A 113,161-nucleotide genomic window follows, 5' to 3' on the forward strand; every position below is an offset into this window, starting at 1 on the left:
CTACCTGGGGCAAGCGGGCGACGGGCGGCAGGTCGCGGTCAAGGTCGCCCGTGCCGAGCTGGCCGACGACCCGCGCTTCCGCGAGCGGTTCCGCCGCGAGGTCCAGATGGCCCGCGCGGTCGGCAGCGCCGGCACGGCGGCGGTCGTCGACGCGGACACGCGCGCGCCCCGCCCGTGGATGGCCACGGAGTACGTGCCCGGCCCGACGCTGCAGGAAGCCATCGAGCGGCACGGCCCGCTGCCGGAGCACCACCTGAGACGACTCGCCGAGGGGCTGGCCGAGGCGCTCACCGCCATCCACCGCGCCGGGCTCGTGCACCGCGACCTCAAGCCGTCCAACGTCCTGCTGGGCGCGGACGGCCCGCGCGTCATCGACTTCGGCATCTCCCGCGCGATGGAGCACACCGCGCTCACCGAGACCGGCATGGTCTTCGGCACGCCCGGCTTCCTCTCGCCGGAGCAGATCACCGGCCAGGAGGTCGCGGCGCCGTCCGACGTCTTCGCGCTCGGCGCCGTGCTCGTCTACGCGGCCACCGGCAAGGGGCCGTTCGGCGAGGGCCCGACCGCGACGCTGCTGTACAAGGCGGCTCACGGCGAGCCGGACATCGACGGCGTGCCCAAGTCGCTGCGCCCGCTCGTGCAGAAGTGCATGCAGCGCGACCCGGCCAAGCGCCCGGACCCGACCGAGGTGACGCGGCTGCTCTCGCAGGTCACCACGCAGAAGCCGCCGACCAGCAAGATCCCCGCGCCGATGACGCCCGCCGCCGCGACGTTCTCGACGTCGCGGTTCGTGCCGTTGTCGTGGGGCCTGGTGAACCTGGCCGCCGCGCTGCTCGCCGCCGCGATCGCCGACCCGGCCGCGCAGGCGAACGGCGCCACGCAGCTGCTGGCGCTGGCCGCGTTCTGCGTCCTGGTCGTGCGCGCCGTGCGGCTGTTCAGCGCCGCCGCCCGCCGCAAGATCGTCGTGGAGATCAGCCGCGAGGGCATCGCCACGACCCGCAACGGCAAGTTCCACCAGTACTGGTGGTACGAGCTGGCACGGGTGCGGGTCGTGCCGCACAAGAAGCGGCCGTGGGTCGTCGTCTGGCTGAAGGACCCGGCGCCGCGCCGGTTCTTCGGGGCGCACCACGGCGGTGTGCGGGTGTTCCCGGTCGCCCACGAGCGGACCAGGCGGCGGCGCGAGCGCGAGGTCGCCGAGCTGCGCGCCGCCCTGGCCTGGTACCTGCCGCGGTCCTACGACGGGCGCTGATCGGTCCACTCGTAGGTGATGGACGCCGAGAGGGTCACCGTGTCGGCGGGCACCCGCAGGTCGGTCGCGTGCCGCTGCTCGAAGCCGGTCACCTCGCCCGTCACCGGGTCGATCGTGTAGACGGTCCTGGCGCCCTCCGCGAACACCTGTCCGTCCCGCCAGGTGATCCCCGGCGTCTCGCCGAGCCCGCGGTACAGCGCCGCCTTCTCCTCGACGGTCGTGAACGGCGACAGCATCGCCGCGGCCACCTCGTCCAGCGCCCGCACCGGGTCGGCGCCGGGCGACTGCCCGATGCCGACCTCCCGGCACGGCGTGCGGGAGCAGAAGGACTGCCACAGCTGGGGGCCGCGTTCGAGCTCGCCGTAGAGCGGCCGGTCCGGCTGGACGGCGCCCGCGACGTGCCGCCGCGCGCCTGTCTGCTCGCGGAAGATCACCACCATCTCGTCGGCGGCGGTCGGCAGCCAGACGTCGATCTTCCACTCGAACGCGGACGACGTGAACGGGTCCGAGGCTCCCCTGACCTCCCAGGCGAGGTAGCTGACGTGCCGGTACTTGGCGGCCGGCCGTTCGGTGACCTCCAGCGCCGTGGCGGCCTCGTGCAGCGACGTGGCGGGCTTCGTCGGCAGCGTCGCGGGTGCCTCCCGGTCGAGCGGACGCAGCACCACCACCAGCCCGGCGAGCAGCACCACCGTCACGGCCGCCGCCGCGGCGCCCAGCCAGCGGGAGGGGCGGCGCGGCTTCTCCTCCTCGAACAGCCGCGCGCGCAGGCGGGCCAGCCGGACCTCGTCGTCGGGCGGCACCGGGTAGAGCTCGGCGAGGTCGTCGTCCAGCACGTCACGCATGTTCCACTTCCTTCAGCTTGGCGCGCAGGCGGTGCAGGCGGGACCTCGCGGTGCCGGGGTTGAGCCGCAGCGCCTCCGCCGCGTCCTGGACGCTCAGCCCCGCGAGCGAGACGAGCAGGACCAGGTCGCGGTCGGCCTCGGACATCTTCGCCAGCGCGCCGGCGATGCGCCGCAGGTGCGACCGGGCGTCGATGCGGGCGACGACGGAGTGCTCCAGCGACTCCGCGACACCGAGGTCCACGCCGTAGCGTTCGGCGGTGCGCAGCAGGCGGGCCTCGCGCTTCGCGTGACCGCGCAACAGGTTCGTGGCGATGCCGTAGAGCCAGCCGACGGCGCTGCCCTTCTCCCGGTCGTAGTTCTCCTCGGCGCGCATGGCGGCCAGGAACGTCTCGCTGACGAGGTCGTCGGCCACGTCGACGCCGACCCGTCGCGCCAGATATCGGTGCAAGGGGAGGGCGTGCTCGTCGAACAGCTCCGCGAACATCACGCCCCCTGTTGGCTCCCCGCGGCACCCGTGTTGCAGTGACCTGGATCACATCATGCCCGCGTTCGGCCGGACGGCTGAAGAGGCTAACGCCCGTTGGTCCGGTCGCGATGTGGTGGTGGGTCGGGGATGACTCGCGCCAGGAGGCACTGAACATGCGGTTACGCCCACTGGTGATGGCGGCTGCCATCACCACGGCACTGGTGGTGACCCCGGCCTCGGCGGCTCCCGCCGGCCGGGTGCTGGGGTACGTCGCCAACAACGGCGGCGGGGTGTCGGTGCTCGACATCGCCACCGGCGCGGTGTCGGAGACGATCGCCGACAGCGGCGGCAACTCGCCGTACATGGCGGCGGTCGCGTTCGACGGCACCCGCGGCTACGTGACGAACACCGTGCAGAACACCCTCACCGTCATCGACACGCCGACCAACACGGTCGACAGCTCCGTCCCCGTCGGGAACCACCCGGCGGGAGTCGCGGTCGCCCCCGGCGGCGGCTTCGTCTACGTCACCAACTACGGCGACGGCACGGTGTCCGTCGTCGACACCGCCACGCTGACGGTCACCGCGACCATCACCGTCGGCCAGAACCCGGACGGCGTCGTCGTCACGCGCGACGGCAAGGCCGTCTACGTCACGCACGACGTCCCCGGCGCCAGCGCGGTCTCGGTCATCGACACCACGACCAACGCCGTCGCCACCACGATCCCGGTGGGCAGGGCCTCCACCGCGATCGCCGCGTCCCCGGACGGCACGCGGATGTACGTGGTGAACAAGGGCTCCGACACCGTCTCCGCCATCGACGTCGCCACGCGCACCGTCCTCGGCACCGCGAGCGTCGGCTTCACGCCACACGGCATCGCGTTGGCGCCGAACGGAACCCGCGCGTACGTGACGAACAGCGAGTTCGACTCGGTGTCGGTCGTGGACCTGACCTCCATGACCGAGCTGCGGAAGGTCTTCGTCGGTGACCGGCCCATCAGCGTGGCGATCACGCCGGACGGCGCGGGCCTCTACGTCACGAACTACGGCAGCGGCACGGTTTCGGTCATCGACACGGCCACGGACACCGTCACCGGCACCATCGCCGTGGGCGAGCACCCGGTGGGCATCGCGGTGAGCTTCGTGCCGCCCGCCCCGTCGAAGCTCGCCGCCGGTCACGCCCAGTTGCAGCTGCGGTTGCTCGGGTTCACGCTGCGCGGGCTCGACGCCACGCTGACCGAGAAGCACACCGGTGCACCGGTCGCCGGGCGGAAGGTCGTGTTCCAGACGGTGAAGGGCACGCCGTTGTGCACCGCGACGACGAACACGTCCGGCAAGGCCGCGTGCGACGCGCAGGTGCCGTTGCTGGTCGGGCTGGCGACGTTGCTGCAGGGCTTCACGGCGTCCTTCGCGGGCGACGACGAGCACGGCGGCGCGGCCAAGCGCGGCTACATCACGCTGCTCTAGGAGGAATTCGACCGATCGACTGTGTCGAATGGCGGGTAAATTCGACGCAGTCGATCGACAATTCGAGTTGACTGCGTGTCGCGGCACTGTTACGACTGTTTCCGGGAGTTCTCCGGATACTTGCTGACCGGTCAGGCATTCCGAAGTGTTCCGAACCCTGCGCGATGTCGACTTCCTGGAGATGTCATGACCGAAAGCCGAGACAATTCGGAGACCGCGGGTGCGCAGCCTTTCCGGCGGCGGACCCTGCTGGCGGCGGGTGCCGCGCTGCCGGTGCTGGCGGTGGGGGCGACGCCCGCTTCCGCGGCCAGCTCGGTGCTCGTCGAGCCGTCGAACGTGCAGCAGACGATCCTGGGCTTCGGCGGGATGAACCACACCGTCTGGATCAACGATCTCACCGCCGCCCAACGGGAAACGGCGTTCGGCAACGGTGCGGGCCAGCTCGGGTTCACCGTGCTGCGCATCCCCGTCCACGAGGACCGCGCCAACTGGAGCCGCGAGGTCGCGACGGCCCGGCGCGCGGTCGAGCTCGGGGCCAAGGTGATCGCCTCGCCGTGGAACCCGCCCGCCTCGATGACCGAGAGCTTTTCAGGCGGAAAGCGGCTGCGTTACTCCTCTTACGGCGCTTATGCGCAGCACCTGAACGACTTCGTCGCGTTCATGGCGAACAATGGGGTGAACCTGTACGGGATCTCGGTGCAGAACGAACCGGACTACGCGCACGAATGGACGGCGTGGACCTCCGGTGAGATCGTCCGGTTCCTCCGCGAGAACGCGGGCTCCATCAACGCCAGGGTCATCGCCCCCGAGTCGTTCCAATACCGCAAGAACCTCTCCGACCCCATCCTCAACGACGCCGCCGCGCTGGCGAACGTGGACATCATCGGCGCGCACCTCTACGGCACCCAGAACGCGGACTTCCCGTACCCGCTGTTCCAGCAGAAGGGCGGCGGCAAGGAGCTGTGGATGACCGAGGTCTACCACCCGAACAGCTCCGACTCGGCCGACCTGTGGCCGCAGGCGCTCGACGTGGGCGAGCACATCCACCGCGCGCTCGTGTACGGCCGGTTCCAGACCTACGTGTGGTGGTACATCCGCCGCTCGTACGGCCCGATGCGCGAGGACGGGCAGATCAGCAAGCGCGGCGCCAACATGGCGCACTTCTCGAAGTGGGTGCGCCCCGGCTACCAGCGGATCACCGCGACCGCGAACCCGCAGTCGAACGTCTACATCACGGCGTTCAAGAGCGGGTCCAAGGTCGTGATCGTCGCCGTCAACAAGAACACCTCACCGGTGGACCACGTGTTCACCGTCCGCGACATCAGCTCCGCGCCGATCTCGACCTGGCTGACGAGCGCGAGTGCGACCCTCGCGCATTACAACGACTTCAGCATGTCCAACGGGACCTTCAACGCCCAGTTGCCCGCCCGCAGCATCAGGACGTTCGTCCTGAACTGAGGCAGGTCCTGTCAGGCAGCCGCCGGCAGGTCGTCGCGGAGCGAGCCGAGGTGGTCGAGACACGACTGCCGGCAGGCGACTCCGTGGACGACCTGCCAGCCTGCGGGCACCTGCAGCACCGCGGGCCAGATCGAGTACCGGCCCGTCGGGCTGACCAGCACCAGGAACATGGTGTGAGCCTGAGCGAACGGGGATGTCATGCTCCCAGGGTGACCCCCGCCACCTCGGGTCCCGCTGGTCGCGCGGTGGAGCGTCTCATTACCCGATCTTGGCCGGGGTGTGATTACGTGGGGACGTGACTGTGGAACAGGTGGTCCTCCTGGCCGAGGACGGTTCGGCCATCGGCGTCGAGGACAAGGCCGTCGTGCACCACGCGGACACCCCGCTGCACCTCGCGTTTTCCAGCTACGTCTTCGACTCGTCCGGCAACACCGTGCTCACCCGCCGCGCGTTGCACAAGAAGACGTTCCCCGGGCTGTGGACGAACACCTGCTGCGGGCATCCGGCGCCGGGCGAGGACATGGCGCAGGCCGTGCTGCGACGGCTGCGCGACGAGCTGGGCATGGCGGTCTCCGCACCCGAGCTGCTGCTGCCCGCCTTCCGCTACCGCGCCGAGATGGACGGCGTCGTCGAGAACGAGATGTGCCCGGTGTTCCGGGTCCTCACCGACGACGAGCCCACGCCGAACCCGGACGAGGTCGACTCCACCGAACGGGTGGCGTGGAGCAAGTTCGCCTCCGACGTCCTCGACGGCACGCGGGAGATCTCGCCGTGGTCCCGGCTTCAGGTCGCCGAGCTCGTGAAGCTCGGGCCCGACCCGCTGGAGTGGCCGGTCGCGGACCGGGCCGGGCTGCCGCAGGCCGTCAAGCTGGGCTGAGGCCCCTCACGACCCGGCGATCAGGCCGGCCCCGAGGACGATCATCACGGCGGCGATCACGCCGTCGAGCACCCGCCACGCGCGCGGCTTCGCGAACAGCGGGCTGAGCAGCCGCGCGCCGAACCCGAGCGCGACGAACCACGTGACGCTCGCCGTGACGGCACCGACGCCGAATAGCCACCTGCCCGCGGCGATCGAGCCGAGCAGCAGCAGCGTGTCGAGGTAGACGTGCGGGTTGAGCCACGTCAACGCCAGCGCCGTGAGCACGGGCCTGCCCGTCGCCGCGCCGGACAGGGTCATCGCCGAGGGCCGGAACGCCCGCCGCGCGGCCAGGAACCCGTACGCCAGCAGGAAGACCCCGCCCGCGACGGCGGCGACGGTGACCACCTGCGGCCACTGCCGCACGATCACCCCGAACCCCGCGACGCCCACCGCGACCAGGACGGCGTCCGAGACGGCGCACACGGCGACGACCCTGCCCACGGCCTGACGGCGAAGTCCTTGGCGCAGCACGAAGGCGTTCTGCGCCCCGATCGCGACGATCAAGGTCATCATGGTCCCGAAACCGAGGAGCAGGTCAGTCACGCCACGACGGTACGAACCCGTCGTACCTGAAACCAGCTAAAGATTCTTACGTAGCATTAGCAGTCGTGATGGACCTGGACCTGGTGCGCACGCTGCTCGCGGTCGTCGACGCGGGCACGTTCGACGCCGCGGCCTCCCTGCTGCACGTCACGCCTTCCGCCGTCTCGCAACGGGTCAAGGCGCTCGAACAGCGGACCGGCCGCGTGCTGCTGGTGCGGGCCCGTCCGGTGCGGCTGACGCCGTCGGGGGAGGTGCTGGTCCGGTACGGGCGGCAGCTGCTCGCGCTGGACCAGGACCTCGCGGTGGCGCTGGGTGACGACGCCGTGGTGCGGGTGCCGATCGCCGTGAACGCCGACTCGCTCGCCACCTGGTTCCTGCCCGCGCTGCAACGGGTGCCGTCGTCGCTGCGGATCTCGTTCGACCTGCACCGCGAGGACCAGGACCACACGACGACGTTGCTGCGCCAGGGCCTGGTGATGGCGGCGGTGACGTCCTCGCGCGAACCGGTCGCGGGGTGCTCGGTGCGCAAGCTCGGCGCCATCCGGTACGCCGCGATGGCTGCGCCGTCGTTCGTGGAGCGGCACGAGGACGGTCCGCTGAAGTCGTGGCTGCCGGACGCGCCGGTGGTCGTGTTCGACCGCAACGACGACCTCCAGGACCGGTTCGTGCGCACGCTGACCCGTGGCCGTGGCGCCGCAGAGCACCGCCACTACGTGCCGTCGTCCGAGGTGTACGTACGGGCGGTCGTCGCCGGACTGGGCTGGGGGATGGTGCCGCCGCAGCAGGTCGTGGACGGCCTCGCCGACCTCGCGCCGGGCCGGTCGATCTCCGTGCCGCTGTACTGGCAGCAGTGGAAGCTCGACTCACCGGCGCTGAACGCGGTCGCCGATGCCGTCGCGGCCGAGGCGGCGGAGGCGCTGGGGTAGCCCCTGAGCGTGGCCTGAGCGGCTGCTGTCGGGTTCCTGAAGCGCGGAACCCGGGAGCACGGGCCCCACGTTGACCGTTCTGTGCTGATTCCTCGTCTCGCCGCCACCGGCGGATCGCTCGCCGTCGTCGTCACGGTGGCCATGGTCGGGCTGCTCGACCTCACCGTCGGGTCGATGCGCCGCACCATCAGCGAGTACGCGCTGGGCGACTACCGGCCGGTCTTCGACGTCGCCGTGCTGCTGCTGGCGTTCGGGTCGCTCGCGATCCTGACCGCGCTGGTCCGCAAGGGCATCGCCCGGTGGCGGTCGCCGGGGGCCGTCGCGCTGGCGCTGTGGTCGGCCGGGCTGCTGATCGTGGTGGCGTTCCCGAAGACGAACTGGGCGATGGGCACCAACGAGGTCAGCGGCGGCATCCACCGCTTCGGCAGCATGCTCGCGTTCGTCAGCCTGCCCATCGCGATCATCCTGCTCGCCCGGCCGTGGCTGCGCGACCGCGTCTGGGGACGGCACGCCCGGTGGACGATGGCGTCCGGTCTGCTGAGCGTCGTCGCGTTCATGCCGCTGCTGTACGCCATCGTGCTGGCGGCGGTGTCCGACGTCCGGTGGTGGCGGGTGTTCCCGTTGGGCTACATCGAGAGGATCTTGGTCATCGCGGAGGTGGCCGCCGTGCTCGTCGCGGGTCTCTGGGCCATCTCGGCCAGTAGGGTTGCGTCATGGCAAGTTGGGGAGATCTCCGGGACTACGTCCGATCCGAGTACGAAGTCATCCACGACGAGGGCGATGAGCTGAGGATCCTCTTCACGTTCGGGGAGGACGAGGACGACGACGAGCGCACGCAGGTCGTGATCATCGTCAGGGAAGTGCTCGACAAGCAGCACGAGTGGGTGCAGATCGCCTCGCCGTGCGGGCTCGCCTCGCAGGTGGACCTCCGCCGCGTGCTGGAGGAGGTCGGGCGCTCCACCGTCGCGTGCGGTCTCGCGATCATGGGTGAGCACGTGATCGTGCGGCACTCGTTGCCGTTGAAGGACCTCGACATCCACGAGTTCACCGACCCGCTGCACCTGCTCGCGGGCACGGCCGACACGCTCGAAGAGACCTTCTGGGGAGGCGACGGGTACTGATGTTCGACCTGACACCCGCGACGGACCGCTTGGCGGAGGTCGTGCGGAACGTGACGGACGGCGACCTGAAGGCGCCGACGCCGTGCCCCGACTACACGGTGGGGGACCTGCTCGACCACGTGAACGGCCTCGCGCACGCGTTCACGATGGCGGCGCGCAAGACCCCGGTGGAGGGAGCCGCCTCCGGTGACGCGGCTCGGTTGCCGCTCGACTTCCGCGAGTCGGTGCCGCGGCGGCTGGACGAGCTGGCGCGGGCCTTCCGGGAGCCGTCGGCGTGGGAGGGCATGACCGCCGCGGGTGGCGTCGACCTGCCGGGTGAGGTCGCGGCGGCCGTGGCGCTGGACGAGGTCGTCCTGCACGGCTGGGACCTGGCCCGTGCGACGGGGCAGGACTTCGCGGTCGACGAGGACCTGCTCCAGGTCGTCCACGGCTTCGTGTCGTCGATCGGCCCCGACGACCGCGACGGCTCGCTCTTCGGAGCCGCGGTGGAGGTCGGCTCGGACGCGTCTCCGTTGGACCGTGTCCTGGGACTCAGTGGCCGCGACCCGAAGTGGAACCTAGGTTAGGCTCTCCTAATGTGAGAGCGATGACGGTGCAGGTTCGGGCGGGGCTGGGCGCGGGTCGCCTGGCCGCCGCCGTGGAGTCCCTGGTGGAGCTGCATCCCGAACTGTGCCGATCCGGCTTCGCGCACCGCGAGGTCGCGGACCCCGTCGCCGCCACCCCGGCCGCCCTCGCGGACGCGGAGGCGGCGCTCGACCCGCTCACCGGCGTGCTCGTGCAGGCGGTGTGGCTCGACGCGGGCCCCGGCCGCTCCGGGCGGATGGTCCTGGTGCTGCACGACGCCGTGGCGGACCGTCTGCCGTGGATCCTCCCGTGGCTCGCGCAGGCGTGGAAGCAGCCCGCCCTCGTCAGCTGACGGAAGGCGGGGCGGGAGCCGTGACCACGGCTCCCGCCCCGTCGTTCAGAGCGGTCTGCACCCTCCCAGTTCCCAGTCCCGCAACGTGTCGTCCGCCAGTGCGGACGTGATGACGGCGAGTGCCGTGCCCGCCCCCACCGGGACCGCCGACTCGATGACCAGGACCGTGCCCTCCACGCTGTCGCCGATCCGCCCGGTCCAGCCGGGAGGCAGCAGCGAGATGAGCCGCGCCGCCGCGATCGAGGCGTTGCGGGACACCGTCGGGGTCCGCGCCAGGAGCGTCACCTGGAAGGTTCGCGTATACACGGTCTTGTCACCCGGGTCTTCGCGTCACCGGCCTCCGTGCGGCAGCACGGTCGCCGACGTGGGCCGTCAGTCGCACTGCCAGCCGTTGCTGTCGGTGCACTCGGAGCTCACGGTGAAGGTCCCGACGGCCTGCCAGCCGTTGCTCTCCCCGACGACGAATGCGCTCAGCAACACTGCCACGCCCGAAGCGACACCTGCGACAGCGGTCACGATTTCGCGGCGCGGAGCGATGTGGAACGACATGTCTTCCCCCGGTGTGCGATGGCGGATTGTGTTGGACAGGAAGACATTCGCATTCGCCGGCTCGGAGCCGGTAGGTCCGCCGCCTTCAGCATGCTGCTCCGTGTCGGCAGCATGCTGCCGCATGAATTCACAAGGTCACAGCCAGCCGCGATCTTTGGCCAGAAGTGCGGCCTGGAAACGGTTCGATGCGCCTAACCGGGTCATCAGGTCGGCCACGTGTCTGCGGAACGTGCGCACGGACATGCCCATCTCGCGTGCCGCGATCTCGTCCTTGCTGGAGGTGCTGAGCACCGTGAGGATCTGTTTCTCCACCAGCCGCAGGTGCTCGTCCGCCCCCGGCGCCGCCTCCGCGGCCTCGACCGGCCGCGCGTCGCACCACACGCGGTCGAAGAGGGCGATCATGCTCGTCACCAGGCTGGGCTGGTGGATGATCAACGCGCCCCGCGCGCTGTTGCCGGGGTCGATCGGGACGACGGCGACCGAACGGTCGTAGATGATCATCCGTTCCATCGAGTGCGTGACCGAGCGGACGTGCGCGCCCAGCGCGACGAGCTCCTGCACGTACTTCTCCGTGCGGTCATCGGCGACGGCCTCGTCCAGCACGATCGTCCGCATCCGGACGCCGCGGCGCAGGCACCGCAGGTCGAGCGGCCGGGCGGCCTCGATGTACGCGGCGGACAGCGGGCCGTCCGGCTGCATCGCCATCACCTCGCGGTGCGCGAAGAAGGCGAGATCGTCGAGACGGGCGCGGATCTCGTCGAGCCCCTCGATGCGTTCGATGTCCGACGACACCGGGCTGCGGCGGCCTGCCTGCTGGTCCTCCAGCAGCAGCGGGATGGCCTTGCGCACGGCGGAGACCCTGCGCAGCTCCTCGTTCAGCGCCTGGAGGCGGCGCTCGATCAGCTTCTCGATTCCGACGACCGGTTCCATCGCGACGACGCCGCGATCGGGGTGCTGCCGGACCAGCCCGAGCTCCTTCAGTCTCTCGAAGGCTCTGTCCACTTCGTCGTGGTCGGTGTCGAATGTGATCCCGTCCGAATCGAGCCCGGAATTCGGATTTCTCAGGAAGAAACGGTAGAGCCTTTCCTCGACGGCCGTGATGCCCAGTTCGGACAGGACTTGCTCCACGGTCATCGGCATCCCCCGAATGCTATGTATCGGCTGCCCCCGAATCCTTTAGGTCCGTGGATACCACCAATGGCGCGAACTCAAACGCCCGATCATCGGCTGGGGTAGCCCGCCACGATCCTGACCAGGTCGGCGTTGCTCACCGCCGGGTCGCCGCCGGGCAGGACGAGGGTGTCCTCCAACCCGATCCGGGTGTCCAGGCCGCGCTCGACGGCCATCCGCGCCACGTCCCACGCGGCGGCCCCCTCACCGTGCAGCAGTACGGACCCGCCGAACCCTGCCAGCTCCTCCAGCAGCTCCCGCGCCGTCACGAGCGCCGTCGCCGGATCGGTGTCGGTGACCTCGGCCAGCACCCTCGTGACGCGGTGTGCCCCCGGCCAGGCCAGGAACCGCTTGGGGCCGGTGGTGCCGGAGAACAGGCCGGCCTCGACGCCCACGCCGACGTCCAGCAAGGTCTCCGCGATGAGCACGGCGCCGTCCTCGTGCCAGTTCACCGAGGCGTGGTCGGGCAGGACCGTCCACGACCGGATCAGCTCGGCGCGGCGGTGCGCGGACGGGTCGACCCAGTCGCCGGTCGTCACGCCGACCGGCACCCCGGGCACGGCGGCGCGCACGGCTCGCACCGCCGCGCCGACGTGCTCCGCCAGGAGCGTGTCCTCGCCTTGAGGGTCCTTGGGGTGGAGGTGGATGTCGTGGGCGCCCTCCGCCACCGCGGCCCGCGCGGCCTCAGCCAGTTCGCCGGGGGTGAAGGGCAGATGGTCGGACGCGGAGCGGGGCAACGCCCCGTTGAGGCACACCTGCAGCACCGCCCGATGCTTGCACAGCGCGCCGCGGTGCGCAGGTCTGGTCCGCGTCACCAGCCTGGTCACCGGTGAGGGCGGCGACGATCTCCCGCGCCCACCTGGCGATCGTGGCCGCGTCGAACAGGTCCGTCGAGTACTCGACGTGCACCGATGGCTCGGTTCCGCCGGGTTCGACGACGACGTGGAGATCGTTGCGCGCACATCCGCCGACGTGCAGCGGCGTCACCCGCGCGCCGGGAAGGCCCAGCTCCGGCGGCGGGCCGGTCACGACGGTGAAGAGGACGTTGGGCAGGGTCGCCGGCTCGTCGCCGGGCAGCGCCGACGCCAGCACGTCGGGCAGCGGCACGTCCTGGTGGTCGAGCGCGGCGAACAGGCTCCTGCCGACCTCCGTCGCCAGTGCGCCCGAACCGAGCCGGACGCGGACCGGCACCACGTCGCCGAGCAACCCGACCACCTCGCCGGTCGCCCCCGTGCGCCGGGCACAGGACAGCGGCAGCACCACGTCGTCGGTGCCCATCAGCTCACCCGCCCACCGCGCGAAGCCCGCCGCCAGCACGGCCACCGGCGTGGTCCCGGCCGCGCGGGCCCGCTCGGCGAGCGCCGCCCACGTCCCCGCCGGCAACGCCTCGCGGTGCAGAGCGCCCCTGCCGGACGCGCGCCCCCGCCGGTCGGCTGGCAGCGTCCAGCGCACCTCGGCCCCGGACAGCTCGCGCCGCCAGAACTCCAGGTCCCGCGCCGACGGGTCCTGCCGGTCGCGCACCAGGCCGAGGAAGCTCGGCGCCGCGGGCAGCTCCTCACCCCGGTAGAGCGCGGCGAGGTCCCGCCACAGCAGGGGCATCGACGCGCCGTCGGCCACCAGGTGGTGCACGACGAGCACGAACACCCAGCCCGAACCGGTGCGGGCGAGGCCGCACCGCAGCAACGGCGCCGTCCCGAGGTCGAACGGGCGCCCGGCCAGACCGGCGCACCAGCCGTCCACGTCATCCGGCCGCTCGACCGGCAGCGCGATCTCCTCCACCGGCCCGGCGGCCTGCCGCGGCGGCGTCCCGCACACCCGCACCCGCAGCGCGTCGTGCCGCTCGACCAGCCCGTTCACCGCGCGCCGCAACCGGTCCGGCTCGACGTCACCGGCGAGGTCCACCCGGTAGGCCATGTTGTAGACGGCCGTGCCGAACGCGGTGTGCTTGCGCCACAGGCGTTCCTGGGTGGCGGTCAGCGGCGCCTGGTGCAGCCGCCGGGCCATCGCGCGCACGGTCGGCTCGGCGAAGAAGTCCGCCATCGTGCAGCTGACGCCCAGCTGCGTCCCGGCGCGGTCCACCAGCCGGACCGCCGCGAGCGAGTGCCCGCCCAGCTCGAAGAACCCGGTCGTCACCGGCACCTCCGGCACGCCGAGCTCGGCGCACCACAGGTCGTGGACGGCTTGTTCCTCCGCGGTGGCGGGCCGTTCACCGGCGGGAGCCGCCTCCGGTTCCGGCAGCGCGGCCCGGTCGACCTTGCCGCTCGCGGTCAGCGGCAGCCGGTCCAGCGCCACCCAGCGGGTCGGGACCAGGTACGACGGCAGCACCTCGCCCAGCAGTGCCGCGAGACGTGCCCACAGGTCCGGCGTCTCGGCGGCAGGGACCACGTACGCGACGAGCTCCGCCTCACCGCGCCGGTCCGCACGGGCGACGACGGTGGCGTCCGCGACCTCCGCCAGCCCGCACAACGCGTGCAGCGTCTCGCCGGGCTCCACCCGGTTGCCGCGGATCTTGACCTGGTCGTCGGAACGCCCCAGGAAGACGAGCGAGCCGTCCGCCCGCCACCGCCCGAGGTCACCGGTGCGGTACCAGGTCTCGCCGGTCGCGGGGTCGCGGACGAACGCCGCCCCGGTCTCCTTCTCGCGGCCGTGGTAGCCCCGCGCCAGCCCTGGCCCGCCCAGCCAGATCTCGCCGACCGCCCCGACCGGCACGGGGACACCGTCGTCGGTCACGGCCACGCGCACCCCGTCGATCGGCCGTCCGATCGGGGGCGCGACCGGACCGTGCGCCGTGTCCACGGGGTGGTCGGTCACGATGATCGACGCCTCGGTGGGCCCGTACTGGTTGTGCAGCACGCACTCCGGGTGGCCGGCGAAGAACGACCGCAGCGCGGGCGTCAGCACCAGTGGCTCGCCGCAGCACAGCACGACCCGCAGCGACGGGGCGGACAGCCCGGACTCCAGCAGCGCGTTGAGCGGCGTGAACGGCATGAGCAGCCGTTCGACCCGGTGCCGCCTGATCACCCCGGCCAGCGCGGTGTGGTCGTGCCGCACGGAGTCGTCGACGAGGACCAGCGCGGCACCGGACGCGAGGGTGGAGAAGATCTCCTGCACGCTGATGTCGAACCCGGCGGACGTCCAGCCGAGAGTCCGGAGTGGACGGTGCTGGCGCAGCTGCCAGCGGACGACGTTGACAGGTCCGCGGTGCTCGACGAGCACGCCCTTCGGCCTGCCGGTCGAGCCGGAGGTGTAGAGGCAGTAGGCGAGGTCGTCCGGCTTGACCGCGGGCAGCGGGACTCGGTGCCTCGGTGCCTCGATCTCGGTCACCCGCAGGACTTCCCCGGCGTCCAGTGTGGACTCGCCGGCGGTGAGGAGCACCCGCGCTCCGCTGTCGGAGATGAGGTGGCGGCTTCGCGCGGCCGGCAGTCCGGGGTCGATCGGCAGATAGGCGCCGCCGCTGGTGAGCACGCCGAGCAGGGCCGCGATCAGCTCGGGTCCGCGCGGCAGCGACACCGCGACGATCTCACCGCGCCGCGGCCCCAGCGCCTGCGCGATCTCGTCCGCCCGCGCCCGCAGCTCGCGGTAGGTCCAGCTGCCCCAGTCGCCCGTGAGCGCGATGTCGTCGGAGTCGCCGACCAGCTCGTGCAGGCACACCTCCGGGTCGGGGACGCTCGCCCCCTGCCACGACTCGATCGCTGCCCTGTCCCGCGCGCCCGCCGCCGTCAGCTCGGCGACCGGGCTGTCCACATCGGACGCGACCGCGTCCAGCACGTCGCCGATGTCCGCCAGCAGGCCGCTGACCGTCGCCGCTTCGAACAGATCGGTGCGGTACTCGGCGACGCAGCGCAGCCCGTCGGCGCTCTCGGTGAAGTAGAGCGACAGGTCGTGGACGGACGTGCTGATCGGCGGGTCCAGCACGGTGGCCGTCAGCGGCCCGAAGTCCACCGGCTCCTCGGTCTCGTACTCGACGAGCACCCGGAACAACGGCACACCCTCGGCGTCACGGCCGGGGTTGACCGCCGCCACCAGCTCGTCGAACGGGACACCGCGGTGCTCGAACGCCGCCAGCGTGCCGGCGACGACCCTGCCGAGCAGCTCGCGGAACGTGCCGGAGACGTCGATCCGCAGCGGGACCAGGTCGAGGAACAGCCCGATCGCGTCCCGCGCGCCGTTCGGCCGCGAGCTGATCGCGGTGCCGACGACGACGTCCGGCTCACCCGCCCGGCGGCCGAGCACCGCGCTCACCGCCGCCAGCACGACCATGAACGGCGTGGCACCCAGCTCCGGGTTCCGCGGCACGGCACGGAACTCCCGCGTCACCGCCGCGCCTTCACCCGTGGGCTCGGCGGGTGCGGGGAAGTCGGCCGGCAGCCTCAGCGGACGCGAGCCCGCGAGCAGGTCGCGCCAGTAGCCGAGGTCACCGCCCGGTCCGCAGGCGGGCGGCGGTACCGGTGGTGGCAGCGTCACGCCCTGGTAGTGCGAGGCGATCTCGCGCAGCAGCACACCGGTCGACGCCGAGTCGAACACGATGTGGTGCGCCACCACGTGCACCAGATGCCGGTCCGGTGCGAGCCGCAGCACCACGAGCCGCAGCAACGGGCCGGTGGCGAGGTCGAACCGCACACGTGCCGCCTCGGCCGCCATGCTCGCGACCGCGCCGCGTTCGTCGAGCCCGGTGCCGTCCTCGAACGCCCACTGCACCTCCGCCTCCGGCCGTACCTCCTTGAACGGCACGCCGTCCTCGGCGCGGAAGACCGTCCGCAGGGCCGGATGCCGTCCGGCGGCCCGGAGCACGGCGTCGCGGAACCGTTCCACGTCGAGCGCGCCGTCGATCCTGACCAGCTTCGGCTCGTGGTAGACGCCCGTGCCGGGCCGCAGCCGGTCCATGAACCAGATCCGCTGCTCGGCCGGGGTCAGCGGCAGCCGGGGGAGCGGTCGCGCTCGCGACTCGCCGGGGTGGCGCAGTGCGTTCCGGTGCCGCAGTTCGTCCAGGTGCCGCAAACCTTCGAGCACCCGGTCCGGGGCCACGCCGAAGTCTACGAAGCACGCGATCTCGTCCACCCCGGCGGCGACCAGTGCGCGGGCCACCGACGCGGCCTCGTCGACGGACCCGATGAGCGCCCGCGACCCGGTGTAGCGCTCGAACGCCTGGCGCAGCACGAAGTCCTCGTCGGCCGACGGCATCTCGGCGAGCCCCAGGCTCTGCGCCTGCCCGGCGAGCGCGAGCGACGACCGCAGGTACCGCAGGAACGGCTCCCGTGCCTCCTCCCGCGCCACGGCACCGTCGGCACCGAGGTAGGTGTGCACCAGCACGACCACACGTCCGGCGGCGGGGTCGTGCCCGGCCTCTGCTCGTGCCGTCCGGTAGCGCACGATGTTCTCGGCGAGGTCGTCCACCGACTGCGTCATCAGGTTCGTCAGCACGCCGATCCCGGCTCTGCCCGCCTTGACGTAGCTGTCAGGGTTCCCCGCGATGGCGGTGAAGAACGGCGGCAGGTCCTGGAGCGGACGCGGCTGCAACCGCACGGACACCGGCTCACCGGTACCGGACGCCGCGGTGACGTCCTCGCCGGACCACAACGCGCGCACGGTCTCCATGTGCTCGTACATCAGCTCGCGGTTCCGTGCGTACGCGTCGGGGGCGAGCGCGAAGTCCTTGGCGTGCCAGCCACTCGCGAACCCGAGACCGACCCGTCCGCCGGACAGGTTGTCCACGACGGACCACTCCTCCGCCACCCGGATGGGGTTGTGCAGGGGCAGGACGACCGATCCGGCGTTCAGCCGGACGTGCTCGGTGCGGGCGGCGATGGCGGCGGCGAGCACCGACGGGTTCGGGAAGAGCGCGCCGAACGAGTTGAAGTGCCGCTCCGGCAACCACACGGCGTGGAAGCCGTGCCGGTCGGCGAACTCGGCGGCGGCCAGCACGAGCCCGTACTTGTCGCGGTGCGCCTCGTCGGGGTAGTCGCCGAAGAAGGACAGGCTGAAGTCGCACGGCCCGCAGGGGAGCGCGGGATCGGCGGCGACGGGTTCGGCCACGGCGAGCTCGGTCACGGGCTCGGCGAGTTCCGTCCGAGGCCGCGGCACCGCGCCCTCCCCGGCCGTCACCCCGCCACCTCGCGCGACCAGCCGCGCGGCGGCCCGTGGCGTGGGAGCAACGGTGAACAGGTCCTTCACCGTCACCCGGACGCCGAAGTCGCGTTCGATCTCCCCGGCCAGCCCCATCAACGCGAGCGAGTCGGCCCCCAGCGCCAGGAACGTCTCGTCCACCCGCGGCTCACCCGCGAGCCCGAGACGTGCCGCGACCAGCTCCCAGACCCGTCCGAGCACGTCCCGGCCCTGCCCGCGCGGTGCGGGCACGACCATCTCCGCCGGTCGCACCGCCGGCCGCTCCGGCTGGCGGCCGGTCTCCACCCGGTTCCGCTCGAACGGGTAGCCCGGCAGCCAGATCCGCCTGCCCGTCGCGAACGCGGACAGGTCGACGTCCAGCCCGGCCGTCACCGCGGCGGCCACGGCGTCCGGCAGCGGGCCGCCGATCCAGGCCGCCTCCTGGTGGCCGGCGCGGCCCAGCCGGCACAGCACCGAGTCCTGGCCGATCTCGACGCGCGGGCCCGCGTCCCCCAGCTCCGCGAGGCACAGGTCGAACCGCATCGGGCGGCGCAAATGCTCGGTCAGGTGCTCGGGGCGGACTACCGAGCCCGCCGCCAGCCGGGCGCCGTCGACGCCGCGCACCAGCGGGAGGCGCAACGGCGTGAGCCGCACGTCCCGTGCCGCGCGCAGCAACGGCTCCACCGCCGGGTCCATGAACCTGGAGTGGAACGCCCTGTCGACCCCCAGGCGCGTGCACGGCACACCGGCGCGGGCGGCGGCCTCCTCGATCGCGTCCACCGAACCGGCCAGCACGTGGCTGACCACGCCGTTGACCACCGCCAGGTCGGTACCGCTTGCCCGGGCCACGGCGCGCGCCTGCTCGCGGGTGGCGTGCAGCGCGACCATGCCCGCGGGTTCCGTGCACCCGGTCAGGCGGCCCCGTTCGACGGTCAGCCGCAGGCCGTCGTGCCGGGACAGGCCGCCCGCCACGACCAGTGCCGCGTACTCGCCGATGCTGTGGCCCACGACGAGGTCGGGCTCGACGCCCCACGAGCGCCACAGCTCCGCCAGCGCCACCTGGTAGGCGAACGTCGCCGGTTGCACGGGAAGTTCGGCGGCGGGGTCGAGCAGCGCGCCGAGGTCGGTGAGGCTGGACAGGTCGTCGATGACCGCGCGGAACACGGGGTGCTCCGCGTACAGTCCGGCCGCCATGCCCGCACGGGCCTGCCCCTGGCCGGGGAACGCGAAGACCACCGGACCGTCCGCGGGAGAACCGGGGGAGGCGTCCAGCGCGTCCACCAGTTCGGCGGTGGTCGAGGCGGCCACGGCCGCCCGGTGCGGGTGGACGGGACGGGCGGCGAGCGTGGCGGCGACGTCGGCGACCGCGAGGTCCGGGTGCTTCGCCAGGTGAGCCCTGAGCGCGGAGACGGACCGGGCGAGGGCGGCCGGGGTGCGGGCGGACAGCGACACCACCGACCGGCGTGCGGACCGCTTCGCGACGACCGGCGGCTGCTCCAGCACCACGTGCGCGTTCGTGCCGCCGACGCCGAGCGCCGTGACGCCCGCCCGGCGGACGCCGTCCCACGTCCCGGCCCGGGCTGTGATCGAGAACGGGCCGAGGTCGAGCGCGGGGTTCGGCGTTCCGACGCCGGGGGTCGGCACGATCTCGCCGTGCTCCAGCATGAGCACCGTCTTGATCAGCCCGGCGAGACCGGAGCACGTGTCGAGGTGCCCGACCGATGCCTTGGCCGACCCGAGCCGCACCGGACCGGGGTACACCTCGCGCAGCGCGGCCACCTCGATCGGGTCGCCCAGCGCCGTCCCGGTGCCGTGACACTCCACATAGGACACCAAGGACGGGTCGACGCCCGCCCGGTGCAGCGCCAGCCGCACCACCTCGGCCTGCCCGGACACGCTCGGCGCGGTGAAGCCCGCCTTGGCCGCGCCGTCGTTGTTGACGGCGGTGCCGAGGATGACGGCGTGCACGGCGTCCCCGTCGGCCAGCGCGCGGTCGAGCCGCTTCAGCACGACCGCGGCGACGCCGTTGCCGCCGACCGTGCCGTCCGCGTCCGCCGAGAACGGCCGGCACGCGCCGGCGGGCGACAGGATGCCGCCGGGATGGGCGAGGTAGCCGTCGTCCTGCGGCACGTGCACGGCGGCGGCACCGGCCACCGCCACGTCGGCGTCACCGGTCAGCAGCGCCTGCACCGCCAGGTGGACCGCGACCAGACCGGTCGAGCACGCCGTCTGCACGCCGATGGCGGGCCCGGTCAGGCCGAGCCGGTGCGCCACCCGCGCGGCGAGGAAGTCCGGTTCCGCGCCGATCGCCGCCCGCATCGCGGCCGGCACGTCCGCGCCCGGCAGCCCGGCCTGGTGCCCGTAGAGGTGCATGCCGGAGCCCGCGAACACGCCGACTCGTCCGGGTGCGTCCAGGCATCCCGCGCTCTCCAGCGCGCGGTAGCACTCCTGCAGGAACAGGCGGTGTGCCGGGCTGGTGGACGCCGCCTCGGCCGGTGTCATCCCGAAGAACTCGGGGTCGAACGCGTCCGCGTCGGCGATCGTGCCCATCGCCCCGACCCTGCCGGGCGCGTCGAACCGGGCGATCGAGCACCGGCCTGCCCGCAGGTTCTCCCAGAACGCCGCGACGTCGTCCGCGCCGGGCAGCCGCGCCGCCATGCCGATCACGGCGATCCGGTGGTCCGTCCCGGCCGGCGCCGATGCCTCGGGTGCCCGCCGGTCGCCCTCCAGGTAGCGGACCAGGGCGTCCACCGACGGATGCGCGAACAACGCGGTCGCGGGCAGTGACACCCCGAGGTCCCGCTCCAGTTCGGTGCGCAGCCGCGCGAGCGCCACGGACGTGAGTCCCAGGTCGTAGAAGGCTTTGCCGGTGACGGCCGGGGCACCCGCCACCCGTTCGACGGCGGCGCTCACCACCGTGCGGACGTCGGTGAGCATCCGGCGGGCCTCACCCCGGCGGATCTTGCCGCCGCCCGTGCGCGGAAACCGCGCGGGATCGACGACGACCACCCGTGCCACCGGGAGCCGCAGCCGCGCGAACACGGCCGCGCGGATCTCCTCCACCGGCACCGGAGCGCTCGATCCGATGACGAGCACGAGGTCCTCGGTGGCCAGCCGGGCGTTCGGCACACCGCACGCGGCGGTCCAGCCCACCGGTGCGCCCGCGTCCACCGCCACGGCCTCGATCTCGTGGCAGTAGTGGTTGTGCCCGTTGACGATCACGACGTCCCTGGCCCGCCCGGTGATCACCACCTGCCCGTCCAGGACGTACGCGAGATCGCCGGTGCCGAACCACTCGCCGGACCTCTCTCCGCCGAGGTAGCCGGGCGTGACGCGGGCCGACCGCACCTGCAACGCCCCGATCCGGCCCTCCGGCAGCACTTCTCCGCCGCGCACGACCCGCACGGACGCTCCCGGAGCTGGCGGCCCCACCGGAACGAGCTCGACACACGGCCTCTGATCGTCCACGTCGGTCAATTCCAGGTCGCCGGACAGGCTGGCCCGCACGACCCGGTGCACGCCGTCGGAGAAACGGCCGATCGTGATGCCCGTGCACGTCTCGGTCATGCCCCAGGCGGGCCGCAGCACCGACTCCGGCAGCCCGGTGACGGCGGCGAACCGGCGCATCAGCCCGGCTGGGATCTGCTCGCCGCCGCTGACCAGCGACCGCACGTGCGCCAGGTCCCAGGAACGGTCCCCGGCGGCGTCGGCGACGAGCCGGTACGCGAACGCGGGTGCCCAGCTGTGCCGGGCCTCGTGCTCGCACAGCAGGTCCAGCCACCGCAACGGTTCCGAGGTGACGAGGTCGGTCTCCACGTGCACGTTGGTGGCGCCCGTGAACACCGGCAGCAGGTGGTAGAGCAGCAACGCGCCGCTGTGGTCGAGCGGCAGCCAGTTGAGCGTCGTCTCGTCCTGGCGCAGGCCGAGGCTCTCCCGCGCTCCCACCGCGAACTCGGCGAGCCCGCGCTGGGTCAGCGGGACGGCCTTGGCCGAACCGGTGCTCCCGGACGACAGGAGCACCAGCGCCTCACCGTCCTCGGCGGGCCCGAGCGGCCGGACCTCGCGCCCGCCGAACACGGGCACCGGCACCGCCCCGCCGAGCACGCAGGCCCAGAACGCGGGGAAGAACTCCTCCAGCGGCAGGTCCGCCAGCACGACCCGGTCACCGCGCCGGACGTCGCGGGACAGGTCCGTCGCCCGTGCGAGCAGCTCGGCGTAGGTGGTCGAGGTCGTTCCCGCCGAGGTCACGGTGACCACCCGCGAGCCGGGGAAGCGGCGGGCCGCACGGCGCAGCGCGGTGGCGAGGTCGAGCGCGTCTTCTGCCGTGAACCTCAGCTCGGGTCCGTGGCACAGGGAGGTGGCCATGACGGTCCTTCCACAGTCAGGTGAGACGACGGGACACCAGCGCCAGCGCGAGCGCGCAGAGGACGGCGGCGGCGTGGAACCCGGTGACGACTCCGAGGACGGGAAACGACGGCAGCAACGCGGAGGCGACGAGCGTCCCGGACGCGAACCCCGCGGTCTCCGCCGTCGAGGACAGGCCGAACAGGCGCACCCGGAGGTCACCGGGGACCTCCTGCAGCCGGGACGTGTAGACGATCTCGGTGAGGCCGTCGGAGAAACCGGCGCACACCATGACGAGGACGAGCAACGGCCACGGCGGGCCGGTGAACGCGAGCACGAACGACGCGGACATCACGCAGGTGCCCAGCACGAACGCGGTGGTGCTGCCGGCGAACCGGGGCGCGACGAACCGCGCGGTGAACGCGCCCACCGCCCACGACGCCCAGAAGCCGCTCATGAACACGGCCGCGTCCGCACCCGCGACGGCGGACGCGTGCACCGGAAGCGACAGGTTGTGCGACGCGGAACCGAACGCGTCCGCCGCCCGCACGGCCACCAGCACCGCGATGGCGGGACCGGCGGCTCGCAGCAACGACAGCGAGGGTGCCGACGGTTCGCGCACGGGCGGCAGGGACTCGTCCCACCGCAACCGCGACACGACGAACGCGGAGAACCCGAACGACGCGGCGTTGACGAGGAAGGCCAGCCCGAACCCGCCGAACGCGATGATCGTGCTCGCCGACGCGTACCCGGTGATCACCGCCAGCGCCCGCCAGGTCACCAGCCTGCCGTTGGAACGCGCGTTCTCGCCGTCCGGCACCAGGTCCGGGACGCTGGCGCGCACGCAGACGTTCGAGACGGCGTTGCCCGCGCCCAGCACCAGCGCCGTCACGACGAGCCCCGCGAGCCCCGCGGACGGACCCAGCAGCGCCAGCCCGGTCATCACCGCGGCCTGCGCCAGGTCGGCCCGCACCATCAGGCGCCGCAGCCCCCGCAGCCGCACCAGCGAGCCCGCTCCCAGGCCGCCCGCGAACCCCGCCGCCAGCCGGACGGCCATCACCAGGCCGAGTCCCCACGCCGTACTGGTCACCGTGTAGGTGAACAGCGCCAGCGCGACGAGGTTGAGGAAGTTCCCGAACGCCGACACCGAGACGGCGGTGACCAGCGCGGTGAACCGGGCGGGCGGCGCGAGCAGGGTGGTCATGGTCAGGCCAGCGTCCTGCGCGCCGCGGCGGTGAGCGGCACGACCCACGCCGAGCGCGGCAGCTCCACCGCGCCCCTGCGCCGCTTGACCTGACCGGCGGAGATCGACAGGTCGATTGAGCGCACACCGGCGGAGCACGCCCACCTGACGACGGTGTGGAACACCGCGCCGAAGTAGACGGGAGCACCGGCGGTGGCGGCGTCGTCGAACCCCGCCTGCCGCACGAACGCCGAGGTGCCGTGCCGGACGACCGAGGCGAACCCGACCCGCTCACCGTCCCGGCGTGCCTCGACCAGCAGCGCGTCCGGCCCGAGGCAGGAGAGGTAGGCGCGGTGCAGCCCGGCGGCCTCGCCGGTCCGGTAGTCGTTGCCGTACTTGTGGTACAGCCCCATCTCCAGCGGCACGATCCAGTCGACGTCGGCCTCGGTGAGCGGGCGCACGTCGTAGGTGACGTTCGCGTCGCCGAGCTTGCGTTGGTCGGCGAGCTCCTTGGTCCTCTGCTTGCGCGGCAACGACCGCAGCCAGTCCTCATAGGACGGACCTGGCAGCTCGAGGCGATAGGTGGCGTGCGAGGGCACGCGGACCCCGCCGTGCGCCCGGAACGCCTCAGCCAGCTCTTCATCGGAGTCGTCGCAGTAGAGCGCGGCGATCGTGGCCGCGCCGAGGTCCGCCGCCGCCTCGGCGGCCTTGCCCACCAACGAGGTCAGCTCGCCGAGCCGGCCAGGCCCGTCGGCCACCGGGAACCGGCTGTGCCCCGGCCGCCTGCCGCCGAGCAGGTAGCACGGCAGCACGTCGGCCGACGGCCGTCCGGCCGCCTCCAGGAACAGGTCGAGGCGGGCGATCGGCCACGGGTTGCTGCGCTCGTCGAAGTGGTAGGCGGCGGCGAAACCGCCACCGGCCGACCACACGTAGAACGGCGGAACGCCGGCCACCTGCTCCTCGACCGCGAGCCACGGCCGTGACGCGTACAGGTGGTCCGTCGCGTCGATGCGGCCGAGCACCGCTTCCGGCAGCGCCGCGAGGTCGTGCGTCGCGCCGCCGAGGACGCGTTCCGGTGTCGTGGTCATGACTCCTTCTCCGACGGCGTCACCGCGGCCATGCCCAGGCCCGCGATGAGAACGAGCACCCCGGCGGCGACCAGCACCACTCGCGGTGACGAGACGGCGCCCAGCCCGCCCGCGAGCGCGGACCCCAGCGGCAGGCCACCGAACGCGAGCAGCCGGTACGCGGCGGTCACCCGCCCCAGCAGGTGGTCGGGCACCGCGCGCTGCCGGTAGGACACCGTGATCACGCTGCCCAGCACCAGGAACCCGGTGGCGGCGACGCCGAGGACGACGAGCGGCAGGCTCGGTGTGAGACCCGCCGTCGCGATGCCCAGTGCCAGCACGCCCTGGCCCACCAGCAACGTGCCGCGGTTGCCCAGCCACCTGACCAGCGCCGGTGCGCCCAGGCCGAGCACCAGCCCGCTGATGCCCGACGTCCCGATCAGCAACCCGTACTGCGCGGCGGTGAGCCCGAGCGGCCCGTCGTGCAGCGCGACGACCGGCAGCGCGGTCTGGAACGCCGCGTAGCCCGCGTTGACCAGCCCGACGCCGAGCGCGTAGACCGCGAGCCTGCGCCGGGTGAACAGGAACGCGAGCCCTTCACGGACCGAGAACCTCGCGGGCGCCACACCGGGTTCGCGGCGGGTCACCAGCTTGACCGCCGAGATCGCCGCTGCCGTGTAGAGCAGGGCGACCGCGCCGAACGAGACGCCGAGCGCGATGCCGGCGAGCAGACCGCCGATCGCGGGGCCCACGAGGAACCGCGTCACGAGCTCGGTGGCCTGCATCCGGCTGTTGGCCTGTTCCAGCTGTTCCCTGCCGACGACGCGGGGCGTGATGCTGTGCATCGCGGTGTCGCCCGCCGTCTCGGCGGTGCCGAGCACGAACGCGATCGCCGCCAGCGCGAGCACGTTCCCGCCGGACACGACCACCGCCACGCCGCACAGCAGCATCAGGGTGCGCACGACGTTCGCCAGCACCATGATCCGGCGGCGGTCGAACCGGTCGACGAGCACACCCGCGTGCAGTGCCGTCAACGCCCACGGCAGCCGCGCGGCCGTGTAGACGGTGGCCACGGCGGCCGGTCCGCCCCCCAGCTGCAGCGCCGCGATCGGCAGTGCGACCTGGTAGACGCCGTCGGCGAAGGTCGCGCTGCCCGCGCTGGCCCACAGCCAGCGGAACGCACCGGGCAGCCGGGACGGCGGCGCGGCCGGGGGAGCGGCGACGGCGGTCATGAGCGCGCCGCCTTCTCCTCGAAGCGGCGCAGGAACTTCTCGCGGTCGATCACCGCGCGCACGTGCGTGCCCCGGTACACGACCTCCACGCCGTCATGCGCCTCGACGGAGAACCTCAGCATTCGCCCGTCCACTTCGGACAGCGTCGACGTGACCGTGACGGTCCAGCCCTCCGGGGTGGCGCCGAGGTGCCGCGCGTCGTCGTGCTCGAAGCCCACGGTCATCTCGGAGGGCTCCAGCGCGTCCTCGACCACCCGCATCGACGTGACCTCCGCCAGCCACAGCAGGACGGGCGTGGCCAGCACCGGAAGGTCGTTCTCCCAGGCGGTCGCGCGGTCCCGGTCCCGCACGACGTGCTCGCGCACCGCGCTCGCGCCCACGGTGAACCGCCCGCTCATCGCGCACCCCGCAGGGCGTTGATCTGGTTCATGATGTTCTTGCGCTGCATCTCGGACGTGCCACCGGCGATCAGCGTGCCGAGCGCGTCCTGCACGTCCCGCGTGCTGTCGCCGCGCATGTAGCCGACGTGACCGCGCAGCCGCATCAGGTTCGTCGCGGCCTCGACCAGGCCCTCCGAGCCCACGAGCTTCGCCACCGAGCAGCGCAGGGACGCCTCGGGGTCGCGGTCGACCAGGGAGTCGATCGCCGCGAGCGACACCGCCCGTGCCACCTCGATGGTGACGCGGATGTCGGTGACCCTGCCCTGCACGTACTGGTGGTCGATGATCGCCGACCCGAACGCCTCCCGGCGCTCGGCGAAGTCGAGGACGCTGTCGAGCCGCGGCTCCAGGTAGGCGGCGGCGACGAGCCCGTAGAGCGCGCGGTCGAAGCTGATCACGTCGTAGAGCGTCCGCAGGCCGTCGCCAGGAGTGCCGAGGATCGCCTGCTCCGGCAGGAACACCTCGTCGAACCGCAGCGGCCCGGTCGGGCTGGTGCGCAGGCCGAGCAGCTCTTCCTGCACACCGCGGCGCACGCCGGGCGAGCGGAAGTTCACCAGGAACAGCGTGATGTCCCGCTTGCCCAGCTCGGGGACGCGGCCGAGCACGAGGCCGCGGTCCGCCACCGGCGCGTTGGTGATGTGGTTCTTGGCGCCGTTGAGCCGCCAGCCGTCCTCGGTCCGGCGGGCGGCCGTGGTGGTGCGTGCCACGTCCGAGCCGCCACGGGTCTCGGTCAGCGCCGTCGCGCCGACCGCTCCCCGCAGCAGCGGCGGGAGGAAGTGCCTGTGCGCCCACTCGTCGCCGTGCAGCACCAGCGCGCGCACCAGGCCCACATGCGCGATCAGCGACAGCGTGAACCCGAGGTCGTCGCTGCCCCTGGCCACCCCGGCCATCGCCACCGCGAGGTCCCGCCAGCTGCCGCCGCTGCCGCCCAGCTCGTGCGGCACGCCGATCTTGAACAGGCCGTGGTCGGCGAGCTGCCGCCACGACATCCGGTCGAACGTCTCCGCCTCGTAGGCACGTCCGGCCCTGGGCGCGACGATCAGCCGCGACAGCTCGGCGAACTGGTCGTCCAGCGACAGCGTCGGAGGCTGGATGAGTGCGATGGACATGGGGAAGCCTTTCTGCCGGCACGGGATGGTCGTTCGATGTGGTGGGGGTCAGTACCAGCGCAGGACCACGGCGCCCGCGGTCATCCCTCCGCCGACGGAGGCGAGGACGACGACGTCCCCGCGGCGCACCCGGCCCGCGGCGAGCGCTTCGTCGAGGGTGATCGGCACCGAGGCCGCGGCGGTGTTGCCGTAGCGGTCGACGGTGAGCGCGACCTTGTCCGCGGAGACACCGACGGCGCTGCCGACGGCCTCGATCAGCCGCGCGTTGGCCTGGTGCGTGATCATCAGGCCGACGTCCTCGACGCCCAGGCCCGCCTGCATCAGGGCCTCCTTGATCGCGGTGGGCAGCGCGGTCGTGGCGAAGTCCCACACCTTCGGGCCGTTCATGTGGAAGTAGTGGCGCCGTTCCGCGACGGTCCGGTGCGACGCCGGTTCGGCGCTGCCGCCCGCCGGGACGCCGACCACCTCGGCCTGCGTGCCGTCGGCCATCAGGTGCGCGGACAGCACGCCGTACCCGTCTGGCACCTCGCCGAGCACCACCGCGCCGGCGCCGTCGCCGAAGAACACGCTGGTGGTGCGGTCGCTGTGGTCCAGGATGCGGCTGTAGGCCTCCGCCCCGACCACCAGCATCCTGCGGTACTGCTGCGGGAACCCGCGCATCATGCCGACGGCCGCGGTGAGGCCGTAGACGAAGCCGGTGCACACGGCGGACACGTCGAACGCGGTGACCGCGCCCATGCCGAGCTTGGCCTGCAGCACGCACGCCGTCGCGGGCTGGATGTAGTCGGGGGAGGAGGTGGCCACCACCAGGCCGTCGATCTGGAGCTGGCTCAGGCCGCCCGCGTGCAGCGCGCGCATCCCGGCGATGGTGCCGAGGTCCGAGCTCGCGGCTCCGTCCGCTGCCCTGCGCCGCTCCCGGATGCCGGTGCGCCGGACGATCCACTCGTCGGTCGTGTCCACAAGGGACTCCAGCTCCTTGTTCGTCACAACCCTGCGCGGCAGGTACGAACCGGTGCTGAGAATGCCGATCGCCATGTCGACCTCCCGCTCAGTCCCGCACACCCTGCGCGGACAGGAACGTGCGGTAGGCCGCCGCGAAGCGGTCGACCATCTCCTCCAGGTCGGAGTCGGTGCTGACCAGAGGGGGCGCGAAGACGACGGTGTCACCGGCGAACCGCAGCAGCACGCCGTGCTCGGCCGCGGCCGTGACGAGCTCCCTGCCCGGTTCGCCCGGCCGCATCCCGCACGCCGCCGCGTCGAACTCGACGCCGCCGAGCAGCCCGTAGGTGCGGACGTCGCGCACCAGCGGGGCGCCGAGGAACTTGTCGAGCGCGTTGGTGAGCACCGGCGCCGCCGCCCTGACCCGGCCGGGGATGTCGCGCTCCCGCAGGATCGCGAGCGTCTCCCTGGCCACCGCCGCCGCGACCGGGTGACCGGAGTAGGTGAAGCCGTGGCCGAACGACCCGATCTCCTGCGAGCCCCGCGCGAGCACCTCGCACACCTCGCCGGAGACCAGCACCGCCGAGATCGGCAGGTACGCCGACGACAGTCCCTTCGCGACGGTGACCATGTCCGGCCGCAGCCCGAACTCGGTGGTGCCGAACATCGAGCCGGTGCGGCCGAACCCGGTGATCACCTCGTCGGCGATGAACAGGATGTCGTGCCGCCGCAGCACCTCCTGGACGCGCTCGTAGTACCCGTCCGGCGGGATGACGAGCCCGCCCGCGCCCAGGATCGGCTCCGCGATGAACGCGGCGATCGTGTCCGGCCCCTCCTCGCTGATCAGCAGCTCCAGCTCGTCGATCAGCCAGTCGACGAACTCCTCGTCCGACAGGCCGTTGGCCTGGGTGGAGAGCACGTCGGGGGTGTGCAGCCGCAGGAAGCCCGGCAGCGGGATGCCGAAGCCGTTGTGGATGTGGGCGAGCCCGGTGGCGGACCCGGCGGCGGTGGTCGCGCCGTGGTAGCCGCGGTGATGGGACAGGATCTTCTTGCGGTGCGAGCGGCCCTTCGCACAGTGGTAGAACCAGGCGAACTTGACCGCGCTGTCGTTGGCGTCGGACCCGGAGTTGCCGAAGAACACCCGCCCCATCGGGATGGGCGACAACGAGGTCAGGTCGTCGGCGAGGGCGACGGTGACGTCACTGGTGCGGTGGTTGAACGAACCGTAGAACGGCAGCCGTTCGAGCTGCCGCCTGGCGGCCTCGACCAGGCGCGGCTCGCTGTAGCCGAGCGTGACGCACCACAGGCCCGCGACGCCGTCGACGTACTCGCGGCCCTCGGTGTCCCAGACCCGCACGCCCTCGCCGCGGCTGATCACGTGCGGTGCCGTCGGCAGGCCGACGACGGTGTGCGGTTCGAGCAGGGTCGAACTGTCCATGGTGGACTCCTCAGACGTGGTGGTGAGCGGAGGTCACCGGCCTCCGCCGACTTCGAGCACGGCTCCGGTGGTGTAGGAGGACGCCGGCGAGAGCAGGAACCACACGGCTTCCGCCACCTCGTCCGGTGTGCCGATCCGGCCGAGCGGGACCGAGGCGCGCAGCCGCGCCGGCCGGTCCGGCACACCGTTGTCCTCGTGCAGATCGGTCTGCACCAGTCCAGGGGCGACGGCGTTGACGCGGATGCCCTCCGCCGCCAGCTCCTGCGCCGCGCCCCAGGTGAACGTGTTGACCGCGGCCTTCATCGCCGCGTAGTGCACCCATTCGCCGCCGCCACCCGTGCGGGCACCGGTCGACGACACGTTGACCACGGCACCGCCCGAGCCGCCCCGGCCGCGTGCCATCCGCCTGGCCGCCTCCCTCGTGCACAGCAGGGTGGAGCGCACGACGGTCCGGTACGCCTCGTCCGCCTGCCGGAGGTCCAGGTCGAGCAGCCCGGTGAGTCCTCCGGTGGTACCCGCGTTGTTGACCAGCGCGGTCACCGGGCCGAGCGTGGCGGTGGCCGTCTCGAACAGCTCGTGGACGTCCTCCTCCGCCGACACGTCCGCGCGCACCGCGAGCGCCGTGCCGCCCGCCTCGGAGATCTCGCGCACGAGGGCCTCCGCCGAGTCCTTGCTGGCGCGGTAGTTGACGCACACGGCCATCCCGGCGGCGGCGACCCGCCGGGCGACCGCGGCGCCGATGCCGCGGCCCGCCCCGGTGACCACGATCACGACGCTCAGCCGTTCACGACGCCGAAGCGCTCCGGCAGGAAGAAACCTTCGAACGCCTGAAGGCTGTAGACGTTGTGGGTCTTGAGCAGCCAGCGCTGCTTGAGCGATTCGATGTCGCGGATCTCGTGCACCTCACGGCCGTGGATGACGTGGTGGTTGGAGAACGTCACCGAGTCGCCGGGACGGGAGATGCGGACCTGCTTGCGCTTGTGCAGCGCGGCCAGGAAGCGGTCGAGCGCGCCCTGTGCCTCCTCGTCCAGGCCCTCCGTGCGGCCCTCGAACACCTTGGCGCCCTGGCCCTCGATCAGCACCGGGTGGTCCTTGGCGCGGCCGAGCTCCATCGAGGTCGTGGAGACGTCGTCGAACGGCGTGTAGAACCGCTCCTGGCTGAGGATCTCGACGTCGCGGTCGGAGAGCTCCTCGACCGCGTGCCGCGTCACCGTGAACGTCGAGTAGACCTCGTTCTCCGGGGTGTCGCGCAGGGTCAGGGTGTTCACGAAGTCCGGGCACACGAAGTGGTTCGTGAAGTCGCGGTGGAACTTCAGCGTCTTCAGCGTCTTCTGGGACTGCGTGTCGAACATCGACTCCTTCGGGTAGATGTCGTGGAAGAAGTCGCCGTCGTTGACGCTCAGGTGCCCGATCATCTCGGTGCCGGTCAGCAGGGCGTACATGCCGAGGAAGCCCTCGGCGACCCAGGTCTTCTTCAGCTGGTACTTCTCGCGCACCGGGTCGGCGGCGTTGAAGCGCGGCAGGTCGGGGTCGATCGGCGCGTTGCCGATGACCACGAACGGCTCCTTGGCGAAGTCGCGCAGCATCGAGGTCTCGCAGAAGTCGACGAACCGCGCCGGCACCTTGCGGTCGTCGCGCAGCTGCGACAGCTCGTGCATGAACTTGTCGTAGTCGGTGTAGGGGTGCGACTCGACGTCCAGCAGCACCTTGCCCAGTGCCTCGGACTCCTCGCGGGTGAACACGAAGCCGTAGTCGATGAACTTCACCGTTTTCCTCCAGGGTGGGGCGACGGACGGGCAGGGCGCCCGGCCGTTCGGGGTGAGAGCGGGATCAGACGAGCTCGAGCACCGTGGCGGCGTCGAGGAGGTCGAGATCGCGGCGCAGCGCCGCGTAGTCGTCGTTCCAGAGCAGCACCGACGCGGCGAAGTCGCGGATGTCGGTGGCGTCGCCGAGCAGGTCGCCCGGCCGCACGTTGCACGTCCAGCGGTGGTCGGAGACGATCGCGGGTCGTCGCAGTCCGGCGACGGTGCCCGCCTTCTTCGGGAAGTACACGTACGCGGCGAACGGGCCCCGGTACCCGGCCGGCGGCACGAACGGCTCTCCGCGCTGCAACGTGAAGAGCGCCTGTTCGATGTCCACGCCCCAGCGGATGCGGCCGGTCATCGGGATGAGCGCGGCGGGCGCCCGTGCGGCGATCTCCAGGAAGACCGGCTCACCGGAGGGATCGAGGAAGATCTCGTGGTGGAACACGCCGTCACGGGGCTTGTCCCGCAGCGTCGCGAGCACCTCCTCGTTGAACGCCTTGAGAACCGGCACCACCGGGTCGTCGTCGGGGAGCGTGAACGAGCCGTTGACCTTGCCGTCCGCGTATTCGTGGCACGGGTACAGGTCCTGGTTGACGTGCACGTGCACGATCTCGCCCGCCCGCACGGCCGAGTCGACGTGGTAGAGCGTGCCCCGCACGAACTCGTCGACCTCGAACTCCCACGGCCCGGAGTTCTCCGCCCAGGCCCTCAGTTCCTCCGCCGAGTCGACGCGGGCCACGCCGACCGCGCCGGACTCGTTGACCGGCTTGACGAACGCGGGCAGGCCGACGGTGCCGAGCACACCGGCGACGTAGCCGTCGGGGTCGCGGCTGAAGCTTTCCTGGTCCCACCGCACGTGCCGCGGCATCCGGATGCCCGGCAGCGCCGCCTTCATGGCGAGCTTGTCGGTGAACGCCCGCACGTCCGCGGGCCGGTCACCGGGGATGCCGAGCTTCTCCCGCACGGCCGCCGCCGCGCCGAGCACGTACTCGTCGTGGCACAGCAGCCGGACCTCACCCGGCCGCCTCTCCACGACCGCCTGCACGACACTCGCGAGCGCGTCGGGCGTGAAGTCCGACGTGACGACGACCTCGTCGAACACGTCCGCCCGGCCGCGGTCGCGGAGCATCTTCTCCTTGACGGGGCTGCAGACCAGCACCAGCGACCGGTCCGGCCGAGCCAGCGACGCCGGATCGACGCGGAAGGACGCGACGTTCTGGACGACGATGTCGAGCTTCCCGACGCGGTCGAAGCGTTGCTCGTTCTCAGGCATGCCCCGAATCTGGCACGCGGCTCACGGCGGTCACAGAGCCCCGGCGGACAGCTAGCTGCAGCCGGTCCGGCAGGTTGATGTCACCACCGTTGTTTAGTCCACAGTGGATCTCAGCTGACCTTCACCGCGACGAACACGTCCTCGCGTCCCGGCCGGTCCGGCGCGTCGCGCACGTCGGCGACCTCGAAGCCGCACGCCACCAGACTCGCCTCGATCTCGGCCCGCGACCGGAACCGCAGCGTCGAGTCCGAGGCGACCTCCGTGCCGTCCGCGAACCGGTACGTGTGCCGGAACGACACGAACGGCAGGTCCACGCCCAGCATCTCCCGCCGCTCGTGCACGCCGTCCACCACCCGCGAGGTCGTCTCCGCCCAGCCCTCCCACGCCCTGGCCTCCACCCGCCGCGACTCGAACACCAGGTGCCCGCCGGGCCGCAACGCCTCGCGCACACCGCCGAGCGTGGCCTCCCAGTCCTCGCCGAGGAACACCTGCGCCACGTTCGCCGTCATCGTCGCCAGGTCGACTTGGAGTGGGGGCAGGGTCGTCGCGTCGCCGTGCAGCCACGTCACCTCGGAGCTCTTGGCACGCGCCAGTTCCAGCGAGGCGAGTGCCGGGTCCACGCCGACGACGGTGATGCCCCTGTCCGCCAGCAGCGCGCCGAACACGCCCGTGCCGCAGCCGACGTCGAGCACCGACCGGGCGCCGAGCTCCGCGACGATCGCCAGGTACAGGTCCAGGTCGTCACGCGGCCCGTCGAACGCGTCGTAGAGCCGAGCCAGCCTCGGGTCGGCGAAGAGCGCGTCAGGCATTCCACATCCTCTCTCCGGCGACGAACGGCATCAGCAGTTCGATCACCTCCCTGTCCGGGCGCCCGTGCAGCTCGTCCTCCGCGACCCGCCGGGCGATCCCGGCGAGGAAGTCGGCGACCTGCACCCGCGCGTCGTGCTGCGAGTCGGCGAGCGTCAGGCTGCGCAGCCGGGGCGCCAGCCGCCGCAGCTGCCCGATCCGGGCCTCCGTCAACGACAGCTGCTGGTCGTGCACGATCGAGACCGGCCCGCTCCACTGCGCGACGGCACGCAGGATCGCCGGGAACAACGGGTCCAGCGCCCCGCGAGGTCCCCGTGCGCGCAGCAGGTCGTTGTACAGCTCCAACGGCCCGGTCACCGCGCCGAACTCCGCCCGCACCCGAGCGGCCAGGAACCGCCGTTTGTCGACCAGCTGCACGCGCGCCCGTCCCGCGAGCGGCCCGTCCGGCCCGAGGAACCACAGCAGCACCCACCGGTTCTTCCGGCGCAGCAGGTGGTTCGCCTTGTACTCCTGTGCGGGCGACTTGATCATCTCCCGCAGCTCCGCGACGCACGCCTCGGCTTCCTCGTGCGAGAACCGGACCGCGGCGTGCGCGAACACCGCCGTGACGCCGCCGACGAGCTTCTCGCCCTCGGAGCCGGACTCGTCGCAGGCGATCTCCATCAGGACATCCGGAACACGGGACCACGGGCGCGGAACGGCAGGTGCGCGCCCGCCGGGATCAGGAACGCGTGCTCGCGCCGAATCCTCAGCACGTCGCACCCTCCGTCGGTGATGACGAGAACCGGTCCGGTGGCGGGGAAGTCGTCGGCGCGTTCGAGCAGGTCGATTCCGGGCTGCAACACCGTTCCGCCGCGTCCGCGCACCTCCACCCTGCCCGCGATGTCCTCGACAGGGACGTACCCCGCGTCGTACGCCCTCGCGTCGCAGAAGACCACCCGTGCGGCGGGGACGTCCCGTGCGGCGGCGTAGGAGGCGATGGCGCCCAACGCCTTGCCGAGCAGCCGGGGGTCCATCGAACCGGACGTGTCCAGCACGACCCCGAACGTCGGCCGTGACTCCAGCGACTCCGGCCGCACCCAGCCCGGCCGCGGGATGTCCGGCGTGGACGCCTGCCGCCGTGACGCACGGGCGTAGGTGCGGCGCTTCTCCGCGGCGGGGACGAACTCCTCGAACCACCGCGCCAGCCGGGCGTCCCACGTCAGCGGCGGGTGCTCCAGCGCCCGGATCTCCTCGACGAGCCCGGCGGGCAGCAGCCCGCGCGACGACGAGTGGTAGCTCAGCCCCGTCAGCAACGCCCGCCGGTAGAACTCGTCGAGGTCCGTGCTGTCCGCCGGCCCCCGCAACGGCTCACCGAGCAGGTCGCCCTGCTTGCCCCGCAACGTGAGCAGCTTCCGGTACCGCCGCAGGTCGACGGCGATCCGGTCGTACACCGACTCGGCGGACAACCCGCCCAGCTCCGGGTCGTGCAGCACACCGGGAGGCGGCGTGCCCACCCCCATCTCGACCAGCCAGCCGTTCACCACGAAGTCCGCGGCCACGTTCCACAGGTACGCGTCCCTGCCGCCGACCCGGTCGCCGTGCCGCAACGCGGCGTGCAGCATCTCGTGCGCGAGCACGAACCGCCACTCCGGCCTGCTCAGACCCGCCAGCGGGTTCACGTAGATCTCCGCCGACGCCGCCGACACCGCCGCGATCGAGATGTCCCAGCCGCGCGCCAGCTCCGCGTCCGCCACCACCGTCATCGTCGACGCCAGCGCCCCCAGCAGCGGGTAGTTCGACACGAACCAGCCCAGCGCGAGGTCCCACTCCGTCTTCGCCGGCCGTGCGTCGGTCAGCGACGACCGCGCACCACCCGCCACGTCGATCGCGGCCACCGCGGCGTTCGAAAGCCCGGCGGCGAACCGCCGCGCCCACTTCTCCGGGTCCGCCGACGCCCCGCCGCGCACGCACCGGTCCGGCTCCCACGACGACGGCCGCGTCCCGAACTTCAACGCGGGCTGGAAGTCGAGCACCTCACCGCAGTCGAACGTGCCGAACCCCAGGTGCAGCAGGCAGTGCGCGAACACCCACGCCCACTCGTCCTCGGATGCCCTGCGCGTCGGATGTGCGATCAGCAGGCCGTCGAGCGAGATGTCGGCCCACGGGTGATCGGAGGTCCTGCGCACGTACGTGCCGAGAGCGGCGAACAAAGGGTGCCCGCTGATCCGCCTGTTCGCCGCCTCGAACGCGACCACGGCGGGATCGGCCTTCACGCGGCGGCTCATGAGCGTGCGGCGACCAGTCGCGGCAGATCCCGGGTGACCTCGACCAGGAACCACGCGGGCAGCACCGGGTTCCCGTCGTCGTCCGCGGCGATCACCATCTGCGCGATCTCCAGCGACAGCTCGGCCAGTTCCAGCAACAACGCCTTCCCCCGGTGCGCGAGCTGCTTGCCCGCGGCCGGCGCGTGCGCCTTGTCGTGCGGCAGCTCCTTCACCAGCCGGGCCCGGAACGCCTCGGCGAGGAAGTAGAGCAGGTCGCGGTCCTGCGGCGCCGACGGCCAGCGAGCCTCACCGCGCAACACGGCGTCCAACCCGTACGCGTGCCGCACCGTCTTCACGAACGCCTTGAACATCGACGCGTGGTTCGCCGTGACAGTCCCGAACGCCAGCACCCCGAGCAGGTCCTCGGAGATGTCGTCACCGAACGAGTGCAACGCGTCCGACAACATGTGCCAGCCACGAGGCGTCGAGAACGTCTCCTCCGTCTTCGGCGCCGCACTCCACAGGTGATCAGGACGCTGCGTGAGGTACTCGATCACCCACGGGTGAATCCCGCTCTCCCGAGCCCACGCCAGCCAGTCCTTCGCCGAAGCGCTGAGGTGCACGTGCACCATCCGGTTGACCAACGCGGACGCCATCGGCCGCGCCAGCGCGTTGTCGACGGCCCGGTTGCCCGCCCCGATGACGATCGACCCCTTCGGCAGCTCGTAGGACCCGATCCGCCGGTCCAGGATCAACGAGTAGAACGCCTTCTGCACCTCAGGACTCGACGCGTTGAGCTCGTCCAGGAACAGGCAGTACGGGTCACGCCGCGCGAGGGACTCCGGCGGCGCGAACCGCGACCGCCCGTCCACCAGCTCGGGAACCCCGATCAGGTCCTCCGGCGCGAGCTGCGTGCCCAGCAACGTCACGCACTCGAGCCCCAGCTCCGCGGCGAACTTCCGGACGAGCGACGACTTGCCGATCCCCGGTGCTCCCCACAGGAAGACCGGCCGGACGACGGCGACGTGCAGCAGCACCTCCGGAAGCTGTGCCGGCGTGACGGTGACTGTGGATCTCATCAGAGCTTGAGCATGCCCCACACGGGTGGTCCTGGTCGCCCGAATTTGTCCTCTGACCGTCGATGGGCCGTTCTTGTCGGTGGGAGCGGCTATGGTCTTCTCGTCGGTGGTTGCGGCGTCCAGACGCGTGGACGTGGCGGGCCGCCCTTGATTCCTTCGCGCGTTCCGCGCCGCCGGAGACCGGCCTGCCTCTCTTGTGGCACCTGCGTGTCGTTCGGTCACGCCTGTCCGCTCGGGTCGCCGTGGTCCGGCCACCGGGGTGTGCCGGGCTGTTCGGGTCTGTCGCCTCACGGGCGGCTTGTCCGAGCGGTGCGCTCGGTTGCTCGGGTTCGGTTGCTTGCGTTTGTCGCCCGTCAGGACGACGAGCCACGCAGTGCGTGGCTCGTGCGTGCCGTTCAGGTGGGTGCCTGCTTGAGCAGTCGCCTGGCTGGACGCGCAGGCCATCCATCGGCTTGCCCGTCGCGGGCGCCGCCGAGACGGCTCGCTTGCTGGTAGCCGGTGGTCCCTCGCCGACCGGTTGGCGTCTGTAGGGCCTTGCCGACCGGTTGGCCGGTTGGTGGGGCTTTGCCGGGCTGCTTGCTGTTCGGCAGTGCCCTTCGGGGCTGCTCCCTGCCTGGACGCATCCTGGCAGGCACCTCACCGGGCTGCCTTCACCAGGTTGCCCTCACCGGGGTCGCTTCCCACCGGAAGCTCCCCCGGCGAGCCTGGCCGGGCTCAGGCCCCGGTCACCGGCCAGGTGTGCACGGGCTCGTTGGCGTGCATCAGGTCGACGTAGGTGCGCAGCATCGTGCGCAGCGCGTCGGCCCGGTCGAGGTGCGAGTGGTCGTAGTGGCGGTGGAACTCGCGCGCCTGCCAGGTCGCGCCGTTGATGCCGCTCAGGCACCGCTGCTCGATCACCCCGAGCAGCCGGTCCCGCTCGGCCGAGTCGACGCCCCACCGGATCAACCCCTCGTGCGCGAGAGGAAGGAGTCGCCGCAGCACCAGCTCCACCACCGGCACGGTGCCGACACCGGGCCAGTACATCTGCGCGTCCATGCCGTTGCGGGAGGCGGCGTTGAAGTTCTCCTCGGCGGCCTGGAAGCTCATCTGCGACCACAGGGGACGCTCGTCCTCCGCCAGGGCTCGCACCAGCCCGAAGTACAGGGCGGCGTTGGCGAGGGTGTCGACGATGGTCGGGCCGGCGGGCAGCACGCGGTTCTCGACGCGCAGGTGCGGCTTGTCGCGCACGACGTCGTAGACCGGGCGGTTCCAGCGGTAGATGGTGCCGTTGTGCAGCTTCAGCTCGCTGAGGGTCGGCGTGTCGCCCTTGTCGAGGACGGCCAGCGGGTCCTCTTCATCGGTGATGGGCAGCAGCGCGGGGAAGTAGCGGACGTTCTCCTCGAACAGGTCGAAGATCGAGTTGATCCACCGCTCGCCGAACCACACGCGCGGCCGCACGCCCTGGGCCTTGAGCTCGTCGCCCCTGGTGTCGGTGGCCTGCTGGAACAACGCGATGCGGGTCTCGCGCCACAGCTCCTTGCCGAGGAAGAACGGCGAGTTGGCGCCGACGGCGACCTGCACGCCCGCGATGGCCTGCGCCGCGTTCCAGTAGGCGGGGAACTGCTCCGGCGACACCTGCAGGTGCAGCTGCGTGCTGGTGCAGGCCGCCTCGGGCACGATCGAGCTGGACGTGAGGTGCAGGCGCTCGACGCCGTCGATGGAGATCTGCAGGTCCTCGCCGCGCGCGGCCAGCACCTGCTCGTTGAGCAGCGCGTAGCGCGGGTTGCTCGACAGCAGGTCGGGTGAGATGTGCTTGCTGCGCAGGGTCGGCAGGATGCCGTTGATGACCATGTGGGCGCCGACCTCGCGCGCCTTCTCCTCGGCGGAGTTCAGGCTGCGCCGGACGGTCTCCTCGAACGAGGTGATGCCGCCGCCCGCGAGGCGGCGCGGTGCCACGTTGATCTCGATGTTCCACTGGCCGAGCTCGGTCACGAAGTCCGGGTCGTCGATGACCTTGAGGGCCTCGTGGTTCTTCATCGCGGGGTCGGCGTTCTCGTCGATGAGGTTGATCTCGATCTCGAGGCCGGTCATCGGCCGCTCGAAGTCGAACCTCGCCTCGCGCAGCATCCGCGCGAACACGTCGAGGCACCGCCGCACCTTGGTGCGGTACCGCGTGCGGTCCTCGCGCGTGAACTCGTGCTTCGCGACGTCCTCGCCCATGGTGGCCTCCCGGCGGTCGAGCGTTAAGCCCACCACTCCTTACCCCGGTTGATCAAGCCCGACACCCCCGGCTTTCCGGCTGGTCAGCCGGTCGGACGTCATGCGGGCACCGCGATGGCCGTGACCAGCACGTCGCCCTGCACGAGCCACCGCCCGCGGAACCCGGCGATCGGGGTGTCCGGCAGCAGGACGCGCGAGTGGAACGTGCCGTCGGCGGACAGCGTGATGTCGGCGTCCTCGAAGCCCAGCCACCGCCGGGTCAGGGGGAACCACGCCTTGTAGGTGGACTCCTTCGCGCTGAACAGCAGCCGGTCCCAGCAGATCTTGTGGTCCTCGGCCCGCAGGCCGGGCATCCGGTCGAGCTCTGCCTGGATCGCGATCGCGCCGAGCACGCCGTCCGGCGCGGGGGCGTGCGGTTCGGCGTCGATGCCGATCGTCCGGTAGTCGGTGTCCAGGGCGAGCGCGGCGGCGCGGTAGCCGGTGCAGTGCGTGAGGCTCCCGACGACGCCCGGCGGCCACTGCGGCTCGCGCTTCGGGCCGGGCAGGATCGCGACGGGTTCGACGCCGAGGCGCCGCATCGCGTCACGGGCGCACGCGCGGGCCGTGCCGAACTCGGAACGGCGCTTCGCGACCGCGTTGGTGATCAGCGCCTCCTCCTCGGGGAAGAGGTCGGCCGGCTGGGCGTCGTCGTAGCGCTCCACCGCCGCGATGGGCGGGGGGAGGAGTTGTTCCAGCACCTTCACAGCTCCCGAAGGACGTCGTGCAGCTTCACCCCGGTGGTGCCGCGCGGTTTCCACTCGCGCGGGTAGCCGAGCGAGACCTCGTCGAAGCGCACGCCGTCGTAGTGCGTCGTGCGCGGGATGTGCAGGTGGCCGTAGACCATCTCGACCGCGTTGAACCGCTTGTGCCAGTCGGCGGTCAGCGCCGTGCCGCACCAGAGCGCGAACTCGGGGTAGCGCAGCACGAACGTGGGGTCCCGGACGAGCGGGTAGTGGTTGATCAGCACCGTCGGCCCGCTCACCTGCGCGAGGCGTTCTTCGGTCTCCGCCACCCGCGCCCGGCACCACGCGTCGCGCGACGGGTACGGGTCCGGGTGCAGGAAGTACTCGTCCGTGCACACGACACCCGCCTGGCGCGCGATGTCGAGAGCGGATTCCACGTCCGTGGCACCTGGTGGCCGGAAGGAGTAGTCGTAACCCAGGAACAGTGGACAGACGGTGACCGGCCCTCCGTCCCCCTCGAACACGGCGTACGGGTCCTCCGGCGTCAGCACGCCGAGCCCGCGGCACAGCTCCACGAGCTGCTTGTAGCGCACCTCGCCGCGCGCCTGGTTGGGGTCGTCCTTGGTCGTCCACAGCTCGTGGTTGCCCGGTGACCAGACCACTCGGGCGAACTTGGCGCTGAGCTGCGTGAGCGTCCATTCGACGTCGGCGAACTTCTCGCCGATGTCCCCGGCGACGATCAACCAGTCGGCGGGGTCCGGCGCGACGACCGCCTCCACCACGTGACGGTTGTCCTGGTAGGTGACGTGCAGGTCGCTGGTGGCCCAAAGCTTCACCTCCGGACGGTAACCCGACCGTCAACGCGAAGATCACGACAACCGCCCGGCGACCGTTCGGCGACATCACCCGATGGTGGAAAGCGTGACACGACCGGTTATCCGTTCGTCGCAGACAGTGCACCACTCGTCTCACTTGGAATGGCCGTGCGTCGCCGCCTCCCGTCCGTTCATCGCCTCATGCGGTCCGTCCTCTTACCTGTTCCATGATCACCTTCCTACGGTGAGTGCTGTCACCTGACGGAAAAGTCCTGGCGGAGGACCACACCATGACCGAATCGCAGTACGCACGAACCCCGGACCCGCGGCTAGCGCGGCAGGTCCCGCCCCGCCAGGTGCCTCAGCGCTCCGTACCCCCGCGCCAGGGCCAGGTCCCGACGCGCTACGGCCAGCCGGTGGACCCGCGCCTCGTGAACAACCCGTCGTTCCGCCGCACCGTCGGCGCCGAGATCGCGAGGGCCCAGCACCAGGGCTACGCCGTCCCCCAGCGCCGCACCACGGCCGAGGACACGGCCCTGGCCACGCTGCTCCGCTCCCGTCAGCGCGCCGAGTCCGCCCGCCAGGACGCCCGGCCCGCCGACCCGGCGCGGCAGGAGTCCTGGACCCGCGCCTCGTCGTGGCCGGAGCAGCCGGCCGACACCGGCAGGGGCGACGTCATCGACCAGCTCGCGGCGCGCCTCGTGTCCCCGAGCCTGTGGGCGGTCGTGGAACCGCTCATCCCACCGGCCAAGGTCCGCAGGCAGGGCGGTGGCCGGGGCAGGGTGAGCAACCGCTCGGTCTTCACCGCGATCGTGTTCGTGCTGTCTTCCGGATGCGCGTGGCGCCACCTGCCCGCGTCGTTCGGCGTCACCGTCCCCACCGTGCACCGCCGGTTCCAGGAGTGGACCGACCTGGGGCTGTGGGTGCGGTTGAGGAGGGCCGCGGCCGAGGGGGCCTGCGGGACCGACGAGCTCGACTGGGTCCGCGCCGTTCTCGACGCGGCGGACCGGCGGGCGGCCAAGGCCGCCGGCTGACGCTCGTCGCTCTCGTGCCGGGGACGTCCTGCGAAGGGTGTTCCCCGGCTTTTGCGTGCCTGGGGGTGGGTGGGCTGCCGGGCTTGAGGGCGAGACTGGGCTGACCCGGCCTGGGTCCACACCGGGCTGACCGAGTCTGGGCCGTGCCGCCTGAGCCGAGCCGCCTGCCCGAGCCGTGCCGCCCGAGCCGTGCCGCCCGCCCGAGCCGCGCCGCGCGGCCGCCCTTGGCCCGGCCGCGCGATCCGGTCGCGTCGTGCGCCGGGCGGGCTCACATGCCGTTTATGCCCGCCTGGTACTTCGGCACCCGCACGGTGATCTTCGTGCCCAGGCCCAGGGCGGTTTCCACGACCAGGCCGTACTCGTCGCCGTAGACGCGGCGGAGGCGTTCGTCGATGTTGCCCAGGCCGATGCCCGCTGACTCGTCCACCTGGCCTGCCAGGGTGCGGCGGAGCTTGTCCGGGTCCATGCCTATGCCGTCGTCCTCGATGGTGATGTGGGCTTCGGCGCCGCCGTCGTTGGCGTAGATCTGGATGTGGCCCGGTTCCACCTTGCCCTCCATGCCGTGGCGCACCGCGTTTTCGACCAGGGGTTGCAGGCAGAGGAACGGGACTGTGACCGGCAGGACCTCGGGGGCCACCTGGAGGGTGACCGTCAGGCGTTCGCCGAAGCGGGCGCGTTCGAGGGCCAGGTACTGGTCGATCGAGCGGAGCTCTTCGGCGAGGGTGGTGAAGTCGCCGTGGCGGCGGAAGGAGTAGCGGGTGAAGTCGGCGAAGTCCAGGAGGAGGGTGCGGGCTCGTTCCGGGTTGGTGCGGACGTACGAGGCGATGGCGGAGAGCGAGTTGTAGATGAAGTGCGGGGAGATCTGGGCTCGTAGGGCGCGGACTTCGGCTTCCACCAGGCGGGTGCGGGAGCGGTCGAGCTCGGCCAGTTCCAGTTGGCCCGCTGCCCAGCGGGCTACCTGGTTGGTGGCGCGGACGAGGCCCGCCGAGGCTTCCCGGGAGTAGGCGGCGAGGGTGCCCACCACTCGGCCCTCGACGGTCAGGGGGGCGACCACGGCGCAGTTGATCGGGCAGTTCGGTTCGGTGCAGCCGATGTCGAACGCCTGGGTGCGGCCGGTCAGGAAGACGTCCTCGGCCTGGGTCATGGCTTCGGCGGCGTGGTGTTCTGAGACGCCTTCCCAGGCGACCACCTCTGTCTCGTCGGTCAGGGCCAGTGCCGGGGTGTCGAGGAGGGTGCGGAGGTGGCGGGCCGACTTCTTCGCCGCGTCGGGGACCAGGCCCGCTCGTAGGGGAGGGGCGGCGGACCAGGCCGTGTGCAGGGTTTCGTAGGTGACGCGCTGGGCCTCGGTCGAGAGGGCGTGCTTCGTGCGCGTGCCCCGCCACAGGACGAGCACCGCGACTCCGCCGACGACCAGGATCGCCGCCGCGGTGAGGAAGTCGTGCATGGTCACCTTCTAGCTTCGTTCCTGACCTGACGAGGACGAGCCCGAGCCGTCCAGACCGAGGTTCTCCGGGGCGTGGAGCTTGACCATCGTGCGCTGCACCCCTGCCGGAACGTGCTTCTGGGTGGCCAACGACACGACGTACATGACCGTGAAGCCCAGCGGCACGGTCCACGCGGCTGGGCGCGAGAGCAGGATTTCGTACCAGGAGTCGCCGGTGTCGGTGAACATCGTCACGAGTCCCGCGGTCAGGGCCGGGACGCCTCCGGCGAGCATGCCGGCGACGGCGCCGATGGTGGTCGTCTTCGGTGACCAGATCCCGAGCAGCAGCAACGGGCACAGCGAGGACGCGGCCACGGCGAACGCGAGGCCGACCATGTCCGCCACCGGCATCGTCGTCGACACGAACGTCATCGCGAGCGGCACGAGGCACGCCAGCACGGCCGAGATCCGGAACCCGCGCACGCCGCCGAGCCGCAGCACGTCCTGCGACAGCACGCCCGCCAGGGACACGACGAGGCCGGACGACGTCGAGAGGAACGCGGCGAACGCGCCGCCCGCGACCAGTGCTCCCAGCAGCTGTCCGCCTATGCCGTCGATCATGCGGGTGGGCAGCACGAGCACCACGGCGTCGGTTTGGCCGGTCATCAGCAGTTCCGGCGTGTAGACGCGGCCGAGCGCGCCGTAGATCGGCGGCATCAGGTAGAAGACGGACAGCAGGCCGAGCACGATCAACGTCGTGCGGCGCGCGGCCGTGCCGTTCGGGTTGGTGTAGAAGCGCACGATCACGTGCGGCAGGCCCATCGTGCCCAGGAACGTCGCGATGATCAGCGAGTACGCCCCGTACAGCGGGAAGTCCGCGCCACTCGACGCGGGCAGCGACCACGACTCGTTGGTGTTGTGGGCCATCGTCGACAGGTGGGGGACCGGCGCGTCCTTCGGGAAGGTGAACTTCGATCCCCCGTCGATGCGGTGGTAGCCGCTGGTCAGGAGGAGCTCGCGGTCCTCGAGGCGTTCGCCGTCGACGACGCCGGTGCCCCGGATGACGATCTCCTGCTCGGCGTGGATCGTGGCCTGGCGCTGGAAGCTGACCTCGGTGTCCTGCCGGAACGACGGGAACTCCGGCTCGGTCAGCGAGTCGGCGCCGCGCACCTGCCACACCGCGACCAGGAAGATGATCGGCACGGTGATCGCGGTGAGCTTGAGCCAGTACTGGAACGCCTGCACGAACGTGATCGACCGCATGCCGCCGGACATCACGTTCACCGTCACGACCACGGTGACGACGAGCGCGCCCGCCCAGTCCGGTGCGCCCGTGACGGTGTTGAGCGTCAGGCCCGCGCCTTCCAGCTGCGGCAACAGGTACAGCCAGCCGATCGCGAGCGCCAGGCTCGACGCGACCCCGCGCACGACCCGCGAGCGGAAGCGCGCCTCGGCGAAGTCGGGCAGCGTGTAGGCGCCGGAGCGGCGCAGCGGGGCCGCGACCATCGTCAGCAGCACCAGGTACCCGGCCGTGTAGCCGACGGGGAACCACAGCATGTCCGGCCCGTAGGCGAAGATCAGGCCCGCGATGCCGACGAACGACGCCGCCGACAGGTACTCGCCGCCGATCGCGGAGGCGTTCCACCACGGCGAGACGGTGCGCGAGGCGACGTAGAAGTCGGACGTGGTGCGGGAGACGCGCAGGCCGTAGGCGCCGACCAGGATCGTGCCCAGGACGACGACCATCACCGCGACGACGGCGTACCCACTCGTCATGGGCGTTCGACCAGCTCCGCGAACTCGCGTTCACTGCGTTCGGCCTGCCGCACGTAGAACCAGCCGGCCAGCACCAGCATCGGGAACGTCGCCAGGCACAGCAGGAACCACGGCAGCCCGAGGCCGAACACGCGGAACTTCCCCAGCTCGGGCTCTATCGTGAACAGCAGCGGCAGCAGGGCGAGCGCGCCGCACGTCACCAGGCACACCGACAGGCCGAGGCGGCGCTGGGCGCCGATCAGCGTGCGCATGTAGACGGCGCCCAGCTCGCTCTGCTCGTTGATCTCCCGCGTGCCGGAGTACGGGCGGCGCGCACGGGGTGCACGCGTGCGCGGGCTGGTCACCACCACGCGCTGGGTCGGCCGCTGCGGGGGCCGGTGGGGTGGTGGCGGTGCCGTCACGACCCGAGCCCGTTCCGCGGCGGCGCCGCGCCCGTGGAACCGGGGGCGGGACCCGTGGGACCGGGCGCGGTGGTGGGCCGGGTGCCGCGCACGAGCAGCGCACGCAGGTGCCGGGCGTGCCGGCGGCTGACCGGCAGCACGGCGCCGCCGATCGTGACGCTGAGGTGGCCGTCCTCCAGCCGCATCTCGTCGATGTGCCCGAGCGAGACCAGGTGGCTGCGGTGGATGCGGACGAACCCCGCGCTGCGCCAGCGCTCTTCGAGCCCGTTCAACGCGGCGCGCACCAGGCCGCTGCCCGTCGCGGTGTGCAGGCGGGCGTAGTCGCCGTGCGCCTCCACGTACCGGATGTCGGCGAGGCGGATGAACCGGGTGACGCCGCCGAGCTCGACGGGGATGACCTCGTCCCCGACCTCGGGCGGCGTGCCGCCGGCGGGCTGGGGCGCCGGGGTGGCGGCGGGCTCGGAGGTGCCGCGCGAGTCGAGCACCTCGTGGACGATCCGGTGCACGGACTCGGCGAGCCGTTCCTGGCGCACGGGCTTGAGCAGGTAGTCGAGCGCCTTCAGCTCGAACGCCTCCACGGCGGGCTGCTGGTGCGCCGTCACGAACACGATGGGTGGCGGCTGCGCGAACCGCGAGAGCACGCGGGCGAGGTCGAGACCGTCGAGCCCCGGCATGCGGATGTCGAGGAAGACGGCGTCCAGCGGCTGACCGGCGTCCATCGCCCGGTGCAGCACCCGCAGCGCCTTGGTGGCGTCGGTGACCGCTTCCACGTGGGCGATGCGCGGGTCGGAGCGCAGCAGGTACACGAGGTCTTCCAGCGCGGGGGCCTCGTCGTCGACGGCGAGCACCCTCAGGGAGCGTTCGAGGCTGCCACGTCGATCCGGCCCCTCGCAGATGGGGCAGGGCAGACCAGAGGTCATTCGAGATCGAGTCCAAACTGTGTACGGCCGATCCTCACGTGGCGGCGATCGGACCGCGACCTGTCCGTTCGTGCCGGTGAGCCGAGGGCGTCGGATACGCGATCATGCCCCCTCACGGAGGGTGATCCGCCACGGGGGTCCGTCCGTCGGACGTGCGCACCGCGAGGTACCCCCTCCGCGTCGGTCGTACCCGAACGGCCGCATCATCCGTCACCGTGACGAGACGCGGATACCCCCCGAACGGATGTGTCTCGAATGCCAGACGCAAATCGGGTGAAAACAGTTCGCCCGGCGGTGCCGGTGGCTTTAGCGCGGAGGTTTCTCAGGGCTGGCGCACGGCACGGGGCTGCGCCGCGAGGGCGTCACCCAAGGTGATCTCCAGTTCGATGAACGACTCCTCGGCGCGGCGGGCGGCCACGCTCACGGACGCCGCGGCGGCCGGTCCGACGAGCCTTCTGGTGGGAGCGCGCAACGCCTGGATGGCCTCGGACCACTGGTCCGAGAGCTTGGCGAGACCGCTCAGCGTGTCGACGAGGTCGTCGGTGTTCTCCGGTGGTGACGCGACGATCTCCGCCAACCGGGCGCGCACGGCGTCCAGTGCCGGGTCCACTTCAATCCTCCCGTCGTATCGCGACAGCGGGTGAGGACGAGTGCGAACATTTCCCCCACTGGGCGACACCATATCTCGACACCGGTAGTCCGGCGCAATGATGTTGCCCGAACGCCGCTCCCGTGGTCAATAACTCGCCACTTTGTCTCAACAGGCGCCGTTTAGCCACCTGTCGCGGGGTTCTGCCGGTTCTCGGGTGGTGGTGGGCCAGGTGGGGCCGGAGGTGTTGGGCCGATCCGGTGTGTCCTGGGTCGCAGAAATCACGCATTGCGTTAGCGGGCTCGAGTTCTCGTCAAGCGAATTAACTCTTTTGCACGCGTCGCGCAGGAAATAGTGGACCGTTCGACGAACCGGTGCCGGACGTTCTCTCGGACGGCGCGTGGCCGCCACTACGTCGAACGTCCGGCTCGTGCGCTCCGGTCAGAGCCGGCCGACGTCCGTGATCACCACGACCGCCTCGCCCAGCTCGTCCGACGCGGCCAGGTCGACCTCGGCGTTGAAGCCCCAGTCCTTGTCCCCCGCCGGGTCCTCGAAGATCTGCCGGCACACCCAGCGCTCGCGCTCGACGTTGATGATCAGGAACGCCGGGCCGCGCGCGTTCGGGCCGGTGCCGATGTCCGAGTGCTCCTCGAAGTACGGCTCCAGGGCGTCCATCCACTCCTTGGCCGTCCAGCCCGACTCGTGGTCGAGCTCCCCCAGGGAGTACCAGTCGCGCTTCGCGGCCAGCTCCACGCGCCGGAACAGGGCGTTGCGGACCAGGACGCGGAACGCGCGGACGTTGCGGGTGACGGCGGGCGGCAGGTCGACGCGGACCTCTTCGGCGGGGGCGTCGGGGTTGGTGAGCTTCTCCCACTCGTCGATCAGCGACGAGTCGACCTGGCGGACCAGCTCGCCCAGCCACGAGATCAGGTCCTGCAGCTCCTCGGTCTTGGCCTCCTCCGGCACCGTCTGCGACAGCGCCTTGTAGGCGTCGGCCAGGTAGCGCAGGACGAGGCCCTCGGAGCGGGCGAGGCCGTAGAACGACACGTACTCCGTGAACGTCATGGCGCGCTCGTACATGTCGCGCACGACGCCCTTGGGGGACAGCGAGTAGTCGCCGACCCACGGGTGGCCGCGGCGGTAGGTGAGGAACGCGGCGTCGAGCAGCTCGGCCAGCGGCTTCGGGTAGGTGACCTCGTCGAGCAGCTCCATGCGCTGGTCGTACTCGATGCCCTCGGCCTTCATCGCGCCGATCGCCTCGCCGCGCGCCTTGTGCTCCTGCGCGCCCAGGATCTGCCTCGGGTCGTCCAAAGTGGACTCGATCACCGACAGCACGTCCAGCGCGTAGCCGGGCGCCTCGCGGTCGAGCAGCTCGATCGCGGCCAGCGCGAACGGCGACAGCGGCTGGTTCAGCGCGAAGTTGAACTGAAGGTCGACCGTCAGGCGGAAGTCGTCGCCGTCGCGCTCGACCACGCCCGCCGCGACCAGCGCCCGGTACATCGCGAGCGCGCGCTTGATGTGCTTGAGCTGCTTGGAGCGGTCCTCGTGGTTGTCCTCCAGCAGGTGCCGCATGGCCTGGAACGCGCCGCCGCCGGGGCGGCCGATCACGTTCAGCAGCATCGCGTGCGAGACCTGGAACGACGACGTCAGCGGCTCCGGTTCGGCGCCGACCAGCCGGTCGAACGTCGACTCGCTCCACGACACGAACCCGTCCGGCGCCTTCTTGCGCACGACCTTGCGGCGCTTCTTCGGGTCGTCGCCCGCCTTCGCGAGCGCCTTGAGGTTCTCCACCTCGTGCTCGGGCGCCTGCACGACGACCGTGCCGACGGTGTCGTAGCCCGCGCGGCCCGCACGGCCCGCGATCTGGTGGAACTCGCGCGCCTTCAGGATGCGGGTCCGCGTGCCGTCGTACTTCGACAGGGCCGTGAAGACGACCGTGCGGATCGGGACGTTGATGCCGACGCCGAGCGTGTCGGTGCCGCAGATGACCTTCAGCAGACCCGCCTGCGCGAGCTGTTCGACCAGGCGGCGGTACTTGGGCAGCATGCCCGCGTGGTGCACGCCGATGCCGTGCCGCACCAGCCGCGACAGCGTCTTGCCGAAGCCGGACGAGAACCGGAAGTTGCCGATCGTCGTCGCGATCGCCTCCTTCTCCGGCTTCGTGGCGACGTTGACGCTCATCAGCGACTGCGCGCGCTCCAGCGCGGCGGCCTGGGTGAAGTGCACGACGTAGATCGGCGCCTCGCGGCCGTGCAGCAGGTCCTCGATCGTCTCGTGCAGCGGGGTGGAGACGTACTGGAAGTTCAACGGGACCGGGCGCTGCGCCGAACGGACCACCGCGGTCGGCCTGCCGGTGCGCCGGGTCAGGTCCTTCTCGAAGAACGTGACGTCGCCGAGCGTCGCCGACATCAGCAGGAACTGCGCCTGCGGCAGCTCGATCAGCGGCACCTGCCACGCCCAGCCGCGGTCGGGCTCGCTGTAGAAGTGGAACTCGTCCATCACGACCTGGCCGACGTCGGCGTCCGCCCCGTCGCGCAGCGCGATGTTCGCGAGGATCTCCGCGGTGCAGCAGATGATGGGCGCCTGGTCGTTGACGCTCGCGTCGCCGGTCATCATGCCGACGTTCTCCGGGCCGAACACCTCGCACAGCGCGAAGAACTTCTCCGAGACCAGCGCCTTGATCGGCGCGGTGTAGAAGCTGCGCTGGTTGCCGGCCATGGCGACGAGGTGGGCTCCGATGGCCACCAGGCTCTTGCCGGACCCGGTCGGGGTGCTGAGGATGACGTTGGCCCCGGAGACGAGTTCGATGACCGCCTCCTCCTGCGCCGGGTACAGCGCGAGGCCGCGTTCGGCGGCCCAGTGGGAGAAGGTGTCGAACAGTTCGTCTTCGTCGGCGATCGAGGTGAGCCGGTCCGTGAGTGCAGTCATCGCGGGTGAACTATAGGTGGTACGCGTACTCGGTGAACTCCCAGTCGGTCACGAACCGCTGGAAGCGGGCCACCTCCTCCCACTTGAAGTCCACATAGGACCGCACGAAGTCCTTGCCCAGCACCTCGACCATCGCCGTGTCCTCCTCCAGGTAGGCCAGCGCGTCGGGGAGGGTGGCGGGCAGCGTCGGCGCCTTCGACGGGTCGTAGCCGTACCCGGCGGAGGGCCGCGGCGGCTCTATCCGGTCGCGGATGCCCAGGTAGGTGGCCGCCAGCAGGCCCGCTATGCCGAGGTACGGGTTGGCGCTCGCGTCACCGAGCCGCAGCTCCAGCCTGGTCGTCTCGCCGCGTTCGGCCGGCACCCGCAGCATCGCGCTTCGGTTGTCGAGGCCCCAGTCGATCAGCCACGGGGCGAGCGAGTCGGGACCGAACCTCTTGTACGAGTTCACCGTCGGGTTGAGCAGCGCGGCCAGCGCCGGGGCGTGCTTGAGGATGCCGCCGATGGCCCAGCGGGCCTCGTCCGACAGGCCGTGCGAGGTGCCCGCCGCCTGGAACGCGTTGCGGCCGTCCCGCTCGTGGCAGGACAGGTGCAGGTGGAAGCCGGAGCCGCCGCCGTCGTTGAACGGCTTGGCCATGAACGTCGCCAGCCTGCCCTCCCGCCTGGCCAGCTCCTTCACGCTCGTCTTGAAGCGGAACGCGCGGTCGGCGGCGTCCATCGCGGGGGAGTGGACGAGGTTGATCTCGAACTGGCCGCCCGCGTACTCGTGGTTGCCTCCGGTGGTCTGCAGGCCCGCGGAGCTGAGCGTGCGCAGCGTGCGCAGGAGGTGACCGTCCGAGTCGCCGCGGCGGCCCGTCGCGTAGACGTTGCCGGGTTCGTCACAGTACGGACGCCACCCGTTCGGGCGGTCTTCGTCGGGTTCGCAGAGAAAATATTCGAGCTCCGGGCCTATCACGGGTTGCAGCCCGGTGGTGTCGAAGATCTCCAGTGTGCGGCGCAGCACCTGCCTCGGAGACTCGTCGACCGGCCGTTCGTCGGAGGGGCTGACCGCGTCGCCGATGCACCACGCCACCCCCGGCTCCCACGGGATCGGCAGCAGCGTGTCGAGGTCGGGGACCACGATCACGTCGGGCAGGCCGGCGTCGAGCACACCACCGTTCTCGGTGGTCTCGCCGCCGGGGGTCGTGCTGTAGACGGCGCGGCAGAACGACAGTCCGCGCTGCACCACCGCTGGTAGATGCTCCACGAGGACGTCACGGCCGCGGTCGGTGCCGAGCAGGTCGGGGAAGACCACCCGCACCACGTCGATCCCGTCCTCGCCCAGTCTCGCCGCGAGTTCCCGTGTCACCTGTTCACCGACCACGTCGGACTACCTTTCCGGCACAGTGTGTCGCTGGCTCGGAGGGGATAACGTCTAGGGACGCACGCTATCGACCCGTCCGCGGAGTGAGAACCGCGTTCGGTCCCGGGTGGGGCCTCCGCACTCATCGTCCACCACCGTGCAACAGTCCGTAACTGGACGGGTGACGACCGTCACGAGATCATGCACGATGTGGGATCGTGATCAAAGTGGTTGCGGACCGACTCGGGCCACATCACAGACATAGTTCGGAACCGCAAGTATTGTGCCGGGAACACCTGAGCTCGAGCACGGGAGACTTTGAGTTGTCTGGTCACCACACGATTGCCGAGACCGAGAAGGCCGTCCAGGCCAAGCTCGGTTCGGTGCCGCTGCATCGCGAGCAGATGGCGGCGATCTCGAACGTCCACCGCGCCGCCACCGCGATCCGCCAGCACCTCGAGAACTCGGTGCTGCGCACCAGTGACCTGACCTGGACCGGCTTCGTCGTGCTCTGGGTCGTGTGGATCTGGGGCGAGATGGAGACGCGCTACGTGGCCGAGGAGGCGGGCATCTCCAAGGGCACCCTGACGGGCGTCGCGAAGACGCTGCAGTCCAGGGGCCTGCTGGAACGCCTCGGTCACCCCACCGACGGCCGCCTCGCCGTCCTGCGCCTCACCCCCGAGGGTGAGGAGCTGATGGCGGACCTCTTCCCCAAGTTCAACGAGGAGGAGGTCTTCGTCTCCGGCCCGCTGGCCTCGTCGGAGGCCCAGTCGCTGGCGGAGATGCTGCGCCGCATCGTCACGCACCTCGAGGCCAACGGCGAGCAGCGCCGGCTCGACCTGCGCGGGGACACGCCGCTGCCGCCGCGCCGTTCTGGCCGCAGGGCCAAGCACGGCTGACGGCACGCCGGACGGGCGACTCACCGGGGGTGAGTCGCCCGTTTCGGCGTTGCCGGTGGTCCGGGGCCGCGGAGAGCGGCGCTCAGAGCAGGCTCGACACCCGCGCGTGCAGGGTGTCGACGTAGTCCTCCGACTCCGGCTTCATCAGCACGCTGCGCAGCACCCTGGCCCCGTCCGCGTCGGCCTCCACCCGCGGGTGCCGCGCCGCGAACGCCGCCTTCGACGCCCGTGCCACGCTCAGGAAGACAGGGTCGACGGCGGCGTTCATGCCGGTCTGCATCACCCGGTGGGACGCGGCGTCCACGGCCGACAGGCTCAGCGGGGTCGTGCGGGGGAAGTACGTGACGATGTCCAGGTCGGGCTCCTGGTAGAGCTCCAGCCCTTCGGACTCGCGGATCATCGACGCCCACCGCACGGCCGCGCGCCGTCCCGCCGCCAGCACCTCGCCCAGCCCGTCGCGGGTCAGCGGCAGCAGCCGCAGCGTCAGCCACAGGCCCGCCGCGGCCGCCCCGGCCCGTGAGCACTCCAGGCTGATCTCGCCCAGGTGCAGCTCGTCGGACGTGAAGTAGGTGTACGGCGAATCGTGCAGGTAGAAGCGTCCGACGGAGGCGTCGCGGAACAGCACGGCGCCGCAGCCGTAGGGCTGGAGGCCGTGCTTGTGCGGATCGACCACCACGGAGTCGCACGAGGCGATGGCCTGCCACGGCTCCGGAGCCAGGTCTGTGCCCGCCAGCAGGGTGAAGAACCCGCCGTACGCCCCGTCCACGTGCACCCGCGCGTCGTAACGGCGTGCGACGTCCAGCACGAGATGCACCGGTTCGATGGCACCCAATGCGGTGGTTCCTGGCGTGACCACGACCGTTCCGACCTTGCCGGTCTTCAGGAGTTCTTCGAGAGCGTCCAGGTCCATGCGTCCGCGGCCGTCCACGGCGACGGGGAACGCCTCCACGCTGAGCACCCCGCACATGCGCGAATGGGTGTAGTGGGCCTCGGAGGAGTAGGCGACGCCCTTGTCCGGGTGCAGGGACCGGGCGACGAACAGCGCCTCCAGGTTCGCGATCGTGCCGCTGGAGGTCAGGTGGCCGAGGTGACCCTCGCCGTAGCCGAACATCGTCGCCAGGTCAGCGACCACCTCGCGTTCCATCGTGGCGGTCGCGGGACCGCCGTCGAGCGCGTGGTTGTTCGGGTTGACCAGCATCGCCGACAGGTAGCCCACGACGGCCGCGGGGTGCGGCGGCTTGAGCATCTGGCCCGCGTAGCGCGGGTGGAAGAACGGGTAGTTGTCGCGCAGCCGGTCCTGCAGCTCGGCGAGCGCGGAGCCGAAGAGCGTCGGATCGACCTGCAGCGAGGAGTGCGGCGTGAACGAGCCGTACTCGGCGGTCCACTTCTCGTGGTTGGCCAGCGCCTCGTTGAGCCAGTGCTGAAGGTCCACCGCGCACCCCACTAGTCCCCAGTTCACCCGGATGTTCGAATTTGGACGTTACGGCAGACGGGGGTGTGGTGACGAGGCGTCAGTTGTCACAACACCGGGTGTGACCGCGTGAGAACCACCTCCTTCCTGCAGTGAGATTGTTGTTGCACAGTTCTAGCCACAGCCGAGCCAGGGCAATTAGCGTGATCAGACATGTCACCTGTTGCCATGCACATGAGCGACGGTCTGCTGAACGCGCCGGTCTCGGTCGTGTTCCTCGTCATCGCGGCCGTGGGAGTCGGCTTCGCGCTGGTGAAGGCCCGCGCCGACCTCGACGACCGCACGGCGCCGATGGCGGGCCTGGTGGCCACGTTCATCTTCGCCGTCCAGATGATCAACTTCCCGATCCTGCCCGGCGCCTCCGGCCACCTGCTCGGCGGCGCGCTCGCGGCGATCCTGGTCGGCCCGTACGTCGGGGCGCTGTGCGTGACGATCGTGCTGGTCGTGCAGGCGCTGCTGTTCGCGGACGGCGGCCTCACCGCGCTGGGCGCGAACGTCACCAACATGGCGCTGATCGGCACGGCCGCGGGCTTCCTCGTCGCCGTTGCCCTGCGCAAGGTCGCCGAACGGGGCAAGGGCGGCCTCGCGGCCGTCGCGTTCACCTCGGCGTTCGTCAACACGCTGGTCGCCGCCACCGGCTTCGTCGTCGAGTACGCGATCGGCGGCGTCGGCGGGGTCGAGATCGGCAAGGTCGCGCTGCTGATGTGGGGCCTGCACGCGCTGATCGGCATCGGCGAGGGCCTGATCACCGCCGTGACCGTCACGTCGGTCGCGGCGATCCGCCCCGACCTGGTCCACCTGCTCAAGGGCAGCCGCAAGCCGCTGGAGGTGCGGTCGTGAAGAAGTTCTTCATCGGGTTCGCGGTGGTGTCCCTGCTGATCGCGGGCGTGCTGTCGTACTTCGCCTCGGGCGACCCGGACGGCCTGGACAAGACCGTCGAGGACACCGGCATCGCCGAGCACGCCCAGGAACACCCGCTGTCGGACACCGTGTTCGCCGACTACGCCGTGGGGGGCGACGACGCGTTCACCGGTCTCGCGGGCATCCTCGGCGTGGTCGTCGTGCTCGCGTTGTCGTTCGGCCTGTTCTGGTTCCTGCGCAAGCGCACGAACGTCTGATGGCGGGCGCCCACGACGTCCTGCACCACGCCGGCGACTCGCCGGTGCACCGCCTCGCGCCCCACGTGAAGATCCTGGTGGCGTTCGGGGCGGTGCTGGGCGTCGTGGCGACCCCGCGCACGTGGTTCCCGCTGTTCGGGCTCTACCTGCTGCTGATCGTCGCGGTGTGGTCGGTGGCACGGGTGCCCGCGCTGTGGTTCGTGAAGCGCGCGGTCATCGAGGTGCCGTTCGTGGTGCTGGCGTTCCTGCTGCCGATCTTCGGCACGGACCCGCGCACCGACTTCCTGGGGTTCTCGGTGTCCGTCGAGGGCACGCTCGCGGGCTGGAACATCCTGGCCAAGGGCACGCTCGGCGTGCTGGTCAGCCTCACACTGGCCGCGACCACCGCCCCCGGCGAGCTGCTCAAGGGCCTGCAGACCCTGCGGGTGCCCGCGCCGCTGGTCATGATCGCCACTCTGATGCTCCGCTACGGCGAGGTCGTGGTGGGCGAGGCGAAACGGATGCGCGTCGCCCGCATCTCCCGCGGTGACGACCCGCGGTTCCTGTGGCAGGCGGGTGCCACCGCACGCGCGGTCGGCACGCTGTTCATCCGGTCCTACGAACGCGGAGAGAGGGTGCACCTCGCAATGGTGTCGCGCGGCTGGACGGGCAGTGCGGGAGGTTCGGCGACGATCGTGCCGGAGACCCCGGCCGCGCCCGCGCTGGAGGTCTCGAAGCTCGCCTTCGCCTACCCCGACGGCCACCAGGCGCTCTACGGCATCGACCTGCGGGTGGAACGCGGCGAGCGGGTGGCGGTGCTCGGCCCGAACGGCGCAGGCAAGACGACGTTCGCCCTGCACCTCAACGGCGTGCACTCCGGCGGCTCCGGCACCGTGTCGATCGCCGGTCTCGAAGTCACCAAGAAGAACCTGCGCGAGATCCGCCGCCGCGTCGGCCTGGTCTTCCAGGACCCGGACGACCAGCTGTTCTGCCCGACCGTGGCCGAGGACGTGGCGTTCGGGCCGCGCAACTTCGGCATGTCCGACGTGGACGACCGGGTGGCGCGAGCGCTGCGGGCCGTCGGAATGGAGTCCGTCGCCGGCCGCTCGCCGCTGCACCTGTCCGGTGGTCAGCGCCGCCGCGTCGCGCTGGCGTCCGTGCTGGCCTGCGACCCCGAGATCCTGGTGCTGGACGAGCCGTCCGCGAACCTCGAACCCGTCGCCCGCCGCGAGCTGGCCGAGCTGCTGCTCTCGCTGGACCGCACGATGCTGATGGTCACGCACGACCTGCCGTTCGCGTTGCAGCTCTGCCCGCGCAGCGTGCTGGTCGACGACGGCGTGGTCGTCGCAGACGGTCCCACCCGCGAGATCCTCGCCGACGCCGACCTGCTCGCCCGGCACCGCCTGGAGCTGCCCTACGGCTTCCGGCTCGACTGAAGCCCGGTCAGCACGATCTCCAGCAGCACGGCGGGGTTCGCGCCGTCGTGCAGGCTCTGCAACAGCCCCTTCATCAACGACACCAGGTCCTTCGTCGTGACGTCCCGACGCACGGCCCCGGCCTCCTGAGCCTGCGTCAGCAGCCCGCCCAGCGCGGCGTGCAGGTTGTCGCGCAGCTCTGACGGCACCGTGATCGCGTCGGACAGGTCCCGCTTCGCCGACGCCTCCTCCGCCATCCTGGCGAGGAACGCGAACAGCGCCTCGCCGGGGTCGTCCGCGGGTTCGGCGGCGGACGCGATCATGGCGGAGACGCGTGCGTCCGTGACGGCCTGGAACAGCGCCTGCTTCGTGGGGAAGTGGCGGTAAACCGTGCCGGGACCGACACCGGCCCGCGCCGCGATCTCGTCCAACGGCACGTCGAAGCCCTTCTCCGCGAACAGCTCTCGTGCCGCCACCAGCACCTTCTCGCGATTTCGCGCGGCATCGGCCCTCATCGTTGCCAACCGGGGCGTGCGTTCCGCATCGTCATAACCGGGGTCACCGTTCCGATTCTAGAGATGGGGGCACGACGTGGGACGCACACCGGCACAGATCGTGGAGCACGTCCGCAGGCAGGTGGCGGGGGAGCAGAGCCACGAGTCGTTCGCCGACATGTTCACCGAGGACGGCGTGATGGCCTACCGGTTCCCGGCACCGTTCCAGGAGCCGGAGATCAAGGGCCGCGACGCCATCCGCGCCTACTTCGACAAGATGAGAGGGGCACGGGTCCGCGACAGGATCGAGGTCCAGCACGTCGAGGCGATCACCCGGCTCACCGACGACCCGGACGTCATCGTCACCGAGATCACCCACCGCGGCTGGTCCAAGGTGAAGCAGGACCACTACACGTTCACCGCCATCGGGATCATCCACTTGCGTGACGGCGAGATCGCGCGCTACGACGACTACATGAACCCGTTGCTGCTTCAGGAACTCCTCGGCGCGTGACGCCGGACCTGCGGGCGTGGTGCGCTTCCTGGCCGGGAAGCGCACCGGCCGAGGTGTTCTACTCGCGGACCTCGCTCTCCTCGGTCCACGGCGTGCGGCTCGCCGACGGACGCGAGGTCTACGTCAAAGCCCGCGAGGACGACGGCCGCGCCCACTCCTGCCTGACAGCACAGGCGGTCCTGGCCGAACGCGGGTTCCCTTGCCCGCGCCCGATCACCCCGATCGTGCGGGTCGGCGGGCTGGCCGTGCACGCCGAAGCGGCGATCCCCGGCGGCGAGATGCTGCTGGGCTCCACGCCCTCTGCCGCCCGCCGCTACGCCGAGGTGTTCGCCCGGCTCATGGCGGCGCTGGCCGAGGTCCACGTCGGACCGCCGCTGCCGAACCCGCGCTGGTCCCGGTGGGACCACACCGATCAGGGGCCGTGGCCGTCGATCGGCTTCCTCGACGCACGGGACCAGAGCGAACGGCTCCTGGCCACCCGGTTGCCGGTTGTGCTGGGGCACTTGGACTTCGAGGCGCAGAACCTGCGCTGGCACGACGGCGAGGTGCTGGCCGTGCACGACTGGGACAGTCTCGGCTGCCAGCCGGAGGCCGCGATCGCCGGCGCGGCCGGGGCGGCGTTCGCCAACGCGTCACCGCCGGGGCTGGTGCCGGTCGGGAGCAAGGGGAGGAGCGGCTGCGGCTGGCCGGTGCCGGGTGACTTCTCCGAACCATGCGTCACCTATGGTTCGGGGATGAGCCAGCCGATTCCGTTCGCCGACCTGAACTTCAAGCTCGCCGTCGTGCAGGAGCTGATGTACAACCAGGACCTGCTGCCGAAGTTCGACCTGCGCGAGTACGCCGCCGAGCAGGGCTTCACCTACGACGACGGCAGCTTCGAGGCGGTGCCCGAGGCGCTGGCCTACTTCGAGGCGCTGGAGGTCCCCGCCGAGCTGGCGGAGAAGATCACCGAGATCGAGATGGACGGCGGCAACGAGATCTACCTGGAGATCGCGCCGAACTGGGACGGCGAGGACAACCTGTTCGACATCGCCGACTACGCCGACGTGCGGCACTTCCCGAACCTGAAGTCGATGACGCTGTTCTACTCGGGCAACGAGGAGACGCTGGAAGCCTTGCGTGCGAAGGGGATCGAGGCGGACTGGCTCTGAAGCCGGTTCAGCCTCCCGCGCGTCGCCGCCGTTCCGCCAGCACCGCCGCCAGGTACGGGTGCGGGTCGGTCTGCGGGGCGCGCGGCGACCGGATCGCCGCGCCCACGTCGTCCGCCAGCCGCACGCCCAGGTCGTACCGGGCCCGTTCGCTCAGCTCGGAGTGGCGGCCCAGGTACTGCCGGGCCGCGAGCACCAGGTCGTCGGGCAGCTGCGACAGGTCGAGGCCGGCCGCCCACTCCGCGAGCTCCGGCGGCATCCCGGCGAGCACGACCTCCTTCTTCGGCGCCCGCGTGTGGATCACGACGGTGCCCGCGAGGTAGTCGCCGACCCGCTTGCCCTTGTCGGAGAACAACGACACGAACATCGCGACCGCGCCGCCCAGCCCGAGCATCCAGAAGTCGACGACGAACCCGCCGAGCGCGCGCACCAGCGCCTGCCGGAAGCGGATCGCGCCGCCGTCGTCGCGCACCACGCGCAGCCCCATGACCAGCTTGCCCAGCGACCGGCCGCGCGTCAGCGTCTCCACCGCCGTCGGGTAGCCGATCATCACGGCCACCGTCAGCGCCAGCGCGAACGCCGTCTGCAGCGCGCTGTCGAAGTCGGTGGGAGAGATCAGGAACACGAGCAGCAGCAGGCCGAACTGCACGGCCACGTCGAACACGAACGCGATGGCCCTGCTCGCGAGCTTCGCCACGCGCAGGTCCAGAACTACGGCTTCACCGGTGACCAGGTCCCCCACCCGGATAGTGTGACTGATCGTGGATCTCGACGTGTTCATCGGCCGCCACCGCGAGTCGTGGCAGCGCCTCGACGAGCTCGTGAAGCGCTCGGGCCGGTTGAGCGGTCCCGAGGCGGACGAGCTGGTCGAGCTGTACCAGCGCGTCACGACGCACCTGTCGACCGTGCGCAGCCAGGCCCCCGACCCGGCGACCGTCGAACGCCTCTCGTCCCTCGTCGCGGGCGCCCGCGCGGCGCTGACCGGCGCGCACACCCCGGCGTGGCGCGTGGTCACCCGCTTCTTCACCCACCGCCTGCCCGCCGCGATCTACCTGGGCTGGCGCTGGTGGGTGCCGGCGGGCCTCGCGTTCTACCTGGTCGTTGCCCTGGTCGGGGCGTGGATCGCGACGAACCCGGACGTGCAGGCCGCCATCGCCGCCCCCGACGAGATCCGCGAGATGACCAAGGAGGGCGGCGCCTACGAGGCGTACTACTCCAGCGACCCGGCCGGGTCGTTCGCCGCGAAGGTGTGGACGAACAACGCCTGGATCGCCGCCGCCTGCCTGCTGCTGGGCGTGCTCTTCGCGATCCCGCCGATCTACCTGCTCCTCAGCAACGCCGTGAACGTCGCCCTCGGCGTCGGCCTGATGTTCGGCGCCGGTCGCGGCGGGCTGTTCCTCGGGCTGCTGGCGCCGCACGGGTTGCTGGAGCTGACGGCGGTGTTCGTCGCGGCGGGCATCGGCATGCGGCTGGGCTGGCAGGTCATCGACCCCGGCCCGCGCACCCGTGCCGCCGCGCTCGCCGCCGAAGGCCGTTCGGTGGTCGCCGTCGCGCTCGGACTCGTCGTGGTGCTGCTGGTGTCCGGTGTGCTGGAAGGGTTCGTGACGCCGTCCGGCCTGCCGACGTGGGCGCGCGTCGGCATCGGGGTCGTCGCCGAGGTGCTGTTCCTGCTCTACGTGTTCGTCATCGGCAGGCGGGCCGCGCGGCAGGGCGAGACCGGCGACGTCGAGGCGAGCGAACGCGAGGACGTCGCCCCCGTCACCGTCTGAGCCCGGCCGCGCCGGTCAGGACCGGCCCGTCACGATCGAGCCCATCACCACGTCGAACAGGTGCTCGGCGCGCTTCTCCAGCCCCGGCTGGTCGCTCAGCCACACCAGCGACGAGACCAGCGCGAACAGGTCGGCGCCGTCGAGGTCCGTGCGGGCGGCACCCGACTCCTGAGCGTGGGTGAGCAGCCTCGCGCCGGACCCGCGCATCGCGACGCACGACTCGTGCAGCGCCGACTCCGGGTCCTCGATCGCCTGCACCATCGCCGACACGACACCGCGGTAGTTCGTGCACACCGCGATGAAGTCGCGCAGCCACAGCATCAGCGCCTCGTCGGGCGCGTTGCCGTCCTCGACCTGCGCCGCCCGCTCGGTCAGCTCGTCGAAGCTGGACCGCATCAGCGCTTCGAGCAGCGCCTCCTTGCTCGGGAAGTGCCGCTGCAAGGTCGCCAGCCCGACCCCGGCCCGCCGCGCGATGTCGCGCATCGACGCCTCGGTGCCCTGCTCGGTGATGACGTCCCCGGCCACGGCGAGCAGGCGGTCGTGGTTGGCCTTCGCGTCCGCCCTCATCGCACTCCTTGCTCAAGCGGGTCACTGACCCGTATATTCGGGTCAGTGACCCGGAAAAACGGGTCTCTGACTCACTTCGCAGTTTACCGCGCCTGATCTGGAGAAACCCGTGTCGTCATCGACCATGAACGCCGTCCGCCTGCACGAGTACGGCGGCCCGGAGGTGCTGCGCTACGAGACGGCGCCGAAGCCGGAACCGGGCCCGGGCGAACTGCTCGTCCGGATGCGCGCGATCGGCGCCAACCCGCCCGACTGGTACGCCCGCGAAGGCATGCCGGGCGTGCCGGACGAGCTGAAACCGCCGGTCACCCTGCCCCTGATCCCGGGAACCGACGTCTCGGGCGTGGTCGAGGACCTGGGCTCAGGCGTCGAGGGCTTCGCGGCCGGGGACGAGGTCTTCGCGATGCTCAACTTCCCGAAGACCCTCCAAGGCGCCGCCTACGCCGAGTACGTCACCGCCCCCGCCACGGACTTCGCCCGCAAACCAGCCGGCGTCAGCCACGACCACGCCGCCGCCGTGGCGATGTCCGGCCTGACCGCCTGGCAGTACCTGATCGACCTCGGCCACGACCACCCGTCACCGTTCCAGGAGGCCCAGCACACCCCCGCACCGCTCGACACCACGAGCACCGTCCTGGTCAACGGCGCCGCGGGCGGCGTCGGCCACCTGGCCTTGCAACTGGCCAAGTGGCGCGGCGCACGCGTCATCGCCGTCGCGTCAGGCGACCACGAGGCGTTCCTGCGCGACCTCGGCGCCGACGAGTTCATCGACTACACGAAGGTCGCCCCGGAGGAGGTCGTCCGCGACGTGGACCTGGTGCTCGACTGCGTGGGCGGCCCCCGCAGCAGGCGCTTCCTGCGGACGATCAAGCGCGGGGGTTCCCTCTACCCGGTGTACTTCGGCGAGTTCGACGACGAGGAGAACGCCCGCCTGGGCATCACGGTGACCCTGACCCAGGTCAGGTCGAACGGCGCACAGCTCGCCGAGATCGGCCGCCTGCTGGAGGACGGCACTCTGCGGGTCGGCATCGACAGCACCTTCGCGCTGAAGGACGCCCAGGCCGCTCACGAACGGGCCGCGCGCGGCCACCTCCGGGGGAAGATCGTGCTGACCGTCTAGCGCTTGAGGGTGCGCAGGAACGCGGACCAGGCCGCCGGTGCGACGGGGAGGTGGGTGACGGGTGCCTTGCTGTCGCGGATGCCCACGCCCCGCCCGATCTCGACGCAGTCGTTGGAGTTGATGCTGTAGCTGCTCTTGCGCCAGATCACGTGCGACTCCTCAGGGCAGGATGCTGTTGATCAGCTCTTTCGATTGTTCCGCATCCAAGGCTTGCCGGTCGAGCAGCTTCAACACTTCGGCGTACTTCGCCAGGGAGGTCTTGTCCTCCAGGAAGAGGCTGGAGCTCTCGCCTTCGAGGTAGATCACCGGCTCGAACTTGTCGTACTCGAGCCGCATGAACGAACCCGAGATCCAGGCATGTGCGCCGTTGGCGATCGGCACGACCCTCACGGTGATGTAGGACCGCTGTGCCATCGCGAGGAGGTGCAGCAGTTGGTCGCGCATCACCTCCGGACCTCCCATCGGCAGCCGCAGCGCCTGCTCGTGGATGAGGAACACGAAGTCGCGGCTCCAGTGAAACAACTCGCGGCGAGCGAGCCGGGCGGCGATGACCTCCTCATAGTCGACGTCCTTCGAACGCACCGCCCCCGCGACCATGGCACGCATGTAGTCGGCTGTCTGGAGGCGGCCGGGGACGAGGTTCATCGACCACACGGTGATCACGCTGGCCTCGCGTTCCTGCTCCACGAGGCTGCGGACGAGGTCGGGGACGCCGTTCTCGGGGATCTTCAGGTACCCGTTCTCGCGCGTCTCCCGGTACAGGGCGATCAGGCGCTTGACCTCGGCGGGAGGCACGCGGCAGAAGGCGAGCAGCTGGAGCACCTCGGTCTCGGTGACCCCGCCCTTGCCCCTGACCACGTCGGAGAGCTTGGACTCGTCCCAGTCGAGCATCTGGGCGATCTTGCGGTGGGTCATCCGGGTCTGGTCGATGGCGGCGCGGACGCCGTTGCCGAACTCCCGGCCCACCACGCTGGACGTTCGTCGTGGCATGCGCAGAACCTAGGCGCGGCAACACTTTCCGCCCATCGTTTCCGTCCGAACAGGCCCGAAAGAAGTACTTTTTGGAGCCGGTACAAGTCAGAGCTTTCCGGCGGCTTTCAACGAGAGATAGCGGTCCGCGAGAGCGCGCGGCAGTTCATCGGGCAGTGCGTCCACAACCTCTACTCCGTGCCGTGCGAGCAATGCGGTGAGACGGCGGCGTTCGGCCAAAGTGCGTTCTGCGGCAGCGGCTGCGTATACGGATTCCAGGTCGCCACGGCCGGACGCCATCGCGTGCACCGCCGGGTCGGACACGGACGCGATCAGCAAACGGTGTCGTGCGGCCAGTGACGGCAGCAGTGGCAGGAGTCCGTGCTCGATCGACGGTTCCAGTGACGTCAGCAGCACGACCAACGAACGGCGTGAGGCTCGGCGCAGCACTTCCGAGACGGCGCCGCGGGCGTCGAACTCCACGAGCTCCGCTTCCAGCGGTGCCATCGCCTGCACCATCACAGGCAGGGAGGCGCGTGGCACCGAGGCGCGGACCTTGTGGCTGAACGCGAGGAAGTCGACCTGGTCGCGCGCCTGCGATGCCAAGGCGGACAACAACAACGCGGCGTCCATGGACGTGTCGAGGCGTGGCAGGCCACCCAGCACGCCGTCGACTCGTCCCGCCGAGGTGCGGGAGGTGTCGAGCACGATCGTCACCTGGCGGTCGCGTTCCGGCCGCCACGTCCGCACCACCACGTCCGACGAACGGGCAGACGCACGCCAGTCGATCGAACGCACGTCGTCGCCGATGACGTAGGTGCGCAACGAGTCGAACTCCGTGCCGGCGCCACGGATCAACGACGCGCGACGGCCGTCCAACTCTCGAAGGCGTTCCAGCAAAGCGGGTAGGTGACGACGGCTGTGGAACGGCGGTAGCGCGCGCACGGTCCACGGCACCTGGTGTGAACCCTGTCGTGCCGCGATGCCCAACGGGCCGAGGGAACGCACGGTCACACGGTCGGCCGTGCGGTCGCCTCGACGCACGGGGCGTAGCTCGAACGACAGCACACGTGAGCCACCTGCGGGCACGTCGAGAGGCACCCTGTCCGCCACCACACCGGCGGAGGGGGCCCACGCGTCACGAAGGACGCCACGCAGCCGACGGCCGGGGTTGTGCACCGTCAGCTGCACTGTGCACAACTCGCCCGTGCGCACCGAGGTCGCTCCTGCGCGCGTGAAGGTCAGCCGTCGGACGCCAGCGGCGAGCACCAGATCCACGGCCACGCACAGCAACACAACGCCGAGCATGACGAAGATGCCCTGCCACGACGGCATGAGCAGTCCCACCACCAGGACGCCGATGAGCGCGAGCAGGCCCGCGCGGCCCGTGAGCGCCACGTCAGCGCGGCACCTGGACCGTGCCGAGCACGCCGTCCAGGACGCCGTCCGCCGTGACACCTTCGAGCTCGGCCTCCGGGCGCAGCTCCAAGCGGTGCCGCAACGCGGGCCGTGCGAGTGCCTTCACGTCGTCGGGCGTCACGTAGTCGCGGCCCGAGAGCCACGCCCACGCGCGTGCGACGGCGAGCAGAGCCGTTGCGCCACGCGGAGAAACGCCCAGGCGCACCGCCGGAGACTCACGAGTCGCACGGCACACGTCGACGACGTACGCGATGACCTCGGGTGCGACGGTCAACGCGCGCACGGCCGCCGCACCGGCTTCCAGGTGCTCGGCACCCGCGACGGGCGACAACGCCGAGAGGTCACGTGGGTCGAAACCGCTCGCGTGCCGGGTGAGCACGTCGATCTCGTGCTCACGGGCCGGGAGCGGCATCGTCACCTTCAGCAGGAACCGGTCCAGCTGCGCCTCGGGCAACGGGTAGGTGCCCTCGTACTCGACCGGGTTCTGGGTCGCCACGACGATGAACGGCGCCGGCAGAGGGCGGGTCTGGCCGTCCGCGGAGACCTGCCGTTCCTCCATCGCCTCCAGCAGCGCTGCCTGCGTCTTCGGCGGCGTGCGGTTGATCTCGTCCGCCAGCAGCAGGTTCGTGAAGACGGGACCCTCGCGGAACGAGAACGCGGCGTTGTGCGAGTCGTAGACCAGCGAGCCGGTCAGGTCGCCGGGCATCAGGTCGGGCGTGAACTGCACGCGCGTCGTCGACAGGTCCAGAGCCCGCGCGAGAGCCCGCACCAGCAGCGTCTTCGCGACGCCCGGCACGCCCTCCAGGAGCACGTGTCCCTTGCACAGCAACGCGAGGATCAGCGACGTGACGGCGGAGTCGTTGCCCACCACGGCCTTGCCGATCTCCGTGCGCAACGCCACCAGCGCCGTGCGTGCTTCCTCTGTGGTGACAGTCATCCCTTGCGAACCTCGTTCTCCAGAGCGTCGAGTTCGGAGGCCAGCGCGACCAGACCCCGGTCGTCCACCGGCTCCTCGGAGTGCAGCAACGCCCGCACCTGCGCCACGGGGCGCGAGGTCCTGCGGGCGATCTCGTCGGACGGGTCCTCGCCCGCGGGCAGGCCCAGCACCGGGCTCAGCCGGTCGCGGGCGGCCTGCCGCAGCACGGCGGCGGCGTGGGTGGAGGCACGCGAACGCTGGTAGAGCCGCGCACGCCCCTCCACGGTCTCGGCGGCGCGCACCACGACCGGCAGCGGTTCGGGCACGACCCGGCCCAGCCGCCGCGCCCGCCACAGCGCGACCAGCACGGCCGCGACGCCGAGCTGAAGCGCGCCGAACTTCCAGCCGTCCGGCACCAGGTCGGTCAGCGACTTCTGCTGCGCCCGGTCGGCCACCGACGGCATGTACCAGACGAGCCGTTCGTGCTGGCCCAGCAACGACAGCGCGAGCGCGGCGTTGCCCTCGGCGTCCAGCTCGCCGTTCGTGAAGATCGCGCCGTGGCCGATCGCCGTCACGGTGCCGGTGCGCACCAACGTCGAGTCGTAGCACTGCTGTTCGCCCTGGTAGACGAACCCGCCGCTGGTCGCCGCCCCGGCCTTCGCCGCGAGCGCGCAACCGGGCTCGCGGGTCTCCTGCGCCACCTGTCCGACACCGCCCGCGGGGGCGACGAGCACGGTGGCGGCGGCGCGGCGGCTCAGCTCGGTGAGCCGGTCAGGGGCGATCAGGTTCGGGTGCGTCACGAACAGCGTCGCGCCGTCCACAGCGGACGCGTCGTCGGTCAGCTCGACGCGCACGCCGTTCTGCTCCAGCAGCCGGGCGACCGCGTGGCTGCCCTCCGGCCGGAACGAGCGCGGGTCGAGCGCGCCGCCCTCGCCGGTACCGCGCAGCAACGTGATCACGGCCGCGGCGAACAGGATGACCACGCCGATCAGCAGGGGAGCGCGCGCCGCCGCCCAGATCCGCCGGGCGTCCGGGGAGACCGCCGTCATCCGCGCACCCTGCCGTCGACCGACACCAGCCGCCGGTAGCCCTCCTCGGTCGCGGGCCTGCCGCCGTACCAGACGTCGTCGAACTGCACCGCCGCCCCGCGCAGGTCCGCGGCCAGCGCCGGAAGCGCCTGCCCCGCCTCGAAGGCGACCTCGTCGACGGTGCGTCCGGCGCGGGCGTCGAGCACACCGCGCTGTTCCAGCTCCCGCACGACCGCGCGGAACCGTTCGCGCACGGCCTCCGCCAGGTCGCCCGCCTCGGCCGCGCGGTCGGCGGCGGCACGGTGCTCGGCGGCGGTCAGGGTCGCGGTCCCGAACACCGCGCCGCCCCTGCGCAGGGCACGGGCGGTGCGGCCGGCGCGCAACCGGACCACGATGACGATGATCACCGCGACCACGACGAGAACCGTGACCGCGGTGATGCCGCTGACTCCGCCCGCTCCGGCGAACAGCTCGTTCAGGCGCTCCAGCACCCAGTTCAGGGCGCGTTGCAGCGGGTTCGGCTCGTCCGGGAGGTACGCCGGGTCGCTGAGCTCCCGGACGGCCGCTTCCCTGGCCTCGTCGCGGCCGGGATCCACCGGAACGTCAGAGGCCACCATGTCCCGCGGCCCGCTGGAGTTCGATGTCCATGCCCTCGGCGCGCATCCGGCGGTCGACGTACAGGAGCACGGTGACGGCGGCGCTGAACGGCAGCGTGATCGTCGAGGCGATGATCGCGCCGACCGTGGACAGCAGCAGCGAGCCGATGCTCAGCGCCGCGGCCGGGTCGGCGCTGAAGCCGGTGGCCGCCGCGCCCAGGATGCCGAACGGCAGGCTGACGATCCAGCTGATCACCATGCTGATCACGATGGTGAGCAGCAGGACGCCGAACGTGCGCCACCACGCGCCGTTGACCAGCGTCCTCGAGCGGCCGAACGCCGTGCCGACACCGCAGCGCTCCAGCACGAGCGCGGGCGTGACGAGCGCGAACAGCACGTACAGGTAGACGCCGGGGATGAGGCAGAAGACCAGGCCGACGGTGATCAGCACGCCGGACAGCAGCGTCGCGCCGACCAGCGGCAGCAGACGCGGCTTGAACTCCTCCCACGCCTGCGCGAACGTCACCGGCTCGCCCAGCACGGCGTGACCGACGACGACGGTGACGAAGCCGGACAGGAACACGGTGCCGAACAGCACCGGCAGGATGCCCAGCAGCGTGCCGCCGAGGAGACCCGTGACGGAGCTCTGCAGCTGCTCCACGATCTGCTCGTCCGTCATCGCGTTCGGGTCGAGCGTGGCGAGCGCCGTGACGTCGTTGAGGAACGGCAGCTGCACCAGCAGCCCGATGATCTGGGTGATCGCGGCGACCACCGCGGCGGCACCGATGATCAGCTTCGGGTACCGGCGCATCGTCGTGATCGCGCCGTCGACGATCTCGCCGACCGCCAGCGGGCGCAGCGGGATGACGCCGGGCTTGATCGTCGGCCCCGCCCCCGGCGGAGGAGGCGCGTAGTAGCCGGGCGGAGGCTGCGGCGGCTGCTGGGGCTGGTTGGGCTGGTCGGGTGAGGACCAGCCGGGCGTTTCGGACATAGCTACCCCCGGTCGTGGTGTGAACGGCATCCTTCCAGACGCGGTTCGCCCGCACCGGGCGTGCTGATCACGAAACGAGCTCGGTCCGCGCCCTGGCGGGTGTCGTGCGTCGCATCCCGGCGTCCACGCACCGCCGGACGACCTGCGGTTGCTCGCGCATCAGCCGCAGGCCGCGGCGCACCAGCGTCGGCACCGGCTTGCGGGCCTCGGCGACGTCGCGGGCGAACCGGCGCAGGAACGTCACGGGCGGGCTCGGCGCCAGCACGATCGCGTCCCTGAGCACCCCCGCCTCGCGCGCGCCGCCGACCAGCAGGTCGGCGAAGAGGCCCTCCGCGATGAACGCGGGCGCGTCGCCCAGCTCGATCGTCTGCGTGCCGACCGCGCGGTCCTCGCTGATCGAGTAGACCGGCGCCTCGACCTTGCCCGTCTCGGACAGCTCGATGATCGCCAGCAGGGCCTTGTCCGCGTTCCACGAGCCGACGTCGTCCCAGTCGGCGCGACCGTGGTCGTCACGGGGCAGCAGCGGGTCGTCGCCGTCGCGGTAGAAGTCGTCGAGACGCAGGACGGGCCAGCCGAGGTGGGCGGCGAGGGTCGACTTGCCGGAGCCGGACGGTCCGGCGAGCAGCACGGCGCGGGGGATGGGCACGGAACGCGATCCTCCCACATGTCCTAGGCTCGAACGCATGAGCGAAGGTCTGTTCGACGAGGGCCTCTTCGGCGCGACCGACGAGGAGAAGGCCGAGCGCATCGCGGCCAACGCCCCGCTGGCTGTGCGGATGCGTCCGGCCACGCTGGACGAGGTCGTCGGCCAGGACCACCTGCTCGGGCCGGGCGCGCCGCTGCGCCGCCTGGTCGAGGGCGCCACCCCGGCGTCCGTGATGCTCTACGGCCCTCCCGGCACCGGCAAGACGACCCTCGCGACCCTGGTCTCCAAGGCGACCGGGCGCCGGTTCGTGGCGCTGTCGGCGCTGTCCGCGGGCGTCAAGGAGGTGCGCTCGGTCATCGACGAGGCCAAGCGGCGCCTGGTCCGTTCCGGTGAGTCGACCGTGCTGTTCATCGACGAGGTCCACCGGTTCTCCAAGACCCAGCAGGACGCCCTGCTCGGTGCCGTCGAGGACCGGATCGTGCTGCTCGTCGCGGCCACGACGGAGAACCCGTTCTTCTCGGTGGTCTCGCCGCTGCTGTCGCGGTCGCTGGTGCTGCAGCTCAAGTCGCTGACCGATGAGGGCGTGCGCTCGGTGATCCGCCGCGCCGTGTCCGACGACCGCGGTCTCGGCGGGTCCGTCGTGCTGGAACCGGAGGCGGAGAACCACCTGATCAGGCTGGCCGGTGGCGACGCGCGCCGTTCGCTGACCGCGCTGGAGGCCGCCGCCGACTCGGCGCTCGCGTCGAACGAGGGCGTGATCACGCTGACGCTGCTGGAGTCCACGGTGGACAAGGCGGCGGTCCGCTACGACCGCGACGGCGACCAGCACTACGACGTGACGTCGGCCTTCATCAAGTCGATCCGCGGCTCCGACGTGGACGCCGCGCTGCACTACCTCGCGCGCATGATCGAGGCGGGCGAGGACCCGAGGTTCATCGCCCGCCGGCTCGTCATCCACGCCAGCGAGGACATCGGCATGGCCGACCCGACGGCGTTGCAGACGTGCGTGGCCGCCGCCCAGGCCGTGCAGCTCATCGGGTTGCCCGAGTGCGCCCTGAACCTCGCGCAGGCCACGATCCACCTCGCCACCGCGCCGAAGTCCAACGCGGTGACGACGGCGATCAACGCCGCGATGTCGGACGTCCGGCAGGGCGCGATCGGCGCCGTCCCCGCCCACCTGCGCGACGGGCACTACGCGGGCGCCAAGAAGCTCGGCAACGCGCAGGGCTACCGCTACCCGCACAACGTGCCGGAGGGCGTCGTGACGCAGCAGTACGCGCCGGACGACCTGGTGGGCCGCGACTACTACGAGCCGACGTCCCGCGGCGCCGAACGCGCGGTGGCCGAGCGGCTGCCGAAGCTGCGCCGGGTGATCAGAGGCGAGTGAGCGGACGCGACCGCCACACGATGCCGTTCTCCACCCGCTGCACGGTGAACCCCTCGCGCTCGTAGAACGCGCCGGCCCGTTCGTTCTGGACGAAGTGCTCGATGAGGACGACCTCCGCGTCCATGTGCGCGCAGAGCGCGTCGATCAGCCGCGGCCCGAGCCCGTGCCCGCGCAGCTCGGGGTGGACGTAGAGCTTGTAGATGACATGGCCGGGACCGCGCTGCCCGACCCCCACGACCTCGCCCTGCCGTTCCGCGACGACCACGAGCCCACGGGCCACCGCGCTGGCCACGTGCGCCTCGTTCCAGTACGTCCTGACCTGGTCGTGGGCGGCCTCCTCACCGATCAGGGGCGCGTAGTGGGCCGGGATGTGCTTCTCCCCGAACAGGCAGATCCCCGCGACGTCCTCCGGCTGTGCGTCCCGCACGACGGGTTCCTCGGCTGTGCTCACCCGGGCATGATCCCCGCACGGGCCCTGCGCCGCGCAAATCCGGCGGACCCGCGGCCGGGATCGGCGTAGCTTCGGGCCGGTGACGATCAGAGACGACTACCTCACCGCCGTCCGCACCGCGCTGGAGCTGCTCCGCCACGACCAGGTCGCCGCGCGCTGGGACCAGCCCAGCGCCCTCCCCGAGTTCGGCGTCAGCGGCCTGGCGGGTCACCTCGCCTACCAGGCGCTGCCCCTGCCGTCGATGCTCGCCGCACCCGTCGGCGACGAACCGGTCGTGCCGCTGATGGAGCACTACGCGCGGGCGAACTGGACCGAGCTCGACGTCGACTCCGACTTCCACACCCGCATCCGCGAAGGCGGCGAGAAGCTGGCCGCCGAGGGCCCCGCCGCCCTGTCCGCCGAGCTGGAACGGACCCTGGACCAGCTCGCCGCGGCCCTGCGGACCACCTCCGACCGCCCCGTGCGGATGCCGCACTGGGGCCCGTGGGCGGTGGCGCTGGACGAGTACCTGGTCAGCAGGCTCATGGAGATCGTCGTGCACACCGACGACCTCGCCGTCAGCGCCGGCGTCGACACGCCCGAGTTCCCGCGGCACGTCAACGAGACCGTCATCGACCTGCTCACCCGCATGTCGCTCAACAGGCACCGCGCCGTCGACGTGGTGCGCGCGCTCACCCGCAAGGAACGCGCCCCGCGGGACATCACCGCGTTCTGACCGACCCGCGCCCACCCACCCCGCCGCGCCCACCCCGGTCGCGCCCACCCACCCTGCCGCGCCCGCCCCTGCCGCGCCCGCCCCTGCCGCGCCGGCCTCGGTCGCGCCGCGCACGCGGGGACCTTTCGTACTGTCAGACAGTACGAAAGGCCCCCGCGGGGAGTCAGCGGCGGCACACCATCAGCAGGGCGAGCTTGCCCGCCAGCATGATCTCGTCCACCGCCACGAACCCGCCCGCCTCGAAAGACCTGATCGCGCGCAGGTTCCGCACGTCCGGATCGGCCACGACGCGGGTGCAGTGCGGGTCCGCCTCGAACAGCGCGTCGGTCAGCCGGGGGAGCAGCGTCCGCACCAGGCCGCGGTCGGTCAGCGCCAGCTCGCCGACCGCGAGGGTCAGGCCCAGGTCGTGCGGGCGGGCCGGGTAGCACTGCGCCAGGGCGTCGCGGGCGGCGCGGTACAGCTCGGCGTAGATCACGGGGCGGCCGTGCCAGCAGACCAGCAGCGGCCGCACGTCGTCGCCTTCCAGCTGCTCGGCGAGCCTGCGCTCCCACTCGGGCAGCGACCAGGCCCGCCGCCAGAACGCCGCCACGTGCGGCGCCTGGTTCCAGCGGTGGACCAGCTCCAGGTCGTGGCCGTCGGCACGGGCCAGCCGCGCCTCCCAGGGCGCGCCGAGGTCGGGGACGGGCGGTGCCTGGGCTCTCGCGTGCCTGCGGTAGGAGTCCAGGTGCGACACCGGCTTCACGAAGCCTCCAGTTGCTGCTCTGGGCCGGGGAGCGGGACGGCGGCGTCAACCCCCTGAGTGACTGGTATTGCACAGGCTGTGACGGCGTCGCGTCAATGAACTTGTCCGGTCCCGTACGTTTCCCGCACCGGGACGTTCGTCACGTGCGACGAAGATCAACAATTGGTGCCGCCCGGTGGAGTGTCGGACCCACCCGGTAATCTCATGCCCAACCAAGCCAGAACACCGGTTCACCAGGAGGATCCGTGTCGCCAGGGTGGCTCGCCGCCGGTGCCTTCGTGCTGCTCGTGCTGCTGCTGGCGATCCCGGCTTTCAAGGCCGCGCGCTTCTTCGACGAGGCGACGATCGCGATGCGCAAGGCCCACGAGAACACGGACCCGTTGTTCTCCGAGGCCAACACGACGCTCACGCACGTGAACACGCAGCTGGAGCGCGTCGACGGCATCACCGCGAACGCGCGCGCCGTCACCGGCAACGTCTCGGCGCTCACCAGCCTCTTCACCGCCACTCTCGGCGGCCCGCTGGTCAAGGCCGCCGCGCTGTCCTACGGCGTCAGCAAGGCCGTCAAGGCGCGCCGCAAGGCCGCCGAGCAGCCGAACAAGCACAGCAGGCGCCGGTCGAGGAGGGGTTCGCGATGAGCCGCCTCTTCTGGTTCGGGCTGGGTGCCGCGGCCGGTCTCTTCGTCGCGAAGAAGGCTTCCGAGGTCACAAAGCAGGCGACTCCGGCCGGCATCGGCGCTAACGTGGGTGAAGGTCTGCGTGAACTCGCCGGCGCCATCGGGTCCTTCGGGGCCGAGGTGCGCGCGGGCATGACCGAACGCGAGCAGGAGTTGCAGGAGACGGTGGAACGTCAGACGGGATTCACGCCGGGGCGTCGAGCGCCCAGGGCGAACGGCAAGCACTAGTCGTTCGCCTCGTACGCGTGCCCTGACAACCTCCCAGCAACACACAAGGACCTTCCCGTGCAGACCCACGAGATCATCAAGCGCTTCCGCGAGCACTTCGAGAACGCCGGGCACAAGTACATCCCCAGCGCCTCGCTGCTGCTCGACGACCCGAACCTGCTGTTCGTCAACGCCGGCATGGTGCCGTTCAAGCCGTACTTCCTCGGCGAGGCCCCGCCGCCGGCCCCGCGGATGACGAGCATCCAGAAGTGCGTGCGCACGCCGGACATCGACGAGGTCGGCAAGACCACGCGCCACCTCACGTTCTTCCAGATGGCCGGCAACTTCTCGCTCGGCGACTACTTCAAGGAAGACGCCATCCGGCTCGCCTGGGAGCTCATCACCAAGTCCCAGGACGAGGGCGGCTACGGGTTCGACCCCGAGCGCATCTGGGTGACGGTCTACCTCGACGACGACGAGGCCATCGAGCTCTGGCAGAAGATCGCCGGCCTGCCGCTGGAGCGCATCCAGCGCCGCGGCGTCGAGGACAACTTCTGGTCGATGGGCGTCCCCGGCCCGTGCGGCCCGTGCTCGGAGATCTACTACGACCGCGGCCCCGCCTACGGCAAGGAGGGCGGCCCGGTCGTCGACGAGGACAGGTACCTGGAGATCTGGAACCTCGTCTTCATGCAGAACATCCGCGGCGAGGGCGGCGCCAAGAAGGACTACCCGATCCTCGGCGAGCTGCCGTCGAAGAACATCGACACCGGCATGGGCGTCGAGCGCGTCGCCTACCTGCTGCAGGGCGTCGACAACGTCTACGAGACCGACCTGGTCCGCGCCGTCATCAACAAGGCCGAGGAGCTGTCGGGCCGCAAGTACGGCGACAACGAGACCGACGACGTCCGCTTCCGCGTCATCGCCGACCACGCCCGCAGCGGTGTGCTGCTCGTCGGCGACGGCGTCACGCCCGGCAACGAGGCCCGCGGCTACGTGCTGCGCCGCCTGCTGCGCCGCATCATCCGCAGCTCGCGCCTGCTGGGCGTGACCGAGCCGGTGCTGCGCCAGTTCGCCGAGGTCGTCCGCGACTCCATGGGCGAGGCCTACCCCGAGCTGGTCAGCGGGTTCGCCCGCATCCAGCAGGTGCTCAAGGCCGAGGAGGACACCTTCCTGCGCACCCTCGACGCCGGTTCGCGGATCTTCGAGAACGCCGCCGCCGAGGTGAAGAAGGACAACCGCGCCACCCTGCCGGGTGACAAGGCTTTCCAGCTGCACGACACCTACGGGTTCCCGATCGACCTCACGCTGGAGATGGCCTCCGAGGCCGGGCTCTCCGTCGACGAGGACGGTTTCCGCAAGCTGATGGCCGAGCAGCGCGCCCGCGCCAAGGCCGACGCCTCCGCCAAGAAGACCGGCCACGGCGACCAGACCGTCTACCGCGAGCTGCTGGAACAGGGCCCGACCGAGTTCACCGGCTACACCGAGCTCGCCTCCGAGGCCACACTGCGCGGCATCGTGCTCAACGGCCAGCGGGTGAAGTCGGCTCGGGAGGGCGACATCGTCGAGGTCGTCCTCGACCGCACGCCGCTCTACGCCGAGTCCGGTGGCCAGGAGTCCGACGCCGGCACGATCGTCACCGGCAACGCCGAGCTCGAGGTGCTCGACGTGCAGAAGGTCGCCCGCAAGCTGTGGGTGCACCAGGTGCGCGTCCGCTCGGGTGAGATCGCCGAGGGCGAGCAGGTCGAGGCCCGCGTCGACCAGGAGTGGCGCATCGGCGCCCGCCAAGGCCACTCGGGCACGCACGTCGTGCACGCCGCCCTGCGCCAGGTGCTCGGCCCGTCGGCCCTGCAGAGCGGTTCGTACAACAAGCCCGGCTACCTGCGTCTCGACTTCGCCTGGACGGGTGGCCTGTCGGCCGAGGCCCGCAGCGAGATCGAGGAGGTCTCGAACCTCGCCGTGCGCAAGGACCTGCCGGTCTCCGTCGTCTACACGGACATGGCCGGTGCCCAGGACATGGGCGCCGTGGCCCTGTTCGGCGAGACCTACGACGAGACGGTGCGCGTCGTCGAGATCGGCGGCCCCTGGTCGCGCGAGCTCTGCGGTGGCACGCACGTCGAGCACTCGTCGCAGATCGGTCCGATCACCCTGCTGGGCGAATCTTCGGTCGGCTCCGGCGTGCGCCGCCTGGAGGCTTACGTCGGCATCGAGGCCATGCGCTTCCTCGCCAAGGAACGCGCCATCGTCCAGAACCTCTCCGACCTGCTCAAGGTCGGCTCCGACGGCCTGCCCGAGCGGATCGAGTCCCTGGTCGAGCGCCTGAAGAACGCCGAGAAGGAGCTCGAGAAGGTCCGTGCCGCCCAGCTGCTCGGCAACGCCGGGTCGCTGGCCGAGAAGGCCCTGGACGTGCGCGGCCTGTCGCTGGTGGCCCTCGGCCTGGAGGGCGTGTCGGGCAACGACCTGCGCACCCTCGGCGGCGAGGTCCGCAACCGCCTCGGCACCAAGCCCGGCGTGGTGGCCCTGTTCTCGGTCGACGGCGACAAGGTCAGCTTCGTGGTGGCCACCACGGCCGCCGCCCGCGACCTGGGCCTGGCCGCCGGCAAGCTCGTCCCGGTGTTCGGCCCGGCCATCTCCGCCCGCGGTGGCGGCAAGCCGGACCTGGCCCAGGGCGGCGGTACCAACCCCGGTGGTGTTCCCGAGGCCATCACGGCCCTCACGAACGAACTGGACAAGGTGCTTGAACAGCGCTGACCCGCGCGGCGCCGACTCACCCGGCGCCGACGACCCTGGCCTCGGCAGGAGGCTCGGCGTCGACGTCGGGTCGGTTCGCGTGGGAACATCCCTCAGCGATCCGGGTGCTTTCCTGGCCACTCCGCTGGTTACCCTGCAACGGGACGAGAAGCGCGGCTCGGACCTCACCGAGCTCGTACGTCTCGTGGCCGAGCATGACGTGGTCGAGGTCGTGGTCGGCCTGCCCAAGACGCTGGCGGGCAGGCACGGTCCCGCCGCGGAGGCGGCGACGGCGTACGCTGCCGCCCTGGCGGACCGGGTCAGCCCGGTGCCGGTCCGGCTCTGCGACGAGCGCCTGACGACGGTCGTGGTGAGCCGGGTGCTGGCGCAACGAGGAGTGAAAGGCAAGAAGCAGCGTGCCGTGGTCGACCAGGCCGCCGCTGTCGAGATCCTGCAATCCTGGCTGGACGCACGGGCACGCTTCGTGGCCGCCCGAAAGGACGAGGTGTGAGCGACGATCTCGGGTTGTTCACCGACCCTGACGTGGATGAACGACGTCCGCTCAAGCGCGATCGCGAGCGGGACAGGGCACGCGCCAAGGCGAAGAAGCGCAAGAAGACGGTCCTGTGGCTGGTCGTCGCGATGGTCCTCACCGTGGGCCTGGGCGGCGCCTACTACGGCTACCGGGAGCTGCGCAGCATCGGGTCGTACGAGGACTACGCGGGCAGCGGAGAGGCCGACAAGATCGTCGAGGTCAAGGACGGCGACGTGATCAGCCAGATCGCCGCCACCCTCTACGACAACGACGTGGTCGCGTCGGCGGGTGCCTTCATCGCGGCCAGCCAGACCGACGCCCGCGTGCTGTCGACCCAGCCCGGCTTCTACCTCATGAAGACCAAGATGTCGGGCGCGGAGGCAGTGGCCCGCATGATCGACCCGAAGACGCGCGTCCCCGCGGTCCAGATCATCGGCGGCACGAAGCTCTCCGACATCAAGGCCGGTGACAAGACGGTCCCCGGCATCTACTCCCTGCTCGCCGCGGCGAGCTGCACGGAGAAGGACGGCCAGAAGACCTGCCTGTCGGCCGACGAGGTGAAGGCCGCCGCCGAGCAGACCGACCCGGTCGCCCTCGGCGTGCCGGACTGGGCGCTGGCCGACGTGGCGCGCGCCGAGCCCCAGTACCGCCTCGAAGGTCTGATCATGCGCGGCGTGTACCAGGTCAAGCCGGGTGTCTCCGCGGTCGAGCTGCTGCGCAGCGTGATCGTCTCCTCGGCGCAGAAGATGCAGGGCTTCGGCATCCCCGGCGGCACCGTGAACACCGGCTTCCGGCCGTACGAGGTGCTCGTCATCGCGTCCCTCATCGAGAAGGAAGCGATCGAGAAGGACTTCACCAAGGTCTCGCAGGTGATCTACAACCGCCTGAAGAAGCCGATGAGGCTGCAGTTCGACTCGACCATCAACTACAAGAACAACCAGCCGCACATCCGCACGTCCGACCAGGACCGCAACACCCCGGGCCCGTACAACACCTACATGTCGTTCGGCCTCACGCCCACCCCGATCGGCTCGCCGTCGCAGCAGGCCATCGCCGCGGCGATGAACCCGGAGGGCGGCGAGATCATCTACTTCGTGAAGTGCCACGAAAAGGGTGACTCGTGCTTCGCGACGACGTTCGAGGAGCACAACGCGAACGACCAGAAGGCCCAGCGGGACGGCGTGTACTAGTGCGCAGGGCAGCGGTGATCGGCTCACCGATCGAGCACTCGCTCTCGCCGGTGTTGCACAACGCGGCGTATACCGCGCTGGGGCTCGACATCTCCTACACCCGGCTGGAGTGCGCCGAGGCGGAGGTGCCCGCTCTGGTCTCCTCGCTGGGACCGGAGTGGGTCGGCCTCTCCTGCACGATGCCGACGAAGCGCGCGGCACTGGCGTTCGCGTCGTCGGTCACCCCGCGCGCCTCGGCCGTGGGCGCCGCGAACACGTTGGTGCGCACCGGCTCCGGCTGGCACGCCGACTGCACCGACGTCGACGGCGTCGTGGGAGCGTTGCGGGAGAAGGGTTTCTCCGGCGGGACGAGCGGCGTGGTGCTCGGCGCGGGCGGCACGGCGACGGCCGCGCTGGCCGCGTTCGCCGAGCTGGGCGTGAAGTCGGTGTCCCTGGTGGTGCGGGACTCCTCCCGCGCCGCCGAGGCCGTCGAAACCGCGGCACGGGTCGGCGTCGAGGCCGAGGTGCTGGAACTGTCCTCCGTGGACCTCCCACTGCTGGCGGGCGCCACGGACGTCCTGGTGTCGACCGTGCCCGCCGAGGCGACGGTGCCACTGGCCCCGGCGCTGGCGCGGGCCCCGTACGTGCTGGACGTGATCTACCACCCGTGGCCCACCCCGGTGGCCTCGGCCGTGGAGGAGTCGGGCGCACGGCTCGCGACGGGCCTGGACATGTTGCTGCACCAGGCTTTCGGTCAGGTGGAGCAGTTCACCGGGAAGCCCGCGCCGCAGGACGTGATGCGCGAGGCCCTGGCCGCGGAACTCGCCAGGCGAGGTTAGGCCGTCACGGGCACTCGATGCCCGTGGCCGGCACCCCCTCCACCTTCGCCCGGCTCGCCACAGCCGTGCAGTACAGCTGGAACTGCGCCCACCGGGACAGCTCCAGCATGGCCTCCGGCAGGACGATGACGTTGGAGATCGCGTAGACCCGTTCCGACGAGGCGGGCACCTCGGTCACCAGGCCGAGCTTCTTCTCCTCCTCGGTCAGCCCGGCGACGAGCAGGTTGATGGCGGTCGCGGTGTCGACGGTGCCGGAGTAGGTCCTGGTCCGCCGCACCAGCGCGTCGCGGCCGGCCGACACCAGGAAGACCGTCAGCTCGTGCGACGAGATGACGGGGGCGTCGCCGCCGGTGAGGATCGGGGTCGGGCGCACCCCGCAGGCCGCGAGGGTCACCAGGGCAAGCGCAAGGTGAAGACCGCTCCGCCGGAGGGCCCGTTGGCCGCGTCGATCGTGCCGCCGTGCAGGCGCGCGTTCTCCCATGCGATCGCCAATCCCAGCCCGCTGCCCTCGGAACGGGAGCGGGCCGTGTCTGCCTTGTAGAAGCGGTCGAAGATGTGGGGGAGGGCCTCGGCGGGGATGCCGGGCCCGTGGTCGGACACCTCGATGACGCCGCCGGGCCTGACCTCGACGCGGACCGGGGCGCCGCCGTGCTTGAGCGCGTTGCCGACGAGGTTGGCCACGATGACGTCCAAGCGGCGGCGGTCCACCACGCCGTCGATCCCCTCCGGCAGCACGGCCTCGACCGACTCGGCCCAGCCGCGCGCGGCCAGGGTGTCGCGGACGGCCGTGCCGATGTCCCACTCGTCGAGCTCCAGGACGTTGCCGCCCTCGTCGAACCGGGAGATCTCCATCAGGTCGTTGACCAGGCGGGTGAGCTTGCGGGTCTCGGCGGAGACCAGGCGGGCGGCGACGGCCGTGTCCGGTGGCAGCGTCTCGGCGTCCTCGTCCAGCACGGCCGTCACGGCGCTCATCGCGGTGAGCGGCGTGCGCAGTTCGTGGGACACGTCCGAGACGAACCGCCGGGAGGCGGCCTGGGAGGCTTCCAGCTGCTCGGCGGCGGAGTTGAACGTGCGGGCCAGGTCGGCGAGCTCGTCGGAGCCGCGGTCGTCGACGCGGGTGTCGAGCCGTCCCGAACCCAGGGCGCGGGCCGCGGCACCGAGGCGCCGCACCGGGCGCAGCACGCCGCGGGCGGTGAGGAGGGCCAGGCCGAGTGCGAGGGGCAGCACCAGGCTGACGCCGACCCATGCCGCGGTCGCGAAGCTGTTGATGGCGCTCTCCGTGCTGCCCAGACCCGTCACCGCCCACACCTCGACGCCGGTCCGGGTGCCGTCTCCGCGCAGCAACGGGATGCCGATCACGACGTACGGCTCCGCCATGTCGTCGCGGCGCTGCCAGAGGACCGTGACGCTGTTCTTCAGCGCCGCGCGCATCTCCTCGGGGATGAACGACGGATCGGGGCCGCCACGGGACCGCATCCCTTCGTAGAGCACGACTCCCTTGCCACGCAGGTACGTGGCGAAGTCGTCGAGGTCCTGCTGCGCGGGAGGGACGGTGAGGCTGAGCGCGTAGTCGCGGACGTCGTCGACCAGCGGGTTCATGAAGCCGTCCTGCGCGTCCTCCAGCAGCAACGTGCGGGCGGTCGCGTAGGAGGCTCCCGCCGCCCCCGCCGCGCCCAGCACCGTGAGGAGCAGGAACGCCGCCATCAGCCTGGGCTTCAGGCCGCGCGGCACCCACCTCATCGGGGGCCGAAGCGGTAACCGAAGCCGCGCACCGTGTGGACGTACCGGGGTTCGGACGGCACGTCCTCGATCTTGGCGCGCAGCCGCTGGACGCACGCGTCGACCAGGCGGGAGTCGCCGAGGTAGTCGTGCTCCCACACCGCTTCGAGGATCTGCTGGCGGGTCAGCACGCGGCCGGGGGTGCGGGACAGTTCGAGCAGCAGCTTCAGCTCGGTGGGCGTCAGCGCGACCTTCGCGTCGTTCTTGAGCACCTGCAGCCCGGCGCGGTCGATGACGAGCGTGCCGTGGCGTTCGACGTTCGACGGCTCGGACACGGTCCGGCGCAGCACCGCGCGGATGCGGGCCTCCAGCACCCGCGGCTCGACCGGCTTGACCACGTAGTCGTCCGCGCCCGCCTCCAGGCCCGCCACCACGTCGAAGTCGTCGCCGCGGGCGGTGAGCATGATGATCGGCACCTCGGCCTGCATGCGCATCCGGCGGCACGTCTCGAACCCGTCGATGCCGGGCAGCATGATGTCGAGGACGACGATGTCGGGACGGGAGTCGCGCAGCTTGTCGACGCCTTCCTCACCCGTTCCGGCCGCTCGCACGTCATGTCCCTGACGGCGCAGCGCCAGCCCCAGCCCTTCACGCACCGCGGGGTCGTCCTCCACCAGCAAGACCATCGCCACGGACTCCATTATCCGGGCGGTCACAGCGACCGTGGCGGTTCTGTAGCGGAACCATGACATGCCGTGGACGCTCCCGTTGAGCGGCGCGCGGAACCTCGGTCTCATGGCCGGAAGCTTGCTGGGGTTCCTCTTCACGTACTTCGCGCTGGTGTGGACGACGTTCGGGCAGAAGGCGGAGAACGCCGCGTTGCCCGAGCTGTCCCTGCAACGGTCGTGGGCGTCCGACGTGGACATGGCGATCCTGGTCGCCGCTGCCCTCGTGGTGCTGTTCGCGCGACGGAAGTCGTTGCGGCCGTTGGTGGTTCTCGGTGGTTCGGTGCTGCTCGCGCAGGTGCTGAAGCTCAACGTGCTGATGCGTCCGCCGCTCGACGACGAGGCGGTGCTGGTGCACAACAGCTTCCCGAGCGGGCACACGACGGCCGCGGTGGCGTCGGTGGTCGCGGTGACGATGGCGGTGCCGAAGCGGTTCGCGCTGTTCGTGGCGCTTCCGGGGGCGCTCGCCGCCGGGGCGGTGGCGGCGGAGACCGTGTCGCTGGGCTGGCACCGGTTCAGCGACACGCTCGGCGCGGCACTGCTCGTCTCGACGATCGCGTTCCTGCTGGCCCGCGAGTGGACAGCGGGGATGATCGTCTCGCCGGCGCTCGCGGTGGGCGGGGTGTGGCTGGTGGCGACGTACCCCGGCGCCACGCCCTCGGTGCTCTCGGGCGTGGTGACCGCCGGGGTCGTCGGGCACTTCGGGGTGGTCGTGAGCGGTCTCGGCCGGAAAGACCGGGACCGCTCACGACCGGAGCACGACTCAGGCGTCGTGGTCGGTGGCGATCATCTCGGCGACGGCGTCCAGAGCGGCGTCCGCTCCGTCCCCGTCGGCGCTGAGCACCACCTCGTCACCGTGCATGGCGCCGAGGGTCATCAGACCCAGCACACTCGCCGCGTCCACGGCTTCGCCACCGTCCTTGCGGATGGTGACCGCGACCGGCTGGTCGGCGGCGGCCTTCGCCAGCAGGGCGGCGGGGCGGGCGTGCAGCCCGACCTTGCTGGCCACGGTGACCCGTCGCTCGGCCATGATGGTTCCTCCCGGTAGAGCTGGTTACTTGTCTGTCTTCGGCTCGCGGACGTCGGTCCGCGTGGTGGCCGACTCGCCCCGGCCGCCGACGACGCTCTCGTCGGCCTCCGGCGACTCGTCGTCCTCGCGACCCGGAGTCTTCAGGTTCCACTTCGTGATGACGAAGCGGAACAGGAAGTAGTACACCACTCCGTAGATCAGGCCGAGGATGATGAGCAGCCACGGCTTCTGGGCGATGTTCCAGTTGAGGACGAAGTCGATCGCGCCGGCCGAGAACGAGAAGCCGTCGTGCGCGCCGAGCGCGTTCGAGATGGCGAGCGACGTGCCCGTGAGCACCGCGTGGATCAGGTACAGCGGCCACGCGACGAACATGAACGCGAACTCGAGCGGCTCCGTCACACCGGTGATGAACGCGGTGAGCGCGGCAGAGCCCATGATGCCGCCGATGATCTTGCGCTGGCTCGGGCGCGCGGTGTGCACGATCGCGAGTGCCGCAGCCGGCAGGGCGAACATCAGGATCGGGAAGAAGCCGGTCTGGAACGTGCCGGCGGACGGGTCGCCCGCGAGGAAGCGCGGGATGTCACCGGTCTTGTCCTCGTACTCGCCGAACTGGAACCACACGACGTTGTTGACGATGTGGTGCAGGCCCAGCGGGATCAGCAGGCGGTTCACGACGCCGTAGATGAACGCGCCGATGATCGTGCTGCCGGTGACCCACTCGCCGACGGCGGTCAGGCCGGCGTCGAACCACGGGTAGACGAGGCCGAGCAGGACCCCGATGATCGTCATGACACCGGCGACGACGATCGGCACGAACCGGCGGCCGCCGAAGAACGCCAGGTACGGCGGCAGCTTGATGCGGTGGTACTTCTGCCACAGCAGGGCGGTCAGGACACCGACGACGATACCGCCGAGAACGCCGTAGTTGATCACTTCCGGCTTGGCGTCCGGATCGGTCGGCTGGTCGAGCACGAGCGGCGACATCGCCTTGAAGACGCTCGTCAGCACGACGTAGCCGACGACACCGGCGAGCGCGGTGGAACCGTCACCGCGCCGGGCGAACCCGACGGCGATGCCGACCGCGAACAGCAGGGCGAGGTTGCTGAACAACGCGTCGCCCGCCGCACCGATCACGGAGGCGACGGCATTCCAGCCGAGACCGTCCTTGCCCAGCAGGTCGTCTTGACCGAAGCGGAGCAGCAGACCTGCCGCGGGCAGCACGGCGATCGGCAGCATGAGGCTGCGACCGAAGCGCTGCAACGTGGCGAGGCCCTTGATCTCACGACCACCGGTTGCGGCGTCCGTGCTCATCGGGTACCTCCCTTGGCGGAGTTCGGTCCGGTCCCCGGGACGGTCCGGTCCAGTTGCATGGTCACCTGGTAGAGATCGCCCCGGTACCAGGAAGTAACGTCTTCGCAGGGCCTGCCCTCGGAGCTGGCGACCCGGCGGAACACGAGCAGCGGGCTGCCCTTGCGGACGTCGAGCGCCTTCGCGGTCTCGGCGTCGGCGGTCTCGGCCCAGACGGTCTGCCGCGCGTGGTCGAGCTGGATCCCGTACTTGGCCGCGAACAGCTCGTAGAGCGATCCGCTGAGGTCGCAGCGGTCCAGTTCGGGCAGCAGGTGCGGGCTGTACCAACCGGTCTCCAACGCCAGCGGCGCACCGTCGGCCATGCGCAGCCGCACGACGCGATAGGCGTACTCGTCGGGGTCGAGCCCCAACGATGCCTTGGAACCGGGAACCGCCTGGCCCGCGCTGATCACCTCGGTGCTCGGTTCCAGCCCGCGCGCCTTCATGTCCGAGGTGAACGAGTTCAGCAGGTGCTGCAGGTCGTAGCGCCGCTGGGCGGTGAACGTCCCGCGGCCCTTGGCCCGCGTGAGCAGCCCTTCGGAGACCAGCTGGCCGACCGCGGCCCGCACGGTGATCCGGGAGACCCCGTACCGCTCGGCGAGGTCGCGCTCGGACGGGATCGGCGATCCGGGGGCGAGGTCCTGCTCGGCCAGCCTGCGCAGGATCTCTCGCAGCTGCGCGTGCTTCGGCTTCGGCCCCTCCACGATCTCGTGCATTCGCTCACCTCCTCCCAGTGGTACTTTCCGGTCTAGACCAGTTGGTGCGGGAGAATGCTCCGCGCACCGAGCGGGTGTCAACCGCTGTTACGGGAACGAGAGGTACGAACGTGGCTGACGAGAAGGCGCAGAAGATCATCACCGCCCTCGGGGGCGCCGACAACATCGTCGAGATCGAGCCGTGCATCACCCGTCTGCGGTGCGAGCTCGAGGACGGGTCCGTTGTCGACGAGAAGGCGCTGAAGGCGTTGGGGGCACACGGGGTCATGCGTTCCGGCAACGTCGTCCAGGTCGTCGTCGGGCCGGAGGCGGACACCCTCGCGTCGGACATCGAGGACCTCCTGTGAGCCTGCGCGTGGGCAGCCCGGTCGCCGGCCGCGTGGTTGCGCTCTCGGAGGTGCCCGACCCGGTCTTCGCGCAGGCGATGGTCGGTCCCGGCGTCGCGGTGGAGCCTGCCCGCGTGAAGGCGGACGTGGTCTCCCCGGTCGACGGCGTCGTCGTGACGCTGCACCCGCACGCGTTCGTGGTGGCCACCGCCGACGGCGCCGCGGTGCTGGTCCACCTGGGCATCGACACCGTGCGGCGCAAGGGCGAGGGCTTCGAGCTGCACGTGGTCAAGGGCGAGCAGGTCAGGGCGGGCCAGCGGATCGTCACGTGGGACCCGGCCGAGGTGGAGGCGGCCGGGTTCGCGCCGATCTGCCCGGTGGTCGCGCTGGACGCGTCCGCCGAGGTCCTGGGCGACCTGGCGCTGGACGTGGACGTGGCGGAGAACGACGCCCTGTTCGACTGGTCCCGCTGAGCCACCACCTGTCGTGAACGGACCATTCACGACAGGCCGGAATTTCGCGGACGCGGCTTCGGGCGGGACGGTGGTCGTCATGACCACCGTCCCGCCCGCGTTCGTCCTCTGCTCCCTGTGGACGGTCGCCGCCGTCCTCGACGCGCCGCCCTCGTCGTACCTGCTGGCGTGGTTCGGCGTCGTGCTCGCGCTCGTCGACCTGCGCCACCACCGGCTGCCGGACGTGCTCACCCTCCCGCTGGCCGCCGCGCTCCTGCTGCTCCAGTCCCACCGGCTGGGAGAAGCGGCCCTGGCAGCGGCAGTTTTCGGAGGCGCTCATCTCGCCGTCCGGCGGCTGAGACCCGCGCTCATGGGCGGCGGGGACGTGAAGCTCGCGGTCGGCCTCGGCGCGTCTCTCCCGTTGCCGTCGCTCCTACCTGCGGCGATCCTGTCCAGCGTCGTCACGCTCGGCGTCGCTGCGCTGACCCGCGCCCGCCGGGTGCCCCACGGGCCGGGGCTGCTGGCCGCCACCTGGGTCCTCGCGACGCTGTGAAAGGATTGTGAACGTGCTGCGATGGATCACCGCTGGAGAGTCACACGGCCCCGCTCTCGTCGCCGTCCTGGAGGGCATGCCCGCCGGTGTCGAGGTGACCACCGAGGACCTCGTCGCCCAGCTCGGGCGCCGCAGGCTCGGGTTCGGTCGCTCGCCCAGGATGGGGTTCGAGCAGGACGACGTCGAGATCCTCGGCGGCGTCCGCCACGGCAGGACGCAGGGCGGCCCCATCGCCGTCACCATCGGCAACACCGAGTGGCCCAAGTGGCAGACGGTCATGTCGCCGGACCCGGTCGACCCGAGCCTGCTCAAGCCGACCGGCCGCAACGAGGCGCTCACGCGCCCGCGTCCCGGCCACGCCGACCTGCCCGGCATGCAGAAGTTCGGCTTCGACGAGGCCCGTCCGGTGCTGGAGCGCGCCTCCGCCCGTGAGACGGCCGCCCGCACCGCGCTCGGCACGGTCGCGCGGCAGTTCCTGCAGCAGCTGCTCGGCGTGCAGATCCTCAGCCACGTGGTGTCCATCGGCAAGGCCGCGACCCCCGAGGACGCCGCCCTGCCCACGCCCGACGACCTGGCCGCGATCGACGAGTCGCCCACGCGCTGCTTCGACCCGCGCGGCACCGAGGCGATGGTCGCCGAGGTCGAGGCCGTGAAGGACGCCGGTGACACGGTCGGCGGCGTCATCGAGGTGCTTGCCTACGGCTTGCCGCCCGGCCTCGGCTCGCACGTGCACTGGGACCGCCGCCTCGACGCGCGTCTCGCCGCCGCGCTGATGGGCGTGCAGGCGATGAAGGGCGTGGAGATCGGCGACGGCTTCACCTCCGCTCAGCGCTGGGGCTCGCAGGCGCACGACGAGATCGACCGCGGCAGCGGCCCCGTCGGCGTGACCCGCCGCTCGAACCGCGCCGGCGGCCTCGAAGGCGGCATCACCAACGGCGAGGTCCTGCGCGCCCGCGTCGCGATGAAGCCCATCTCGACGGTCCCGCGCGCACTGTCCACTGTGGACGTCCGCACCGGTGAGCCCGCCGTCGCGATCCACCAGCGTTCGGACGTCTGCGCCGTGCCGCGCGCGGGCGTGGTGCTGGAGTCGGTGGTGGCGCTCGTGCTGGCCGAGGCCGCGTTGGAGAAGTTCGGCGGCGACTCGCTCGACGAGACGCGCCGCAACGCCCACGCCTACCTCAAGGCCCTGGAAGCCCGCTGGGAGGGCATGTGAGCCCGCGCTGCGTCGTGGTCGGCCCGCCCGGTGCGGGCAAGACCACCGTCAGCGAGCTGCTGGCCACCCGCCTCGGCGTGCCGTTCCGCGACGTCGACGCGGACATCGTGGAGCTGGCGGGCAAGCCGATCTCGGACATCTTCACCGACGACGGCGAGCCCGCGTTCCGCGCGATGGAGGAAGAAGCCGTCGCCAAGGCGCTGGTGGAGCACGAGGGCGTCCTCGCCCTGGGCGGGGGAGCGGTGCTGTCCGCCGCCACCCGTGAACGCCTCCGCGAGCACACGGTGGTGTTCCTGAACGTCGGCATGGCCGAGGGCGTGCGCCGCACCGGCCTGTCGTCCGCACGGCCGCTGCTGTCCGGCGTGAACCCGCGCGCCACGTTCAAGGCGCTGCTGGACGCCCGCCTGCCGTTGTACCGCGAGGTCGCGACGGTCGAGGTGCTGACCGACTCGTTGGACCCCGAGCAGGTGGTCGACGCGGTGATCGAGGGAGTTGGGGAATGACCGAGCCCGTCCGCATCCGGGTCGCCGCGGAGCGGCCCTACGACGTGGTCCTCGGCCGCGGCCTGCTCGGCGACATCGTCGAGTTCCTGAGCGGCACCGCCAAGATCGCGATCATCCACCAGCCCACCCTCGCCGAGACGGCGAAGGTGCTGGTCGACGAGCTGAAGGCGGTCGGAGCCGACGCGCACCGCGTCGAGGTCCCCGACGCCGAGGACGGCAAGGACCTCGCGGTCGCCGGCTTCTGCTGGGACGTGCTGGGCAAGATCGGCCTGTCGCGCGCGGACGTCGTCGTCGGCCTCGGCGGCGGCGCTGTCACCGACCTGGCGGGCTTCGTCGCGTCGACGTGGATGCGCGGCGTGCGCCTGGTGAACATCCCGACGACGCTGCTCGGCATGGTCGACGCGGCCGTTGGCGGCAAGACCGGCATCAACACCGACGCGGGCAAGAACCTCGTCGGCACGTTCTACGAGCCGGACGCCATCTTCGTCGACCTCGCCACGCTGGAGACGTTGCCCCGCAACGAGCTCGTCGCCGGCATGGCCGAGGTCGTGAAGGGCGGCTTCATCGCCGACCCGGTCATCCTCGACCTGATCGAGGCCGACCCGGCCAAGGCCCTCGACCCGACCGGCGACGTCCTCGCCGAGCTGGTCCGCCGCAAGATCCAGATCAAGGCCGACGTCGTCACGAACGACCTGCGCGAGTCGTCCCTGCGGGAGATCCTGAACTACGGCCACACCCTCGGCCACGCCATCGAGCGCCGCGAGCGCTACCGCTGGCGCCACGGCGCCGCGATCAGCGTGGGCCTCGTCTTCGCCGCCGAGCTGTCCCGCCTCGCGGGCCGCCTGGACGACGAGACCGCCGACCGCCACAAGCGCGTCCTGCAGCTGCTCGGCCTGCCGACCTCCTACGACCCGGACGCCCTCCCGCAGCTGCTGGAAGGCATGAAGGTCGACAAGAAGAACAAGGCGGGCGTCCTGCGCTTCGTGGTCCTCGACGGCCTCGCGAAGCCGGGCCGCCTGGAGGGCCCGGACCCGTCCCTGATCGCCGCCGCGTACTCGGCCGTCGCCGCCGAACCCACCACCGGAACCGGAAAGGTGATGCTGTGAAGGTCCTGGTGCTCAACGGCCCGAACCTGAACCGGCTGGGCACCCGCGAGCCGGACGTCTACGGCAGCACCACCTACGCCGACCTGGTCGAGCTGTGCGAGGCCGAGGGCCGCGAGCTCGGCATGGAGGTCGAGGTCCGCCAGACCAACCACGAGGGCGAGATGGTCGAGTGGCTGCACGCCGCCGCCGACACCTCGACCCCCGTGGTCCTGAACGGCGCAGCCTGGACGCACTACTCGATCGCGGTCCGCGACGCGTGCTCCCAGCTCACCGCGCCCCTGGTCGAGGTGCACATCTCGAACATCCACCAGCGCGAGGAGTTCCGGCACCACAGCGTGATCTCGGCGGTGGCGAACGGCGTCATCGCGGGGCTGGGCGTGGAGGGCTATCAGCTCGCCCTGCGCTGGCTGGCCCTCAAGAAGTAGCGCCAGCCGAGCAGCATGACCGCCGCGAGCGCGGTCGCGGCGAGCATCACCTGTTCCATCGTGCTCGCGTCGGGCCGCGTGCGTACCGCGTGCGCCGTCTGCTTCGGGTTCGTCATGAACAGGACGTCTCCACCCACGTGGTGCAGCTGCACCACCGCGCTGTTGGCGCCGACCTCGCCCGAGACGCTGTTGTGGGTGCGGAACTCGTCGGTCATGGCCGTCCTTAGCTGGAATTCCTGGTGGGGATGAACAACATGGAACCACCGCAAACTGCTTCAGTCGGTCCCAGTTGATCGTCAATGAATTGCCAATTACTGGACATTCCTCATTCAGTTGAGGGACAGAGGTTGACTTAGAACGAAGGAAGCCGATGCTGCACCACGTCGAGCTCTGGGTCCCCGACCTGGCCCGTGCGGAAGCCACGATCGGGTGGCTCTTCACCGAGCTCGGCTGGACCGAGCACCAGCGCTGGCCTGCGGGCGTGAGCTGGAAGCACGCCGACACCTACGTGGTGGTCGAGCAGTCCCCGGCCCTCACAGGTCCACACGATCGTATGAAAGCGGGCCTCAACCACCTCGCCCTGCACGCGGGCTCGCGGGAGAACGTCGACCGCCTGACGGAGGAGGCGACGACCCGCGGCTGGCACCTGATGTTCGCCGACCGCCACCCGCACGCCGGAGGCGAAGACCACTACGCCGCGTTCCTGGAGAACGACGACGGCTTCGAAGTCGAACTGGTCGCCACCCCGTGAGCCCCGCAGGGCTTGGCCACGGGACCGGTTAGTCGCGGGCCGGTTCCTTGGCCGCGAACCGCCCACCCACCAGCATTCCGGCCCCCGCGGGTACCAGCACGAGCAACGCCGTGAACGCCGCCCCGCCGGTCAGCGCCACCCACAGCGCCTCCTGCCCGGTCTGGTCCACCAGCAGCGCGGACCCCACCACTCCGAGCGCACCGGCGAACGGCCCGGCGACCAGTGCCGCGATGAACCACTGCATGCCGCGCCCGTCCAGGCCGCGCAGCGCGTCCACGGCTCCCCAGAGCAGCGCGGCGACGACCAGCAGGGCCAGCGCGATCGGGCGGACCGAGGCCGCCTCCGGGCTGCGGACGGCCACCGCGGCGACGCCGGTCTGCACGGCGCCGTGCAGGAGCCCCATCCACAAAGCACGGACGAACCAAGGACTCATGCGGACAGCTTAGGACTGGCCGTACGCTGCGGAGCATGTCGTCCTACGCCGCACGCCGAACCGCCCTGCGCGCCGAGCTCCGGGCCGCGAACCTCGACGCGTTGCTCGTCACGAACCTCCTGAACGTCCGGTATCTCACCGGGTTCACCGGGTCGAACGCGGCGGTGCTGGTCGGCGCGGACGGGGACGACGCCACGGTGTTCTGCACGGACGGCCGGTACCTCACCCAGTCGGCGAAGCAGGTGCCGGACCTGCGCCGGGTCGTCGACCGGCCGTGCGACGTGGCGCTCGTGAAGAACGCCAAGGGGCGGGTCGGGTTCGAGAGCCACCACGTCACGGTCGACGGGCTGGAAGGGCTCCTCCAGGCCGCCGGGCAGGCCGAGTTGGTCAGGGCCGGCGGTCTGGTCGAGACGTTGCGGCTGGTCAAGGACGAGACCGAGATCGAGGCGCTGCGGATGGCGTGCGCGGCGGCGGACCGGGCGCTCGCGGCGTTGATCGGGCACGGCGGGCTGCGGGCGGGCCGGACCGAGCGCGACGTGGCGCGGGAGCTGGAGAGCCGCATGCTCGACCATGGCGCGGAGGGGCCGTCGTTCTCGTCGATCGTGGCGTTCGGCGCGAACTCGGCGGTGCCGCACCACCGGCCGACGGACGCGGTGCTGCAGCAGGGCGACTTCATCAAGTTCGACTTCGGGGCGCTCGTCGGCGGCTACCACTCGGACATGACGCGCATGCTCGTGCTCGGCAAGCCGGCCGACTGGCAGCGCGACCTGTACGACCTGGTCGCGCGGTCGCAGGCGGCGGGACGGGCCGCGCTCGGGCCGGGCGTGGAGGTGAGCGCCGTGGACCGCGCGTCGCGCGAGGTGATCGAGAAGGCCGGGCACGGGAACGAGTTCGTGCACGGCCTCGGGCACGGGGTCGGGCTGGAGATCCACGAGGCACCGGCGTTGTCCAAGGCGGGGGCCGGTACACTTTCGGCCGGTATGGCGGTCACCGTCGAGCCCGGCGTCTACTTGTCGGGGCGGGGCGGGGTCCGCATCGAGGACACCCTCGTGGTCCGCGAGAGCGGGCCGGAGCTCCTCACCCTGACCACGAAAGAACTCGTGGTCGTCTGACGCCCCCGTCCTACACAGGAGAAACTCCACCGTGGCCACCACGAACGACCTGAAGAACGGCCTGGTGCTGAACCTCGACGGCCAGCTCTGGACCGTCACCGCGTTCCAGCACGTCAAGCCCGGCAAGGGTGGCGCCTTCGTGCGCACGACCCTCAAGCACGTGCTGACCGGCAAGGTCGTCGACAAGACCTTCAACGCGGGCACCAAGGTCGAGACCGCCACCGTGGACAAGCGCGGCATGACCTACCTCTACAAGGAGGGCACCGACTTCATCTTCATGGACGGTGACACCTTCGACCAGATCCCGGTTCCGGCCGAGACCGTCGGCGACGCCGCGGACTACATGCTGGAGAACCAGGAGGCGGTCGTCGCCACGCACGAGGGCGTGCCGCTGTTCATCGAGCTGCCGACGTCGGTCGAGCTCGTGATCGAGCACACCGACCCCGGTCTGCAGGGCGACCGCTCCACGGGTGGCACCAAGCCCGCGAAGCTCGAGACCGGCGCCGAGATCCAGGTCCCGCTGTTCGTCACGACCGGCGAGAAGATCAAGGTCGACACCCGCGACGGCCGTTACCTCGGCCGCGTCAGCGAAAAGTAATGGGCGCACGCAGCAAGGCCCGCAAGCGCGCGGTCGACTTCCTCTACGAAGCCGACCTGCTGGGCACCGACCCGGTGACGCTGCTGGCCGAACGTGTCGGGTCGCCGGACGTACCCCCGGTGAACGACTACACGGTCTCCCTGGTCGAAGGTGTCACGGCGAACCGCGCCCGCATCGACGACCTCATCTCGGAGCACGCCGAGGGCTGGACGCTGCAGCGCATGCCGGCGGTCGACCGCGCGGTGCTGCGCATCGGCCTCTACGAGCTGCTGTGGGCGGCCGACGTGCCGGACGCGGTGGCGATCGACGAGGCGGTCGAGCTCGCCAAGGGGTTGTCCACGGACGACTCGCCGCGGTTCGTGAACGGTGTGCTGGGTCGCATCGCCGTGATCGCGGACCAGTTGCGCGCGGTGCTGTAGCTCTTCTTCGCGACGGCCGTCCTCCGGCAACGGGAGGACGGCCGTCGGCGTGTTCGGGCAAGGTGTCCGCATGACCAAGGTGACGTGCGACCTCTCGATCTCCCTCGACGGGTTCGCGGCCGGGCACGGCCAGACCGAGGAACGCCCGTTCGGCGACGACGGGGGTGACGGCTGGGGCAGCACGCTGCACGCCTGGTACGACGATCCGGCCGAGCAGCGCTACCAGGCGGACCGCCTCGCCGAGACGAAGGCGTTCATCATGGGTCGCAACATGTTCGGCCCGGTCCGCGGCGCGTGGGACCGCCCGTGGAACGGCTGGTGGGGCGACGAACCGCCCTACCACGGCCCGGTGTTCGTGCTCACCCACCACCCGCGCGCCCCGCAGCCGATGCGGGGCGGCACGACGTTCCACTTCGTCACGGACGGCATCGAGGCCGCGTTCGAGCGTGCCCGCGAGGTGCCCGGCGACGGGAACATCTCGATCCACGGCGGTGCGACGACCGTGAACCAGTACCTGGCCGCCGGGCTGGTCGACGAGCTGCGGCTGCGCATCGTGCCGGTGACGCTCGGCGCGGGCACGCGCCTGTTCGACGGCGTGCCCGGCCTGCGGCTGGAGCAGGTCGCGTCACGGGCGGGCGAGGCGTTCACGCACGTCACGTACCGGGTGGTGCGCTGACGGACCAGCCCCGCCGTTCGCCTTCGTCGATCAGGCGCCGAGCCGCGTCCCACAACGGCGCCGATGCCTCGCCGATGACGGCCTTGCGCGCACGCACGTCGTTCGCCGTGACGCCGGGAGTGCGCCAGGTGCCGCCCTTGGCCATCCAGTTGAGCAGCAACGGCTGCAACCGGTCCATGGCCTTCGCGAACCGCGCCTCCGGCGTCTCGCTCGCCTCGAACTCGTCGAACAACGCCCGCATCGCGCGTCCGGCGTCCTCCGGCAGCAGCCCGAACAGCCGTCCGGCGGCGGCCTCCTCGCGTTCCTGCTGGCTCACGCCCGCCTCGGCGTCGTACAACGGCGTGTCGCCCGCGTAGATCTCGACGAGGTCGTGCACCACGACGAGCTTGATGGTGTGGCCGACGTCGATCGGTTCGTCGGCGTACTCGGCGAGGGTCATCACCATCAGCGCGAGGTGCCAGGAGTGCTCGGCGTCGTTCTCCCGCCGGTCCGCGGCGGCCAGAGGCGACTGGCGCAGCACCGTCTTGAGCTTGTCCACCTCGATCAGGAACGTGAGGTGGTCGCGCAGCCGGGAGTCCAGATCGGACGGCAGCGGCGTGCGGTCGGCGAGGAGGCCCGCGTCGGAAGTGGTCACCTGACAGGAGCCTACCGAGCCGTGCCCAGGAACTCCTCCCACGTGCGGGTGCCGCGGACGCCGTCGGGCGTGAGGTTGCGGCCGTCGCGGTAGGCCCTGCCGGCCTTGCCCGGCAGCCGCAGCCCCACGGTGACGCGTCGCTTGCCCGCGGTCGCCAGGTAGTCCCTGACCAGCTGCTTCAGCTCGTAGTCGGCGGGGCCTGCGAGGTCGGCGACCCGGCCGGCGGGCTCGCCCAGGGCGAGCGCGGTGATCCGCTCGGCGACGTCGCGGACGTCGACCGGTTGCAGCCGCATTCCCGGCACCGGCACGACCGGGAGCTTCGCGAGCCCGCGCACCATCGTGAGCGCGAGGTCGTGGAACTGGGCCGCGCGCAGGACGGTGAACGGGATGCCCGACGCGGCGATGGCCTCCTCGCAGGCGAGCTTGGTCCGCAGCCACGCCAGCGGCACGGTGTCCGCGCCGATCACCGAGATGTAGACGAGGTGCCGGACGTCGTCGCAGGCCGCGAGCAGGTTGCGGGTCGCGACGTCGTCGCCCTTCTGGCCGCCCGCGAGGTGCACGACGACGTCGGCCCGGATCGCCGGGACGTCTCCTGCCACCAGGTCGCACGCGATGTCGCCGTGCCTGCTCAGGGTCGTGACCCCGGCACCGGTCTCGCGCAGCAGGCCGACGACGTGCCGGCCGAGGGTTCCGGTGCCACCCGTGACGACGATCTTCATGGTTACCCTCCTGAGGTGTTCGTTGCCCCGTCGACCCGGTGGCACCGGAAAACGTGACAGGGTGTGGTTCAGCTCACAGGGGGACGCTGTGCTCGCGCAGTTCGAACAGGAGCGCACGCGGCTGCGCGCCGTCGCCCACCGCGTGCTCGGGTCGTTCACGGAGGCGGACGACGCGCTGCAGGAGGCATGGCTGCGGGTTCAGCGGGCGGACACCAGCGAGGTGGACAACCCGGCGGCATGGCTGACGACGGTCGTCGCGCGGGTGTGCCTGAGCATGCTGCGCGACCGGCGGGAGCACGCCTTCGAGATGCCGGACCCGGTCATCGACACCGCCGAGCAGCCGGAACACCTGGCGGTGACGTCCGACGAGCTCGGGCTCGCGATGCTGATCGTCCTCGACACGCTCAAGCCCGACGAACGGCTGGCGTTCGTGCTGCACGACATGTTCGCGGTGCCGTTCGACGACATCGCGCCGTTGATCGGCAAAACGCCCGCCGCCGCTCGCCAGCTCGCCTCGCGGGCACGCCGACGCGTGCAGGACCGTCCGGTTCCGGACGTCGACTTGCCGAAGCAGCGGGAGGTCGTGCGGGCGTTCCTCACCGCGTCCCGTGAGGGCGACCTGAAGGGCTTGGTGGCGGTGCTGCACCCGGATGTCGTGCTGCGCGCCGGTGCTCTGGAGATCATCGGCGGCCGTGCCGTGGCCGAACGGGCCCGCCTGTTCCGCCGGTTCGCGGCGACGGCGGAGATCCGGTTCGCGGTCATCGGTGGCGAGGCGGGCTTCATCAGCCGGGTCGGCGGTGCACCCGTCTCGGCGATGGCGTTCACCGTCCGGAACGGACAGGTCGTCGCGATTCACGTGATCGAGGACCAGGACCAGCTGGCTTCGCTGCTCGCGTGAGGATCACCACTGCGATCCGGGACACGTTCCCGGTTCGGCCGGTGTCCGTCCGAAGTGGAAGCCGGGCGGCGTTCACCGTGCGCGAGCGGAAGATCGCCGCGGTCCGGGTGATCACGGACGGCGAGCACGTCGCGGAGCCCGGCAGGCTGGCGCGGCAATGGTCACCCTCGGCGTCCGCAGGGCGACTGACGGGACGTCGAGGGGGCCATCACCTGCGAGAACGGAAGCTCAGTCTTCCTTCGCGGGTCGTGCCTCGGGGGGCAGGACACCCCAGTCGATGAGCTGTTCGGTCAGCTCGCCCGGCGTCATGTCGTAGATGATCGCGAGCGAACGCAGGTCCTCGGTGCGGATCGAGAGGACCTTGCCGTTGTAGTCGCCGCGCTGCGACTGGATGGTCGCGGCGTAGCGGGCGAGCGGGCCGACCTTCTCGACCGGCAGCTGTTGCAGCCGTTCGAGGTTGATCACGATCTTGGTCGCCGGCTCGGCACCCGACGGCACGCGGCCCTCCGGGAGGAGCTCGGCGACGGGGACGCCGTAGAAGTCGGCCAGCTCGGCCAGCTTCTGCACGGTCACCGCGCGGTCACCGCGCTCGTACGAACCGACGACCACGGCCTTCCACCGACCGCCGGACTTCTGCTCGACGCCGTGCAGGGACAGCCCCTGCTGCTGGCGGATAGCGCGGAGCTTGGCCCCCAGCGCCTTGGCGTAGTCGCCCATGTGGCGGTTCTCCGTTCATTCGCCCCGTCAGCAGTACTGGAGTGCTCCGGGGAGGCTTAGATCGATACGCAGAGTAATGATTACTCGCCGTGGTCGGCAGGTCAAGCTGATCTCGGTACGAGACGCTCGCCACGCGGGCGACACCACTCGGACGGCTGACCGTCGCCAGGTGATACCGTGCAGGTCAGCCTGGTTGTCACCAGGTGTCCGACGTCCTTTAAGGACCCGTCCAGTGAGGCGGGGAAGGAGGTCCAGCCGTGGCGTCACGTCAACGTGGCGCGACGGATCCGGCCGGGGATCGCGAGATCCTGTCGGCCGGTGACGTCGCGCGCACCGTCGCCCGAATGGCCCATCAGATCATCGAGAAGACCGCTCTCGATGCACCCAGCGCACCCGACGTCGTCTTGATGGGTATTCCCAGCCGAGGAGCCCCCCTCGCACGCCGTCTGGCCGCTAAGATCGCCGAATTTTCCGGCCGCACGGTGCACGAGGGCACGCTCGACATCACCCTCTACCGCGATGACCTGCGCAGAGGCCCCACGAGGCCGCTGGAGACGACGAAGCTGCCCGAGGGCGGCATCGACGACAAGCTGGTCGTCCTCGTCGACGACGTGCTGTTCTCCGGCCGCACGATCCGCGCCGCGCTCGACGCCCTGCGCGACCACGGCCGTCCCCGCGCGGTGCAGCTCGCCGTGCTGGTCGACCGCGGTCACCGCGAGCTGCCGATCCGCGCGGACTACGTCGGCAAGAACCTGCCCACCTCCAAGACCGAGGACGTCGTCGTGATGCTCGACGAGTTCGACGGCCGCGACGGAGTGGTGCTGAAGTGAAGCACCTGCTCTCCACCGACGGCCTCGACCGCGACCAGGCGATCGCGATCCTCGACACCGCGGACCGGCTGAAGCAGGCGCTGCTCGGCCGCGAGGTCCGCAAGCTGCCGACGCTGCGCGGCCGCACCGTGATCACGATGTTCTACGAGAACAGCACCCGCACGCGGGTGTCGTTCGAGATCGCGGGCAAGTGGATGTCCGCGGACGTGATCAACGTCAGCAGCTCCGGCTCCAGCGTGAGCAAGGGCGAGTCGCTGCGGGACACCGCGCTGACCCTGCAGGCCGCCGGCGCGGACTGCGTGATCGTGCGGCACCCGGCCTCCGGCGCCGCCCACCGGCTCGCGGGCTGGCTCAAGCACACCGGCACGTCCGTGGTGAACGCGGGCGACGGCATGCACGAGCACCCGACGCAGGCGCTGCTCGACGCCGCCACGCTGCGCGACCGCCTCGGCGGCCTCGACGGCCGCCGGATCGCGATCGTCGGTGACGTGCTGCACAGCCGGGTGGCCCGGTCGAACGTCCACCTCCTCACCACTCTCGGTGCCGAGGTGACGCTCGTCGCACCGCCGACGCTGCTGCCCACCGGTGTCGAGAACTGGCCGGTCACCGTGTCGCACGAGATCGACTCGGAGCTGCCGGGCCAGGACGCGGTGATGCTGCTGCGCGTGCAGGCCGAGCGGATGACCGGCGGGTTCTTCCCGAGTTCGCGCGAGTACTCGATCGCCTACGGCCTCAACGAGCGCCGCCTGAAGCTCTTGCCCGACCACGCCGTCGTGCTGCACCCCGGCCCGATGCTGCGCGGCATGGAGATCGCCTCCGTCGTCGCCGACAGCCCGCGAGCCGCCATCACCGAGCAGGTCCGCAACGGTGTCCACGTGCGCATGGCCGTGCTGTACCACCTGCTTGCCCATGAGGAGGAGAACGCGTGAACCCCTTGCTTCTCAAGGGAGTACGGCCCTACGGCGAGGGTGAACCGGTCGACCTGCTGATCCGCGACGGCGTGATCGTGGAGGGGACCGACGAGAACGCCGAGATCATCGAAGGCAACGGCGCGGTCCTGCTGCCGGGCTTCGTCGACCTGCACACCCACCTGCGCGAACCGGGCCGCGAGGACACCGAGACCATCGAGACGGGCTCCCGTGCCGCCGCGCTCGGCGGGTACACGGCCGTGTTCGCGATGGCCAACACCGACCCGGTCGCCGACAACGCCGTCATCGTCGAGCACGTGGCCCGCCGCGGTCAGGAGGTCGGCCTGGTCGACGTCCACCCGGTCGGCGCCGTCACCGTCGGGCTCAAGGGCGAGAAGCTCGCCGAGCTGGGCACGATGGCGAAGTCCAAGGCGAACGTCCGGGTGTTCTCCGACGACGGCCACTGCGTGCACGATCCGCTGATCATGCGCCGCGCGCTGGAGTACTCGAAGTCGCTCGGTGCCGTGATCGCCCAGCACGCCGAGGAGCCGCGGCTCACCGTCGGCGCGCAGGCGCACGAAGGCGAGAACGCGTCACGGCTCGGTCTGCAGGGCTGGCCGGCCGCCGCCGAGGAGTCGATCGTCGCCCGCGACTGCCTGCTCGCGAAGCAGGTCGACGCGCGGCTGCACGTCTGCCACGTCAGCACGTCGGGCACCGCGGACGTCCTGAAGTGGGCCAAGGCGCGTGGCACCAAGGTCAGCGCCGAGGTCACCCCGCACCACCTGATCCTGACCGACGACCGCCTGTCCACCTACGACCCGGTCAACAAGGTCAACCCGCCGCTGCGCACGCGCTCCGACGTCGACGCGCTGCGCCAGGCGCTCGCGGACGGCACCATCGACTGCGTCGCCACCGACCACGCCCCGCACGCCGTGCAGGACAAGGACTGCGAGTGGGCGGCCGCACGGCCGGGGATGCTCGGGCTGCAGACCGCGCTGGGCATCGTCGTCGAGACGATGGTGAAGACCGGCCTGCTCGACTGGCGCGGCGTCGCGCGGGTCATGAGCGAGAAGCCCGCCGAGATCGCCGGGCTGACCGACCAGGGCCGTCCCATCGAGCCCGGTGAGCCCGCGAACCTCGTGCTGGTCGACCCGGACGCGACGTGGACGGTGAACGGAGCGGAGCTCGCGAGCATCGCGGGCAACACCCCGTTCGAAGGCATGGAGCTGACCGGCGCGGTGATGGCCACCATCTTGCGTGGCCGCGTCACCGCACAGGCGGGGAGGATTGCGGAATGACCCGCGTACTGCTCGTCCTGCTGTGCCTCGCCTTCTTCGCGCTCTGCGTCTACGGGATGTGGCACGGCTGGAAGCGACGCCAGCGCCAGCAGGCCGATCTGCCGGAGTTCCCGGCCACACCGGAGAACCTGGGCGCCGCGAGGCTCCAGACCACCGGCGTCTACATCGGAACGACGAACGCGGGCAACTGGCAGGACCGCGTCCAGGTCGGCGACATCGGCCACCGCGCGGAGGCCACGCTGAGCCTCGTGCCGGAGGGCGTCGCGATCGACCGGACCGGCGCGTCGCCGATCTTCATCCCCGCGGGCGCCGTCCGCGACGCCCGCACCGACCGCGGGCTCGCCGGGAAGGTCATGTTCAGCGAGGCGGGCCTGCTGGTGGTCCGCTGGGAGAACGAAGGACACCTGTTCGACACCGGTTTCCGCGGTGACGACAAGGACGTTTACGAGGAATGGGTGGCCGCACTCGGCCAGAACCCGGTGAACACGGAGGGCAAGGCGTGACGAACGCGGCATTGGTGCTGGAGGACGGTCGCGTCTTCCGCGGTGAGGCGTACGGAGCGACCGGCGTCTCGCTCGGCGAGGTCGTGTTCTCCACGGCCATGACCGGGTACCAGGAAACCCTGACAGACCCCTCCTACCACCGCCAGATCGTGGTGCAGACCGCACCGCAGATCGGCAACACGGGCTGGAACGACGAGGACGACGAGTCCAAGAAGATCTGGGTCGCGGGCTACGTCGTCCGCGACCCCGCGCGCACGCCGTCGAACTGGCGGTCCCGCCGCGGCCTCGACGAGGAACTCGCGAACCAGGGCGTCGTCGGCATCTCCGGCCTCGACACCCGCACCCTCACGCGGCACATCCGCGAGCAGGGCGCGATGCGCGCCGGGGTGTTCTCCGGCTCCGCGCTCACCGACGACGCGTCGATGGTCGAGCAGGTCAAGACCTCGGCGCAGATGCTCGGCGCGAACCTGGCCGTCGACGTCACGACCGACAAGCCGTACGTCGTCGAGGCGATCGGCGAGAAGAAGTTCACCGTCGCGGCGCTCGACCTGGGCATCAAGTCGAACACCCCGCGGATGATGGCCGCCCGCGGCATCGAGGTTCACGTCCTGCCGCTGACCAGCACCTTCGAAGACATCCTCGCGGTCAGCCCGGACGGGGTGTTCCTGTCCAACGGCCCCGGCGACCCGGCCACGCAGGACCACGCCGTCGCCCTCACTCAGGAGGCGCTGGGCCGCAGGCTGCCGCTGTTCGGCATCTGCTTCGGCAACCAGATCCTGGGCCGCGCGGTCGGCCGCGGGACGTACAAGATGCGCTACGGCCACCGCGGCATCAACATCCCGGTGATCGACGTCGCCACCGGCAAGGTCGCCATCACCTCCCAGAACCACGGGTTCGCGCTGGAGGGCACGCCGGGCGAGGAGTTCTCCTCCGACTTCGGCCGCGCCGTGCTGTCGCACTACTGCCCCAACGACGGCACCGTCGAGGGCGTCCGGCTGCTCGACGCGCCGGCGTTCTCCGTGCAGTACCACCCCGAGGCCGCCGCGGGCCCGCACGACGCCGCGCCTCTCTTCGACGAGTTCGTGACCCTGATGAAGGACGCCCGCTGATGCCCAAGAGGACCGATCTCAAGCACATCCTGGTCATCGGCTCCGGCCCGATCGTCATCGGTCAGGCGTGCGAGTTCGACTACTCCGGCACGCAGGCGTGCCGGGTGCTGCGGGAGGAGGGCATCAGGGTCAGCCTGGTGAACTCGAACCCCGCGACGATCATGACCGACCCCGAGTTCGCCGACGCCACCTACATCGAGCCGATCACGGCCGAGTTCGTGGAGAAGGTCATCGCGCAGGAGCGCCCGGACGCGGTGCTCGCGACGCTGGGTGGCCAGACGGCGCTGAACACGGCCATCGCGCTGCACGAGCGCGGTGTGCTGGAGAAGTACGACGTCGAGCTGATCGGTGCCGACATCGACGCGATCCAGCGCGGCGAGGACCGGCAGATGTTCAAGGACATCGTGCGCAAGATCGGCGCCGAGGTCCCGCGTTCGGCTGTGTGCCGCTCGATGGAGGAGGTCCGCGAGACCGTCGCCGAGCTGGGCCTGCCGGTCGTGATCCGGCCGTCGTTCACGATGGGCGGCCTGGGTTCCGGCATGGCGCACACGCCCGACGAGCTGGAGCGGCTCGCGTCGATCGGCCTGGAGGAGTCGCCGGTCACCGAGGTGCTGATCGAGGAGAGCGTGCTCGGGTGGAAGGAGTACGAGCTCGAGCTCATGCGCGACCGCAACGACAACGTGGTCGTCATCTGCTCGATCGAGAACATCGACCCGATGGGCGTGCACACCGGTGACTCGGTGACGGTCGCGCCCGCGATGACGCTGACCGACCGTGAGTACCAGCACATGCGCGACGTCGGCATCCAGGTCATCCGCGAGGTCGGTGTCGACACCGGCGGCTGCAACATCCAGTTCGCGATCCACCCGGACAACGGCCGCATGGTCGTCATCGAGATGAACCCGCGCGTGTCGCGGTCCTCGGCGCTGGCGTCCAAGGCGACCGGCTTCCCGATCGCCAAGATCGCCGCGAAGCTCGCGATCGGCTACACGCTCGACGAGATCACCAACGACATCACGGGGGAGACCCCGGCGTCGTTCGAGCCGACGCTCGACTACGTGGTCGTGAAGGCGCCGCGGTTCGCCTTCGAGAAGTTCCCCGGCGCGGACCCGACGCTGACGACCACGATGAAGTCGGTCGGCGAGGCCATGTCGATCGGCCGCAACTTCGTGGAGGCGCTGGGCAAGGCGCTGCGTTCGCTGGAAACGAAATCGGTCGGTTTCTGGACGCGGCCCGATCCCGAGGGCACTACGCTCGAGTCGGTCCTGGAGCAGTTGAAGCGCGGCCACGACGGCCGCCTGTACACGGTCGAGCGCGCCCTCCGGCTCGGTGCGTCCATCGAGGACGTCTACCAGGCGTCGGGGATCGACCCGTGGTTCATCGAGCAGATCGCCTGGCTCGGCACGCTGCGCACGGAGCTGCTGGACGCCCCGGTGCTCGACGAGCCGTTGCTGCGCAAGGCGAAGCGCGCCGGTCTGTCCGACCGGCAGATCGCCGTGCTGCGCCCCGAGCTGGCCGGTGAGGACGGCGTGCGCGCGCTGCGCCACCGCCTCGGCGTGCGCCCGGTCTACAAGACGGTCGACACGTGCGCGGCCGAGTTCAAGTCGGAGACGCCGTACCACTACTCCGCCTACGAGCTCGACCCGGACGCCGAGTCGGAGGTCGCCGAGCAGCGGGAGAAGCCGAAGGTGCTGATCCTCGGCTCCGGCCCGAACCGCATCGGCCAGGGCATCGAGTTCGACTACTCGTGCGTGCACGCGGCGATGGCGTTGCGGGCGGCCGGGTACGAGACGGTGATGGTCAACTGCAACCCGGAGACGGTGTCGACCGACTACGACACCTCCGACCGCCTGTACTTCGAGCCGCTGACGTTCGAGGACGTGCTGGAGGTCGTGCACTCCGAGCAGCGCTCCGGCGAGGTCGCGGGCGTCATCGTGCAGCTCGGCGGCCAGACGCCGCTGGGCCTCGCGAAGCGCCTGTCCGACGCCGGTGTGCCCGTCGTCGGCACCACGCCCGAGGCGATCCACCTCGCCGAGGACCGCGGCGCGTTCGGCAAGGTGCTGACCGACGCCGGGCTGCCCGCGCCGAAGTTCGGCACCGCCACGTCGTTCGACGAGGCGAAGGAGATCGCGGACGAGATCGGCTACCCGGTCCTCGTGCGTCCCTCCTACGTGCTCGGCGGGCGCGGCATGGAGATCGTGTACGACGAGGAGTCGCTGTCGGGCTACATCGCCCGCGCGACCGAGGTGACGCCCGAGCACCCGGTGCTGGTCGACCGGTTCCTCGACGACGCCATCGAGATCGACGTCGACGCGTTGTGCGACGGCGAAGAGGTGTTCATCGGCGGTGTCATGGAGCACATCGAGGAAGCCGGTGTGCACTCCGGCGACTCGTCGTGCGCGCTGCCGCCGATCACGCTGGGCGCGTCGGACATCGCGAACGTCCGCCGCTCCACCGAGGCCATCGCACGCGGCATCGGCGTGAAGGGCCTCCTGAACGTCCAGTACGCGCTCAAGGACGACGTGCTGTACGTCCTGGAGGCGAACCCGCGTGCGTCGCGCACGGTGCCGTTCGTGTCGAAGGCGACCGCGGTCTCGATGGCCAAGGCCGCTTCCCGCGTCATGCTCGGCGCCACGATCGCGGACCTGCGCGCCGAGGGCCTGTTGCCCGCCACCGGCGACGGCGCCCACCTGCCCGAGCACGCGCCGGTCGCGGTGAAGGAGGCGGTCATGCAGTTCCACCGCTTCCGCACGCCCGAGGGCCACGGCGTGGACTCGTTGCTGGGCCCGGAGATGAAGTCCACCGGCGAGGTCATGGGCATCGACTCGTCGTTCGGCAAGGCGTTCGCGAAGTCGCAGACGGCCTCGTACGGCTCGCTTCCCACCTCCGGCAAGGTGTTCGTGTCGTTCGCGAACCGCGACAAGCGCGCGATGATCTTCCCGGTGAAGCGCCTCGCGGACCTCGGGTTCCAGATCCTCGCGACCTCGGGCACCGCGGAGGTGCTCAAGCGCAACGGGATCGCGTGCACCGAGGTGCGCAAGCACTTCGAGGGCGAGGGCAACGTCGTCGACATGATCCTGGCCGGCGAGATCGACATGATCTTCAACACGCCGTACGGCAACAGCGGCCCGCGCGTGGACGGCTACGAGATCCGCACCGCCGCGGTGGCCAAGGACATCCCTTGTGTCACCACGATCCAGGGCGCCGCCGCGGCCGTGCACGGCATCGAGGCGCTCATCCGGGGCGACATCGGCGTGCAGCCGTTGCAGGCCCTGCAGGCCGCGCTGAGGGGTGACGCATGACCTTCGGGGACAAGCTCACCAAGGCCGCGCAGGCGCACGGACCGCTGTGCGTCGGCATCGACCCGCACCCGAGCCTGCTCGACGCCTGGGGCCTCTCCCGCACCGCGGAGGGCCTCGAACGGTTCGCCCTGACCGCCGTGGAGGCGTTCGGCGGCCGGGTGTCGATGGTGAAGCCGCAGGCGGCGTTCTTCGAGGCATACGGGTCGCGTGGCGTCGCCGTGCTGGAACGCGTCATCGCGGACCTGCGCGACTCCGGCACGCTGGTGCTGGTGGACGCCAAGCGCGGCGACATCGGCTCGACCATGGCCGCCTACGCCCAGGCGTACCTCGCCGAGGGCTCGCCCCTGGCCGGCGACGCGGTCACCGTGTCGCCGTTCCTGGGCTTCGGGTCGCTGCAGCCCGCCCTCGACACGGCCAGGGAGAACGGCCGCGGCGTGTTCGTGCTCGCGCTCACCTCCAACCCCGAGGGGGAGCAGGTCCAGCGCGCGGTTGGTCCGGACGGGCGAACGGTCGCGCAGACGATCATCGATTTCGCGACGGTCCGGAATTCCGGCATTTCCCCGTGCGGCGATGTCGGTCTCGTCGTGGGTGCCACGATCGGGGAAACGGATGCGGACCTCGCGGGGTTCAACGGGCCGGTTCTGGCGCCCGGTTTCGGCGCTCAGGGTGGCTCGGTGACCGATCTGAAACGGCTCTTCGGAACCGACATGCGCAACGTCTTTCCGACTTCTTCACGAGATGTTCTCAGGCATGGCCCCGACGTATCGTCGCTGGTCAGCGCCGTGCGGAGGGTTCAGGAGAGCCTCTGAGGGAGGGCGCGCCGCGACTTTTGGGGTGTGGCGCGCTCACCTGGGCAAACATGTGTTGGTAGGGTCCAGCCCACCGGCTGCCCCGCTGGTCACCGGCCTCATAGCACACGTAACGTGGGCGACGAGTTGCCGGAGGCAGTGATCAGGCAGCCGGAGGGTGTTGGTACTACTACCACCCGCCGCATCACTCATGACCGCTGAAGATTTACCTGACTGGGTCACGTTGTCCCCAGGCAATTGCGGTCGGTACGGTCGCGGCACCGATCCGAAAAGAATCCACACCACGGAGGAAATCGTGGCTCTTCCCCAGCTTACCGAGGAGCAGCGAGCCGCAGCGCTGGAGAAGGCTGCTGCCGCTCGTCGCGCTCGGGCTGAGCTCAAGGAGCGCCTCAAGCGCGGCGGCACGACCCTGACGGACGTGCTCAAGGCCGCCGAGAGCGACGAGGTCCTGGGCAAGATGAAGGTGTCCGCGCTGCTCGAGGCCCTGCCGGGCGTCGGCAAGGTGCGCGCGCAGCAGATCATGGAGCGCCTCGAGATCGCTCCCAGCCGTCGCCTGCGCGGTCTCGGTGACCGTCAGCGCAAGGCCCTGCTCTCCGAGTTCAGCGGAGAGTGATTGGCACCGGGACGGGGGCGGGCATCGCCCGCCCCCGTCTCACCGTCTTGTCCGGGCCGTCGGGCGTTGGCAAGTCCAGCGTCCTGGCGGAGCTGCGCAGGCAGCAGCCCGACGTCTACTTCTCCGTCTCGGCGACCACCAGGAAGCCGAGGCCGGGCGAGGTCGACGGGGTGCACTACCACTTCGTCGACCACGAGAAGTTCCAGCAGATGGTGGACGCCGGCGAGTTCCTCGAACACGCCGAGTTCGCCGGAAACCGCTACGGAACCCCTCGCAGGCCCGTCGAAGAGGCCCTGGCCTCCGGCCGCCCCGCCCTGCTCGAGATCGAGCTGCAGGGCGCGCGGCAGGTCCGCGTGGCGATGCCGGAAGCGCAGCTGGTCATGCTGGCGCCCCCGTCCTGGGAGCACCTGGTCGACCGGCTGACCGGCAGGGGGACCGAACATCCGGACGTCGTCGAACGCCGGCTCGAGATCGCCCGCGAGGAGCTGGCGGCCGAGAAGGAGTTCGACGAGGTCGTCGTGAACGCCGACGTGCGGTCGGCCGCGGCCGACTTGCTATCCTTGATGGTCGGACCACGAAATTCAGGAGTCTGAAAGTGATCACCCACACCGAGCTCGGTCCCCTGACCGGTTCCCCGGAGGGCATCACCAACCCGCCGATCGACGACCTGCTTGAGCAGGTGAGCTCGAAGTACGCGTTGGTGATCTACGCAGCGAAGCGTGCCCGCCAGATCAACGACTACTACGCGCAGCTCGGCGAGGGCCTGCTCGAGTACGTCGGCCCGCTCGTCGAGCCGGGTCCGCGTGAGAAGCCGCTGTCGATCGCGCTCCGCGAGATCCACGCCGGTCTTCTGGAGCACACCGAAGGCGAGTGACCGACTCGGGGTGAGGTCTGTCTGCGGAAAGCGCAGACCTGGCTCGTCGGTCAGTGCCCTGTGGGGGCCCAGCCCCCACACCCCGGCCGGGGGCTTCGCCCCCGGACCCCCTGGGGTGTCATCCGGGACGCGCGGCTTGCGGTGTCCCGGTGGTCATCCGGGACGCGCGCCTCGCGGGGCCTGGTGGTTTTCCGGGACGTGCGGTCTGCGGAGTTCCGGTGGTCATCCGGGACGTGCGGCCCGCGGAGTTCCGGTGGTCGTCCGGGGCGCGCGGCTTGCGGGGTCCCGGTGTTTTCCCGAGGCGCGCGGCCTCGAATCCCTTGGCGCGTGGTCCGCGGGTTTCGCGGGGCTTCGTCCCTGTGAGGTCTGGCCTCGCTCGGTCGTTCCTTACAGGAGTGCTGTTGAGTTCCGCTTCATCTGACGCCGGTGCCCCCGACAAGCCCAGGATCGTTCTGGGTGTTGGCGGGGGCATCGCCGCGTACAAGGCGTGCGAGGTGCTGCGCCGGTTGACCGAGTCCGGTCACTCGGTGCGCGTGGTCCCCACCGAGGGCGCGCTGAAGTTCGTCGGCGCCGCCACGTTCGAGGCGCTGTCGGGCCAGGTCGTCTCGGCCGACCCGTTCGACGACGTGCACGAGGTGCCGCACGTCAAGCTCGGGCAGAACGCCGACCTCGTGGTGGTCGCCCCGGCGACCGCGAACCTCATCGCGAAGGCCGCGCACGGCCTCGCCGACGACCTGCTGACGAACACGCTGCTGACCGCGCGCTGCCCGGTCCTGCTGGTGCCCGCGATGCACACCGAGATGTGGGAGCACCCGGCCACGCAGCACAACGTGGCGCTGTTGCGCAGCCGCGGCGTCGTCGTCGCCGAACCGGCGTCCGGCCGGCTCACCGGCAAGGACACCGGCAAGGGACGCCTGCCCGACCCCGCCGAGATCGTCGAGCTGGCCCGCCTCCTGCTGGTCCAGCCCGGCGCGTTGCCGCGCACCCTCGAAGGCGTGCACGTCGCGATCTCCGCGGGCGGTACCCGCGAGGCGCTCGACCCGGTCAGGTTCATCGGCAACCGCTCGTCGGGCAAGCAGGGCTACGCGCTCGCGAGAGTGGCCGCCCAGCGCGGCGCGCGCGTCACCCTGGTGGCGGGGAACACCGCCGACCTGGCCACGCCCGCGGGAGTGGACCTCGTGCGGATCGGCTCCGCCGTCGAGCTGCGCGAGGCCATGCACGAGGTCGCGGCGGACGCGGACGTCGTCGTGATGGCGGCCGCGGTGGCCGACTTCCGGCCCGTGTCGCTCACCGGCCACAAGATCAAGAAGACGGACGGCGACCCCGACCCGATCGCGTTGACGAAGAACCCCGACATCCTGGTGGAGCTCGTCGCCGCGCGCAGGCCGGGACAGCTGGTCGTCGGGTTCGCCGCGGAGACCGGCGACGAGACGACGTCGGTGCTCGACTACGGACGGGCGAAGCTGCGCCGCAAGGGCTGCGACCTGCTGGTGCTGAACGCGGTCGGCGACGGCAAGGCGTTCGAGCAGGAGGACAACGCGGGCTGGCTGCTGTCCCCGGACGGCTCGGAGATCGCTATACCGCACGGCCCGAAAACGCAAGTGGCGTCCGCTGTGTGGGACGCAGTTACCGCTCGCTTGACGCAACCTCAGTAGACTTCGACAGCCCGAACCCGTGAAGAAGGAGTGTCCGTGAGCCAGCACAGCAGCAGGCTGTTCACCAGTGAGTCGGTGACCGAGGGACACCCGGACAAGATCTGTGACGCGATCAGCGACTCGATCCTCGACGCCTTGCTGAGCAAGGACCCGCGCTCCCGCGTCGCCGTCGAGACGTTGGTGACCACCGGACAGGTCCACGTCGCGGGTGAGGTGACGACCGAGGCGTACGCCGACATCCCGACGATCGTCCGCGAGAAGATCCTGGAGATCGGCTACGACTCGTCCGCGAAGGGCTTCGACGGCCACTCGTGCGGCGTGAACGTCGCGATCGGCGCGCAGTCCCCGGACATCGCGCAGGGCGTCGACACCGCGTTCGAGGAGCGCGTCGAGGGCGCCGCCGACGAGATCGACAAGCAGGGCGCAGGCGACCAGGGCCTGATGTTCGGCTACGCGTGCACCGACACGCCCGAGCTCATGCCGCTGCCGATCGCGCTGGCGCACCGCCTGTCCCGCCGCCTGACCGCGGTCCGCAAGGACGGCACCGTCCCGTACCTGCGCCCGGACGGCAAGACCCAGGTCACCATCGAGTACGCGGGTGACCAGCCGGTCCGCCTCGACACGGTCGTCATCTCCACGCAGCACGCCGACGGCATCGACCTCGAGAAGCTGCTCGGCGTCGACCTCCGCACGCACGTCGTGGGCCCGGAGATCGACGAGCTCGGCCTCGACACGAGCGACGTCCGGCTCCTGACCAACCCGACGGGCCGCTTCGTCATCGGCGGTCCGATGGGCGACGCGGGCCTCACCGGCCGCAAGATCATCGTCGACACCTACGGCGGCATGGCCCGCCACGGTGGCGGCGCGTTCTCCGGCAAGGACCCGTCGAAGGTCGACCGCTCGGCCGCCTACGCCATGCGCTGGGTCGCGAAGAACACGGTCGCCGCCGGTCTCGCGTCCCGCGTCGAGGTCCAGGTCGCCTACGCCATCGGCAAGGCGGCCCCGGTCGGCCTGTTCGTCGAGACGTTCGGCACCGAGACCGTCGACCCGCAGAAGATCCAGCAGGCCATCACCGAGGTCTTCGACCTCCGGCCCGCCGCGATCATTCGCGACCTCGACCTGCTGCGCCCGATCTACGCCCCGACCGCCGCGTACGGCCACTTCGGCCGCACCGACGTCGACCTCCCCTGGGAGTCGACGGACCGCGCGGCGGCACTGCGCAGCGCCGCCGGAGCCTGACCACCGCACCACCGGAACGGCCCGCTTCCTCACAGGAGGCGGGCCGTTCCGCGTATTCGAGGCAGACCGGGCGGCTCCGCTGTGCGTGGGGGAGGACAACACGGCGGGTCTGCGCGCGGTGCCGCGCCCGCTCGACGTCGAGCTGCCGCGTCCGCGCCTGGTGGACCGGCTGAGGTGCCGCTGGTCGCGCCCGATCACCCTGGTCACCGCCGGGGCGGGGTTCGGCAAGACCACGGCGCTGGCGCAGTCCGTGCGCGCCAACCTGCTCGCGCCCCGCGGCGTGGACGCCTGGGTGACGTGCCTGCCCGACCACGCGGACGGGAACCGGCTGGCGCACGCGATCCTGCACGCGCTCGGTGACTCCGGCCGTGACCCCGGTGCGCCCGAAGTGCTACTGGCGTTGCGGCGGACAGCGCCGCTCGACGTCTGCCTGTTCCTCGACGATGTCCACGAGCTCCCGGACGGGTCACCCGGCGCCGCACTGCTAGCGGACGTCGTCCGAGCCCTGCCCGGTACCGCGCACCTGGTGTTCTCCGGCAGGTGCGCCCCCGCTCTTCCGCTGGCCAGGAGGGAGGCGGCCGGTGACGTGGTCGCGGTCAGGACGGGCGACCTCGCGTTCACCGACGCCGAAACGGCCGCGCTGGCACGGAGTTTCGGCCGCCGCCCTGCCGACGACCTCTGCGGCTGGCCCGCGCTCATCCGGCTCTCCCTCACCGCGGGCCGTTCCGCGTCGTGGCGTTACGCCGCCGAGGAGGTGCTGAGCAACCTGTCCGGGCCGATGCGGACGGCGTTGGCGGCACTGGTCGTTCTGGGCTGCGCCACCGAGGACGAAGTCGGTTCCGTGGCAGGAGTTCCGGTGGACCTCGAACGCCTGGCGGAGACAGTGCCGTTGGTGAACCGCCTCGACGACGGCAGATACCGCGCGCACGACCTGTGGTCGGGCCTCACGCGCACGGACCACTTGCGCGGCAAGGCCGTCGAGGTGTTGGTGGCGCGGGGAGAGTTGGCCGGTGCCGGACGGATCGCCTGCCGCGCAGGGGACTGGGACCTGCTGGCCCGCCTGGCGGTGGACCTGGTGCGGACCACCCTGTCGGTGCTGCCGTGCACGACGGCCCGGCGGTGGCTGGAAGCGGTGCCCGCCGACCGTGCCGGCGAACCCGCGTTCCTGTTGCTGAAGGCAGCGGTGTCACACGCCGTCGACTTCGGTGATCCGTCCATCGACGGCCTGGTCGACCGGGCGTGCGCCCGGCTGCTCGACGCCGGTGACCACGAAGGTGCGGCAGCGGCGTTGGGGCAGGCCGTGATCACCGCTCATTCGCGGGGAGACCTGGTGCGGCTCCTCGACCTGGCGGGCAGGGCACAGCGGCTCGACACCGACTCGCCGGTGCTGAGGCTGGTGCGGCACAGCGTTTCCGCGGTGGCGGCGGAAATGGCGGGAGAACCGGAAGAGGCACTCGTCCACCTCGCCCTGGCGCCCGTCGCGGAGGTGCCCAGGGCGCTGGCGGTGTCGACCACGCGGTTCCACGTCCACTGCCTGTCGATGTGCGGGCGTGGCCAGGACGCCGCGGAACTGGCGGAACGGATGCTGGACGACGACCTCGCGTCGCGCCACGCGGCCACGGCGAGGTGGTTCGACGGGGAAGCCGTCGAGTTCCAAGGTGACGATCCGGACAGCACGGCGCGCGACGAGTTCGTAGCCCGTGCACTGCACACGGTGATCGCCGCGTCGTTCGGGGAGATCACCGCCGAACTCCCTGGAGAGCAGGAGAATCCACGCGACGCCGTGCTTGCGTGTGCGTCACACGCGGCGGTGGCCGTAGTGCGAGGTGAGGAAGAGCTCGCGCGTGACCTCTACAAGCGGCACCTGGCGAGGTGGCCCGTGGACGTCAAGGTCGCCGAACGGCACCTGCGTCGGTTCCTCACACTCGGGTACGTCCTCAACGACGAGCTGAGAGACCGTTGGGACAACACGGACTTGGGCACGTCCCACCGCCGTGCCCTGGCGGCCGGCCGGGCGTTCCTCCGTGCCAGAAGAGGCGATCTGCGGCCAACTTTGCCGGAGGAGCACGCCCTCTGCTTCCTGCCGCTGCCGTGGTCGCTGGAACTCGCCTGCCGGCACGCGGCGGCGGGCAGGACGAAGCTGGGCGCCTGGCTCGCGGACCGCGTCGGACCGGCCGTGCACCGGCGCCTGCGCGACCTCGCCCAAGACCCGGATCTCGCCGCCGGAGCCGCGAAACTGCTCGCGACCGTCCCGGCGCCGCCCGGCCACCCGATCGGCGTCGAGGTCCTCGGCCCCCTGCGGGTGACCCGCGACGGTGTGGCCGTGGACGCGCCGGAACTGCGGCGAGCCCGCGTCCGCCAGCTCCTCGGGCTGCTCGTCCTGCGTCCGGTGGTCACCCGCGAGCAGGCCGTCGACCTGCTGTGGCCGGACCTGGACCCCGCCGGTGCCGCGCGGAACCTGCGGGTCACCCTGACGCACCTCCGGCGGCTGCTGGAGCCGGAGCGTGCCGGCGGCGAGGCCAGCTACTGCCTGCGCGCCGACGGCGACACCATCAGGCTCAGCCGGGGCGGGCTGCTGACCGCAGACCTGTGGTCGTTCCACGACCTGAGCGCCGCGGACCAGCTCGACCAGGCCGTCGCCCTGTGGCGGGGCGACCCGCTGCCGGACCTGGCGGACCTGTGCGAGGCCGAGATCGGCCGCCTCCGGGCGAGACACGTCGAGAACCTGGTGGAACTGGGCGAGCTGAGGCTCGTGACCGGCGACCCGGCCCAGGCGGGCAGCCTGGCCGGACGCGCGCTGGAACTGGAACCGTTCGACCCCCGCGCCCACCGGCTGGCGCTGGCCGCGGCACTGCGCGCACGGAATCCACAAAGGACGACGGAGGTCCGTGCGCGCGTGCTGGCCTCGTTGCGGGAGCTCTGCGTCAGACCGGACCCCGCCACCGAGATCCTGCTGCGGCAGACCGCCGTCAGCAGCTGACGGCCACCTCGGTCGACGGCGGGCAGAAGTCGAGCCCGGCCTGCCCGTCACCCCGGTCGAAGCCCGCGCCACCGGCCAGCAGGTCCATGCCGTCCCAGCCCAGCATGTCGTCGTCACCGGGCTCGCCGTAGACGGTGTCGTGGTCAGGCCCGCCCTGCACCTCGTCGTCACCCCCACCGGCACACACCAGGTCGTTGCCGTCCCCGCCGCGGATGACGTCGTCCGCACCGAGCCCGAGGATGACGTCGTCGCCGCCCATCCCCCAGATCTCGTCCGGCCCGTTGCTGCCGACGATGACGTCCGCACCGGGCCCGCCCACGATGAGCCCGGCACCCACGATCGTGGACACGGCGTTGTAGCAGGCGGCCGGCGCCGGTCTGTTCTCGAACTGCGGCGGCACGTCGTCCGCCTGGGCGACACCAGCGGTGCACAGCCCGACAGCGAGCGCCGCGGCGGCAATGCGCAGTCTCATGATGGTTTCCCCTCGTCCGCACGGTCTTGCTTGCGAACCGAAGCGTCACAACAGGGCGTTGCCCGAACGCTAACCACAGACCTGTTCAGCATGGGTGTGACGCGTGACTGTCGGGGGTGTCTGATACACCAGGGGTATGCGCGCGCAGACCGGAGCGAGAAAAGGGGAACGAGTCCCCGCACCGTCGCTCCCGGTCGCCCGGATCGTGGTGGACGTGCCCCTGGCCCACCTCGACCGCCCCTTCGACTACCTGGTGCCGTCCGAACTGGACGAAGCCGCCGTACCGGGCTGCCGCGTCCGCGTCCGGTTCGCGGGCCAGCTGGTCGACGGCTACCTCCTGGAACGAGCCGAAAGCTCCGAGTACGGCAAGAAACTCGCCTTCCTCGACAAGGTCGTCTCCCCGGAGCCGGTCCTGGCGCCCGAGATAGCCGCCCTGGCCCGCGCCGTCGCGGACAGGTACGCGGGCGGCATGATCGACGTGCTGCGCCTCGCCATCCCACCCCGCCACGCCAGAGCCGAAGCCGCCCCGTCCGGCGAACCGGCCCCTCTGCCGCAGGTACCGGCGTGGGTGAGCGAAGCACCCCCCGCGGAGTCACCCGGGATGGCGGCCGAGGTTTCGGCCGAGCCGGCCGCGCAGACTCAGGCGCCACTCGCTGCCGCCACGCCTGCCGGTGTCCGTGCATCAGTTGATGCCAAGACATCAACCGGTGCCGCCGACCCTTCCGACGCCACCGCGACCACACCCACCGGCACCGTCTCCGGCGGCGCGCCCTCACCCGCCGCAACGACCGAGACCGCCCCATCCCCCGATTCCGCCGAACCCTCCCCGCACCCGGCTGACCAGCTCCCAGCCGAGTCGTTCTCCGCCGAGCCGTCCTCCGCCGAGCCGTCCTCCACCGAGCCGTCCTCCACCGAGTCGGCAACGGCCGAGCCGCGGGCTGCCCAACCGTCCACCACCGCACCGTCCGTCGACCAGTCGTCCGCCGACCAGTCGTCCGCCGGTTCGCCACCCGCCGGTCATCCAGCGACAGACCAGCCTCCAGCGGACCACCCGCCTTCTGGTCAGTCACTCGCCGGCCAGGCACCCGCCAGTCAGCCAGCCGCCCGCCAACCTCGGCGTGAGCACTCGTCAGACCCCCACCCCCCGCAGTCGCACCCCCCGCGGTCCCAGCTCCCACCCGTCCCCGCCGACGCCTGGGCCCGCTACCCCCGCGGCCCCAAGTACCTCGAAGCCCTCCGCGAGGGCCGCCCCGCCCACGCCGTCTGGCAGGCCCTGCCCGCCGAGGACTGGCCCGCCCGCCTCGCGGAAGCCGCCGCCGCGGTCGCCTCGACCGGGCGTGGCGTCGTCATCGTCGTGCCGGACCACCGCGACTCCGCCCGTGTCAGCGAGGCGTGCTCCCGGCTGATCGAGGGCGTCGTGACGCTGGCGGCCGACCTCGGGCCGTCGGAGCGCTACAAGCGCTGGCTCGCGGTGCGGCGAGGGGTGGCGCGGGTCGTCGTCGGCACGCGTGCGACGGCGTTCGCGCCGGTCGAGGACCCCGGGCTGCTGGTCGTCTGGGACGACGGTGACGACCTGCACGTCGAGCCGCGGTCGCCGTACCCGAACGTGCGCGACGTGCTGGTGCAGCGTGCCCACATGAGCGGTGCGGCGTTGCTGGTCGCTGGGTTCGCCCGGACCGCGGAGGCCCAGCTGCTGGTCGAGACCGGCTGGGCGCACGAGATCGTCGCGTCGCGCGAGACGCTTCGGGCCGTCGCGCCTCGTGTGGTGTCTGTCGGTGACAACGAGTGGCAGGACGTCAAGGACCCGGCCGCGCGTACTGCCCGGTTGCCGTCCATCGCCTTCGACGCCGCCCGGTTCGCGCTCGCCGACTCGCCGGTGCTGATCCAGGTCCCGCGGCGTGGCTACGTGCCCGCGCTCGCGTGCGGCCAGTGCCGCGGGCCCGCGCGGTGCCGGAGGTGTGCGGGACCGCTCGCGTTGCCCGGCGGCACCGAGGACGGGCTGCCCAAGCCCGCCTACTGCCGGTGGTGCGCGGCGACCGAGGCGGGGTTCCGGTGCCCGACGTGCGGGTCGCGCCGGCTGCGCGGGCAGATCATCGGGGCCCGGCGCACCGCGGAGGAGCTCGGGCGGGCGTTCCCCGGCTTCCCGGTGCGGACC

The 113,161-nt window shown here is 71.2% G+C and carries 111 protein-coding genes and 3 pseudogenes (2 of these 114 cut by a window edge); 55 read left to right on the plus strand and 59 right to left on the minus strand.

Annotated features, from left to right (window positions below):
• Window positions 1–1,249, plus strand: partial view of a serine/threonine-protein kinase gene (locus BLT23_RS14005; RefSeq protein WP_245743944.1) — the 3' portion only. The gene continues 77 nt to the left of window position 1, outside the view; only the last 1,249 of its 1,326 coding nucleotides appear in the window; its start codon lies off the left edge, out of view; it ends in the stop codon at window positions 1,247–1,249.
• On the opposite strand, the gene BLT23_RS14010 is transcribed toward BLT23_RS14005, so the two are convergent.
• The gene (locus BLT23_RS14010; RefSeq protein ID WP_090049189.1) at window positions 1,234–2,091 is read right to left on the minus strand and encodes a hypothetical protein; all 858 of its coding nucleotides are present in this window, start codon (window positions 2,089–2,091) and stop codon (window positions 1,234–1,236) included. The genes BLT23_RS14005 and BLT23_RS14010 overlap by 16 nt on opposite strands.
• A complete protein-coding gene (locus BLT23_RS14015; RefSeq protein ID WP_143035932.1) occupies window positions 2,084–2,575 on the minus strand; it encodes an RNA polymerase sigma factor in 492 nt (163 codons plus the stop codon). The genes BLT23_RS14010 and BLT23_RS14015 overlap by 8 nt, the downstream gene beginning before the upstream one ends.
• A 155-nt stretch (window positions 2,576–2,730) precedes the next feature.
• On the opposite strand from BLT23_RS14015, the gene BLT23_RS14020 reads away from it, so the two are divergent.
• Together BLT23_RS14020 and xynC are read left to right on the plus strand one after the other, a co-directional pair.
• Entirely contained in the window at window positions 2,731–4,023 is a 1,293-nt protein-coding gene (locus tag BLT23_RS14020; protein WP_090049483.1) for a beta-propeller fold lactonase family protein, read from the plus strand.
• A 186-nt stretch (window positions 4,024–4,209) separates the two neighbouring features.
• Window positions 4,210–5,481, plus strand: a complete 1,272-nt coding sequence (gene xynC, locus BLT23_RS14025) for a glucuronoarabinoxylan endo-1,4-beta-xylanase XynC (protein ID WP_090049194.1) — start codon at window positions 4,210–4,212, stop codon at window positions 5,479–5,481.
• An 11-nt stretch (window positions 5,482–5,492) separates the two neighbouring features.
• Here xynC and BLT23_RS14030 read toward each other — a convergent pair whose 3' ends face one another.
• Window positions 5,493–5,681, minus strand: a complete 189-nt coding sequence (locus tag BLT23_RS14030) for an MbtH family protein (RefSeq protein WP_090049197.1) — start codon at window positions 5,679–5,681, stop codon at window positions 5,493–5,495.
• A gap of 101 nt (window positions 5,682–5,782) precedes the next feature.
• Between BLT23_RS14030 and idi the strand changes: the two genes are divergently transcribed.
• The gene (idi, locus tag BLT23_RS14035; RefSeq protein ID WP_090049199.1) at window positions 5,783–6,358 is read left to right on the plus strand and encodes an isopentenyl-diphosphate Delta-isomerase; all 576 of its coding nucleotides are present in this window, start codon (window positions 5,783–5,785) and stop codon (window positions 6,356–6,358) included.
• 6 nt (window positions 6,359–6,364) lie between these two features.
• Here the strand turns inward: idi and BLT23_RS14040 are convergent, their stop codons facing one another.
• Complete coding sequence (locus BLT23_RS14040) at window positions 6,365–6,913, minus strand: LysE/ArgO family amino acid transporter (protein ID WP_090049485.1); 549 nt, start codon at window positions 6,911–6,913, stop codon at window positions 6,365–6,367.
• A gap of 98 nt (window positions 6,914–7,011) precedes the next feature.
• Between BLT23_RS14040 and BLT23_RS14045 the strand changes: the two genes are divergently transcribed.
• From BLT23_RS14045 to BLT23_RS14065, 5 genes are all read left to right on the plus strand, one after another.
• The gene (locus BLT23_RS14045; protein WP_090049487.1) at window positions 7,012–7,869 is read left to right on the plus strand and encodes a LysR family transcriptional regulator ArgP; all 858 of its coding nucleotides are present in this window, start codon (window positions 7,012–7,014) and stop codon (window positions 7,867–7,869) included.
• An 81-nt stretch (window positions 7,870–7,950) separates the two neighbouring features.
• On the plus strand, window positions 7,951–8,658 hold the full coding sequence (locus tag BLT23_RS14050) for a DUF998 domain-containing protein (RefSeq protein WP_245743945.1): 708 nt from the start codon (window positions 7,951–7,953) through the stop codon (window positions 8,656–8,658).
• The gene (locus tag BLT23_RS14055; protein WP_090049201.1) at window positions 8,583–8,990 is read left to right on the plus strand and encodes a type III secretion system chaperone family protein; all 408 of its coding nucleotides are present in this window, start codon (window positions 8,583–8,585) and stop codon (window positions 8,988–8,990) included. The genes BLT23_RS14050 and BLT23_RS14055 overlap by 76 nt, the downstream gene beginning before the upstream one ends.
• A complete protein-coding gene (locus BLT23_RS14060; protein ID WP_090049203.1) occupies window positions 8,990–9,556 on the plus strand; it encodes a TIGR03086 family metal-binding protein in 567 nt (188 codons plus the stop codon). Before BLT23_RS14055 ends, BLT23_RS14060 begins: the two co-directional genes overlap by 1 nt.
• Before the next feature lie 20 nt (window positions 9,557–9,576).
• Window positions 9,577–9,906, plus strand: coding sequence for a hypothetical protein (locus BLT23_RS14065; protein ID WP_090049205.1), 330 nt, complete (start codon window positions 9,577–9,579; stop codon window positions 9,904–9,906).
• A 45-nt stretch (window positions 9,907–9,951) separates the two neighbouring features.
• Here BLT23_RS14065 and BLT23_RS14070 read toward each other — a convergent pair whose 3' ends face one another.
• The 22 genes from BLT23_RS14070 to BLT23_RS14170 all read right to left on the minus strand — a co-directional run bounded on the left by BLT23_RS14070 (window position 9,952) and on the right by BLT23_RS14170 (window position 40,446).
• A complete protein-coding gene (locus BLT23_RS14070; protein ID WP_143035933.1) occupies window positions 9,952–10,212 on the minus strand; it encodes a hypothetical protein in 261 nt (86 codons plus the stop codon).
• A 66-nt stretch (window positions 10,213–10,278) separates the two neighbouring features.
• The gene (locus BLT23_RS40005; protein WP_143035934.1) at window positions 10,279–10,578 is read right to left on the minus strand and encodes a hypothetical protein; all 300 of its coding nucleotides are present in this window, start codon (window positions 10,576–10,578) and stop codon (window positions 10,279–10,281) included.
• Window positions 10,579–10,590: 12 nt separating this feature from the next.
• The gene (locus tag BLT23_RS14075) at window positions 10,591–11,595 is read right to left on the minus strand and encodes a helix-turn-helix domain-containing protein (RefSeq protein ID WP_090049209.1); all 1,005 of its coding nucleotides are present in this window, start codon (window positions 11,593–11,595) and stop codon (window positions 10,591–10,593) included.
• 80 nt (window positions 11,596–11,675) lie between these two features.
• On the minus strand, window positions 11,676–12,389 hold the full coding sequence (locus BLT23_RS14080) for a 3-keto-5-aminohexanoate cleavage protein (RefSeq protein ID WP_090049211.1): 714 nt from the start codon (window positions 12,387–12,389) through the stop codon (window positions 11,676–11,678).
• Window positions 12,310–22,092 (minus strand): non-ribosomal peptide synthetase/type I polyketide synthase, encoded by a 9,783-nt coding sequence (locus BLT23_RS14085; RefSeq protein WP_218133740.1) that lies wholly within the window; start codon window positions 22,090–22,092, stop codon window positions 12,310–12,312. Before BLT23_RS14085 ends, BLT23_RS14080 begins: the two co-directional genes overlap by 80 nt.
• Window positions 22,093–22,108: 16 nt before the next feature.
• A complete protein-coding gene (locus tag BLT23_RS14090) occupies window positions 22,109–23,275 on the minus strand; it encodes an MFS transporter (protein ID WP_143035935.1) in 1,167 nt (388 codons plus the stop codon).
• A 2-nt stretch (window positions 23,276–23,277) separates the two neighbouring features.
• Window positions 23,278–24,342 carry a GNAT family N-acetyltransferase gene (locus tag BLT23_RS14095; RefSeq protein WP_090049215.1) on the minus strand — a complete coding sequence of 355 codons (1,065 nt, stop codon included), beginning with the start codon at window positions 24,340–24,342 and terminating at the stop codon, window positions 23,278–23,280.
• Window positions 24,339–25,553, minus strand: a complete 1,215-nt coding sequence (locus BLT23_RS14100; RefSeq protein WP_090049217.1) for an MFS transporter — start codon at window positions 25,551–25,553, stop codon at window positions 24,339–24,341. The genes BLT23_RS14095 and BLT23_RS14100 overlap by 4 nt, the downstream gene beginning before the upstream one ends.
• A complete protein-coding gene (locus tag BLT23_RS14105) occupies window positions 25,550–25,951 on the minus strand; it encodes a thioesterase family protein (protein ID WP_090049219.1) in 402 nt (133 codons plus the stop codon). Before BLT23_RS14105 ends, BLT23_RS14100 begins: the two co-directional genes overlap by 4 nt.
• Window positions 25,948–27,102 (minus strand): acyl-CoA dehydrogenase family protein, encoded by a 1,155-nt coding sequence (locus BLT23_RS14110; protein ID WP_090049220.1) that lies wholly within the window; start codon window positions 27,100–27,102, stop codon window positions 25,948–25,950. The genes BLT23_RS14105 and BLT23_RS14110 overlap by 4 nt, the downstream gene beginning before the upstream one ends.
• Window positions 27,103–27,150: 48 nt before the next feature.
• On the minus strand, window positions 27,151–28,137 hold the full coding sequence (locus BLT23_RS14115; RefSeq protein ID WP_090049222.1) for a 3-oxoacyl-ACP synthase III family protein: 987 nt from the start codon (window positions 28,135–28,137) through the stop codon (window positions 27,151–27,153).
• A gap of 13 nt (window positions 28,138–28,150) precedes the next feature.
• Entirely contained in the window at window positions 28,151–29,479 is a 1,329-nt protein-coding gene (locus tag BLT23_RS14120; RefSeq protein WP_218133741.1) for an aminotransferase, read from the minus strand.
• Between the two features lie 33 nt (window positions 29,480–29,512).
• Window positions 29,513–30,259: an SDR family oxidoreductase gene (locus BLT23_RS14125; protein ID WP_176946748.1), complete on the minus strand. Its 747-nt coding sequence runs from the start codon at window positions 30,257–30,259 to the stop codon at window positions 29,513–29,515.
• The gene (locus tag BLT23_RS14130; protein WP_090049226.1) at window positions 30,256–31,245 is read right to left on the minus strand and encodes a Fe(II)-2OG oxygenase family protein; all 990 of its coding nucleotides are present in this window, start codon (window positions 31,243–31,245) and stop codon (window positions 30,256–30,258) included. The genes BLT23_RS14125 and BLT23_RS14130 overlap by 4 nt, the downstream gene beginning before the upstream one ends.
• A gap of 64 nt (window positions 31,246–31,309) precedes the next feature.
• Complete coding sequence (locus tag BLT23_RS14135; protein ID WP_090049228.1) at window positions 31,310–32,557, minus strand: ATP-grasp domain-containing protein; 1,248 nt, start codon at window positions 32,555–32,557, stop codon at window positions 31,310–31,312.
• 110 nt (window positions 32,558–32,667) lie between these two features.
• Window positions 32,668–33,366: a class I SAM-dependent DNA methyltransferase gene (locus BLT23_RS14140; protein ID WP_090049230.1), complete on the minus strand. Its 699-nt coding sequence runs from the start codon at window positions 33,364–33,366 to the stop codon at window positions 32,668–32,670.
• Window positions 33,359–34,027, minus strand: coding sequence for a DUF3800 domain-containing protein (locus tag BLT23_RS14145; protein ID WP_090049232.1), 669 nt, complete (start codon window positions 34,025–34,027; stop codon window positions 33,359–33,361). The genes BLT23_RS14140 and BLT23_RS14145 overlap by 8 nt, the downstream gene beginning before the upstream one ends.
• Window positions 34,027–35,631, minus strand: a complete 1,605-nt coding sequence (locus tag BLT23_RS14150) for a vWA domain-containing protein (RefSeq protein WP_090049234.1) — start codon at window positions 35,629–35,631, stop codon at window positions 34,027–34,029. The genes BLT23_RS14145 and BLT23_RS14150 overlap by 1 nt, the downstream gene beginning before the upstream one ends.
• A complete protein-coding gene (locus BLT23_RS14155; protein ID WP_090049237.1) occupies window positions 35,628–36,689 on the minus strand; it encodes an AAA family ATPase in 1,062 nt (353 codons plus the stop codon). The genes BLT23_RS14150 and BLT23_RS14155 overlap by 4 nt, the downstream gene beginning before the upstream one ends.
• Window positions 36,690–37,403: 714 nt before the next feature.
• Window positions 37,404–38,888 carry a glutamate-cysteine ligase family protein gene (locus tag BLT23_RS14160; protein ID WP_090049239.1) on the minus strand — a complete coding sequence of 495 codons (1,485 nt, stop codon included), beginning with the start codon at window positions 38,886–38,888 and terminating at the stop codon, window positions 37,404–37,406.
• Window positions 38,889–38,986: 98 nt separating this feature from the next.
• The gene (locus BLT23_RS14165) at window positions 38,987–39,625 is read right to left on the minus strand and encodes a 4'-phosphopantetheinyl transferase family protein (protein WP_090049494.1); all 639 of its coding nucleotides are present in this window, start codon (window positions 39,623–39,625) and stop codon (window positions 38,987–38,989) included.
• A gap of 2 nt (window positions 39,626–39,627) precedes the next feature.
• Entirely contained in the window at window positions 39,628–40,446 is an 819-nt protein-coding gene (locus BLT23_RS14170) for a metallophosphoesterase family protein (protein WP_090049241.1), read from the minus strand.
• A 656-nt stretch (window positions 40,447–41,102) separates the two neighbouring features.
• Between BLT23_RS14170 and BLT23_RS41625 the strand changes: the two are divergent.
• Window positions 41,103–41,447 (plus strand): annotated as a pseudogene (locus tag BLT23_RS41625) (transposase); the annotation flags it as partial.
• Between the two features lie 280 nt (window positions 41,448–41,727).
• On the opposite strand, the gene BLT23_RS14180 reads toward BLT23_RS41625, so the two are convergent.
• The 7 genes from BLT23_RS14180 to BLT23_RS14210 all read right to left on the minus strand — a co-directional run bounded on the left by BLT23_RS14180 (window position 41,728) and on the right by BLT23_RS14210 (window position 50,841).
• The gene (locus BLT23_RS14180) at window positions 41,728–42,903 is read right to left on the minus strand and encodes a sensor histidine kinase (RefSeq protein WP_090049495.1); all 1,176 of its coding nucleotides are present in this window, start codon (window positions 42,901–42,903) and stop codon (window positions 41,728–41,730) included.
• Between the two features lie 9 nt (window positions 42,904–42,912).
• On the minus strand, window positions 42,913–44,658 hold the full coding sequence (locus tag BLT23_RS14185; protein ID WP_090049245.1) for a sodium/solute symporter: 1,746 nt from the start codon (window positions 44,656–44,658) through the stop codon (window positions 42,913–42,915).
• Window positions 44,655–45,002 (minus strand): hypothetical protein, encoded by a 348-nt coding sequence (locus BLT23_RS14190; protein WP_245743946.1) that lies wholly within the window; start codon window positions 45,000–45,002, stop codon window positions 44,655–44,657. The genes BLT23_RS14185 and BLT23_RS14190 overlap by 4 nt, the downstream gene beginning before the upstream one ends.
• 53 nt (window positions 45,003–45,055) lie before the next feature.
• Window positions 45,056–45,979 carry a LytR/AlgR family response regulator transcription factor gene (locus BLT23_RS14195; protein WP_090049250.1) on the minus strand — a complete coding sequence of 308 codons (924 nt, stop codon included), beginning with the start codon at window positions 45,977–45,979 and terminating at the stop codon, window positions 45,056–45,058.
• 322 nt (window positions 45,980–46,301) lie between these two features.
• A complete protein-coding gene (locus tag BLT23_RS14200) occupies window positions 46,302–46,589 on the minus strand; it encodes a hypothetical protein (RefSeq protein WP_090049252.1) in 288 nt (95 codons plus the stop codon).
• A 420-nt stretch (window positions 46,590–47,009) separates the two neighbouring features.
• Window positions 47,010–49,496, minus strand: a complete 2,487-nt coding sequence (locus BLT23_RS14205; RefSeq protein ID WP_090049254.1) for a DEAD/DEAH box helicase — start codon at window positions 49,494–49,496, stop codon at window positions 47,010–47,012.
• 10 nt (window positions 49,497–49,506) lie between these two features.
• Window positions 49,507–50,841, minus strand: coding sequence for a glutamine synthetase family protein (locus tag BLT23_RS14210; RefSeq protein ID WP_245743947.1), 1,335 nt, complete (start codon window positions 50,839–50,841; stop codon window positions 49,507–49,509).
• Window positions 50,842–51,158: 317 nt separating this feature from the next.
• Here BLT23_RS14210 and BLT23_RS14215 point away from each other — a divergent pair, with 317 nt between their 5' ends.
• Window positions 51,159–51,734 (plus strand): MarR family winged helix-turn-helix transcriptional regulator, encoded by a 576-nt coding sequence (locus BLT23_RS14215; protein WP_090049256.1) that lies wholly within the window; start codon window positions 51,159–51,161, stop codon window positions 51,732–51,734.
• Between the two features lie 82 nt (window positions 51,735–51,816).
• Here BLT23_RS14215 and BLT23_RS14220 read toward each other — a convergent pair whose 3' ends face one another.
• A complete protein-coding gene (locus BLT23_RS14220; protein WP_090049259.1) occupies window positions 51,817–53,166 on the minus strand; it encodes a pyridoxal phosphate-dependent decarboxylase family protein in 1,350 nt (449 codons plus the stop codon).
• Between the two features lie 192 nt (window positions 53,167–53,358).
• Between BLT23_RS14220 and BLT23_RS14225 the strand changes: the two genes are divergently transcribed.
• The 4 genes and pseudogenes from BLT23_RS14225 (at window position 53,359) to BLT23_RS41635 (ending at window position 55,738) form a co-directional block, all read left to right on the plus strand.
• Window positions 53,359–54,045, plus strand: coding sequence for an energy-coupling factor ABC transporter permease (locus BLT23_RS14225; RefSeq protein WP_090049262.1), 687 nt, complete (start codon window positions 53,359–53,361; stop codon window positions 54,043–54,045).
• Entirely contained in the window at window positions 54,042–54,323 is a 282-nt protein-coding gene (locus tag BLT23_RS14230) for a PDGLE domain-containing protein (RefSeq protein ID WP_090049264.1), read from the plus strand. Before BLT23_RS14225 ends, BLT23_RS14230 begins: the two co-directional genes overlap by 4 nt.
• Window positions 54,323–54,961: pseudogene (gene cbiQ, locus BLT23_RS41630) on the plus strand (cobalt ECF transporter T component CbiQ); the annotation flags it as partial. The gene BLT23_RS14230 and the pseudogene cbiQ, both read left to right, overlap by 1 nt.
• Window positions 54,950–55,738 carry an energy-coupling factor ABC transporter ATP-binding protein gene (locus BLT23_RS41635; protein WP_245743960.1) on the plus strand — a complete coding sequence of 263 codons (789 nt, stop codon included), beginning with the start codon at window positions 54,950–54,952 and terminating at the stop codon, window positions 55,736–55,738. The pseudogene cbiQ and the gene BLT23_RS41635, both read left to right, overlap by 12 nt.
• Here the strand turns inward: BLT23_RS41635 and BLT23_RS14240 are convergent.
• Window positions 55,717–56,232, minus strand: coding sequence for a TetR/AcrR family transcriptional regulator (locus BLT23_RS14240; protein WP_090049268.1), 516 nt, complete (start codon window positions 56,230–56,232; stop codon window positions 55,717–55,719). The two genes, BLT23_RS41635 and BLT23_RS14240, sit on opposite strands and share 22 nt — an antisense overlap.
• A 76-nt stretch (window positions 56,233–56,308) precedes the next feature.
• On the opposite strand from BLT23_RS14240, the gene BLT23_RS14245 reads away from it, so the two are divergent.
• Entirely contained in the window at window positions 56,309–56,725 is a 417-nt protein-coding gene (locus BLT23_RS14245) for a nuclear transport factor 2 family protein (protein ID WP_090049270.1), read from the plus strand.
• Window positions 56,722–57,876 carry a DUF6892 domain-containing protein gene (locus BLT23_RS41640; protein WP_245743948.1) on the plus strand — a complete coding sequence of 385 codons (1,155 nt, stop codon included), beginning with the start codon at window positions 56,722–56,724 and terminating at the stop codon, window positions 57,874–57,876. Before BLT23_RS14245 ends, BLT23_RS41640 begins: the two co-directional genes overlap by 4 nt.
• A 7-nt stretch (window positions 57,877–57,883) precedes the next feature.
• Here BLT23_RS41640 and BLT23_RS14260 read toward each other — a convergent pair whose 3' ends face one another.
• Entirely contained in the window at window positions 57,884–58,615 is a 732-nt protein-coding gene (locus tag BLT23_RS14260; RefSeq protein WP_245743949.1) for an RDD family protein, read from the minus strand.
• 19 nt (window positions 58,616–58,634) lie between these two features.
• On the opposite strand from BLT23_RS14260, the gene BLT23_RS14265 reads away from it, so the two are divergent.
• Window positions 58,635–59,642, plus strand: coding sequence for a stage II sporulation protein M (locus BLT23_RS14265; RefSeq protein ID WP_090049273.1), 1,008 nt, complete (start codon window positions 58,635–58,637; stop codon window positions 59,640–59,642).
• Between the two features lie 15 nt (window positions 59,643–59,657).
• On the opposite strand, the gene BLT23_RS14270 is transcribed toward BLT23_RS14265, so the two are convergent.
• The gene (locus tag BLT23_RS14270; RefSeq protein WP_090049275.1) at window positions 59,658–60,209 is read right to left on the minus strand and encodes a TetR/AcrR family transcriptional regulator; all 552 of its coding nucleotides are present in this window, start codon (window positions 60,207–60,209) and stop codon (window positions 59,658–59,660) included.
• A gap of 124 nt (window positions 60,210–60,333) precedes the next feature.
• On the opposite strand from BLT23_RS14270, the gene BLT23_RS14275 reads away from it, so the two are divergent.
• Window positions 60,334–61,329, plus strand: a complete 996-nt coding sequence (locus BLT23_RS14275; RefSeq protein WP_090049277.1) for an NADP-dependent oxidoreductase — start codon at window positions 60,334–60,336, stop codon at window positions 61,327–61,329.
• On the opposite strand, the gene BLT23_RS14280 is transcribed toward BLT23_RS14275, so the two are convergent.
• The 8 genes from BLT23_RS14280 to BLT23_RS14315 form a co-directional block, all read right to left on the minus strand.
• Window positions 61,326–61,478: a DUF397 domain-containing protein gene (locus tag BLT23_RS14280; RefSeq protein ID WP_090049279.1), complete on the minus strand. Its 153-nt coding sequence runs from the start codon at window positions 61,476–61,478 to the stop codon at window positions 61,326–61,328. The two genes, BLT23_RS14275 and BLT23_RS14280, sit on opposite strands and share 4 nt — an antisense overlap.
• Window positions 61,479–61,488: 10 nt before the next feature.
• A complete protein-coding gene (locus BLT23_RS14285; protein ID WP_143035936.1) occupies window positions 61,489–62,319 on the minus strand; it encodes a DUF5753 domain-containing protein in 831 nt (276 codons plus the stop codon).
• Between the two features lie 87 nt (window positions 62,320–62,406).
• Window positions 62,407–63,696, minus strand: coding sequence for a DUF58 domain-containing protein (locus BLT23_RS14290; RefSeq protein ID WP_090049283.1), 1,290 nt, complete (start codon window positions 63,694–63,696; stop codon window positions 62,407–62,409).
• A gap of 1 nt (window position 63,697) precedes the next feature.
• Window positions 63,698–64,654, minus strand: a complete 957-nt coding sequence (locus tag BLT23_RS14295) for an AAA family ATPase (RefSeq protein ID WP_090049285.1) — start codon at window positions 64,652–64,654, stop codon at window positions 63,698–63,700.
• A complete protein-coding gene (locus BLT23_RS14300) occupies window positions 64,651–65,682 on the minus strand; it encodes a DUF4350 domain-containing protein (protein WP_090049287.1) in 1,032 nt (343 codons plus the stop codon). The genes BLT23_RS14295 and BLT23_RS14300 overlap by 4 nt, the downstream gene beginning before the upstream one ends.
• A complete protein-coding gene (locus tag BLT23_RS14305; RefSeq protein WP_090049289.1) occupies window positions 65,679–66,278 on the minus strand; it encodes a DUF4129 domain-containing protein in 600 nt (199 codons plus the stop codon). Before BLT23_RS14305 ends, BLT23_RS14300 begins: the two co-directional genes overlap by 4 nt.
• Window positions 66,265–67,248, minus strand: coding sequence for a DUF7847 domain-containing protein (locus BLT23_RS14310; RefSeq protein WP_090049291.1), 984 nt, complete (start codon window positions 67,246–67,248; stop codon window positions 66,265–66,267). Before BLT23_RS14310 ends, BLT23_RS14305 begins: the two co-directional genes overlap by 14 nt.
• A 67-nt stretch (window positions 67,249–67,315) precedes the next feature.
• A complete protein-coding gene (locus BLT23_RS14315) occupies window positions 67,316–67,894 on the minus strand; it encodes a uridine kinase family protein (protein ID WP_245743950.1) in 579 nt (192 codons plus the stop codon).
• Window positions 67,895–67,931: 37 nt separating this feature from the next.
• On the opposite strand from BLT23_RS14315, the gene BLT23_RS14320 reads away from it, so the two are divergent.
• Complete coding sequence (locus BLT23_RS14320; protein WP_090049295.1) at window positions 67,932–69,281, plus strand: replication-associated recombination protein A; 1,350 nt, start codon at window positions 67,932–67,934, stop codon at window positions 69,279–69,281.
• On the opposite strand, the gene BLT23_RS14325 is transcribed toward BLT23_RS14320, so the two are convergent.
• On the minus strand, window positions 69,268–69,732 hold the full coding sequence (locus BLT23_RS14325) for a GNAT family N-acetyltransferase (RefSeq protein ID WP_090049297.1): 465 nt from the start codon (window positions 69,730–69,732) through the stop codon (window positions 69,268–69,270). The two genes, BLT23_RS14320 and BLT23_RS14325, sit on opposite strands and share 14 nt — an antisense overlap.
• A gap of 79 nt (window positions 69,733–69,811) precedes the next feature.
• Between BLT23_RS14325 and BLT23_RS14330 the strand changes: the two genes are divergently transcribed.
• Window positions 69,812–70,447 (plus strand): maleylpyruvate isomerase N-terminal domain-containing protein, encoded by a 636-nt coding sequence (locus BLT23_RS14330; protein ID WP_090049299.1) that lies wholly within the window; start codon window positions 69,812–69,814, stop codon window positions 70,445–70,447.
• Window positions 70,448–70,610: 163 nt separating this feature from the next.
• On the opposite strand, the gene BLT23_RS14335 is transcribed toward BLT23_RS14330, so the two are convergent.
• Window positions 70,611–71,189: a GNAT family N-acetyltransferase gene (locus BLT23_RS14335; protein ID WP_090049301.1), complete on the minus strand. Its 579-nt coding sequence runs from the start codon at window positions 71,187–71,189 to the stop codon at window positions 70,611–70,613.
• Between the two features lie 245 nt (window positions 71,190–71,434).
• On the opposite strand from BLT23_RS14335, the gene BLT23_RS14340 reads away from it, so the two are divergent.
• Genes BLT23_RS14340 through BLT23_RS14365 form a run of 6 tightly spaced genes read left to right on the plus strand, consistent with a single transcriptional unit; the run spans window position 71,435 to window position 77,342 of the window.
• Window positions 71,435–71,827, plus strand: coding sequence for a DUF948 domain-containing protein (locus BLT23_RS14340; RefSeq protein WP_090049305.1), 393 nt, complete (start codon window positions 71,435–71,437; stop codon window positions 71,825–71,827).
• Entirely contained in the window at window positions 71,824–72,093 is a 270-nt protein-coding gene (locus tag BLT23_RS14345) for a hypothetical protein (protein WP_090049307.1), read from the plus strand. Before BLT23_RS14340 ends, BLT23_RS14345 begins: the two co-directional genes overlap by 4 nt.
• 57 nt (window positions 72,094–72,150) lie before the next feature.
• Window positions 72,151–74,820, plus strand: coding sequence for an alanine--tRNA ligase (gene alaS, locus BLT23_RS14350; RefSeq protein ID WP_090049309.1), 2,670 nt, complete (start codon window positions 72,151–72,153; stop codon window positions 74,818–74,820).
• On the plus strand, window positions 74,807–75,310 hold the full coding sequence (gene ruvX, locus BLT23_RS14355; RefSeq protein WP_090049311.1) for a Holliday junction resolvase RuvX: 504 nt from the start codon (window positions 74,807–74,809) through the stop codon (window positions 75,308–75,310). Before alaS ends, ruvX begins: the two co-directional genes overlap by 14 nt.
• Complete coding sequence (gene mltG, locus BLT23_RS14360; RefSeq protein ID WP_090049313.1) at window positions 75,307–76,524, plus strand: endolytic transglycosylase MltG; 1,218 nt, start codon at window positions 75,307–75,309, stop codon at window positions 76,522–76,524. The genes ruvX and mltG overlap by 4 nt, the downstream gene beginning before the upstream one ends.
• Window positions 76,524–77,342 carry a shikimate dehydrogenase gene (locus BLT23_RS14365; protein ID WP_245743951.1) on the plus strand — a complete coding sequence of 273 codons (819 nt, stop codon included), beginning with the start codon at window positions 76,524–76,526 and terminating at the stop codon, window positions 77,340–77,342. Before mltG ends, BLT23_RS14365 begins: the two co-directional genes overlap by 1 nt.
• Before the next feature lie 4 nt (window positions 77,343–77,346).
• On the opposite strand, the gene BLT23_RS14370 is transcribed toward BLT23_RS14365, so the two are convergent.
• The 3 genes from BLT23_RS14370 to BLT23_RS14380 are packed head-to-tail and all read right to left on the minus strand — an operon-like array spanning window position 77,347 to window position 79,753.
• Window positions 77,347–77,736, minus strand: a complete 390-nt coding sequence (locus tag BLT23_RS14370) for a hypothetical protein (RefSeq protein WP_090049315.1) — start codon at window positions 77,734–77,736, stop codon at window positions 77,347–77,349.
• On the minus strand, window positions 77,733–79,082 hold the full coding sequence (locus BLT23_RS14375; RefSeq protein ID WP_090049317.1) for a sensor histidine kinase: 1,350 nt from the start codon (window positions 79,080–79,082) through the stop codon (window positions 77,733–77,735). Before BLT23_RS14375 ends, BLT23_RS14370 begins: the two co-directional genes overlap by 4 nt.
• Window positions 79,079–79,753, minus strand: a complete 675-nt coding sequence (locus BLT23_RS14380; RefSeq protein ID WP_090049503.1) for a response regulator transcription factor — start codon at window positions 79,751–79,753, stop codon at window positions 79,079–79,081. Before BLT23_RS14380 ends, BLT23_RS14375 begins: the two co-directional genes overlap by 4 nt.
• 352 nt (window positions 79,754–80,105) lie before the next feature.
• Between BLT23_RS14380 and BLT23_RS41645 the strand changes: the two are divergent.
• Window positions 80,106–80,342, plus strand: a pseudogene (locus BLT23_RS41645) (phosphatase PAP2 family protein); the annotation flags it as partial.
• A gap of 207 nt (window positions 80,343–80,549) precedes the next feature.
• On the opposite strand, the gene BLT23_RS40715 reads toward BLT23_RS41645, so the two are convergent.
• From BLT23_RS40715 to BLT23_RS14395, 3 genes are read right to left on the minus strand one after another with little or no spacing between them, the layout of a single operon-like run.
• Window positions 80,550–80,816 (minus strand): HPr family phosphocarrier protein, encoded by a 267-nt coding sequence (locus BLT23_RS40715; RefSeq protein WP_176946749.1) that lies wholly within the window; start codon window positions 80,814–80,816, stop codon window positions 80,550–80,552.
• A 24-nt stretch (window positions 80,817–80,840) separates the two neighbouring features.
• The gene (locus BLT23_RS14390; RefSeq protein WP_090049321.1) at window positions 80,841–82,127 is read right to left on the minus strand and encodes a PTS transporter subunit EIIC; all 1,287 of its coding nucleotides are present in this window, start codon (window positions 82,125–82,127) and stop codon (window positions 80,841–80,843) included.
• The gene (locus BLT23_RS14395) at window positions 82,124–82,879 is read right to left on the minus strand and encodes a GntR family transcriptional regulator (RefSeq protein WP_090049323.1); all 756 of its coding nucleotides are present in this window, start codon (window positions 82,877–82,879) and stop codon (window positions 82,124–82,126) included. Before BLT23_RS14395 ends, BLT23_RS14390 begins: the two co-directional genes overlap by 4 nt.
• A gap of 110 nt (window positions 82,880–82,989) precedes the next feature.
• Between BLT23_RS14395 and BLT23_RS14400 the strand changes: the two genes are divergently transcribed.
• From BLT23_RS14400 to aroQ, 7 genes are all read left to right on the plus strand, one after another.
• A complete protein-coding gene (locus BLT23_RS14400; RefSeq protein WP_090049325.1) occupies window positions 82,990–83,226 on the plus strand; it encodes a PTS sugar transporter subunit IIB in 237 nt (78 codons plus the stop codon).
• Window positions 83,223–83,678, plus strand: coding sequence for a PTS sugar transporter subunit IIA (locus BLT23_RS14405; protein ID WP_090049327.1), 456 nt, complete (start codon window positions 83,223–83,225; stop codon window positions 83,676–83,678). The genes BLT23_RS14400 and BLT23_RS14405 overlap by 4 nt, the downstream gene beginning before the upstream one ends.
• A gap of 79 nt (window positions 83,679–83,757) precedes the next feature.
• Window positions 83,758–84,210, plus strand: coding sequence for a prepilin peptidase (locus BLT23_RS14410; protein ID WP_090049504.1), 453 nt, complete (start codon window positions 83,758–83,760; stop codon window positions 84,208–84,210).
• A 13-nt stretch (window positions 84,211–84,223) separates the two neighbouring features.
• On the plus strand, window positions 84,224–85,423 hold the full coding sequence (gene aroC / locus BLT23_RS14415) for a chorismate synthase (protein WP_090049507.1): 1,200 nt from the start codon (window positions 84,224–84,226) through the stop codon (window positions 85,421–85,423).
• A complete protein-coding gene (locus BLT23_RS14420; RefSeq protein ID WP_090049329.1) occupies window positions 85,420–85,926 on the plus strand; it encodes a shikimate kinase in 507 nt (168 codons plus the stop codon). Before aroC ends, BLT23_RS14420 begins: the two co-directional genes overlap by 4 nt.
• Window positions 85,923–87,032, plus strand: coding sequence for a 3-dehydroquinate synthase (aroB, locus tag BLT23_RS14425; protein ID WP_090049331.1), 1,110 nt, complete (start codon window positions 85,923–85,925; stop codon window positions 87,030–87,032). Before BLT23_RS14420 ends, aroB begins: the two co-directional genes overlap by 4 nt.
• Entirely contained in the window at window positions 87,029–87,457 is a 429-nt protein-coding gene (gene aroQ, locus BLT23_RS14430; protein WP_090049333.1) for a type II 3-dehydroquinate dehydratase, read from the plus strand. The genes aroB and aroQ overlap by 4 nt, the downstream gene beginning before the upstream one ends.
• Here aroQ and BLT23_RS14435 read toward each other — a convergent pair.
• Entirely contained in the window at window positions 87,421–87,672 is a 252-nt protein-coding gene (locus BLT23_RS14435; RefSeq protein WP_090049335.1) for a hypothetical protein, read from the minus strand. The two genes, aroQ and BLT23_RS14435, sit on opposite strands and share 37 nt — an antisense overlap.
• A gap of 155 nt (window positions 87,673–87,827) precedes the next feature.
• Between BLT23_RS14435 and BLT23_RS14440 the strand changes: the two genes are divergently transcribed.
• Window positions 87,828–88,208, plus strand: a complete 381-nt coding sequence (locus tag BLT23_RS14440) for a VOC family protein (protein WP_090049337.1) — start codon at window positions 87,828–87,830, stop codon at window positions 88,206–88,208.
• A 28-nt stretch (window positions 88,209–88,236) separates the two neighbouring features.
• Here the strand turns inward: BLT23_RS14440 and BLT23_RS14445 are convergent, their stop codons facing one another.
• Entirely contained in the window at window positions 88,237–88,641 is a 405-nt protein-coding gene (locus BLT23_RS14445; RefSeq protein WP_176946741.1) for a B-4DMT family transporter, read from the minus strand.
• A 35-nt stretch (window positions 88,642–88,676) separates the two neighbouring features.
• Here BLT23_RS14445 and BLT23_RS14450 point away from each other — a divergent pair, with 35 nt between their 5' ends.
• The 4 genes from BLT23_RS14450 to BLT23_RS14465 all read left to right on the plus strand — a co-directional run bounded on the left by BLT23_RS14450 (window position 88,677) and on the right by BLT23_RS14465 (window position 91,446).
• Window positions 88,677–89,753, plus strand: a complete 1,077-nt coding sequence (locus BLT23_RS14450) for a M24 family metallopeptidase (protein WP_090049339.1) — start codon at window positions 88,677–88,679, stop codon at window positions 89,751–89,753.
• A 31-nt stretch (window positions 89,754–89,784) separates the two neighbouring features.
• The gene (gene efp / locus BLT23_RS14455) at window positions 89,785–90,351 is read left to right on the plus strand and encodes an elongation factor P (protein WP_090049341.1); all 567 of its coding nucleotides are present in this window, start codon (window positions 89,785–89,787) and stop codon (window positions 90,349–90,351) included.
• Entirely contained in the window at window positions 90,351–90,770 is a 420-nt protein-coding gene (gene nusB, locus BLT23_RS14460) for a transcription antitermination factor NusB (protein WP_090049343.1), read from the plus strand. The genes efp and nusB overlap by 1 nt, the downstream gene beginning before the upstream one ends.
• Window positions 90,771–90,840: 70 nt before the next feature.
• Complete coding sequence (locus tag BLT23_RS14465) at window positions 90,841–91,446, plus strand: dihydrofolate reductase family protein (RefSeq protein WP_090049345.1); 606 nt, start codon at window positions 90,841–90,843, stop codon at window positions 91,444–91,446.
• Here the strand turns inward: BLT23_RS14465 and BLT23_RS14470 are convergent.
• On the minus strand, window positions 91,424–92,080 hold the full coding sequence (locus BLT23_RS14470; RefSeq protein WP_090049347.1) for an HD domain-containing protein: 657 nt from the start codon (window positions 92,078–92,080) through the stop codon (window positions 91,424–91,426). The genes BLT23_RS14465 and BLT23_RS14470 overlap by 23 nt on opposite strands.
• An 11-nt stretch (window positions 92,081–92,091) precedes the next feature.
• Complete coding sequence (locus BLT23_RS14475) at window positions 92,092–92,799, minus strand: SDR family oxidoreductase (RefSeq protein ID WP_090049349.1); 708 nt, start codon at window positions 92,797–92,799, stop codon at window positions 92,092–92,094.
• 88 nt (window positions 92,800–92,887) lie between these two features.
• Between BLT23_RS14475 and BLT23_RS14480 the strand changes: the two genes are divergently transcribed.
• On the plus strand, window positions 92,888–93,697 hold the full coding sequence (locus BLT23_RS14480; protein WP_245743952.1) for a sigma-70 family RNA polymerase sigma factor: 810 nt from the start codon (window positions 92,888–92,890) through the stop codon (window positions 93,695–93,697).
• 228 nt (window positions 93,698–93,925) lie between these two features.
• On the opposite strand, the gene bldD is transcribed toward BLT23_RS14480, so the two are convergent.
• Entirely contained in the window at window positions 93,926–94,414 is a 489-nt protein-coding gene (gene bldD / locus BLT23_RS14485; RefSeq protein WP_030471611.1) for a transcriptional regulator BldD, read from the minus strand.
• A 257-nt stretch (window positions 94,415–94,671) separates the two neighbouring features.
• Here bldD and pyrR point away from each other — a divergent pair, with 257 nt between their 5' ends.
• From pyrR to BLT23_RS14550, 13 genes are all read left to right on the plus strand, one after another.
• Window positions 94,672–95,244 (plus strand): bifunctional pyr operon transcriptional regulator/uracil phosphoribosyltransferase PyrR, encoded by a 573-nt coding sequence (pyrR, locus tag BLT23_RS14490; RefSeq protein ID WP_090049353.1) that lies wholly within the window; start codon window positions 94,672–94,674, stop codon window positions 95,242–95,244.
• On the plus strand, window positions 95,241–96,173 hold the full coding sequence (locus tag BLT23_RS14495; RefSeq protein ID WP_090049355.1) for an aspartate carbamoyltransferase catalytic subunit: 933 nt from the start codon (window positions 95,241–95,243) through the stop codon (window positions 96,171–96,173). The genes pyrR and BLT23_RS14495 overlap by 4 nt, the downstream gene beginning before the upstream one ends.
• The gene (locus BLT23_RS14500) at window positions 96,170–97,450 is read left to right on the plus strand and encodes a dihydroorotase (protein ID WP_090049357.1); all 1,281 of its coding nucleotides are present in this window, start codon (window positions 96,170–96,172) and stop codon (window positions 97,448–97,450) included. Before BLT23_RS14495 ends, BLT23_RS14500 begins: the two co-directional genes overlap by 4 nt.
• Window positions 97,447–97,953, plus strand: coding sequence for a PH-like domain-containing protein (locus BLT23_RS14505; RefSeq protein WP_090049359.1), 507 nt, complete (start codon window positions 97,447–97,449; stop codon window positions 97,951–97,953). Before BLT23_RS14500 ends, BLT23_RS14505 begins: the two co-directional genes overlap by 4 nt.
• Window positions 97,902–99,062 carry a glutamine-hydrolyzing carbamoyl-phosphate synthase small subunit gene (gene carA / locus BLT23_RS14510; protein WP_090049361.1) on the plus strand — a complete coding sequence of 387 codons (1,161 nt, stop codon included), beginning with the start codon at window positions 97,902–97,904 and terminating at the stop codon, window positions 99,060–99,062. Before BLT23_RS14505 ends, carA begins: the two co-directional genes overlap by 52 nt.
• Window positions 99,062–102,364 carry a carbamoyl-phosphate synthase large subunit gene (gene carB / locus BLT23_RS14515; protein ID WP_090049362.1) on the plus strand — a complete coding sequence of 1,101 codons (3,303 nt, stop codon included), beginning with the start codon at window positions 99,062–99,064 and terminating at the stop codon, window positions 102,362–102,364. The genes carA and carB overlap by 1 nt, the downstream gene beginning before the upstream one ends.
• Window positions 102,361–103,173, plus strand: coding sequence for an orotidine-5'-phosphate decarboxylase (gene pyrF / locus BLT23_RS14520; protein ID WP_090049364.1), 813 nt, complete (start codon window positions 102,361–102,363; stop codon window positions 103,171–103,173). Before carB ends, pyrF begins: the two co-directional genes overlap by 4 nt.
• A gap of 295 nt (window positions 103,174–103,468) precedes the next feature.
• Window positions 103,469–103,786, plus strand: coding sequence for an integration host factor, actinobacterial type (gene mihF, locus BLT23_RS14525; protein ID WP_030471603.1), 318 nt, complete (start codon window positions 103,469–103,471; stop codon window positions 103,784–103,786).
• Complete coding sequence (gene gmk, locus BLT23_RS14530; RefSeq protein ID WP_425434380.1) at window positions 103,783–104,379, plus strand: guanylate kinase; 597 nt, start codon at window positions 103,783–103,785, stop codon at window positions 104,377–104,379. Before mihF ends, gmk begins: the two co-directional genes overlap by 4 nt.
• A 5-nt stretch (window positions 104,380–104,384) precedes the next feature.
• Window positions 104,385–104,660: a DNA-directed RNA polymerase subunit omega gene (gene rpoZ / locus BLT23_RS14535; RefSeq protein WP_425434381.1), complete on the plus strand. Its 276-nt coding sequence runs from the start codon at window positions 104,385–104,387 to the stop codon at window positions 104,658–104,660.
• A 401-nt stretch (window positions 104,661–105,061) separates the two neighbouring features.
• Window positions 105,062–106,315: a bifunctional phosphopantothenoylcysteine decarboxylase/phosphopantothenate--cysteine ligase CoaBC gene (gene coaBC, locus BLT23_RS14540; RefSeq protein WP_176946742.1), complete on the plus strand. Its 1,254-nt coding sequence runs from the start codon at window positions 105,062–105,064 to the stop codon at window positions 106,313–106,315.
• Window positions 106,316–106,351: 36 nt separating this feature from the next.
• A complete protein-coding gene (metK, locus tag BLT23_RS14545; protein ID WP_176946743.1) occupies window positions 106,352–107,554 on the plus strand; it encodes a methionine adenosyltransferase in 1,203 nt (400 codons plus the stop codon).
• Between the two features lie 85 nt (window positions 107,555–107,639).
• The gene (locus BLT23_RS14550) at window positions 107,640–110,534 is read left to right on the plus strand and encodes an AfsR/SARP family transcriptional regulator (RefSeq protein ID WP_090049368.1); all 2,895 of its coding nucleotides are present in this window, start codon (window positions 107,640–107,642) and stop codon (window positions 110,532–110,534) included.
• Here the strand turns inward: BLT23_RS14550 and BLT23_RS14555 are convergent.
• On the minus strand, window positions 110,524–111,006 hold the full coding sequence (locus BLT23_RS14555; protein ID WP_090049370.1) for a calcium-binding protein: 483 nt from the start codon (window positions 111,004–111,006) through the stop codon (window positions 110,524–110,526). The genes BLT23_RS14550 and BLT23_RS14555 overlap by 11 nt on opposite strands.
• A 136-nt stretch (window positions 111,007–111,142) precedes the next feature.
• Here BLT23_RS14555 and BLT23_RS41650 point away from each other — a divergent pair, with 136 nt between their 5' ends.
• Window positions 111,143–113,161 carry the 5' portion of a primosomal protein N' family DNA-binding protein gene (locus tag BLT23_RS41650; protein ID WP_245743954.1) on the plus strand. It continues 588 nt past the right edge of the window, so the window shows 2,019 of its 2,607 coding nt (coding positions 1–2,019); the start codon lies at window positions 111,143–111,145; its stop codon lies off the right edge, out of view.

Origin of the sequence: Lentzea fradiae (assembly GCF_900100955.1) — a bacterium.
Lineage (GTDB): Bacteria > Actinomycetota > Actinomycetes > Mycobacteriales > Pseudonocardiaceae > Lentzea > Lentzea fradiae.

What these genes read in the sequence shown, in the direction of transcription:
- BLT23_RS14010 (WP_090049189.1), bottom strand. Translation starts at nt 2,091, where the DNA reads ATGCGTGACGTGCTGGACGACGACCTCGCCGAGCTCTACCCGGTGCCG.
- BLT23_RS14015 (WP_143035932.1), bottom strand. Translation starts at nt 2,575, where the DNA reads ATGTTCGCGGAGCTGTTCGACGAGCACGCCCTCCCCTTGCACCGATAT.
- BLT23_RS14020 (WP_090049483.1), top strand. Translation starts at nt 2,731, where the DNA reads ATGCGGTTACGCCCACTGGTGATGGCGGCTGCCATCACCACGGCACTG.
- xynC (WP_090049194.1), top strand. Translation starts at nt 4,210, where the DNA reads ATGACCGAAAGCCGAGACAATTCGGAGACCGCGGGTGCGCAGCCTTTC.
- BLT23_RS14030 (WP_090049197.1), bottom strand. Translation starts at nt 5,681, where the DNA reads ATGACATCCCCGTTCGCTCAGGCTCACACCATGTTCCTGGTGCTGGTC.
- BLT23_RS14040 (WP_090049485.1), bottom strand. Translation starts at nt 6,913, where the DNA reads ATGATGACCTTGATCGTCGCGATCGGGGCGCAGAACGCCTTCGTGCTG.
- BLT23_RS14045 (WP_090049487.1), top strand. Translation starts at nt 7,012, where the DNA reads ATGGACCTGGACCTGGTGCGCACGCTGCTCGCGGTCGTCGACGCGGGC.
- BLT23_RS14055 (WP_090049201.1), top strand. Translation starts at nt 8,583, where the DNA reads ATGGCAAGTTGGGGAGATCTCCGGGACTACGTCCGATCCGAGTACGAA.
- BLT23_RS14060 (WP_090049203.1), top strand. Translation starts at nt 8,990, where the DNA reads ATGTTCGACCTGACACCCGCGACGGACCGCTTGGCGGAGGTCGTGCGG.
- BLT23_RS14065 (WP_090049205.1), top strand. Translation starts at nt 9,577, where the DNA reads ATGACGGTGCAGGTTCGGGCGGGGCTGGGCGCGGGTCGCCTGGCCGCC.
- BLT23_RS40005 (WP_143035934.1), bottom strand. Translation starts at nt 10,578, where the DNA reads ATGCGGCAGCATGCTGCCGACACGGAGCAGCATGCTGAAGGCGGCGGA.
- BLT23_RS14075 (WP_090049209.1), bottom strand. Translation starts at nt 11,595, where the DNA reads ATGCCGATGACCGTGGAGCAAGTCCTGTCCGAACTGGGCATCACGGCC.
- BLT23_RS14085 (WP_218133740.1), bottom strand. Translation starts at nt 22,092, where the DNA reads ATGGCCACCTCCCTGTGCCACGGACCCGAGCTGAGGTTCACGGCAGAA.
- BLT23_RS14090 (WP_143035935.1), bottom strand. Translation starts at nt 23,275, where the DNA reads ATGACCACCCTGCTCGCGCCGCCCGCCCGGTTCACCGCGCTGGTCACC.
- BLT23_RS14095 (WP_090049215.1), bottom strand. Translation starts at nt 24,342, where the DNA reads ATGACCACGACACCGGAACGCGTCCTCGGCGGCGCGACGCACGACCTC.
- BLT23_RS14100 (WP_090049217.1), bottom strand. Translation starts at nt 25,553, where the DNA reads ATGACCGCCGTCGCCGCTCCCCCGGCCGCGCCGCCGTCCCGGCTGCCC.
- BLT23_RS14105 (WP_090049219.1), bottom strand. Translation starts at nt 25,951, where the DNA reads ATGAGCGGGCGGTTCACCGTGGGCGCGAGCGCGGTGCGCGAGCACGTC.
- BLT23_RS14110 (WP_090049220.1), bottom strand. Translation starts at nt 27,102, where the DNA reads ATGTCCATCGCACTCATCCAGCCTCCGACGCTGTCGCTGGACGACCAG.
- BLT23_RS14115 (WP_090049222.1), bottom strand. Translation starts at nt 28,137, where the DNA reads ATGGCGATCGGCATTCTCAGCACCGGTTCGTACCTGCCGCGCAGGGTT.
- BLT23_RS14120 (WP_218133741.1), bottom strand. Translation starts at nt 29,479, where the DNA reads ATGGACAGTTCGACCCTGCTCGAACCGCACACCGTCGTCGGCCTGCCG.
- BLT23_RS14135 (WP_090049228.1), bottom strand. Translation starts at nt 32,557, where the DNA reads ATGCCTGAGAACGAGCAACGCTTCGACCGCGTCGGGAAGCTCGACATC.
- BLT23_RS14140 (WP_090049230.1), bottom strand. Translation starts at nt 33,366, where the DNA reads ATGCCTGACGCGCTCTTCGCCGACCCGAGGCTGGCTCGGCTCTACGAC.
- BLT23_RS14145 (WP_090049232.1), bottom strand. Translation starts at nt 34,027, where the DNA reads ATGGAGATCGCCTGCGACGAGTCCGGCTCCGAGGGCGAGAAGCTCGTC.
- BLT23_RS14150 (WP_090049234.1), bottom strand. Translation starts at nt 35,631, where the DNA reads ATGAGCCGCCGCGTGAAGGCCGATCCCGCCGTGGTCGCGTTCGAGGCG.
- BLT23_RS14155 (WP_090049237.1), bottom strand. Translation starts at nt 36,689, where the DNA reads ATGAGATCCACAGTCACCGTCACGCCGGCACAGCTTCCGGAGGTGCTG.
- BLT23_RS14160 (WP_090049239.1), bottom strand. Translation starts at nt 38,888, where the DNA reads ATGGGCGAGGACGTCGCGAAGCACGAGTTCACGCGCGAGGACCGCACG.
- BLT23_RS14180 (WP_090049495.1), bottom strand. Translation starts at nt 42,903, where the DNA reads ATGCACGACTTCCTCACCGCGGCGGCGATCCTGGTCGTCGGCGGAGTC.
- BLT23_RS14185 (WP_090049245.1), bottom strand. Translation starts at nt 44,658, where the DNA reads ATGACGAGTGGGTACGCCGTCGTCGCGGTGATGGTCGTCGTCCTGGGC.
- BLT23_RS14195 (WP_090049250.1), bottom strand. Translation starts at nt 45,979, where the DNA reads ATGACCTCTGGTCTGCCCTGCCCCATCTGCGAGGGGCCGGATCGACGT.
- BLT23_RS14205 (WP_090049254.1), bottom strand. Translation starts at nt 49,496, where the DNA reads ATGACTGCACTCACGGACCGGCTCACCTCGATCGCCGACGAAGACGAA.
- BLT23_RS14225 (WP_090049262.1), top strand. Translation starts at nt 53,359, where the DNA reads ATGTCACCTGTTGCCATGCACATGAGCGACGGTCTGCTGAACGCGCCG.
- BLT23_RS41635 (WP_245743960.1), top strand. Translation starts at nt 54,950, where the DNA reads ATGGTGTCGCGCGGCTGGACGGGCAGTGCGGGAGGTTCGGCGACGATC.
- BLT23_RS14240 (WP_090049268.1), bottom strand. Translation starts at nt 56,232, where the DNA reads ATGAGGGCCGATGCCGCGCGAAATCGCGAGAAGGTGCTGGTGGCGGCA.
- BLT23_RS14270 (WP_090049275.1), bottom strand. Translation starts at nt 60,209, where the DNA reads ATGAGGGCGGACGCGAAGGCCAACCACGACCGCCTGCTCGCCGTGGCC.
- BLT23_RS14275 (WP_090049277.1), top strand. Translation starts at nt 60,334, where the DNA reads ATGAACGCCGTCCGCCTGCACGAGTACGGCGGCCCGGAGGTGCTGCGC.
- BLT23_RS14285 (WP_143035936.1), bottom strand. Translation starts at nt 62,319, where the DNA reads ATGCCACGACGAACGTCCAGCGTGGTGGGCCGGGAGTTCGGCAACGGC.
- BLT23_RS14295 (WP_090049285.1), bottom strand. Translation starts at nt 64,654, where the DNA reads ATGACTGTCACCACAGAGGAAGCACGCACGGCGCTGGTGGCGTTGCGC.
- BLT23_RS14300 (WP_090049287.1), bottom strand. Translation starts at nt 65,682, where the DNA reads ATGACGGCGGTCTCCCCGGACGCCCGGCGGATCTGGGCGGCGGCGCGC.
- BLT23_RS14305 (WP_090049289.1), bottom strand. Translation starts at nt 66,278, where the DNA reads ATGGTGGCCTCTGACGTTCCGGTGGATCCCGGCCGCGACGAGGCCAGG.
- BLT23_RS14310 (WP_090049291.1), bottom strand. Translation starts at nt 67,248, where the DNA reads ATGTCCGAAACGCCCGGCTGGTCCTCACCCGACCAGCCCAACCAGCCC.
- BLT23_RS14320 (WP_090049295.1), top strand. Translation starts at nt 67,932, where the DNA reads ATGAGCGAAGGTCTGTTCGACGAGGGCCTCTTCGGCGCGACCGACGAG.
- BLT23_RS14345 (WP_090049307.1), top strand. Translation starts at nt 71,824, where the DNA reads ATGAGCCGCCTCTTCTGGTTCGGGCTGGGTGCCGCGGCCGGTCTCTTC.
- BLT23_RS14375 (WP_090049317.1), bottom strand. Translation starts at nt 79,082, where the DNA reads ATGAGGTGGGTGCCGCGCGGCCTGAAGCCCAGGCTGATGGCGGCGTTC.
- BLT23_RS40715 (WP_176946749.1), bottom strand. Translation starts at nt 80,816, where the DNA reads ATGGCCGAGCGACGGGTCACCGTGGCCAGCAAGGTCGGGCTGCACGCC.
- BLT23_RS14390 (WP_090049321.1), bottom strand. Translation starts at nt 82,127, where the DNA reads ATGAGCACGGACGCCGCAACCGGTGGTCGTGAGATCAAGGGCCTCGCC.
- BLT23_RS14395 (WP_090049323.1), bottom strand. Translation starts at nt 82,879, where the DNA reads ATGCACGAGATCGTGGAGGGGCCGAAGCCGAAGCACGCGCAGCTGCGA.
- BLT23_RS14410 (WP_090049504.1), top strand. Translation starts at nt 83,758, where the DNA reads ATGACCACCGTCCCGCCCGCGTTCGTCCTCTGCTCCCTGTGGACGGTC.
- aroB (WP_090049331.1), top strand. Translation starts at nt 85,923, where the DNA reads ATGACCGAGCCCGTCCGCATCCGGGTCGCCGCGGAGCGGCCCTACGAC.
- BLT23_RS14435 (WP_090049335.1), bottom strand. Translation starts at nt 87,672, where the DNA reads ATGACCGACGAGTTCCGCACCCACAACAGCGTCTCGGGCGAGGTCGGC.
- BLT23_RS14440 (WP_090049337.1), top strand. Translation starts at nt 87,828, where the DNA reads ATGCTGCACCACGTCGAGCTCTGGGTCCCCGACCTGGCCCGTGCGGAA.
- BLT23_RS14445 (WP_176946741.1), bottom strand. Translation starts at nt 88,641, where the DNA reads ATGAGTCCTTGGTTCGTCCGTGCTTTGTGGATGGGGCTCCTGCACGGC.
- BLT23_RS14450 (WP_090049339.1), top strand. Translation starts at nt 88,677, where the DNA reads ATGTCGTCCTACGCCGCACGCCGAACCGCCCTGCGCGCCGAGCTCCGG.
- nusB (WP_090049343.1), top strand. Translation starts at nt 90,351, where the DNA reads ATGGGCGCACGCAGCAAGGCCCGCAAGCGCGCGGTCGACTTCCTCTAC.
- BLT23_RS14465 (WP_090049345.1), top strand. Translation starts at nt 90,841, where the DNA reads ATGACCAAGGTGACGTGCGACCTCTCGATCTCCCTCGACGGGTTCGCG.
- BLT23_RS14475 (WP_090049349.1), bottom strand. Translation starts at nt 92,799, where the DNA reads ATGAAGATCGTCGTCACGGGTGGCACCGGAACCCTCGGCCGGCACGTC.
- bldD (WP_030471611.1), bottom strand. Translation starts at nt 94,414, where the DNA reads ATGGGCGACTACGCCAAGGCGCTGGGGGCCAAGCTCCGCGCTATCCGC.
- BLT23_RS14505 (WP_090049359.1), top strand. Translation starts at nt 97,447, where the DNA reads ATGACCCGCGTACTGCTCGTCCTGCTGTGCCTCGCCTTCTTCGCGCTC.
- carA (WP_090049361.1), top strand. Translation starts at nt 97,902, where the DNA reads ATGGGTGGCCGCACTCGGCCAGAACCCGGTGAACACGGAGGGCAAGGC.
- carB (WP_090049362.1), top strand. Translation starts at nt 99,062, where the DNA reads ATGCCCAAGAGGACCGATCTCAAGCACATCCTGGTCATCGGCTCCGGC.
- pyrF (WP_090049364.1), top strand. Translation starts at nt 102,361, where the DNA reads ATGACCTTCGGGGACAAGCTCACCAAGGCCGCGCAGGCGCACGGACCG.
- BLT23_RS14555 (WP_090049370.1), bottom strand. Translation starts at nt 111,006, where the DNA reads ATGAGACTGCGCATTGCCGCCGCGGCGCTCGCTGTCGGGCTGTGCACC.